Source organism: Kibdelosporangium persicum (genome assembly GCF_013280595.1).
Taxonomy (GTDB): domain Bacteria; phylum Actinomycetota; class Actinomycetes; order Mycobacteriales; family Pseudonocardiaceae; genus Kibdelosporangium; species Kibdelosporangium persicum.
In genome coordinates this window covers 111,328-210,326 of the sequence record NZ_JAAATY010000016.1, presented here as the reverse complement: position 1 = coordinate 210,326, position 98,999 = coordinate 111,328, and the positions used below count along the sequence as shown (strand labels likewise).

The following is a 98,999-nucleotide window of genomic DNA, read 5'->3' as shown; positions in this document are numbered from 1 at the left end:
TGGTCTCCTCCGACGCCTCCCGCGCCGCCTTCTCCGCAGCCTCCGCATCCACGATCAACCGCAACACCGTCGCCCGCCACCGCATGTTCTCGTTCGCCTGCCGCATCCGGAACACCTCCAGATCCAACCGCGAACCCGTCGCCCAGCCATACGCGAAGAACTCGACCAGATCATCATCCGTCGACCCCTCCCGCACCGCATACGACGCCGACAACCGCACCTGCTCACCCGGATCGTTCACCGACAACAACCGGACAAAATCCCGATCCCGCTGCACCAACGCCTGCTTCTGCGCACCCACCTCATCGCGATACACCCGATCACGCGACCGAGCAGCCTCATACCCAGAACGCACAAACGTCTCACGCTCCGAGTCCGTCACACCCGCACCCAGCAACCGCTTCGCCTCGTTGTGCACCTCCGGCGAATACTCCACCGTCGTGGTCTCATACACCCGACGGATGAAGTCCATATTCCGCGCACGACGCTGCTGCGCACGCTCCACCGCGTAGTCGTAACCCCACTCCAGAAACGCCGCGATCGCCGCATCCGGATCACTACTCACCAACGCCGACCACGCCGCAGTCCGGACCGTGCTGTACGGATGCGCACTCGCCAAATAACGCACCCAAACCCAGTCATCAGACGGCTGCTCCGCGTTCACCACCACCGACGGCCCCGCATACGCGGCGACAGGCGCCGCCACGGAGAAGGACGCCACAATGCAGGCAGCACAAACTAGGGCACGTCTCACCCTGAATCCCCCCAGCTGACCGAGCCCCCCGGCTCTGTTCTGAATCGCAACGTAACCAGCGTGGAGTCGTCGCGCAAGCGAAACCGATCACCCTGTCGTGGAAGTTCGGACAGATGGCCTAGGCGAACCCCAGCACGCGAACCCCCAGGAACCCCTCGTGAGTGTTTATCCGTGTTCTAACCCGGATAAACACTCACGAGGGCTGAGCTGGGCGCCCGGCGCCGCCCTGGCTATGGCGGTCGGTGGGCGTCGTGCGGTGTCGGTTGCGTGGGGTGGGGTGGAAACGGCCGGCTTTGGGCGGCCAAGCCCGTCCGAGCGGAGCGAGGACAATCAAACACTGTCGGTGGGCCGACGTAAGCTTGGTGGGTCCGACTCTTCGGCAAGGGGAACTTCCGTGACTCACGCTCCGCTGACTGGTCTGTTGGCCGGCCTGTCCGCTGATCCCGCGGTCACGGCCGTCGCCGAAGCCGCTGGTGCTCCGGTGTACGAACTGGAGGGTCCACCCGCGGTTCGCCCGGTGGTGGCCGCGACGCTCGCTGCCCATTCGACGGTCCTGGCCGTCACCGCGACGGGGCGTGAAGCCGACGACCTGACGGCCGCTTTGGGGGATTTGCTCGGTAAGGACGCCGTTGCGGCGTTCCCCTCGTGGGAGACGTTGCCGCACGAGCGGTTGTCGCCGCGCGCGGACACGGTCGCGCAGCGCCTGTCCGTCCTGCGACGGCTCGCGCACCCGGAAGGGCCGCAGCTCAAGGTCATCGTCTCGACGATCCGCAGCCTGATCCAGCCGATGGCGCCCGGCCTGGGCGAGTTGGCCCCCGTGCACCTCAAGAACGGCGAGGAGCACGACTTCGAGCAGCTGGTCGAGCGGCTCGTCGTGCTCGCGTACAGCCGTGTCGACATGGTCGAGAAGCGCGGCGAGTTCGCTGTGCGCGGCGGCATCCTCGACCTGTTCCCGCCGACCGCGGAACACCCGTTCCGCATCGAGTTCTGGGGCGACGAGGTCAGCGAGATCCGGCCGTTCGCCGTGGCCGACCAGCGTTCCTTGCCGACGAAGGTCACCGAGGTCGTCGCGCCTCCGTGCCGTGAGCTGCTGCTCACCGAGGACGTGAAGCGCCGGGCGGCCGAGCTGGCCACCGACCACGCGGGCGACGCGCACCTGGCCGAGATGCTCACCAAGCTCTCCGGCGGTATCCCGGTCGAGGGGATGGAGGCGCTGATCCCCGTGCTCTGCGTCGGCGAGCTGGAGCTGCTCACCGACGTCCTGCCGGACGGCTCGCACGTGCTGGTGATCGACCCGGAGAAGATCCGCACGCGGGCGCACGACCTGGTCCGCACCGGCCAGGAGTTCCTCGAAGCGTCCTGGATGGCGGCGGCGGGCGGCGGCAAGGCGCCGATCGACCTGGGCGCGTCGGCGTACCGCGAGCTGGCCGAAGTCGTGTCGCACGCGCGTGACACCGGGCGCCGCTGGTGGACGCTGAGCCAGCTCACCGGTGCCCAGGACGTGCTTTCCCTTGGCATCAAGCCGGTTGACTCGTATCGCGGCGACATCGAGCGTGCCTTCACCGACCTGCGTGCGCACACCGCGGCCGGTGGCGCCGCGGTCCTCGTGGTGCCTGGTTCGGGTACCGCGCAGCGTGCGGTCGAGCAGCTGGGCGAGGCCGAGGTCGCGGCCAGGTTCGCGGCCGACGGGCTGACCGAGGCGCCGGAACCGGGTGTCGTCACGGTCGTGCGTGGTGCGCTGGAAGACGGGTTCGTCGCGCCGGAGTCCGCTCTGGTCGTGCTCACCGAGACCGACCTGACCGGCGGACGGCACGGCACGTCCACAAAGGACATGTCGGCGAAGATGCCGTCCCGGCGCCGCAACGCCGTCGACCCGCTGGCGCTCAAGACCGGCGACTTTGTGGTGCACGAGCAGCACGGCATCGGCAAGTACATCGAGATGGTCCAGCGCACCGTCGCAGGCGCCACGCGTGAGTACCTCGTGCTGGAGTACGCCTCGTCCAAGCGCGGCCAGCCGGGCGACCGGCTGTTCGTGCCGACCGACCAGCTCGACGAGGTCTCCCGGTACGTCGGCGGCGAGCTGCCGACGCTGAACAAGCTCGGCGGCTCGGACTGGAAGAACACCAAGGCCAAGGCGCGCAAGGCGGTCAAGCAGATCGCGGCCGAGCTCGTGCAGCTCTACGCGGCTCGCCAGTCCGCGCCCGGCCACGCGTTCGGACCGGACACGCCGTGGCAGCGGGAGCTGGAGGACGCGTTCCCGTTCACCGAGACCGTCGACCAGATGGCGGCGATCGACGAGGTCAAGGCCGACATGGAGCGCGGCGTCCCGATGGACCGGGTGATCTGCGGCGACGTCGGCTACGGCAAGACCGAGATCGCGGTCCGCGCGGCGTTCAAGGCGGTGCAGGACGGCAAGCAGGTCGTCGTGCTCGTCCCGACCACCCTGCTGGCCCAGCAGCACCTGAACACGTTCGCCGAGCGGATGCGGTCGTTCCCGGTGAACGTCAAGGGCCTGTCCCGGTTCACCGATCCGATGGAGTCCGAGAAGGTCATCGCCGGCCTCGCGGACGGCGAGGTCGACATCGTGATCGGCACACACCGGCTGCTGCAGACCGGGATCCGCTACAAGGACCTCGGCCTGGTGATCGTCGACGAGGAGCAGCGCTTCGGCGTCGAGCACAAGGAGCACATCAAGGCGCTGCGGACACACGTCGACGTGCTGACCATGTCGGCGACGCCGATCCCGCGGACGCTGGAGATGTCGCTGGCGGGCATCCGGGAGATGTCCACCATCCTGACCCCGCCGGAGGACCGGCACCCGATCCTGACGTACGTCGGTGCTTACGACGACAAGCAGGTGGCCGCCGCGATCCGGCGTGAGCTGCTGCGCGACGGCCAGGTGTTCTTCGTGCACAACCGCGTCTCGACGATCGAGCGCGCGGCCAAGCGGATTCGTGAGCTCGTCCCCGAGGCGCGTGTGGTCACCGCGCACGGCCAGATGAACGAGGACCGGCTGGAGAAGATCATCCAGGGTTACTGGGAACGCGAGCACGACGTGCTGGTGTCCACCACGATCGTCGAGACCGGCCTGGACATCTCCAACGCCAACACGCTGATCGTCGAACGCGGTGACCTGCTGGGCCTGGCCCAGTTGCACCAGTTGCGCGGCCGGGTCGGCCGTGGACGCGAGCGCGGGTACGCGTACTTCCTGTACCCGCCCGAGGCCCCGCTGACCGAGACCGCGCACGACCGGCTCGCGACCATCGCGCAGAACACCGAGCTCGGCGCGGGCATGGCGGTGGCCATGAAGGACCTGGAGATCCGTGGCGCGGGCAACATCCTCGGCGCCGAGCAGTCCGGGCACATCGCGGGCGTCGGCTTCGACCTGTACGTCCGGCTCGTCGGTGAGGCCGTGGAGGCGTTCCGCCGGCACGCGGGCGCCGAAGGGCCCGAGGGCGAGGAGGAGCTGGCCGAGGTCCGGGTCGACCTGCCGGTGGACGCGCACATCCCGCACGACTACGTGCCTGGCGAACGTTTGCGGCTGGAGGCGTACCGCAAGATCGCGGCGGCCCGTGACGCCGACGAGCTCGCCGGTGTGATGGAGGAGCTCAAGGACCGCTACGGCGCGCCGCCGTTGCCGGTCGAGCGGCTGTTCGCGGTGGCCACGTTCCGCCACACGTGTCGCAGGCACGGCGTCACGGAGGTGACCACGCAGGGCACGTCGATCCGGTTCGCCCCGCTCGACCTGCGCGACTCCCAGCTCATCCGGCTCAAGCGGCTGCACCCGAAGGCGAACTACAAGGCGGTCACGAACACCGTCGTGGTGCCGCGGCCGACCGAGGGGCCCGCCGGTGGCCGGATCGGTGCGCCGCAGCTGCGTGACCAGGAGCTGCTCAAGTGGTGCGCGGACTTCCTGGAGAGCCTGGTGATCGCCCCGGCCCCAGTCGGGTGACCGATCCACCTATGAGAGGCTAATCACCGTGACGACTGCTGCCATGCGCCGCTCCATCGGGATGATCGCCGCGACCGCCCTGCTTGTGGCCGGTTGCAGTGCCGGACAGGGGGACCCGAAGGTCGCCCTGACCGTCGGTGACGTGAAGGTGTCCACGGTCGAACAGGTCCAGCAGAGGCTGAACGAGCTGCTGGCCACCAACCAGGCCGCACAGGACCAGGCCCGCCAGCGCAAGCTGGACGTGGTCTCGCGGGGCATCGTCACGCAGGAGGCGCTCAACCAGCTGACCAAGCAGGCCGCCGAGCGGGCGGGCATCCGGCTCGACGAGCAGCTTGTCGAGCAGAGCATCCCGGTGCTGACCGGTCCGCAGGCCACCCAGGGCGACCCGTTCCAGGCCGTGGTCGACGCGGCGTTCCCGGCCAAGGAGGTCGCCCGCTACCGGCTGATGCTGGTCGAGCTGGGCGGCCGCGCGATCGGCCGGTCCAGCTTCGAGTACGACGTGGCGTTCCTGGAGAACTTCGCGGACGCGCAGAAGCTGGCCAAGCAGGTCGCCGACGACCCGGCGCGGTCCGCCCAGCTGATGCAGGCCGCACCGAACCCGGTGCGCGACCCGATCCTGAACGCCAAGCAGGGCCCCGCGGACGCGGAGAGCCCGGACCAGCTGGTCTCGCTGGCCACCTCGCCGCTGTTCAACCTGCCCGCCGGTTCGGTGGTGTCCACCCGGCTGACCGGTGAACAGGGCGGCTACATCGTCTTCTACCTGAAGTCCCGCCAGGCCGCGCAGCCGCCCGCCGGTTTCGACGCGAGCTCGGTCCAGCCGTTGCAGCTGGCGCAGGCCGGCCAGGCCCAGCTGGTGGGCTTGGCCCAGCAGACCAAGGTCGAGCCCAACCCGCGGTTCGGCACGTGGGACCCGGTGAACCTGAAGGTCGTGTCCGGCGAGGAGGCCTCGGTCGTCAGCACGGTCCAGCCCGCCAAGACCAGCCGGCAACAGTGACGCCAGGGGAGAAGCTGCTCGAAGCGGTGGCGGTGATGGACCGCCTCCGCTCCCCGGGCGGGTGTCCCTGGGACGCCGAGCAGACGCACGAGTCGTTGCGGCAGTACCTGATCGAAGAGTGCTTCGAGCTGATCGAGGCGATCGAGGACGGCGACCGGGCGGCGCTGCGCGAAGAGCTCGGTGACGTGCTGCTCCAGGTGCTTTTCCACGCCCGGGTCGCGCAGGAGGACCCGGACGACCCGTTCACCATCGACGACGTGGCGGCGGCCCTGTCCGCGAAGCTGATCGGCCGCCACCCGCACGTCTTCGCCTCCGATCCCGCGGTCCGCGACTCGGCCACCCAGGAAAAGCGCTGGGAGGAGCTCAAGCAGGACGAGAAGAAGCGCGAGTCCAGCATCGACGGCGTCGCCCTCGGCGCGCCCGCCCTGGCGCTCGCCGCCAAGCTCGCCCAACGCACCGCACGTGCCGGTTTCCCCGTCGACCTCCTGCCGTCCGGCGACAGCCCGGCGGAGCGGCTCTTCGCGACCGCTGCTCGTGCCAAGATCGCGGGCGAGGAACCCGAGGGCGACGTCCGGGCGGTGGCCCGCAAGTTCGCCGAGGACGTCCGCACGGCGGAGCGCGCCGCCAAGGACGCGGGCCTCGACCCCGCCACACTGACCGAAGAGGACTGGCGCCGCTTCTGGCCCCACTGACCGCCGTGTCCACCATTCCGGCACCCCGTGTCCACCTTTGCGGCACCCCGTGTCCACCTTTGCGGCACCCTGTGTCCACCTTTGCGGCACGCCGAAACTGCCGTTCCGGCACCCCGAAATACCCGTTCCGGCACAGTGGGTTCATCCAGTGGAACGACTGGGCGAAGGTGATCAGCCTGAACGTGCCGAGTCCGGCGGGCAGGTCCTCCGCTCGCATGTGCAGCCACCGGGTGTTGGGCTTTCCAGCGGCGAGCCGGGTCGCCTCCGTGATCATGTCGGGGTCGGCGTCGATTCCCAGTGCCTGCTCGAACTTGTCGGCCAGCAGCAGGGTCAGCGAACCTGGCCCGCAGCCGACGTCGAGCAGGCGGCCGGTGCCGTCCAGGCCGAGCTCGGTGGCCATGGCCCCGGCCAACGCCGGGGGATACGGCAAACGGCCGCGCGAGTAGTACACGGCGCTGCGGGAGTACAGCGAGGGATCCCATTGCCACACGCGATCAGCGTAGGCATCCCGGTAAGTTGGATCGAGTGAGTAACGCGTACCTGCGGTATCCCCACCTGCACGGCGACCTGGTCACGTTCGTGGCCGAGGACGACGTATGGCTCGCGCCGCTGGATGGTGGCCGTGCGTGGCGGGTGTCCGCCGACCAGGTCCCGGTCACCCGGCCGCGGATCTCGCCCGACGGCGAGTACGTCGCCTGGACGAGCACCCGGGACGTCGAGCCCGAGGTGCACGTGGCGCCGGTGGACGGTGGTGAAAGCCGCAGGGTGACGTACTGGGGTTCGGTCAAGACCGCGGTGCTCGGCTGGAATCCCGACGGTGAGGTGCTCGCGGTCAGTTCGGTCGCGCAGGCGCAGTTCCGGCGCACGTGGGCCTACGCGGTTCCGCTCGACGGTCAGCCGCGTCAGTTGCCGTGGGGCCCGGTCGGTGACATCACCTACCGCGCGGATGGTGCGGTGTTGCTGCAGACGCGGGATTCGGCCGAGCCCGCTTACTGGAAGCGTTACCGGGGCGGCACGGTCGGCCGGTTGTGGGTGGACACGGCCGCCTCCGGGGAGTTCAGCCGGATACTGTCCGAACTGGACTCCAGTTTGGTGTCGCCGATGTGGGTCGGCGACCGGATCGCGTTCCTGTCCGACCACGAGGGCAACGGCAACTTGTACTCGTGCCTTCCTGACGGCACGGACCTGAGACGGCACACCGACCACGAGTTCTACGCCCGCAATGCGTCCACCGACGGCACACGGATCGTCTACCACTCCGCGGGCGACATCTGGATGCTGGACAACCTGGACGCCGAGCCGCGGCAACTGCCGGTCAGACTGGGCGGTCCACGCGTTTCCCGTCAGCAGTACCCGATCTCCGCGCGGTGGTCGCTCGGTGACGCCGCGCCTGACCACACCGGCCGCGCGAGCGCAGTGGAGGTACGCGGGACCGTGCACTGGTTGACGCACCAGGACGGTCCGGCTCGCGCGCTGGCTGCCGAACCCGGTGTCCGGGCGCGGCTTCCGCAGGTCCTCGGCACGTCGGGACACGTCGTCTGGGTGACGGACGTCGAGGGCGACGAGGCGCTGGAGATCATGCCGGTGGAGGGCGGCGCGCCCCGGCGGATCGGCGGCGGACAGATCGGCCGCGTGCACGAGCTCGTCGCCGCGCCGGACGGCAGACGTGTCGGCGTTGTCACCAACGACGGCCGTGTCCTGCTGGCCGAAGTGCAGACCGGTGAGATCAGGACGGTGACCCGGACCAGGGACGGCGATCCGACCGGCCTGCAGTTCTCGCCGGACTCCGGCTGGCTGGCGTGGTCGCACCCCGGGCCGCCGCCGCTGCGCCAGATCAGGATGGCCGACACCACGAATTTGTCCATTGTGGACGTGACGCCGTTGCGGTTCGACGACCACGAGCCGGTTTTCACCCTGGACGGCAAGTACCTGGCCTTCCTGTCGGCGCGGAGCTTCGATCCGCACTACGACGCGCACGTGTTCGACATGTACTTCGCCGGTGGGTCACGGCCGTACCTGGTCCCGTTGACCGCGACCACGCCTTCGCCGTTCTCGCCGCAGGTCCGGGGCCGTCCGGTGACCGAGTCCGATGACGACAAGGAGTCCGACGACGAGGACGGCACCCCGCGTGTTTCCGTTGACATCGAAGGGATCTCCGATCGGCTCGTCGCGTTCCCGGTCGAGTCGGCCCGGTACTGGTCGCTGTATCCGGCCAAGGACGGTGTGCTGTGGATGACGCGGCCGCTGACCGGTGAACTCGGCCACGATCTGGCGTCCACGGAGGACAGTCCGCCACGGCCTTCGTTGGAACGCTTCGCCTTCGACAAGCGCCGGGCCGAGGTCCTGGTCGACGCGCTCGACCAGTTCTGGGTCAGCGGCGACGGCAAGCGGATCGTCGTGCACGACGGCCGTTCGTTGCGGGTTCTGCCTTCGGAGCACAAAGCCGACGACGACAGTTCGGACAATGTGGACGTCGACCTGTCCCGGATTCGCGTGACGGTCGACCCGCCGGCCGAGTGGCGGCAGGCGTATGACGAGGCCGGCAGGCTGATGCGGGACCACTTCTGGCGCAGCGACATGGGCGGCGTCGACTGGGCCGGGCAGCTTGCCAGGTACCGGGCTCTGTTGCCCCGGCTCGGTTCCTACGACGACCTCGTGGACCTGCTGTGGGAGGTTCAGGGCGAGCTCGGCACGTCGCACGCCTACGTCTTCGAGACCCGTGACTCGGCGGATTCACGGGTCCGGCTTGGCCTGCTGGGCGCCGATCTGTCCCGGGACGACGCCGGTGTGTGGCGGATCGACCGGATTCTTCCCGCGGAGACGTCCGATCCCGAGGCGCGGTCTCCGCTGCGTGCTCCCGGCGTCGGGGTCCGCGTGGGGGACGCTGTGCTCGCTGTCGACGGACGACCCGTCGGCGCCGGGGGCCCGGCTCCGCTGCTGGCCGGGGCGGCGGGGAAACCGGTCGAGCTGACCATCGGGCCCGCCGCCGGTGGGGCGTCCCGTCGGGTGGTCGTCGTGCCTTTGCTGGACGACACCCCGTTGCGCTACCACGCTTGGGTCGCCGATCGGCGGGCGCACGTGCACACCTTGTCCGAAGGGCGGGTCGGGTACTTGCACCTGCCGGACATGCTTTCCGCGGGCTGGGCGCAGTTGCACCGGGACATGCGCCTGGAGATGCGGCGCGACGCGCTGGTTGTCGACGTGCGGGAGAACCGCGGTGGGCATCTTTCGCAGCTGGTGATCGAGAAGCTGGCCCGCAAGGTGATCGGATGGCAGATCAGCCGGGACGGGGCGCGGCCTGAGTCGTACCCGCAGGACGCTCCGCGCGGGCCCATCGTGGCCGTCGCCGACGAGCAGGCCGGGTCCGACGGTGACATCGTCAACGCGGCCATCAAGTCGTTGGGTCTCGGCCCTGTCGTCGGGATGCGGACCTGGGGCGGGACCATTGGCATCGACATGCGGTACCACTTGGTCGACGGCACGGTCGTGACCCAGCCTTGTTACGCCACTTGGCTTCGGGGGCCTGGCTGGGGCGTGGAGAACCACGGCGTCGATCCGGACGTCGAGGTTCCGACGACTCCGATGGACTATGCCGCCGGCCGGGACCCTCAGCTGGATACCGCTGTCCGGCTGGCGCTCGACGCCTTGGCGAGCCAGCCGCCGGTCGGTCCCCCTGCGCTCCCTGAGCTGTAGCGGCCGTCAGGCGGGTGGGGCGACCTGGGCGCCAGGCTGGTTCGAGCGGCGCAACGAGTCGGCGACGAAGCCGTTGGCCTTCAATTCCTCGACCACCGCACGCAGGAACTCGACCGACTCCGGCGCACGGTCCTTCGCCGTCGCGACGGCCTGCTGGATCTGCATGAACGGTTCGTCGATCAGTCGCAGCCCCGGGTTCGCCGCGACGAACTCGGTCATCGGCTGACGAATGCCCGCGGCCACGTCCAAGCCCGACTCCTGGAACACGGTTGTGCCGTCCGAGCCGCGGACCACGGTCGCGTGCTGACTTGTCCTGGTCAGGTACAGGTCGTAAGCGGAACCGTGCTTCACGCCGATGCGTACGCCTTCCGTGTCGACGTCCGCCACGGTGCGCAACGGCGAGTCGGCGGGCACCGCGAACACGCCTTCGATGAGCACGTAGGGCGCGGTGAACGCGACGTCCGCCGCCCTGGCCGGCTCGATGGCCAGAAAGCCGATGTCCGCCTGGCCGGTGGTCAAGGCTTCGAAGGATTTGCGGGCCGCGTCGAAACAGACGAACTCGACCGGCGTGTTGAGGCGTCTGCCCAGCTCGCGGGCGATGTCCACGGTCACGCCCGCCGGTCGCGCCGGCGTCCCCTGCGCCAGGACCGGGTTGCCGAGGTTGATCGACGCACGCAGCGTCCCGGTTGGCACAAGATCGTTCATGGGCCGATTATGCCGGGCGATTGCGAAATGCGTCACGGCAACCAGCGGCGTCCGTCAGGCGTCGCCGACCCCATTTTATGCCTGCTGACCTGCGGTGATCCGTGGTTGATCCGATTTGTCCGATAGGCCCGTTTCGGCGGTGGTCCGCCACCAGTGCGTACCCTGGGATGCGATGACTTCCTCGTTGCCGATCGCGCCGCCGGAGGCCCCGCGACGACGACCCCAGCGCAGGCGGCCGCCCCGGATTCTGATCATTGGGCTGTTGCTGGGCGTGGTCGTGGCCGCGTACCTCGTCCTGCGGGACAGCGGTGACGACCGGCCGGCCCGCCAGCCGGCGTTCTCGGTGCCGGGACTCTCCCCGGCGGCGCGCACCACCCTGCCGTTCCAGGCGCCGCCCATCGACATGGCACGGGTGCCGGAGCTGAGCCGCCGGATGCAGATCCCCGAGCGGATGCTGATCGCGTACGGCAAGGCCGAGGAGCTCCAGCGGCAGGTCAGCCCGGCCTGCGGCATCTCGTGGACCATGCTCGCGGGCATCGGCCGCAAGGAGTCCTTCCACGGCAAGATCAACAGCACGGCCATCAACCCGGACGGCACGCTGTCCAAGCCGATCATCGGGGTGCCGCTGGACGGATCACCCGGCTTCCGGGCGATCAGGGACACCGACGGCGGCGTGATGGACCAGGACACGACCTGGGACCGGGCCGTCGGCCCGATGCAGTTCCTGCCGAGCACGTGGAAGCGCTGGGCCGTCCGGGTGAGCGGTGACGGTCAGCCCGCGGACCCGCAGAACGTCGACGACGCGGCGGCCACGGCAGCGCGTTACCTGTGCGCCGAAGGCAACAACCTCACCGACGCGCAGGGCTGGTGGAAAGCCGTCCTGACGTACAACGAGTCGGTCTCGTACGCCAGGGACGTGTTCAGCGGCCAGGACGCGTACGCGCGAGCGGTCCAGCAACAGTAGATCGCCATTCGGTGACGGCAGTCGCCATCCGTTTGGCGGAACGGATGCCGCTGATCACCTCCCGTTAATCCACTCCGCGTGTGGCGTTCACCTCCCGCACGCCATGGCGGCCACCCATGGGATGAATTGTCGGCCCCGACCGTGACCTGGTGACCGGCTCGCGGTCGGGGAGGGGATATGGCGAGATTCCAATGCTTCAGAACGGATACGAGCGGCGTCAGATGGCGGCTGCTCGGCGGCAACAACCGGGTGCTGGGCGTGTCCGTACGCGGACACCCGGACCAGGGTTCGGCAGTGCGGGAACTGGACTACCTACGGGAACAGGCAGGTGATGCCCGAGTGGAGTTCGAGCGGTCGGCCTCAGGGCAATGGTGGTGGCAACTGTCCTTCGCGGACGTGCCGGTCGCGCGGTCGGCGCAGGGGTTCGCCCGCAAGATCGACGCGGACCTGGCGGCCAAGCGGTTCGTGCGGCGGATCGGCGAGGCGTCACTGGACGCCTCGGTGATGGTCTTCCAGCCCGGCCATCGCGGCCGGACCAGCAACATCGTTAATTGACAACCAGATGAACGCCCAGACTGCCGGCCACGGCTAGCTCGGGAACACGATCGCGGACGGGTTCCCCCGGTCCGCACCGGGTTCGAAGATTCTCCGGCGTACCCCAACGAAGGAGGAATCGTGCGGACTCGAATCGTTTCCGGACTTGTCGGCGCACTGCTGGCCGCCGGTGTCAGTGCGAGTGTGATGGCGGCACCCGCGCTGGCGGAGACCGGTCAGGAGAGCAGACATCACTGGGCGAAGACGACCGTCACCGTGGACTCGGGGGCCGCGGTGGCGTTGGACTTCTTCGGTATCAAGCTGACGGCGTTATGGCCGGCCACGGGCAGCACGCCCACCTTCACGTTCCCGGTGTGCGCCAAGCGCGGCGGCGTCGTCGAACTGCTCGGCGGGCTGCGGTTCACCGCCAACGACAAGGCTTTCACCGTGTACGCGCCGGTCGTCAACACCGACATCGGCGTGGTGAAGGCGGGCAGGCTTGAGTTGTTCTCGATCGACGGCCAGAACCTGGTGCTGACGGCCGCCGGTGCGCAGGCGCTGAACGAGAGCCTGGGCTTCTCCGGTCTGTTCTCGCAGGGCTTCCTCTTCGGCTCGTTCGTGACCAGTCACTAGCCGTGTGGCGGCAGCGGCACGTTGGGTGCTCGTTCACCTGACGTGCCGCAGCCGGACATCACCACCGGCTTCGCTGACACCGCCACGAATACCGGCCACGAATACCCGGCCACGAATTGCCGAAGGAGGACAGTCGGCTGATGACCACGGACGTCGACCGGCCACGCCCGGTGCGGCCATCAGTGCCCCTGTCCGACCGGGTGTTCCGGGGTGTGGTGCGCGCCGCGGGCGGCACCGTGCTGCTGATCATGGGCGCGATCGGGATCTTCCTTGCCTACCAGGCGATCCCGACGCTGCGCGAGTTCGGCTGGGGATTCTTCACCGAGGCGTCGTTCGTCCCGGACCGCGAGGAACTCGGCATCGCCGCGGTCGGCCTGTTCACCTTGCAGGTCGCCGGAGTCGCGATCGTCATCGCGTTCCCGCTGGCACTGGCCACCGCGCTGTACATTTCGGAATACGCGCCCGCGCGGCTGAAACGCACGCTGATCGCGGCGCTCGACCTGATGGCGGCGATCCCGAGTGTGGTCTACGGCCTGTTCGGGTTCGTGTTCCTGACCCCGCACATCATCTACCTGTCCCGGTGGCTGTCGAAGTACCTCGGTTTCCTGCCGTTCTTCGAGGTGAACACCGACGTGAACGCCGCCTCGTGGGAACAGTCGATGTACACGTCGTCGCCGTTCATCGCCGGGTTCGTGGTGGCGATGATGATCCTGCCGTTCGCCGCGTCGATCATGCGCGAGGTGTTCGCGCAGGCACCGCTGGGCGAGCGGGAAGGCGCGCTGGCACTGGGATCCACTCGCTGGGGCGTGATCCGTTCGGTCGTGCTGCCGTTCGGCAAGGGCGGCATCATCGGCGGCACGATGCTCGCGCTCGGCCGCGCGCTCGGCGAGACGATCGCGGTGGTGATGATCCTCGCGCCGGTGTTCGACATCAGGTTCCGGGTGCTGGAGAACGGCGGCGTGACGATCTCGTCGCTGATCGCACTGCGGTTCGGCGAGGCCACCCCGAGCCAGCTCTCCGCGTTGCTGGCCGCGGGCCTGATGTTGTTCCTCTTCACGCTCGTGGTCAACACCGTGGCGTCGATGATCGTGGCCCGTTCCCGCAGCGGTTCGGCCACCGAGATCTAGGAGGAGAGATGGCCGCGCCGACTCTTGAACGGACCGTTGTGGAGGCTCCAGCCGTCGTCGACGACGAACCGCGCAAGCGGGACTTGAGCACCACGACGCTGGACGACGTGCTCGCCGCGCTCGGCTCGATCCTCGGGGCATTGGGCCTGGTGTGGGTGTTGTACGCGAACCTCCTGCCCACTTCGGGAACGCTGGGTTTTGTCGTCGCCTGGTTCGTCGTGTTCCTCATGCTCTACGCGGGTGTCACGGCGATGCGCCACCCGCGCACGGTGATGGCTGACCGGGTGGCGGCGGCGATCATCCACGCGTTCGCGGGCCTGGTGGGTGTGGCCCTGCTCTTCGTGATCGGCTACACGGCCTACCGCGGCGCGGACGCACTGGGATACGGCAACTTCTTCACCTCCGATCTCAGCGCGGCCGGACCGCTCGACCCGCTCACGGTCGGCGGTGTGCTGCACGCGCTGGTCGGCACGCTCGTCGAGATCACCATCGCGGTCGCGATCACGCTTCCGCTCGGCGTGGGCTGCGCGGTGTTCCTCAACGAGGTCGGTGGCCGATTCGCCCGCCCGGTCCGGACGGTCGTCGAGGCGATGACCGCGCTGCCGTCCATTGTGGCCGGTCTGTTCGTGTTCACGACGGTGCTGCTGATGGCTGGGCTGCCACGCAGCGGTCTGGCGGCGTCCCTGGCGATCAGCGTGATGATGCTGCCGATCATCGCGCGCTCCGCCGAGGTCGTGCTGCGAGTCGTGCCGGGCGGCCTGCGGGAGGCCAGCCTCGCGCTGGGTGCCTCGCAGTGGCAGACGGTGTGGCGGGTCGTGCTGCCGACCGCGCGTCCTTCCCTTGCCACGGCGTTGATCCTGGGCATCGCGCGCGGGATCGGGGAGACGTCGCCGGTGCTGCTCACCGCCGGGTACACCACGTACCTCACGTTCGATCCGACCTCGGGGCCGATGGTGTCCCTGCCGTTGATGACGTACCAGCTCTCTCGTTCCTCCGAAGCGGTCGACCAGTCACGGGCGTTCGGCGCCGCGACGGTTCTGCTGCTCGTCGTGTTGCTGTTGTTCGTGATCGCGCGCGTGGTGGCGCAGCGGTCGAAGACCGGAAGGCGTTGATCATGCTCAGGCGGATCGTTGCGATCCTGGCCAGTGCCGTGCTGCTGGCGTTGAGCGCGGGGACCGGCCCGGCGCACGCCCAGGCGTACATCCCGATCGACGGGTCGGGCTCGACGTGGAGCGCCAACGCGATCAACCAGTGGATCGCCGACGTCAAGAGCTTCGGCATGCAGGTGAACTACAGCTCGGTCGGCTCCAGCCGGGGCAGGCAGGACTTCGCCGCCAAGCTGTCGCACTTCGGTGTGTCGGAGATCCAGTACGGCATCCGTGACAGCAACGGCAACACCGACGGCCCCAACGGCAGGCCGTTCGCGTACATGCCGATCGTGGCCGGTGGCACGTCGTTCATGTACCACCTGAAGCGCGGCAACGAACTGGTCCGCAACCTGCGGCTGTCCGGCGAGACGATCACCAAGATCTTCACCGGGCAGATCACCAACTGGGCGGACGACGCGATCACCCGGGACAACAACGGCGTCAAGCTGCCGTCCAAGAAGATCATCCCGTTGATCCGCTCCGACGGCTCGGGTACGTCGGCGCAGTTCACGATGTGGATGTCCAAGCAGCACGGCAACATCTGGACACACGGGATGACGTCGTACTTCCCGCAGTTCAACGGATCGGTCGCGAAGAGCAGCTCCACCGAGATGGCCACGTACATCTCCGCGCAGTACGGCGAAGGCGCGATCGGTTACGTCGAGTACTCCTACGCCCGCGCACAGAACTTCCCGGTGGCGAAGCTGCTCAACAAGGCCGGGTACTACACCGAGCCGACGGACTACAACGTCGCGGTGGCGCTGACCAAGGCGCAGATCAACACGGCCAACAGGGACGATCCGAGCACCTATCTCACCCAGATCCTGGACGGTGTCTACAACAACGACGACCGGCGGACGTATCCGTTGTCGTCGTACTCGTACATGATCCTGCCGACATCGGTGGACGGGAAGCTCAACGAACAGGCAGGCCTGACGCTCGGCGCGTTCGCGTACTACTTCCTCTGCCAGGGCCAGCAGAAAGCCGGTCCACTGGGGTATTCGCCCCTGCCGCTGAATCTCGTGCAGGCGGGGTACGAACAGGTCCACAAGATCCCCGGCTCGGAGAAGAAGTCGTTGGACGCCAGGGGATGCAACAACCCGACGTTCGACCCGAACAATCCGGGCTCCAACCGGCTGGCCGCGACCGCGCCGTTCCCGCAGGACTGTGACCAGGTCGGCAAAGGCCCGTGTGGCGCGAACGGCGGTGGTGGCGCCGGAGGCGGCGGCGGTGGCGGGGCCGGCGGTGCCGGTTCCGGCGGCGGCAACGGTGGTGGCGCCGGTGGCGGCGGGGCCGGTGACGGCACAGGCGCCGGTGGTGGCGCCGGAGGGCCGGGCGACCCCGACAACCCCAACGGTGGCGGGGCGGTCGACCCGCTCACGGGCGAGCCGATCGGGTCGGCGAACGGCGGTGGTGATGGCACAGGGTCGAGCGCGGTCTCGACCGAACTGGCCGCCAGCCGGGCGGGCACCGACACCGCGATGGGCATCCTCGCCGCCGTCGAACTCGTCCTTGTCCTGGTGGTGCCCGCGATCGTGGCACGAGCAGTCAGCAGACGGCGGGCACTGCGCGCCGAGCAAGAGGGGACTTCCTGATGGTTACTCGGATCGGTCCGTGGCTGGCGCTGGTGAGCGTCGTCGCGTTGCTCGCGGCCGGGCTGGTGATGTTCATCCCGGTGACCGCGGTCGGCCAACAGGAAACGTCCGCGGTCACCAGGACACAGGACCTGGACAAGGGCTACAGCAACACCGAGACCAAGCAGTACAAGGGCACCGTCACGGTCTCGCAGACCTCCGGCCTGGTGCGCCAGCGCGTGAAGGTGTCGTGGTCCGGGTTCAAGCCGACCGGGACGGGCGGCAGCAGCGCCGCCCCCTACCCGGTCGTCGTGATGCAGTGCTGGGGCAAGTCGACCGAGGTGACCCAGCAGACCTGCTGGAACGGCGGTACGAACATGGGCACGCAGGTGCTCAACGCCGCCGCGCTGATCGAGCCGTTCCCGTACGCGGGCGACATCTTCGGGCCGACCCCGGCCGCCAACGCGGTGAAGTCGGTTGTCCCGTTCAAGGCCAGGGACGACGGCAAGCTCTACAGTGGAACGCAGGACGACACCGGCTGGCCGGCAGGCGCGGTCGTCAAGGCCAATCCGCCCGCGTTCTCCGAGACCACGAAGAACGCGATCATGCCCAACAACTACATGGGTATCACGAACGCGGACGGCACGGGTGAGGTCGACATCGAGTTGCTCACCGCGTTCGAAAACCCGCACCTGGGCTGCAGCAGCACAGCCGCGTGCTCGCTCGTGGTGATCCCGGTCGGCGATCCGACGTGCAAGAACGACGCCGAACTGCCGGCGAACCGGAGGGGGCAGTGCGCCAAGCCGCAGGCCGTCCTGCGGAACGCGGCCACCTGGGCGACGCAGACGAACTGGGCCCGCAAGTTCGTCTTCGACCTGTCGTTCCGGGAGTCCGCGGCCAGCTGCCAGCTGGACGAACGGCAGGAGACCGGCCTGGCCGGATCGTTCTACGCCTACCAGCTGCTCAACAACAGCTGGCGGCCCAAGTTCTGCCACGACGAAAGCCTGTTCCGGCTCGGGTACACCGCGTTGAGCGACGGCGAGTCCCGTGCGCAGTACATGGCCGCGCTCGGCGGTGAATGGCAGGACGGGACGACCAACGCCTTGCTCACGTCCCGCGCGATAGAAGGAGAACCGGCCAAACCCACGGTGTACGCGCCGGTCACGATCACCAGTGTGGCCGTGTCCTTCGTGCTGGACGACGAGAAGGGCAGGGAGGTCACCGAGCTGAAGCTGAACGCGCGGCTGCTGGCCAAGATGCTCACCCAGTCGTACCGGACGATGGCCGGGTCGGGCGTGAACCACCCCGCGCTGCGGACCAATCCGGAATGGTGGGGTTCGGATCCGGAGTTCCTGGCGCTGAACCCCGGGCTGACGGCCGCCATGCAGAGCCGGATCGGCCGGGAGGCCTCGGCGTATCCGGTGATCTCGCTGGGTGACCTGGACGCCATCCACGCGTTGACGTCGTACATCGCGGCGGACAAGGACGCGGTGGCGTGGCTGGGCGGTGCCAACGACGGGTACGGCATGGTCGTCAACCCGCAGTTCCACAACTACAAGCTGCCGGTCGGTCTGCTCGAACTGCGAGACGACTACGTGGTCACCGACAACAACCTGTTCAAGGGCCAGATCCTGCTTTCCCAGTACGCCAACGTGGCGGACAACCTCTACAGCGCCGCGATCGCGGCGACGCAGGCTTGGCCGTACGCCAACATCTCACAGAGCTGCACCGGCCCGGTGAACGAGCAGATCTGCACGCTGAAGAGAGTCGACCAACGCCAGATCGGCGGCCAACGAGCCGTGCTGGCGATCACCACACTGGCCGACTCACGGGTTTTCGGCCTGCGGCAGGCCGCCTTGCAGACCACACCTGGCAAGTTCGTCAAACCTGACGACGTCGCGGTCGCGTTGGCGTTGCGTGGCACGACGCTCGACGAGAAGACCGGTGTGCTCACGTCGGACATCCCCGCGATGCACCCGAACGCGTACCCCGGTATGTCCATTGTGTACGCGGCGATCCCGACGAGCGGGCTGAGCGCGGGCACCGCGGGCAACTACGCGAAGTTCCTGGACTACGCGGCCGGTCCCGGCCAGGCCGCGGGCCAGGAGGCCGGTCAGTTGCCGACCGGGTACGTGCCGTTGAGCGACCCACTGCGGGAACAGACCCGGAACGCCGCGGTGGCCGTCCGGGAGCAGAAGGGTGTGGTCCCGGCGCCTCCGCCCGGGTTGTCCGAGGACCCCGCGGCCGGTTTGCTGCCGCCGGGTGAAAGCGGTGCCAGCAGTGGCCTGCTCGGCAGTGGCGGGGGCGGCGTCGCCGGCGGGAACGGCGCAGGCGCGGCCGCTGGAGCCGCGTCGAACGCGACCACGCCGCCGTCCAGCCCGACCGCGCCGCCGACCGTGGACAAGCAGGCGACCTCGGTCGCGACGCGGTCCGACTCGTCCGGCTTCGCCAAGTGGGTGCTGCCGGGCCTGCTCGGCATCGGTGCGCTCGCCGGGCTGATCGCGTTCGGCGCCATGGTCTGGACCCAGCCCGACCACCCGGTTCGCCGCTGGTTGCGACGGTTGAGGACCCGATGAGCAAGGCTCGTGTGCTCACGCAGGCGCTGCTCGTCCTGTCAGCGCTTGCGTTCGGGTTCGCCGCGTACCTGCTGATCCTGTCGCCGCTGCAGTACGACCGTGCGCAGACCTTGTTGTACGCACAGGCAAGGGAAACACTCGCGGACACCAGCATGCCGACCGGCGGCAAGATCGACGCGGGCACGCCGATCGCCTTCCTGGAAATCCCCGGCCTTCAGTTGAGTGAGGTCGTGGTCGAAGGCACCGCGGGAAGCCAGCTCGCGCAGGGACCCGGGCACGGGCGGACCACGCCCCTGCCCGGGCAGCCCGGCACATCTGTCCTAATGGGACGCGCGCAGACGTACGGCGCGCCGTTCAAGGACATCGGCAGGCTCCAGTCAGGCGACGAGGTCAAAGTGACCACGGCGCAGGGACGGTTCACCTACCGTGTCGACCGCGTGCGCAGGGACGGTGATCCGCGCCCGCCGGTCGCGGGGGTCAGCAGGATGATGCTGATCAGTGCCGAAGGCGGCGACCTGACCGGTCCTGAACGGACGGTCTATGTGGACACGACGCTCACAGGTGACGCGGTTGCCGCGCCAGGCGGACGTTCGACGACGTTGCTGCCGGAGGAGAGCGCGCTGAAGCGGGACACCGGCGTGCTGGTCGATCTGGTGCTGTGGCTACAGGTGTTGCTGCTGGCTGTCGGGGTGTTCGCGTGGGCGCGTATCCGGTGGGGCCGGTGGGAGACGTGGCTGGTCGGCGTGCCCGTGGTGGTGGCCGCGACCTGGCAGGTCTACCAGTCCGCGGCCGTCGCCGTGCTGCCGAACCTGCTTTAACCGAACCGGCCGTTGACGTAGTCGGCGGTGCGCGGGTCGGCCGGGTCCTCGAAGATCGTCCTGGTCGGCCCGGCCTCGACGATCTGGCCCGGCGTGCCCGCCTCAGCCAGGAAGAACGCGCACTGCTGGGAGACCCGGGCGGCCTGCTGCATGTTGTGCGTGACGATCACGATCGTGACCTCGCGGCGCAACTCGGCGATCGTCTCCTCGATGCGGCGCGTCGATGTCGGGTCCAACGCCGAACACGGTTCGTCCATCAGCAACACGTCCGGCTGCACCGCCAGCGACCGCGCGATGCACAACCGCTGCTGCTGACCACCGGACAGCGCGCCGCCTGGCTGCTTGAGCCGGTCACGGACTTCCTTCCACAGCCCCGCTTTGGTCAGGCACGACTCGACGAGGTACTCCTTCTCGTCGCGAGACGCCTTGGAACCGGTCAGTTTCAGGCCCGCGGTCACGTTGTCCGCGATGGACATCGCGGGGAACGGGTTCGGCTTCTGGAACACCATCCCAATCCGCCTGCGCGTCTCGGTGATCCGCCCGCCCGGCTGGTAGATGTCCACACCGTCCAGCAGGACCTCGCCGGCCAGCGCCGCGCCCGCGACGAGCTCGTGCATCCGGTTGAGGATGCGCAGGAACGTCGACTTGCCGCAGCCGGACGGACCGATCAACGCGGTTACGCTGCCCGGCGGCATGGCCAGCGAAACCCGTTGCAGCACTTTGTGTCCGCCGAACCACGCGGACACGTCGACCGCTTCCAGCTCGCTGCCGCGGAAGAAGTCCTCATCGGACTCGTCGGACTGAAGGGGGAGTTCTGTGGTCGACACGGGCGCGACGGTATGCCGTGTGGTGGGACTGGCGATGAACAACGGGTTCACTGGGCATGGCCCCGTGGGGTGTTTGTTGCCCGTTAAGCGATTAGGCGTTTGGCGAGAAACCAGTCTTCGCTGTTCCCCGGTGGTTGCGCCGACCGGGCTGCGCGACGGTTGATATCAGTCCCGCTTGGGACAAACCGTTGAAGGACAAGGAGATTCTCGATGCGCTCCATCCTAGGGAAGGCAGCGGTCACCCTCGGTGCCGCGGCGGCCGTGCTCAGCCTGGCCGCGGGCAACGCGGTCGCCGACCCCGGCTTCACGCCGCTGACCGGTGACATCGTCGGCGTCGGCTCGGACACGTCGCAGGACCTGCTCGACGGTCTGGCGTCGCAGTACAACAGCGAGACCGCCCGTCCCGGCGACTGGCTGGCTTCATGGAGAGCCACGGGTTCGGCGACGATCACGCCGAAGACCGGTGCCGCGGAGATCACCCGCCCGAACGGTTCCAGCGCGGGCATCAACGCGCTGATCGCCGACGGCGACGCACACACCATCGACTTCGCCCGTTCGTCCCGGTGGGTCGGCTCGAACCCGGCGGAGGCCAACTACAGCTTCCTCCAGTTCGCCCGGGACGGCCTGACCTTCGCCACGGCCACGAACAGCAACGTGCCCGCGACCCGCACCACCGCGCAGCTGCACGACATCTACAGCCGCAGCACGCCGAACTGCGTGCCGCTGGTGAAGCCGTACATCCCGCAGCCGGGTTCCGGCACGCGTCAGTTCTTCCTGGCGAGCATCGGCCTGACCGAGGGCACGCTCGGCAACTGCGCCGCGGTGTCCCAGGAGCACGACGCCTCGGTGGTCGTCAACGACGCCAACGCCATCGCCCCGTTCTCCATCGCCCGCGGCTGGGGCGTGCAGGGCCTGCGCCTCGGTGACGTCGACGACTCGTCCCGCCCGGCGGGCCTGCCCGCCAACCTGATCGCCCAGGACACCCCGCCCAACGGTGCCCTCGCGACGATCAACGTCTACGACCGCGGCATCTACAACGTGGTCCGCAACAGCGACGTGAACCTGCCCAAGTACGACAACGTGTTCGGCCCGAACGGCTGGATCTGCACCGACCCCGACGCCCAGGCGATCATCACCGGCCAGCACTTCCGTCTCGCCGACTCCCTCGAGTGCGGCCAGCACGTGAAGTAGGACAGCTCTGACGTAGGACAGCATCTGACATAAGACAGCATGTGACATAAGGCCGTCCCGGTCGCAAAGGCCGGGGCGGCCTTCTGCCTGGTCACCCCTCGTGAGTGTTTATCCGTGTTCTAACCCTGATAACCACTCACGAGGGGTGACCAGGGGTTATGGGGGGAGGGGCTGCTAGTCCACGTCCTCGTTCAGGGCGATGCGGGCGTTGACCTCGCTCAACGCTTCCTGGTACTCCGGCACCGGGTGCATCGCCGTCGCTAACTTCAACTGGAGCCGTGCCTCGGTGAAGCGGCTCTGCCGCTGTAAGGCCCGGCCGAGGGCGAAGTGGGCGTAGTGGTCGTTCGGGTCGAGTTCGATCACCTTGCGGAAGGCTTCCTCGGCTCGCCTCAGCTGGGCGGAGCCCAGGTATGCGCGTCCGGCCAGCAGTTGCACGCTCGGTTTGTCCGCCTCGGCCTCCAGGACCGGCGCCAGTGCCGCCAGTGCGTCGAGAGGTCTGCGCATGGCTACAAGCTGTTCGGCCTGCCGGAACGCCGCCACCATGTCGCTCATCCACTCAACTTTACGGATCTCTCCCGCGTCGAGGCCAATCCCCGGCACCGTTCATCCACGCACAACCGTGCCTTCAACAGCGGCGTTCCCCAGCACGACTAGTCTGTGCGGGGAACAGAACGTGAGCTGGGAGGAACACCAGTGGCGGTAATCGAGCAGGTCGGCGCACGCGAGATCCTCGACTCGCGGGGCAACCCCACGGTCGAGGTGGAGGTCGCGCTGGACGACGGCACCCTGGCCCGCGCGGCTGTTCCGTCGGGTGCCTCGACCGGTGAGCACGAGGCCGTCGAGCTGAGGGACGGCGACAGCAACCGCTACCTGGGCAAAGGCGTCGAGAAGGCCGTCACGGCCGTGCTCGACGAGATCGGCCCGGAGCTGACCGGGATCGAGGCCGTCGAGCAGCGGGTCGTCGACCAGAAGCTGGTCGACCTGGACGGCACGCCGGACAAGTCCCGGCTGGGCGCCAACGCCATCCTCGGCGTGAGCCTCGCGGTCGCCAAGGCCGCGGCCGAGTCGAGCGGGCTGGAGCTGTTCCGCTACGTGGGCGGCCCGAACGCGCACGTCCTGCCGGTGCCGATGCTGAACATCCTCAACGGCGGCGCGCACGCGGACACCGACGTGGACATCCAGGAGTTCATGATCGCCCCGATCGGCGCCGACTCGTTCCGTGAGGCGCTGCGTTGGGGCGCGGAGGTCTACCACTCGCTCAAGTCGGTGCTCAAGAGCCGTGGCCTGGCCACCGGCCTGGGTGACGAGGGCGGTTTCGCGCCGAGCCTGGCCAACAACCGTGAGGCGCTCGACCTGATCCTGGTCGCGATCGAGAAGGCCGGGTACCGCCCCGGCCGGGAGATCGCGCTCGCGCTGGACGTCGCCGCCACCGAGTTCTTCAACGACGGCGCGTACACCTTCGAGGGCGAGAAGCGCAGCGCGGAGCAGATGACCGGCTACTACAAGGAGCTGGTCGACAACTACCCGCTGGTCTCCATCGAGGACCCGCTGTCGGAGGACGACTGGGACGGCTGGGTCCGGATGACCGCCGAGCTCGGCGAGCGTGTCCAGCTGGTCGGCGACGACCTGTTCGTCACCAACCCGGAGCGGCTGGAGGAGGGCATCTCCCGGCGCGCGGCCAACGCGCTGCTGGTGAAGGTCAACCAGATCGGCACGCTTTCGGAGACCCTGGACGCCGTGTCGCTGGCGACTTCGTACGGCTACAAGAGCATGATGAGCCACCGGTCCGGCGAGACCGAGGACACCACCATCGCCGACCTGGCGGTGGCCACGGGCGTCGGCCAGATCAAGACCGGTGCGCCCGCCCGCAGCGAGCGCGTCGCCAAGTACAACCAGCTGCTGCGCATCGAGGAGACCCTCGGTGACGCCGCCCGCTACGCCGGGGACCTCGCGTTCCCGCGGTTCAACCCGGAGAGCTGATGGCTGACGAACCCGGCGAGGGTCCGCAGCGCCCGGAGCGCTCAGCTTCGCGGCGTGGCCGGTTCACGCGCGGGTTCGCCAGGTCGGCCAAGCCGGACAAGTCCGGTACACCGGACAAACCCGACGGCGCGGAACGTCCTGGCCGGCGCGCCCGGCCGGGACGGCGTTCCGACGCGGCGGACAAGCCGGAGACAACGCCGCGGACCAGGCCGGAGACGCCCCGCAGGCGTCCGGTGGCCAAGCCGCGCTCCCGGTTCGCGAAGAACCTGATGGGCCAGACGACCACGCGCCGTGCGGCCGTGGTGGCGACCGTGGTCTGTGCGTTGGCGTTGTCGATCGCCGTTCCGTTACGGACGTACCTCTCCCAGCGGGACGAGGTGGCCACGCAGGAGCGCCGTCAGGCCGAGCTGCGGGCCCAGGTCGACCAGCTGGAGCAGCGCAAGGCCCAGCTGTCCGACCCGGCGCAGATCCAGGCCGAGGCGCGCAGGCGGCTGCGGTACGTGATGCCGGGGGAGACCCCGTACATGGTGCAGCTGCCGGGTGACGTCGGTACGCAGTCCGGTGAGCCGCCCGCCGCCCCTGCCGGGCCGCAGGAGCCGTGGTTCCAGTCGCTCTGGGATTCGATCAAGGAAAGTAGATAGGTGCAGTTCGAGCCAGTCACCGAGGCCGACCGCGCGGTCGTGGCGAGCCAGCTCGGCCGGCCGCCGCGCGCGTTGCGTGCGGTCGCCGCCCGGTGCCCCAGTGGTCACGTCGCGGTCGTGCAGACCAACCCCAGGTTGGAGGACGGCACGCCGTTCCCCACGCTCTACTACCTGACGTGCCCGCGGCTGACGTCGCTGTGCAGCACGCTCGAGGCCGAGGGCGTGATGAAGGAGATGACCGCGCGGCTGGCCGAGGACGAGCAGCTGGCGCAGGCCTACGAGCAGGCACACTGGTCGTACCTGGCCCAGCGTGACGAGATCGAATCGCTCGGCACGCAGGTCAGCGCGGGCGGCATGCCTGGCCGGGTGAAGTGCCTGCACGTCCACGTGGCCCATGCCCTGGCCTGCGGACCTGGCGTGAATCCGTTCGGCGACGAGACCCTGCGCCTGATCGCGGACCAGTGGCCCGCCGGGGACTGTGCGGCGTCGACCGCCGAATCCTGATGTGGTCGGCGAGGACCGTCGAACACTGCCCGGCCGTTAACGAGGGATGAAAGGCGAGGGCTGTCGATATCGACAGCACCGGCTTTGTCGCGCCGGTCGGTTACGCCACGCAACACGCCCGACGCCGCCCCGACAGCAGCGCTGAGCAGGCACTTCAGCGGTGTCGGCGGCGTGGGACGGGGTGGAAACGGCCGGCTCTGGCGACGAAGCCCGTCCGGAGCGCAGCGAGGACAAAAAACACCGCATTGCTCCGAAAAGACCAAAGGCCGGTGAAAACTCGGCCCGGATGAGGCACGCTAGGACCGGAGCCACAGGAGAGCCGAGAGAGCCGGGAGGCCGGGTCCGTGTCGTTCGTGCCAGCGCCTGCGAATAGGGCTGCCCGACGGAAGATGCTGCGCTACTTACGGCGCAAGCGTGGACTGGCGGCGGTGACCGCGGCATTGTTGCTGGTGCCGGCCGCTTTAGCGGGCGATACCGTCGCCGGGTGGAGCGTGCGGGACGACTCCATCACGCCGTTGGCCAACGGTCTCGGCCGTGGTTTCTTCGGGATCGACCTGGAGGATCTCGGCGCGAGCGGCCAGCTTCCCGAGGTGGACGGCCTGTCGGACGAGTTACTTCGCATCGCGGGTGACCCGGGCGCGCTGGCGTCCAGTGGCGACCCGCTGAGCACGCCGAGTGGCCCGCTCGGCATCCCCGGCAAGGCGCTCGAGGCGTACCAGAAGGCCGCGACGATGCTGGGCACGTCCCAGCCGGCCTGCAAGATGCACTGGTCCCTGCTGGCGAGTATCGGCCGGATCGAGTCGAACCACGGGCGTGGCCAGTACGACGCCAAGGGCAACACCGCCGACCGGATCCTCGGCCCGGTGCTCAACGGAGCCGGGTTCGCCGCGATCCAGGACACCGACGGCGGCCAGCTCGACGGCGACCTCCAGTGGGACCGCGCGGTCGGTCCGTTCCAGTTCATCCCGGGCACGTGGAAGGCCTACGCCTCCGACGCCAACGGCGACGGCGTGAACAACCCGCACAACATGTTCGACGCGGCGCTCTCGGCAGGCAAGTACCTGTGCTCCGGCGGGCTCGACATGAGCAACGACCAGCAGCGCGCGATCGCGGTCTTCCGCTACAACCACTCCGACAGCTACGTGCGGACCGTCCTGCTCTGGGCGAAGGCCTACGAGTCCGGTGTGTCGGTCATCCCGGACGGCCTCGGCGTCACCTCAGGCGTGACCAACCCGGCGGTCCAGGCCGCGGGCACCCCGGCGCAGCAGACGCCGACCGCGACGACCCCGTCGCCGACGCCGACTCCCACGCCGACCCCGTCGCTGCCGACGACGGAAACGACGATCACGCCGAACCCGCCGAGCAACCCGCCGACGAAGCCGACGACGGTCCACCCGACCAACCCGCCGACGACCACGCCGACGACGACCACACCGACAACCACCACGCCGACGACGACCACGCCGACGTGCGAGCCGAGCACGCAGCCCAGCACGCCGACCACCTCGTCCAGTTCGACGACGAGCGCTCCGGCTGGCTCCTCGGACGCGCAGCAGCCGTCGACCGGCACGAGCCCGGCCAGTGCGGGTGAAGCGGAAGATCCCTGCAAGTAGATTGGCGACCATGCCAAGGGTTGCCGCCATCGACTGTGGGACTAACTCGATCCGTCTGCTCGTCGCGGACGTGACCAAACGGGACGATGGCACGTCCTGGTTGCGTGACGTCCACCGCGAGCAGCGAGTGGTCCGGCTCGGCCAGGGCGTCGACGCGACCGGGACGCTGAATCCGGACGCGTTGGAGCGCACCAGGGTCGCGCTCGCCGACTACACCGCCATCCTGCGTCGCAAGGGCGCCGAGAGCGTCCGGATGGTGGCGACGTCGGCGACACGGGACGCGAGCAACCGGGACGACTTCTTCGGCATGACCGAGCAGCTGCTCGGCGCGCCCGCCGAGGTGATCTCCGGGGACGAGGAGGCCGCGCTGGCGTTCACCGGCGCGGTCGGCGACCTCGACCCGGCGGACGGCCCGTTCCTCGTCGTGGACGTCGGCGGCGGGTCGACCGAGCTCGTGCTGGGCACGTGGGACGGCGTGAAGGCGACGCCGAAGGCCGCGCGGTCGACCGACATCGGGTGCGTCCGGATCACCGAACGGTGCCTGCGCAGCGATCCGCCGACCGCCGCGGAGATCACGGAGGCACGCGAACTGGCCAGGCAGGTGCTGCGGGCCGCGTTCGACACCGTGCCGGTGGACGAGGCCAAGACGTGGATCGGCGTGGCGGGCACCGCGACCACGATGGCCGCGATCGCCCTGGGGCTGCCGGAGTACGACTCCGACGCGATCCACCTGTCCCGGATCGCCAAGCCGAAGCTCATCGAGACGAGCGAGCAGTTGCTCGCGCTCAACCACGAGCAGCGGGCCGCGAACCCGGTCATCCACCCGGGCCGGGTGGACGTGATCGGCGGCGGCAGCCTGATCTTCCAGGTGCTGGCCGAGCGGCTGACCGGGGTCGACGAGCTCACCGTGAGTGAACACGACATTCTGGACGGTATCGCCCTTTCACAGTTGTGACGGCGTTCCCGTCCGAAGAACTAAGCCATGTGGGTGACTGTCCAACATCGTCACGCTTTTGTGACTGCGTGTGTCCTGAAAGGCACTCCGCGCCCACGTTAGCGTCCTCTCACACTTCGGGACGGGAGGACTCCATGGGCTCAAAGGCGGTGGCGCTCACGGCCGCGCCGTTGACGATCGCTTTGGTTCTCACCGGTTGTGGCGGAGGCGGAGGCGGCGCCCCGGCGGGCAACGCGACCGCCGACGCCACGATCTCGATCTACGGCACCAATCCGCCGGGCAACATGCTGCCCGCCAACGCCACGGACGCCGGGTCCGCCAAGATGCAGGAGGGCCTGTACTCGCAGCTGGTCGGGTACGGGGCGGACGACGGCAGGCCGTTCGACCAGGTCGCCGAGTCGATCACGTCGGCCGACAAGAAGGTCTACAACGTCAAGCTGCGCAAGGGGTGGAAGTTCCACGACGGCACCGAGGTCAAGGCCAAGAACTTCGTCGACGCGTGGAACTGGGGCGCCTACGGCCCGAACGCCCAGCTGAGCGCGACCTGGTTCAAGCAGATCGACGGTTTCGACGACGTCTACACCAAGGACCCGGACGGCGCGTCCGGGCCGCAGAAACCGCCGACGCCCGCGTCGAAGACGATGAAGGGCCTCAAGGTCATCGGCGACCACGAGTTCGAGATCACCCTGAAGGCGCCGTTCTCGGTGTTCACCACCGTCATCGGGTACACCCCGTTCGCCCCGTTGCCGGACAAGTTCTTCGCCGATCCGGAGGCGTTCGCCAAGAACCCGATCGGCAACGGGCCGCTGAAGTTCGTGTCGTTCACCCCGAACGTCGAGATCAGGATGACCCGCAACGACGAGTTCCCGCTCGACCAGAAGAAGGTCAAGTTCCGCAACCTGGTCATCAAGATCTACTCGCAGCAGGAGGCCGCGTACAAGGACCTGCTCTCGGGCCAGTTGGACTTCATCGAGACGCTGCCGCCGTCGGCCAAGGCGGGCGGCAAGTACAAGACCGAGCTGGGGGACCGGCTGCTGACCGCGAAGCTGCTGTCGATCTCCACCCTGACCGTGCCGAGTTACCTGCCGGAGTACGGCAGTCTCGACCTGCGGAAGGCGATCGCACTGGCGGTCAACCGGGACCAGATCACCAAGACCGTGCTGGCCGACACGTACGTGCCCGCCGACGGCTGGGTCAACGACAACATCGAGGGCTACGAGAAGGGCGTGTGCGGCGAGTTCTGCGAGTACGACCCGGCCAAGGCCAAGGAGTACTACGCCCGTTCCGGGCACAGCGGCAAGATCACCATCCAGTCCAACTCGGACGGTGGCCGCAAGGAGCCGCTGGAGGCCGCGTGCAACAGCATCAAGAACGCGATCGGCGTGGAGTGCACGTTCGTCGGCGCCACCAACTTCGGTGAGTTCCGCAACATCATCGACGGCAGCAAGCTGACCGGCCTCGGCCGGTCCGACTGGGGCGCGGACTACGCGGAGATCGAGAACTTCCTCAACCCGTTGCACCGCACCGGCGGTTCGTCCAACGACTCCAAGACGTCCAACCCGCAGCTGGACGCGCTGCTGGCGCAGGCGGACGCGACAGCCGACCGGGCCGAGGCGATCAGGCTCTACCAGCAGGCGCACCGCCTGTTGCCGACGTACTTCCCGAGCATCCCGCTCTGGATGGAACGCGGAGTCGGCGCCAGGTCGGACAACCTGGCGACCGCGACGATGAGCTTCAAGCGGCGACTGGAGTACGCGTCGGTCACGGTCAAGGGCAACGGCTGACCGATCCGCACACCCGGGCCGGGTCTCGTGGCACACCAGAGATCCGGCCTGGTGGTCTGTTCGGTGTCGATCTTTTCGGGTCGATCTCTCCGGTGTCGATCTCTTCAGGGAGGCGTGATGGGTCGCTACCTGCTGCGGCGGCTGCTCCAGTTCGTCCCGGTCTTCCTTGGCACCACGTTCATCGTCTACACGCTGGTGTGGGCGGTGCCCGGTGACCCGTTCGCGGGCAAGTGCGGTGAACGGCAGTGCCCGGACACGTTCGTGTCGCTGATGACCGAACGCTACGGGTTGAACGATCCGCTGGTCGTGCAGTACTTCACCTACCTGGGCAAGGTCCTCACCGGCAACCTCGGCGAGACGTTCAGCGGAGTGTCCATTTCGGAGCAGCTGCTGAACTCCGCACCGATCACCGTCCGGCTGGCGATCGTGGCCCTGCTGATCCAGATCGTCATCGGCGTGGTCGCCGGTGTCGTGACCGGCATCCGCGGCCGGGGCTACCTGGACAACCTGGTGCTGGTCTCGACGCTGTTCCTGATCTCGCTGCCGACCTTCGTCACCGGCTCGGTGCTGCAGATCCTGCTCGGCGTGGAGTGGGGGATCATCGATCCGACGGTGTCCGCGCAGGCCACGTGGGGTGAGCTGATCGTGCCGGGGTTCGTCCTCGGCAGCATCTCGATGGCTTACGTGACAAGGCTGACGCGTACCAGCATCACCGAGAACAAGCACGCGGACTACGTCCGTACGGCGATCGCCAAGGGCCAGCCGGGCCGTCGCGTGGTGTTCGTGCACCTGTTGCGCAACTCGGCCATCCCGGTGGTCACGTTCCTCGGCACCGACCTCGGTTCGCTGATGGGCGGCGCGATCGTGACCGAGGGCGTGTTCAACATCAACGGTATCGGCGGGCTGATCTTCCGCAACATCGCGGAGAAGGAAGGCGTCATGGTGACCACCATCGTGACCCTGCTGGTGCTGGTGTACCTGCTGATGAGCCTGATCGTGGACCTGTTGTACGCCGTTCTCGACCCGAGGATCCGCTATGACTGACCCAGGTTCCGTCGGAGGGGGCGGGCCGGCGCTGGAGAGTTTCGCCAGTGCCGAGGTCGCCGACCTGGCGACGACGCAAAGCGATGAGCGGCAACGCAAACCCCGCAGCCTGTGGGGCGACGCGTGGCACCAGTTGCGCCGCAAGCCGATGTTCGCCATCTCCGCGGTGATCATCCTGGTCGTCGTGCTGATGGCGGCGTTCCCGAGCCTGTTCACCGCACGGCCGGCGGACTACAACAACCTGGACTTCGCCAGCCAGCCGCCGTCCGCCTCGGCGTGGTTCGGCTATTCGTTCCAGGGCTACGACATCTGGGCACGAGCGGTGCACGGCGCCAGGGCCACGTTGCTCGTCGGCTTCTTCGCGACGCTGCTGACCGTGCTGATCGGCTCGGTGATGGGCATCATCGCCGGGTTCTACGGCCGGCTGACCGACGCGTTCATCTCCCGCTTCGGCGACGTCTTCGCGGGGCTGCCGTTCGTGCTCGGCGCGATCGTCATCCTCACCACGTTCAACCCGCCCGGCTCGGAACCGAGCGGCACGGCCGTCCTGATCCAGGTGATCCTGTCGATCAGCGTGCTGTCCTGGCCGGTGTCCATGCGGATCATGCGGTCGGCGACGATCGTGGCCAAGCAGCTGGACTACGTCAAAGCGGCACGGGCGCTCGGCGCGAGCACCCGGCGGATCATCTTCCGGCACATGTTGCCCAACACCGTCGCGCCCGTGCTGGTGTACGCCACGATCGCGCTCGGCGCGTTCATCGCCGTCGAAGCGACCCTGGCGTACCTGGGGATCGGTGTCCGGCCGCCGGTCGTGTCGTGGGGCGTGATGATCAACGACGGCAAGGACTACGTGCAGACCTCGCCGCACGAGCTGCTGTTCCCGGCCGGCCTGGTGACGATCACCGTGCTGGCCTTCGTCATGCTCGGCGACGCGGTGCGTGACGCCCTGGACCCGAAGTCACGGTAGGAGTCGCGAGTGTCCACAGTGTACGACGGGGAGCGGGGGGAGTTCGTCGCCGAACCGGCGGCGGACACCGTGCCGTTGCTCGCGGTGAAGGACCTGCGGGTGGAGTTCCGGACCAACGACGGCGTCGCCAAGGTGCTCAACGGCGTGTCGTACCACGTCGACGCCGGCGAGACGCTGGCCGTGCTCGGCGAATCCGGGTCGGGCAAGAGCGTCACCGCGCAGACCATCATGGGCATCCTCGACATGCCGCCCGCGGTGGTGCTCGGCGGTGAGGTCCTGTTTCACGGCGAGGACCTGCTCTCGGCCAAACCGGCGCGGCGGATGCAGGTCCGCGGCGAGGGCATCGCGATGATCTTCCAGGACGCGTTGTCCGCGCTGAACCCGGTGTTCACCGTGGGCTTCCAGATCGCCGAGCAGTTGCGGGTCCGGCGCGGGCTGTCCAGGGCCGAAGCCCGCAAGGGCGCCATCGACCTGCTGGACCTGGTGCGGATTCCGCACGCCAAACAGCGCGTACGCAGCTACCCGCACGAGTTCTCCGGTGGTATGCGGCAGCGCGCGATGATCGCGATGTCGCTGGCGCTGGACCCGGAACTGCTGATAGCCGACGAACCGACCACCGCGCTGGACGTCACCGTGCAGGCGCAGATCATGGACCTGCTGCGGGACATCCAGCGGGAACGTGACATGGGCCTGATCCTGATCACCCACGATCTCGGCGTGGTGGCCGAGGTCGCGGACCGGATCGCGGTGATGTACGCGGGCCGGATCGTCGAACAGGCGGACGTGTACGCGTTGTTCCGCGGTCCGGCGCACCCGTACACCGAGGCGCTGCTGCAGTCGCTGCCCCGGCTGGACCTGAAGGGCCAGGACCTGAAGGCGATCAAGGGCCTGCCGCCCAGCCTGACCCGTATCCCGCCGGGCTGTCCGTTCCACCCGCGCTGTCCCCGGGCGGTCGACCGCTGCCACCAGGAGGTCCCGGACTTCCACCCCCTGCCGGGCGACCGGCACTCCGCCTGCCACTTCGCCCACGAAATGCTCGTGAGTGGTTATCCGGGTTCTAACCCTGATAAACACTCACGAGGCTTGAGCAGGGGGGATGCGTGAACGAGCCGATTCTCCAGGTCCGGGACCTGGTCAAGCACTTCCCGGTGCGGGTCGGTGTGCTGTTCAAGCGCACGATCGGGCACGTGAAAGCGGTCGACGGGGTTTCCTTCGACCTGCGAAAGGGAGAGACTCTCGGCATCGTCGGCGAATCCGGCTGCGGGAAGTCGACACTGGCCCAGGTGCTCATCCGCCTGGAACCACCGACAGGCGGGACGGCGTTGTTCGAAGGCAGGGACATGTTCGCACTGCGCGGCAACGACCTGCGGCGGCTGCGGCGGGATGTTCAAATCGTGTTACAGGATCCGTACACGTCGCTCAATCCCCGCATGACAGTCGGCGACATCATCGGGGAGCCGTTCGAAATCCACCCGGAAGTCGCGCCGAAAGGCTCCCGGGAGGGCAAGGTCAGGGACCTGCTCGACGTCGTCGGGCTGAATCCCGAGCACATCAACCGCTATCCGCACCAGTTCTCCGGCGGTCAGCGGCAGCGCATCGGCATCGCCCGCGCGCTCGCGCTGCGGCCGAAGGTCGTCATCTGTGACGAGCCGGTGTCCGCATTGGACGTGTCGATCCAGGCCCAGGTGATGAACCTGCTCGGCGAACTGCAGCGCGACCTCGGCCTGTCCTATGTGTTCATCGCGCACGACCTGTCGGTGGTCAGGCACCTTTCCGACCGGGTCGCGGTGATGTATCTGGGGAAGGTTGTCGAAATCGGGACGGCGGACGAAATTTACGGTCAGCCGTCCCATCCGTACACCCAGGCACTGCTTTCCGCCGTTCCCGTGCCCGATCCGGCGCTGCGCGGACGGCGGGAAGTGATCCGGCTGACCGGAGATGTGCCGAGTCCGGTGGATCCACCCTCCGGATGTCGGTTCCGTACGAGGTGCTGGAAGGCGCAGGATGTCTGCGCAGAGGAGGAGCCGGAACTCATCACCCGGGTGGCGGGGCACCCGAGCGCCTGTCATTTCGCCGAGGCGCATGTTGTTGTAGGGGCAGAAAGGGAGAATTCGTGAGACGCAGAACCGTGTTGGCGATAGCGGCATTGCCGCTGTTCGCCACACTGACCGCCGTCACGGCGCCGACCGCGTCGGCGTTACCGAGGCTGCAAGGCAAGAGCGTCGACTACACCGTGCTCGCCGCACCCGGCGTGAGCGTCGAGACCATCGAGGCGGCCGCGCGGGCCGCTGGGGGCCAGGTCGTCGGGCGCAACGCCGTGGTCGGTCTGATCACGGTCACCGCACCGGAGCAGGGTTTCACCGAGCGTGTCAGCAAGGCACAGGGAGTGACGGCGGCGGCCCGCAGCCGTGCCGTCGGCCAGGCGCCGAAGACCAAGGCCGCGCCGAAGCCGGACGTCGAGACGCAGGACGCGGGCACGGCTCCGTCGCTCAGCCCGGCCCTGCAGAAGGCGGCCGAGGCCAAGCAGAACAAGGCCCAGTCCCGCGCCGCCGCGCAGTCGGTGGGCATGGACCCGCTGGACAGCAACCTCTGGGGCCTGACGTCGATCCGCGCCGACCTGGCGCGTGACCACACCATCGGCGACAAGCGGGTCAAGGTCGGCATCCTGGACACCGGTGTGGACGGCAAGCACCCGGACATCGCGCCGAACTTCGACCGCGCGCTGTCGCGCAACTTCGCCAAGGACATCCCGGTCGACGAACTGGGGCAGGAAGTCGACGGTCCCTGTGAGTTCCGTGGCTGCGTCGACCCGTCCGACTGGGACGACAACGGGCACGGCACGCACGTCGCCGGCACCGTCGCGGCCGCCGCGGACGGCTTCGGCCTGTCCGGTGTGGCCCCTGGCGTGTCCATTGTGAACATCCGGGGCGCGCAGGACTCCGGCTACTTCTTCCTGCAGCCGGTGGTCAACGCGATCACGTACTCCGGTGACGCCGGGCTCGACGTGGTCAACATGTCGTTCTACGTCGACCCGTGGCTGTACAACTGCGGCAGCAACCCGGCCGACACCCCGGAGCAGCAGGCGCAACAGCGGACCATCAAGACCGCGGTCAGCCGTGCGCTGGACTACGCGTACCGCAAGGGCGTGACCCAGGTCGTGTCGCTGGGCAACCAGCACTCCGACCTCGGCGCCCCGCAGCCGGACGCCAGCAGCCCGAACTACCCGGTGGGCACCCAGCACGACCGCACCATCGACAACGCCGACTGCCTGTCGATGCCGATCGAGGGCCCGCACACGGTGGGTGTCGCCTCGTACGGCCCGTCCGGCATGAAGGCCGACTACTCGAACTGGGGCACCGAGCAGATCTCGGTGTCGGCCCCGGGTGGCTACATCCGTGACTACTACGGCACGCCTTGGTACAACACGCGGGAGAACAACATCCTGTCCGCGTACCCGCGCAACGTGGCGTTCGCCAACGGCCACATCGACGCCGCCGGGAACATCACCCCGGCTGGTGCCGCGCTGAAGGTCATGAAGGAGGTCAAGCCGGACGGCACGCCCGCGTACTACCGTTGGCTGCAGGGCACTTCGATGGCGTCGCCGCACGCCGCCGGTGTCGCGGCCCTCATCGTGAGCAAGTTCGGCAGCTACGACGCCCGCGGTGGTGTCCTGCTGAACCCCGACCGGGTCGAGCGGGTGCTGCAGGGCACCGCGACCAAGACCCCGTGCCCGACCCCGCGGGTCTTGGATTACCCGGACCAGAACGAGACGTACACCGCGACGTGCCTCGGCGGTCCGGAGTTCAACGGTTTCTACGGCGCCGGCCAGGTTGACGCCTTGCAGGCAGTGGTGAGTGGAGCAGACTTCCTATGAGAAAAACGACGATCGCCCTCTCGGCGCTGCCGTTGCTGGTGACGCTGGTCGCCGCGCCGACCGTCGCGGCGCAGCCGGAACTGTCCGGCGCGCCGGTCGAGTTCAACGTGCTGGCCAAGGACGGTGCCTCGGCCGCGTCGGTCGAGCAGGCGGTGAAGGCCGCCGGTGGCACGGTTCTCGAGCGCAACGACGCGGTCGGCCTGCTGACCGCCAAGGCGCCCGCGAACGGGTTCACCGAGCGGCTGGCCCGCAGCGGCTCGGTGTTGTCCGCCGCCAAGGTGCAGTCGATCGGCCACTCGCCGGAGGCGGGCAAGAAGAAGCGCAAGGACGCCGACGTCGAGAAGGACCGCGGCAACGGCAACAAGGCGCAGAACCAGGCCGCCACGCCGGTCGGCCTCGACCCGCTGGACGAGCAACTGTGGGGACTGAAGTCGATCCGCGCGGACCTGGCGCGGGACAAGACGACCGGTGACAAGCGTGTCAAGGTCGGCATCATCGACACCGGTGTGGACGCGTCCCACCCGGACATCGCGCCGAACTTCGACCGGAAGCTGTCGCGCAACTTCACCAAGGACATCCCGTTCGACGAGCTCGGCAACGAGATCGACGGTCCTTGTGAGTACCGCGGCTGCGTGGACCCGGCCGATGTGGACCACGGCGGTCACGGCACGCACGTGGCCGGCATCGTGGCCGCGGCGGCCAACGGCTTCGGCCTGTCGGGTGTCGCGCCTGGAGTGTCCATTGTGAACCTCCGGGCCGGGCAGGACTACGGTTTCTTCTTCCTGCAGCCGACCGTCAACGCCCTGACCTACGCCGCCGACAACGGCATCGACGTGGTCAACATGTCGTTCTACGTGGACCCGTGGCTGTACAACTGCGACAACAACCCGGCTGACACGCCGGAGCAGCAGGCGCAGCAGCGGACCATCAAGACGGCTGTGACGCGGGCCCTGCGTTACGCCCACCGCAAGGGCGTCACGCTGATCTCGGCCTACGGCAACGACCACACCGACGCGGGCAAGCCGCTGCCGGACACGACGAGCCCGGACTTCCCGCTGGGCACCGAGCACGAACGCACCATCGACAACGCGACCTGCCAGTCGATGCCGTCCGAGGGCCCGCACGTCCTCAACGTCTCGTCGTACGGCCCGTCCGGTGCCAAGTCCGACTTCTCGACCTACGGTCTTGAGCAGATCTCGGTGTCCGCGCCGGGTGGCTACCGCCGGGACTACTTCGGTACGCCCTGGTACAACAGCCTGGACAACATGATCCTGTCCACGTACCCGCAGAACGTGCTGGTCGCTGAGGGCTTCGTGGACGCGGCGGGCAACGTCACCCCCGATGGCGCGGCCGTCGGCGTGATCAAGCTGGACCGGCCGGGCGCGTACTACCGTCCGCTGCAGGGCACCTCGATGGCCGCCCCGCACGCGACCGGTGTCGCGGCCCTGATCATCAGCACCTACGGCAAGTTCCGCGGTGGCGACGCGAACCTGGACCCGGACAAGGTGGAGCGTGTCCTGGAGGGCACCGCCACGGCGACTCCGTGTCCGACTCCGCGCACGGTCGACTACCTCGACGAGCAGCGTCCGGCCGACTGGACGGCCACGTGTGAGGGCGACCTGGAGTTCAACGGCTTCTACGGCCACGGCCAGATCGACGCCTACCAGGCAGTCGTAGCCGGCCAGAAGTTCCTCAAGTAACCCCACCCCCCTCGTGAGTGGTTATCAGGGTTAGAACACCGATAACCACTCACGAGGGGTTTTTCAGCGGTTGGCGGCGGAGCGGATGAAGGCCGCGAGGTCTTCGGACTGCTGCAGCCGGCTGGGCTCGTGGACGTACATCATGTGCCCGGCGGGGTAGTACTTCGTCTCGATGTTGCCGCGCAGCTCGTCCGGAATGGTCAAGTGCGCCAAGACGTGTTCGGCGGCGTAGTACGGTGTGGCGCCGTCGAGGTAGCCGGAAGCCACGTGCACCTTGAGGTTGTGGTTGGCGCGCATCGCCGCGGAGAGCTTGTCGGCGACGGTGACCGACGCGTTCTCGAACTCCTTGAACGACCACGGGTGCACGTTGCCGGTGAGGATCTCGTACGGCAAGTCGTTGGCGTACTCCAACTCCGCGCGGATGTAGTGGTTCAGCGCGGCGGTGTACGGGCCGAGGATCGCCGTGTACGACGGGTCCTCGCTCATCAGTTCACGGCCGTAGTCGTTGTCCCAGCCCAGGAATCGGGCGTCCAGCCGTCCGGTGACACGGCGACGGTCGCGCAGCACCTCCGTGTAGAACCGGACGTGTTCGACCCGGAGGTTCACCCGGTCGACGAAGTCCGGCTTGAGCCCGGTCAGGCTCGCGACCTTGTCTACAATGGACTGGCGATCGGGTAACCGGGCACCCTGGGACAGGGCCCAAGGGTAGTCACGGCTGGCGAACTCCTCCGCCTCGGCGAGCACCTCGTCGAGCGGGCGGTCGCCGTGCAGGCCGTGGTAGTGCGCGATCGCCGCGTACGTCGGCAGGAACAACACGTAAGGCAGGTCGTTGCCTTCGGTGAAGTGGATCGTGGCGAAGTCGAGCACGGACGAGATCAGCATGATCCCGTTGAGGTACATGCCGTGCCGCGACTGCAGGTGCTCGGCGAGACCGGCCGCGCGCAGCGTCCCGTACGACTCGCCCGCGAGGAACTTCGGCGACAGCCAACGCTCGTTGCGCGACGCCCAGAGCCGGATGATCTCGCCCACGGACTCGATGTCCGCGGTGAAACCGTGGAACTCGTCCGGCTTCTCGCCCTTCGTGGCCCGCGAGTAGCCGGTCGACACCGGGTCGATGAACACGAGATCGCTGTGTTTGAGCAGCGTCTCGGCGTTGTCGACCAGTTCGTACGGCGGCTTGGCGATGTCGCCGGCGTCTCCGGCGAGAACCCGCCGCGGGCCGAACAGACCGAGATGCAGCCACACGCTCGACGACCCGGGGCCGCCGTTGAACGCGAACGTCACCGGCCGCGTGGCCGGGTCGGCGCCGTCCAGGATGTAACTGGTCAGGAAGACCTCGGCCTTGGCCAGGTGTCCGTCGAACTTGCCGTCGGTGAGCACCTCCCGGCGCAGGACCACCCGGCCCGCGGTCGCCGTGTACGCCAGGTCACCGATCGTGTGACTGGTCGTGACGAGATCGTCGGCCGGGTTGGCCGGTTTGGGCTGCTCCTCGTTGTCTGCCATGGCAGCACCCTATGTGGTGAAGAATCTTGAACCGTGCCGGAGACCCTCGACGAACTGGACCACGCGGTGACCACCTGCCGGGCCTGCCCACGCCTGGTGGCCTGGCGTGAACAGGTGGCGGTGGAGAAACGGGCTGCCTTCCGTGATCAGACCTACTGGGGCAGGCCGGTGCCCGGTTTCGGCCCGGCGGACGCCCGGATAGCGATCGTCGGCCTGGCCCCGGCGGCCCACGGAGCCAACCGGACCGGCCGCATGTTCACCGGAGACCGCTCAGGCGACTTCCTCTACGCAGCCCTGCACGCCGCCGGCCTGGCCTCACAACCGACGTCCACGCACATCGGCGACGGCCTCACGCTCTACGGCGTCCGCATCACGGCACCCGTCCGATGTGCCCCGCCGGAGAACAAGCCGACGCCCGCGGAGCGGGACAACTGCCGTCACTGGCTGGTCAGGGAGTTGGCGTTGTTGCGGCCGACTTTGCGGTGTGTGGTGGTCCTCGGGGCCTTCGGTTGGCAGGCTCTACTGCCCGCGCTGGCCAGTTGGCAGGTTCCGGTGCCGCGGCCGAAGTTCGCGCATGGTGCTGTGGTGCGGTTGCCCGCTGTCGACGGTGGCCCGGATCTGACGTTGCTCGGGTGTTACCACGTCAGTCAGCAGAACACGTTCACGGGAAAGCTGACGGTCGGCATGCTCGCGGACATTCTGACCACCGCCAAGGACCACGCCGGGTTGTCAGGTTAGGCGCCAGGGATCGACCAGTTCGACGCCGGTATTCAGGAAGTCCTTGGTGTTCCGGGTGGCCAACGTCGCATGACGCGACCGGCAGATGGCGGCTATCTGGGCATCCGCCATGGTGATGGGACGTCCCGCCATGTCCCGGCGGCTGACGATGGCCGCGTATTCGTTCGCCGCCAGCATGTCGAACGACTCGACGCGGCCGTGAAAGTCGTTGTGTACCACCGCGTTGACTGCTTCTGTCAGCGCGGTCTTGCGATGTCCGTCGGGAAGCCGGGCGACTCCGTGTAGTAGCTCCGCCGCGGTGATCGCTGTGGTGGCCACCTCTTCGGCCGGGAGGGAGTCGAGCCACATCAGCACTGACTCGTCCGGCTCGCGACGGATGACCTCGGACAGCACGTTGGTGTCGAGAATGATCACGTGTCCAAGTCCACCGCGCGCGGTGACTCGTCACGAGTCGGGATCGCGAACTCGTGATCCTCGATGTCCGCGAATCGAGCGCGGATCCGGCTGCCCAGCCCATGAGCCGGAGTCTGCCGGAACAGTGTCTCCCGCAGGATCGCCCGGACTTCCGCCTCCATGGATCGGCCGTGTTCGGCCGCCCGGACTCGCAACCGCTCGCGCACTTCCTCGTCGAGGCCGCGGATGGTCAGGGTCGCCATCGTGCTCACCTCCCGATCAACCGAGTGACAGCAATGCTAGCACAACAGCTCGACTCCTGCGCGGGCCAGTTGTTGACGGGAAAGCTGACGGTCGGCATGCTCGCGGACATCCTGACCACCGCCAAGGACCACGCCGGGTGATAGTCCACCCCATCCCGCGGGGAGTTTGGGATGCTCTGGTGATGAAAGTCCGGTTGCCGGTGCTGCTCGCGGTCGTTGCCTTCCTGGTGCTGGCCGTGGTGGCGGCGCGGGGAAGTTCGAGCATTCCGCGGGGCACCGCCGGCCTCGGCACCGGGTTCGACCCGGGTGACGGCGGCCCGCCGGCCGGGGCGCCGCCGGTCTCGTCCGAGCCGATCGCGTACGGGGCCGGGGTGCTGATCCTGGTCGTCTCGGCCGCCGTGCTGTTCGGGCTGGCGATGCTGCTTGTCGCGTTGAGCGGTATTCGGTTCTATCGGCGGAAACGGATCCGGTTGCGCACCGCCGTCTCCGACGAGACCGTGGACAGTGCCGAGCCGTGGCTGGCGCGGGCGACCGAGCGGGCGTTGTCGGAAATGGACCGCAAGATCGGAGGACCGCCGTCGGACGCGGTCATCGCCGCGTGGGTCCGGCTTGAGGAATCCGCCGCCGAAACCGGTGTCGAGCGTCAGCCGCACCAGACTCCGACCGAGTTCACCGCCGCTGTCCTGGCTGGACAGAACGCTGACGAGGAAGCTTTGCGAACATTGCGGACGCTGTATCACCGCGCCCGGTTCGGGCGGCCGGGAAACGTCACCGAGGATGACGCCCGCGCCGCGCGGCGAGCGCTGGAAAGCATCTCATGAAACCGCTGAACGCCGTTCTGGCCGCGGTCGCCATCGGCGGGATCGCCACCGTCCTGACGACCTGGCTGATGAAAATGCCCCTGATGTGGGCGATTCTGGTCGCGATCCCGGTCGCCGCGGTCACGGCACTGGCGACGATGGTCGTCGGCGCCGCCGCGCCGAGCTGGCAAGCACTGCCCGCGCCGGACGAATCGTTGACGGCGCACCAGGCGAGCACGTTGTCGACGAGGTTCGCCGAAGCCGCGAAGGACCCCGGCAGATTCCGCAGCCGGGTCCAGCCGAGGTTGCGCAAACTCGCGGCCGACACGCTGCGGCACAAGGGAATCAGCCTCGACGACCCGCGAGCCCGGCAGGAGCTGGGCGACGAGCTGTACACGTTGATCACCACCCGGGACGCTGAGCTGCCGTCCCCGCACCGGCTGACCGAACTGCTCGGCCGTCTGGAGGAGAAGTGACCACATCGGACGTCCAATCCGGACTCAGTGTGGCCGTGATCGCGGCCGAGTGCCGCGCCGTGCTCGACGCCGTCGGCACGGTCGTCGTCGGGCGCGAGCGGACGTCACGGCTGGCGTTGGCCGCTGTGCTCGCGGGCGGCCACGTGCTGCTGGAAGACGTGCCGGGACTGGGCAAAACGCTGATGGCACGCAGTCTCGCGCAAGCGCTTGGTCTGGACTTCAAGCGGCTGCAGTGCACCCCGGACCTGCTGCCCGCCGACGTCACCGGCTCGTACCTGTACAACCCGACCGAGCACGAGTTCAGCTTCCGGCCGGGCCCGGTGTTCACCGGCCTGCTGCTGGCCGACGAGATCAACCGCACTCCGCCGAAAACCCAGTCCGCGTTGCTGGAAGCCATGCAGGAACGGCAGGTCACGGTCGAAGGGCACACCCATTCGCTGCGGCGGCCGTTCCACGTCCTGGCGACCGCGAACCCGGTCGAGTACGAAGGCACGTATCCCTTGCCGGAAGCCCAGTTGGACCGGTTCCTGCTGCGGCTGGACGTCGGATACCCGCCGGCCGACGAGGAAGCCGAGGTGCTGCACAGACGGCTCGCCCGGCGCCAGGAGGACACCGAGGTCGCGCCGGTCGTCGACGCGGAACGCCTCAAAGCCCTGCAGGCCGGTGTCGAACGGGTCGGCGTCGACGCCGATGTCGTGCGGTACTGCGTGGACCTCGCGTCGGCGACCCGACGGCACCCGACGGTCGAGATCGGCGCCTCGCCGCGCGGCTCCCAGGCGTTGTTGCTGGTCTCCCGCTGTCTCGCGGTCATGGACGGCCGCGAGTTCGTGCTTCCCGAAGACGTCAAGGAATGCGCGGTCGCCGCGCTGGCGCACCGGTTGACGCTGCGTGCCGAGACGTGGAGCACGGGCGCGACAGCGGTCCAGGTCGTCACCGAACTGCTCGGCTCCGTGCCCGGACCGGCGAGCACGAGATGAACAACCGCGTCCTGCGGTGGATGCGCGGTCAGCGGGACACCGGGCGATGGCGCAACACCGACGCCATGTACCGCGCGGTTGTCGTCGGCGTCGGACTGGTCGTCGCCGGTGTGCTGCTCCACGAGCTCGTGCTCGTCCTGTTCGGCGCCCCGTTGCTGATCAGCGCCATGCTGGCGATGACACGCCCGCAGCCGGCCGAACCAGTCGTGCACCAGCCGACGCTGCCCCGCGCACTGGAACAGTCCCAGCTCGCCGAAGCCGTCTTCGATATCGACGCAGGTCCCGGCGTCGAGCTCGTCGCGTTGCGCGCGCCGCACGGCAAGACGCGTGGGGCGGGGCCCGTGCACCTGTTGCCCGGGAACGTCGAGCAGGTCCGGACGACGCTCGGCCATGGCGGCTGGGGCGAAGGCGTCGACCTCCGGCTGGACCGTCTGTTCGCCGGGCCGGACGCGCTACGGGTCTACGGCCCGATAGTCGGGACGGAGGGCCGACGGACCATCCTGCCGCCGGTCAAGGTGCTCCCCGCCGGTCCGTTGCCGCCACGGCCGTCAGGTCTGGTCGGTGTGCACAGGTCGCCGCGCCCAGGCGACAGCACCGAGCTGAGGGACATCCCTGCGTTCCAACCAGGCGACCGCCTGCGACGTATCGACTGGCGCGTGTCGCTGCGGACATCCGCGGCCACGGGCGGCGTGATGTCGCCGAGCGCGCTGCACGTACGCGAACGGCATGCCGATGCCGACGCCTCCCTTGTGCTCGCGATCGACACGCGCGTGGATGTCGGAGCTCACGTGGGCGAATGGGCGAGCGCCATGATCGGCAACGGTGTCCGGGCGGGCGGCTCGCTCGACACGTCCGTGCTGGCCGCGTGTTCACTGGCCGCGAGCTACCTGCGGCAAGGCGACCGCGTCGGGTTGGTGGACCTCGGCCGCCCGCAGCTGAGCCTGGCGCCCGGAACGGGGTCGCGGCAGCTGCTGAAGATCCGGCACCAGTTGGTGATCTGTGCCCGATCGGCGGGATGGGCGTCGAAACCGGTGTTACGTCCGCAACAGGCGCCCGCCGGGTCGCTGGTGATGGTGCTGTCGCCGTTCCTCGACGACGCCATGGTCGAGCTCACCGCGACCGTGGTCCGGCGCGGAACCCGTGTGCTGGCAATGGATCTGCTGCCGGAACACCTCATCGCGGCCGAGCGGGACCCGTGGGGCGAGGCCGTGCTGCGGGTGTTGCGCGCCGAGCACGCGGTACGGCTGCAGACGTTGCGGGAACATGGGATTCCGGTTCTCCGGTGGGGTGATGAGGCGTCCGCCACACTGCGAGTCCTGGCGAGAGGACGGCGATGAAACACGAGACGAAACCCCCGATGAGACTGACCGCCGGACTGCCCGCCTGGACGCTGCGCGGTGTCGTGCTGTGCGCGGTGGTGCTGATCGTGATCGTGCAGGCCCGGCAGGGCGTCGGCGTCTTGCCGTTGACCATCATCGCTGTGGTGGGAGTGTTGTCCGTCACGGCACCCGGCACGCCGGCGCCCGCTTTCCTGATCGTCGCGACGGCCGTGGCCACGCTCGCGGTCAGCGAAGACCCCTTCGAGTTCGCGGTCCTCGCGCTGATTCCGCTGGTCCACGTCGTCCACATCGGATGCGCGCTGGCCGCTGTGATTCCCGGCACTGCGCGCGTGCACGCCGCCGCACTGCGCCCGGCCGCTGTCCGGTTCGGAATCGTGCAGGCGGTCGTCTTCGGGTTGGCGGGCGTCGCCGCGCTCGTCCCGAAAACCGTTACACCAGCGGCATTGGAGGTCACCGCGTTGCTCGGCGGCGCGGCGCTGGCCGTGCTCGCCACCCGGATGATCTTGAATCGTCCACAGTGAACCCGTCGCCGCGTGGCGACCGGGATCACACCCGACCAGGGGTGACGCGCGGGGCCGGCCGGTTGGTGCGACGATAGGACCATGGCCAAGGGCAAGAAGCAGCCGAAGCGGATCCTCATCGTCGGCGGTGGGTATGTCGGCCTGTACACCGCATTGGGCCTGCAGAGGAAACTGCGGTCGCTCGAAGCGTCGGTGACAGTCGTCGACCCCCAGCCGCACATGACCTATCAGCCGTTCCTGCCGGAGGCGGCGGCCGGATCCATCGAGCCGCGACACGTCGTCGTGCCGCTGCGCAAGGTGCTGCGTCGTTGCCACGTGCTGACCGGACGCGTGACCAAGATCGACCACGCGAACAAGACGGCGACCGTCGAGTCCATCGACGGGCACACCGACCAGGTCGAGTACGACCTGTTGATCAGCGCGCTCGGGTCGGTGTCCCGGCTGCTGCCGATCCCCGGCCTGGAGGAGCGCGGCGTCGGGTTCAAGACCGTGGGTGAGGCGATCTACCTCCGCAACCACGTGCTGTCCCGGCTGGACATCGCCGAGTCGACCAGCGATTCGGAGCTGCGCCGCAAGCTGCTGACGTTCGTGGTCATCGGCGGTGGTTACGCCGGTGTCGAGGCGCTCGCGGAGCTGGAGGACATGGCCCGCTACGCCACCCGGTACTACGACACGATCAGCCCGAAGGACATGCGCTGGGTGCTGGTCGAGGCGTCCAACCGGATCATGCCCGAGGTGAGCGCCAAGATGGGCGTCTACACCGTCAAGGTGCTCGAGAAGCGCGGCATCGAGGTGTTCCTCGACACGCGGGCGAAGTCGCTGGAGAACGGGCACGTGATCCTCGACGACGGCACCGAGTTCGACGCCGAGACGATCATCTGGACCGCGGGCGTCAAGGCGAACCCGGTGCTGGCCAACACCGACCTGCCGCTCGACCAGCGCGGCCGGGTCCGCTGCACCGCCGAGCTGCAGATCGAGGGCCTCTCGGACGCCTGGGCGGCCGGCGACAACGCCGCCGTGCCGGACCTCTCGCGCACCCAGGAGGACCCGACCGCGACGTGCAGCCCGTCGGCGCAGCACGCGGTCCGTCAGGCCAAGCGGCTGGTGCCCAACGTGCTGGCCGCGCTGCGCGGGAAGAAGCAGAAACCCTACGTGCACAAGTACCAGGGCTCTGTGGCCTCGCTGGGCCTCTACAAGGGCGTCACCGACGTGCTCGGTGTGATCCGGTTGAAGGGCTTCCTGGCGTGGGGCCTGCACCGGGCCTACCACCTGTCGCGGATGCCCACGTTCAACCGCAAGGTCCGCATCATGTTCGACTGGCTCGGCGCATTCGTCTTCCGGCGGGAGGTCATCTCGATGGGTCAGATCCAGGATCCGAAGACCGAATTCACCCGCGCGGCGAAGAGCTGACTGGACCAATTCAATAGGCCAGCCGGATGAGTTCAAGCAAAGTGACTCCAAAGGGGGCGCCGGAACGCTTAGGCTTCACGCGCCCCCGTAGCCCAACAGGCAGAGGCAAGCCCCTTAAAAGGGTTGGAGTGCCGGTTCGAATCCGGTCGGGGGCACGCTGAGCGGGTAGTTCATGTCCATGAAACGCGATGGACGTGGACTACCCGTTCTCATGTCCGCCCCATGGGGCAGCGGCGCGCATTCACACCAGGCGATCAGGCGAAAGCGCTCCGTATTGATATCACTTACGGCGCTCAATCGACGACGGCTCGTATTCACCGCGTGCAAAACATTCCCAAAACGTTATCTGCGGATTCAAGGTCCCGCTCATCGCACGGACATGCCCTCGTCAGCGGGGTGTGACACCCTGGTCACCGTGGCGGACGATGAACTCGCCGGCCGGGCCTTCGCGGCGGCCAGGGCGGGCAACGCGGACGAACTGTCGGCACTGGTCAAGGGCGGTGTGCCGGTCGACCTTCGCACCGCGGCGGGCGACAGCCTGATCATGCTCGCGGCCTACCACGGCCACGCGGAAGCGGTGTCGACGCTGGTCAAGCTGGGCGCGGACGCCGACAGCCCGAACGACCACGGCCAGACCCCGCTGGCCGGGGCCGTGTTCAAGGCGTCGGACGACGTGGTGCGGGCCCTGCTCGACGGCGGCGCGGACCCGTTCTCCGGAAGTCCCTCTGCGGTCGACACGGCCAGGATGTTCGGACGGCTCGAGTTGCTGGCGCTGTTCGAGCGCAAGGGCTGACGGGAACTCACCGGCCGTCACGGGCGACTATGTAGGCATGGACTGTGGGACGTGCACAGAGGCCCTGTCCGCCCGGCTGGACGGTGAGGAGTCACCGGTGCCCTCGGCCGAGGTGGACGCGCACCTGGAGTCGTGCGCGTCCTGCCAGGCCTGGTACGAGGCCGCGGCGGCGTTGAACCGCCGAGTACGGGTCCGCTCGTTCGAGCCGACACCGGACCTGGTCGCCTCGGTGCTCGCCGAAGCCCAGCCTCGCCGCCGGCCGGTGGCACGGATCGCCCTGGCAGGCGTCGGGTTGATCCAGCTGTTGCTGGCGGTGGCGCAACTGTTCGGCACGAACGTCCACTCCGGGCATGGCGCTTCGTTGACCGGGCACCTGATCAGCGAGGGCGCCGCGTGGAACCTGGCGCTCGGCCTGGCGATGCTCGCGGCGGCCTGGCAGACCAAGCGGGCCAGTGGGCTGCTGCCCGCGGTCGGGGTGTTCGTCGCGGCGCTGGTCGTGTTCTCGGTGATCGACGTGGCGACCGTGGGGGTTCCGGCCTCTCGGCTGCTGTCACACATCCCGCTGCTGGCCGGGGTGGCGCTGCTGTGGGTGGTGCAGCGGGAGCATCGGCAGGGCGGCGATCCGGCGCCGACCGCCCGTCAGGATGAGGGGTCGGCGTCGGCCGGCAGCCAGACGCCGGACGAGGACCGCCGCTCGGGCCCCAGCAGGCCCTGGCTCCGCCCAGCCAGCCATGACCGCACCGGCCACCACCGCCGAGCGGCCTGACCCCTGCCTGCACACCTCGTGAGTGTTTATCCGTGTTCTAACCCCGATAAGCACTCACGAGGGGGGCATGAGCTTTCGCTGGATCCACCAGACGAGTTCCACGAGGACCACGCCGAGCGCGGCGATGCCGATGGCGAGGGTCGTGTAGCTGGTGTTACTGGGGTCGAGGGCGAAGAAGCGTTGCGTGAAGGGCAGGACGAACAGCAGGAACGACGCCCCTGACATGAGGGTGATCAGGGCGATCTTCCACCACTTGTAGGGACGCGCCACGATCGCGAGCACCCAGAGCGCGACGATCATCAAGGTGATCAGGGCCGTAGTGCCTGCTTGCTCGCTGGTGGCCTTGGTGTGCACGAGCATGTACGACACGAAGGTCGCGGTGGCGATGATGGCCCCTGCCGGGATCGCCATCCGCATCACTCTCGCGACGAAGCCGCTGCGGGCGCGTTCGTTGTTGGGGGCCAAGGAGAGCACGAACGCGGGGATGCCGATGGTGAACCACGCGATCACGGTCACGTGCCGGGGCAGGAACGGGTAGTTGACCTGCGCGATCCCGACCATCAGGGCGAGGATCACCGAGTAGACCGTCTTGGTCAGGAACAGGTTCGAGACACGTTCGATGTTGCCGATCACGCGCCTGCCTTCGCCGACGACGTGCGGCAGGGTGGCGAACTTGTTGTCCAGCAGGACGATCTGGGCGACGGCCCGGGTCGCCGGGCTGCCGGAGCCCATGGCGACGCCGATGTCGGCGTCTTTCAGCGCCAGCACGTCGTTCACGCCGTCGCCGGTCATCGCGACCGTGTGCTTACGGGACTGCAGGGCGCCGACCATCGACCGTTTCTGGGCAGGGCTGACGCGGCCGAAGACGGCACGTTCCTCGAGGACCGTAGCGAGCTCGTCCTTCTCGTCGGGCAGGGTGCGGGCGTCGACGGGGTCGGACGAGTTGGGCAGGTCGAGCGACGCGGCCACAGCGCCGACCGACAGGGCGTTGTCGCCGGAGATGACCTTCACGGTCACGTTCTGGGACGCGAAGTAGTCCAGGGTGTCCTTGGCGTCCGGCCGGACCTTCTGCTCCAGCACGACGAGCGCTGCGGGTGTCACGGTCCCGGGCGCGTCGACGGCGTCGACGGGCACGTCGGTCCGGCCGAGCAGGAGCACGCGCAGGCCCTGTGATCCGACCTGCTCGGCTTCGGCGCGTGCGGCGTCACCGGCAGGGAGCAGCACGTCGGGAGCGCCGAGCACCCAGTGGCCGTGGTCGGTGAACGTGGCGCCGCTCCACTTGCGAGCGGACGAGAACGGCGCGACAGCGGTCGCGTGCCAGCCGGGATCGTCCGGGTACGCCTCGGCGATGGCCAACAGGCTGGCGTTCGGGCGGGCCTCGGTGCGGGCGAGCGCGGCCAGCGCCTGGGACACCGAACTGTCGCCGTTGGCGTTGCGGACTTCGGACAGCCGCATGCCGTTCTCAGTCAGGGTGCCGGTCTTGTCGGCGCACACGACATCGACACGCGCCAGGCCTTCGATCGCGGGCAGTTCCTGCACGAGGCACTGGCGCTGGCCGAGCCGGATCACGCCGACCGCGAACGCGATGCTCGTCATCAGGACGAGCCCTTCGGGCACCATCGGCACGAGCGCGGCGACCATCCCGCGCAGGGCGTCGGCGAGCGACTCGTTGACGTTGAACAGCTGGTTGTAGATGGTCAACGCACCCGCGGGGATCAGCAGGAACGTGATGAACTTGAGGATCTTGTCGATGCCGGACCGCAGTTCGGACTTGACCAGGGTGAACTTGCTGGCCTCCTCGGCCAGCCTGGCCGCGTACGCGTCCCTGCCGACCTTGGTCGCCCGGTAGGCGCCACTGCCCGCGACCACGAAGCTGCCGGACAACACCTGGTCGCCGGGCTGTTTGACGACCGGGTCGGACTCGCCGGTGAGCAGCGACTCGTCGATCTCCAGCGCGTCCGCGGCCAGCACGACGCCGTCGACGACGATCTTGTCGCCGGGGCCGAGCTCGATCACGTCGTCGAGCACGATCTCGTTCGGCGCCACGTCGACGGACACGCCGTCCCGCCGCACGGTCGGCCGGGCCTGCCCGACGATGGCCAGTCTCTCCAGCGTCCGTTTCGCCCGCAGCTCCTGGATCATGCCGATGCCGCTGTTGAAGATGATCAACAGGCCGAACATGCCGTCCAGGAAGTACCCGGTGGACATGATGATCGCGAACAGCACGCCGTAGATCGCGTTGATCCGGGTCAGCACGTTCGCCCGGACGATCTGGCCGACCGTACGGCTGGCCCGCGCGGGCACATCGTTGGTCTTGCCCGCGGCTACCCGCTCGGCGACCTCGGCGGTGGTCAGCCCGCCGTCGATGGTGCCGAGTGCGGTGTTGTCAATCGACATGGGTCCGACAGTAGGCGCACCTCCGGCCGGTCCGCGTCACCCCGAGGTAGGACCAGCCCCTAGGGGGATTGGGCTGGTCCTACCCGGATGGTTCACTTCACCCGATAAGCACGAATCACCGTCTGCGAAACGGTGTTGCCGTCCGGATAGGACGCTTGCGCACGAAGCGAAACGAAACCGGACGACGGATTCCACACGATGGCCCACCACTGGTCGTGCACGCGCACGAGCGGTGCCCGCCGCCAGAGTGTGCCGTCGTCGGTGGACACTTCGACGGTACGCAAGGACGCGCCGCCGCCCGCGGACCCCGGCTGACGGTCGACCCGCACGGGAATCGCGAGCACGGAGTTCGCCCTGGCGTTGTTGCGCAGGTCGAGCTTCGGATCGAAACCGACTGTCAGCAACGGCAACGGTGTTGCCTTGTCGGTGTGGCCCGAGCGGAACGTCCACTCCGCACTGACCTTTGTGGACAACGGCCAGATCGGGCTCGTCCTGGTCACCTCCGAGGTGAGCCGGTAGTTCGCCGCGGCGGCGGGCACGGTGAACGTCCCGTCGCCGGGAACATCGCTGCGGCCGATCTCCTTGCCGTCGGCGTACAACACGGTGTCGCCCTTGTCGGCGAAGCTGTACTCCTCGGGCCGGGGGAACCCGGAATGCCTTGCGGCGTCGGAGAACAATGGCAGCGTCGCGGTGATCGTGTCCGCTTCGCGGAAGGCCAGGTGCGGCTGGCCGGTGTACGGCTCGTTGGACACCGCGAGGCCAGGCCCGATCACGGCCTTGCCCCACTCGGACGTGGTCTGCTCACCCGCGCGGTAGGTCCGTTCATCGTTGATGTACCCCTGTTCCGGCCCGCTGTCGCGGTTCGGCGCGGTGCGGAACGAATTCTGCCACGTCACCGGCGAGTAGTACTCGGTCCGTTCAAGCGGCAACGGGACGACCGTCGACCACAGGCCACTGCCCATCTGAAGGTTGCCCGACCGTGTCCGGTAGTCGATGTAGGCGACGCCGTCGGTCTGTGCGTGGTACTTCGCCTTGACCGTGGCCAGGTCCTTGCTTCGCGGCTGATAGGTGAGATTGCCGGGAATGCCGCCGTGGTGCGGGAATGCGAGTTCGTAGCGGTACGGACTCGCGGGCAGCCCGGTCAGGGTGACGGTGGCGTTGCCGAGCTTGGCCAGCCGCTGACCCGCCGGGTCCATCGTGTACACCACGGGTACTGGAGCCTTCTCCCGCACAGCGATCGACATGGTTTCGGAGAAGTAGAACAGCGCCGCCGCCGCGCCGGCGTCGGCGACTGCCTTGACACGGGCGTCGTACTCCCTGGCGTCGGTCCTGCCGAGCGTGAACACGGCGAGTTTGCCTTTCAGATCACGTGTCGCGATCTCCTCCGGCGTGGCGTGCCCGACGTCGACAGCGGCGAATTCCTTGTGACCGTTGGTCATCGGCGACGACGGTGCCCACTCCACCGGGATGTCGAAGGATTCCGGCTTGCCGGCCGCGAGCCTGACCGACGGCCGTCCCAGCTGCTGGCGGTTGTAGTAGTCGAAGTGCTGGAAACTGCCCTTTGTCGGCACGGCATAGGTTTCGTCGGTCACGTCGCTGGAGAAGCCGACCCCTCGCCCGTCGAAGCCGTGGACCACGATCGCGGTGACACCGGCGGCCCGGCGAGCCTCTGGCTCCTCGACCCGCACGTCGACCCGGACACCTTGCCGGGCGTCGAACGCCACGGTCGTGTCCTGGCGCAGATCGACCTCGGGCTCGCCGACCATCGTCACCGAAGGCTGGACCTGGCCCGCGGTCAGCGTCTGCACCAGCCCGAACACCGCGTACTTCCCCGCGGGCAGGCGCACTGGCCGGTTGCTCGGCGCGATGTCGTAGAAGTCGGCGTCGATCCGCTTCCAGATCACCGCGCCCGCGCCGTCCGGTCCGAGCTCGACGCCGTTCCGGTCGGTCAGTTTCGGGGTGAGCGTGTAGCTTTCCGGCTCCTTGGTCGCGCCGATCGCGGTCTGCACGACTGTGCCGCCGCCCCTGGCGACCAGACGGCCGCTGTACTCGGCGACCGGTCCGGCCGCCGGGTCGAACGTCACGTTCACCGTGGCCTCGCCTTGCGCCGGAACGGTGATCTCCTTGACGTCCGTGCTGAACACACCGGCGTCCTGGAGTTCGAGCGTGAGCGAAACCGGTGTGCCGCCGGAGTTCTTGTACGTCACCGGCTTGGTGATCTTGTCCGTGCGGTGCGGCCACTGGATGAAACCCATGCTCAGGCTGCCCGTGCTCGCGACGACGGTCTGGCTGACCGCGCGACCGACGTCCAGCCTGCCCGCGCCTTGCTGGTAGATCGTCGCCGAGACCGGACTCGCGGCACCCATCAGCGCGGCCTTGATCTGCTGGCCGTTCCAGTCCGGGTGTTGTGCGGCGAGGATGGCGGCCGCGCCCGCGACGTGTGGTGTGGCCATGGATGTGCCGGTCAACCGGGCATAGTGCTCGTCCACGGCCTCGTCGTCCAACGTGCCTTTGGCTCGTGCGGCGACGATGGCTTCGCCGGGTGCGGCGATGTCGGGCTTGACTGCGAAGTCGTTGGCGCGTGGGCCGGGGGAGGAGAATTGGCTTGCCTGGTCTTGCTTGTTGACGCTGGCCACGGCCAGTGCGGCGTCCGCGGCGGCGGGTGAGGAGACTTTCTGGGACGGCCCGTAGTTGCCCGCGGCGATGACGAACAGCGTGCCTTTCTCCGCGGAGATGCGGTTGACGGCGGTTTCGATCGGGTCGGTGCCGTCGCCGGGTCCGCCGCCGAGGCTCATGTTGACGACCTTGGCGCCGTTGTCGGCCGCCCACTGCATGCCTTCGAGGATGGCGTCGAACGGGCATCCGTAGTTGGCGCAGACCTTGCCTACCAGCAGGTTCGCGTCCTTGGCGACACCGGTGTATCTGCCGCCTCGGCCTGCTGCGGTTGAGGCGACGTGCGTGCCGTGTCCGACCTGGTCTTGGATGCCTTCGCCGGTGAAGTCCTTTTCGCCCTTGACGATCCCGGCGAGATCCGGGTGGCCGGGGTCGTATCCGGTGTCCAGCACGGCGATTGTCGCGCCCGCGCCGGTGTGCCCGGCCTGCCACGCGGCTGGTGCGCCGACCTGCGGCACGCTCTGGTCCAGCGACGGGTATGCCTTGCCGTTGAGCCAGATCCTGTGCGCCTTGGCCGTCTCGAACAGGTCGGTAGCCCGCTGCTTCGGCGTCGAGACCGCCGCCATCTTCACCGCGGGCAGATCACGGGTGACCTTGCCCAGTGCGCTCACACTCGGTCCCGACTCCACCAGCAGAGGGATTTCGGACGTGTGAGCGTCGTCGTAACCGAGTTTGATCAGGCCCGTCACGTCGAACAGGGCCTTGTCGAGCCGGCCGGACGCGACCAAGGGCACCGCGTCCGACGGGATGACGGTCACCCCGTCCGCCGTCACGGACTTGACGAAGCCACGCGGCGCACCGATCCGCTTCGCCGGTTCCACATGTGCGTCCCAGGTGTCGCCGCGCTGGGTCACGGTCACCTTGTCGCCGGTGATCAGCGTGACCGTCCTGGCAGGCTCCGGTCTCGCCGATGGGTTTCTCGCAGGGTCAGCGGCCGCCGGTAAGCCGGTGAGTCCGCTGATGAGCACGGCCAGGACAGCCGTATGGACAGTTCCGCGCACTATGGTCGCCCCTCAGACGTCGTGTCGGAAAATCGCCAGCATTCCGTAGACGCCGACGGGGGTCCACAAAGTTGGGCCGATCAGCCGCTCCTGTGCCGCGCGGGCCGGGTGATCGCGCCGACCAGCAGCAGCACGCAACCGCCCGCGGTGTTCCAGAAGCCCTGCCTGAACTGCGACGCGAGCGCTTCGACCTGCATCTGCTGGCCCAGGAACACGGCGAACACCACGACCGCGAGGAACGCGCCGAGCGCCATCGTCCAGCGTCTGCCGATCACCAGGCCGGCCAAGCACAACGCGACGGCCAGCACGATCGGCACGAACAGCGAGTTGATCATGTCGGTCGTGGTCGGCGTGACCCCGTTCCACAGTTCGTTCAGCGGGATCTGCCTGCCCTGCCGGTCGCGGTACCACGGCAGGAACGTGCTGTACACGACCGCGGCAGCGCCCGCCACGGTGGCCACTATCGCGATCACCATCCGCATGACCACCTAGCATGCCAGCGTGGCGGAGTATCGGATCGACGACCTGGCCAGGGTGAGCGGCGCGACGGTGCGCAACATCCGGGTCTACCAGGATCGGGGCCTGCTCCCGCCGCCCATCCGCCGAGGCAGGACGGCGATCTACACCGACGCGCACCTGTCGCGGCTGCGGCTGGTGACCAACATGCTCGGCCGCGGCTACGCGTTCGCGCAGATCGCCGAGATGCTGGCGGCGTGGGAGTCCGGCCGTAGCCTCGCCGACGTGCTCGGCCTGGAAGAGGCCATGGGTGTGCCGTGGTCGTCCGAACTGCCGACCCCGATCACGGTCCGCGAACTGCGCAAGATGTTCGGCAACCAGCTGACCATCGCCAACACCCGCCAGGCGTTGCGGCTCGGGCTGTTGCAACGGCAGGGTGCGGGACTGGTCGCACCCAGTCCGCGGCTCTTGGAAGCCGGATACGAGCTGGTCAAACTCGGTGTCCCGCTGGACGAGGTGATCGAGCTGGCCGGCGTGCTGCAGCGGGAGGTCGATCACGTGGCCGGGCTGATGGTCGGGCTGGTCCGGCGGTACGTGCTCGACCCCAAGGGTGAGGACTGGCTGCCCAGCGGCGACGAGGTTCCGTACTACGCCGACGTTTTGCGTCGCCTGCCGCCGGTCGTGATCTCCGCGCTGACGGCGGCCGTGGCCAGGTCGACCGCGCGCGTCATCCCCGACATGCTCGGTGACCGGCTCGAAGCCCTGCTCAAGTCAGACAAGCTTGCGAGCGACTAGCAACGCGCCCCGCTTCGTCACGGTGAGCGGCACATCGAGCTCCCGCGCGGCGCGTTCCGCGGCTTCTTCGTCGACTCGCCTGGCCAGCAGGTAGTCCCGAACGGACGCCTTGGTGGGCAGCGTGACCAGCGGCGCGTCCCAGGCGTCCACTTCGACCTCGTCGAACACGCCACGGACGATCTCCGGCGCCTCCTCGGCGTCGAACGTGCTCGGTGGGCGTTCCCGGTACGCGGCGAACTCCGGCGAGTCCGAGCGCGCGATCGTCGACGCGATCAGCACCCCGCCGGGTTTGAGGACCCGCTTGGCTTCTCGCAGCGCCTGCGTCGGATCTGCCAGGTGGTACAGCATGTTCAAGGTGGTGACGCCGTCAAAAGTGTTGTCCTGGAACGGGATTGCCGTCGCGCTGGCCCGGACTCGCGGCGCCGGGTGTGTGCGCAGGAACGTCATCGCCATGTCGAGGCCGATCAAGCGCGTGTCCGGCATGGCCTCACGCAGCACGCCTTCGGCGCATCCGACGTCCAGCACGAGGTCCGCGCCGGTCAGCCGCGATGCCACCCGCGCATAGAGGTCGGCCTGCGAGTACGCCTTCGACAACCGTGCTCCGCTGCGGTAGCGGTCCGGGTTGCTGTCGTAATCGACAGGGACTGCGTCAGGAGTTGCCATGGCATCAGCATCCACCAGTTCCGGCTGCGGTGGCGTGTTTCCTACTTGCGGTAACCGCATTTGACCTGCGAAAACGCCGATTGGTCATTGCGATGATGTCAATGGCCGTTGTAACGTTCCTCGTTGTCAGAGACGACGGCGGGAGCGGCCATGCGAACGGTGGAATCGGGTGACGTGTCCCTTGCGGTCTACGAGCAGGGCGACCCGGCCGATCCGACTGTCCTGCTGGTCCACGGCTACCCCGACGACCACACGACATGGGACGGTGTCGCGGCGCGCCTCGCCTCGCAGTTCCACGTCGTCACCTACGACGTTCGTGGTGCCGGAGCCTCCACGCGGCCTCGTGCCGTCTCGGACTACCAGATCCCGCACCTGGTCTCGGACCTGTTCGCGGTCATGGACGAAGTCAGCCCGACGCGGCCCGTGCACGTCGTCGCGCACGACTGGGGCTCGATCCAAGCCTGGTACGCGGTGACGTCCGGCACCGCCCGGATCGCTTCGTACACCACGATTTCCGGGCCTTGCCTCGATCACGTCGCCTACTGGACGCGGCGACGGCTGGCCCGTCCGACGCCCCGGAACCTGGCCCAAGTCGTCTGGCAGCAGCTGCATTCCTGGTACATCCTGGCTTTTCACGTGCCGTTCCTCGCGGCGCTGGCGTGGCGGCTCGGCGTGGGCAAGATGATCGCCCGTGCCGAAGGTCTGACCTCCGTACCGTCCACTTCGGATGGTATTGATGGGATGAAGCTGTACCGAGCCAACATTTTCCCACGGATGAAGGCCGCCTCCGAGCAGCGCACCGACGTCCCGGTCCAGATGATCGTGCCGGTCCACGACCGTTACGTCACTCCGTCGCTGCTTGAGGACGTATCGCGGTGGGCGCCGAACCTCTGGCGCCGCAAGGTGTTCGGTGGCCACTGGATCGCTTCGAAGCGTCCGGCGGTGATCGCGCGGATGGTCGAGGAGTTCGTCTCGCACATCGAGGGCGAGCCGGTGACCCGCGGTCTGCAACGGGCTCTCGCGCCTTCGTCGTTCGCGCACCGCCTCGTTCTGATCACCGGCGCGGGCAGCGGAATCGGGCGCGAGACGGCGCTCGCGTTCGCCCGTGAGGGCGCGGATGTGATCGTCACGGACATCGATCTGTCGTCCGCCAAGCAGACCGCGGACCTGATCGGCCCCGCGGCCGTCGCTTACCAGCTGGACGTGACGGACGAGAGCGCGATGCGGCAGCTCGCCGACGCGATAGTCGTGGAGCACGGCGTGCCCGACATCGTGGTGAACAACGCCGGAATCGCCATCGCCGGGCTGTTTCTGGCGACGACCGCGAAGGACTGGTCACGGATCATCGACGTGAACCTGCTCGGAGTCGTGCACGGCTGCCAGGTGTTCGGGTCGCTGATGGCCGAGGCCGGGGAAGGCGGGCACATCGTCAACGTGGCCTCCGCGGCCGCGTACCTGCCTTCGCGCGCCTTGCCCGCGTACTCCGCGACCAAGGCCGCGGTGCTGGCGTTGTCCGCATCGCTCCGGGCGGACCTGGAGCCGTCCGGCATCGGTGTCTCGGCGATCTGCCCGGGCTTCGTGGACACACCCATCACCCGGGCGGCGACGTTCGTCGGCGTGGCCTCGTCCACCCAGGACTCGTTGCGGGACCGCGTTTCCCGGATGTACCGGCGGCGGAACTTCCCGCCTTCCCGTGTCGCTTCGGCGATCGTCGCCGCCGTGCGGGCCAACCGTGCCGTGGTGCCGGTGACGCCCGAGGCGAAACTCGGACTTCTGCTTGCACGGTTCGCGCCGGGGCTCGTCCGGCGCCTCGCACGAATCGGGGTGGACAGGTGAACATTTCGTACGAACGCCGCGGGTCAGGCAGTCCGCTGGTGCTGCTGCACGGCATCGGGCACCGTTGGCAGGCCTGGGAGCCGGTGCTGGACCGGCTGGCCGAGTCGCACGACGTGATCGCGGTGGACCTGCCTGGATTCGGGCTTTCCCCGGCTTTGCCCGAGCCGTACACGGTGGCCGCGGCTGTGGATGCGGCTGTGGACAGCTTCAAGGCGATGGGGATAACCCGGCCGCACCTGGCCGGGAACTCGCTGGGCGGAATGCTCGCGTTGGAACTCGCCTCCGCCGGGCACGCCTCATCCGTCACGGCGTTGTCGCCGGCCGGATTCTGGGCGACCGCCCGGGGCCGGGCCTGGGCTTTGCGGGTGCTGTCGATGATCCGGGCCACCGGGCGGCTGCCTGAGCGGACCCGGACCGCGATGATGACGCGCAAGTCGTTCCGGCTGGCCAGCGGGAGTCTGCTGTTCGGGCGTCCGTCGCGGGTGCCTCTCGAGGTCATGCTGGCCGATCTCGCTTCGATGGCCGCCGCGCCCGGGTTCGACTCGGTGGCTCGGGCCGGGCGGGACTACTTCTTCCAGAGCGTGGCGCCGAGCGTGCCGGTGACCATCGCGTGGGGCACGCGGGACCGGATTCTGTGGCCGAACCAGGCACGGCGCGCCGCCCAGCTGCTGCCGGAGGCTCGGCACGTCACGCTGCCTCGGTGCGGGCACGTGCCGATGCACGACGAGCCTGAGCTGGTGGCTCGGACGATTCTGGAGACCTGCGCTCGGGCGTCAGCCGTCGCCGCCGACGGCCAGGACGCCGAGGAGAACGCTCGCTGACAGCCATGGCGCCGGGCAGGCGCTCGCCGACGGTCAAGGCGCCGGGGAACGCGCTCGCTGACAGCCAAGCCATCGCTCCGAGGAAACGGCCAGGGCACGGAGGAAAACGCTTGCTGACAGCCGAGACACCGGGGAAGCCGCTGACAGCTCAAGCCGACAGCCGAGACACCGAGGAAGCCGCTGACAGCTCAAGCCGACAGCCGAGACACCGAGGAAGCCGCTGACAGCTCAAGCCGACAGCCGAGACACCGGGGAAGCCGCACGCTGACAGCTCAAGCTGATGGCCATGTCGCCGGGGAAGCCGCACGCTGACCGGGCCCCGGCATGCCGACCCCAACACCCCGCATGGCCCTTGATCAACACCGCCAGCCCAGCCCCCACCCGAACCCGGGGGCGACCCCGGACCCAGTCTACCGGCGATAAGGCCTGGTCAAAGGGGTTACTGGCCGGTTGTGGACAACTTCCGGTGCGAACGGAACGTCCGCACCGGAACCACCCGGATGGCCTACTGCGACTTGCCCGAGATGATGTCCGCCTCCGTGTCCAGCGGTTCCAGGAGGTTCGAGCTCTGGGTGAGCAGCCGGCCCGTCTCCCGCAGGCGCTCGGACACTCGCTGGCGCAGGCCGGTCAACTGGTCGATCTTCTGCTGGGCCTCGGTCGTCCGGCGATTCGCCTCGGCGGTCGCGTCCGCCACGAGTTTGTCCGCTTCGCGTTTGCTGTTGAGCCGGCGTTCGGCGATTTCCTGGTCGAGTGCCGCTCGGCGGGCCGCCATCGCGGATTCGAATTCCTGTTCGACCTGGCGGTGCTGCGCGTCGGCTTGTTCGCCGAATTTGCTGCGGCGTTCCTCCGCCTCCGAGGACATCTTTGTCAGATGTGTTCGTGCTTGGTCCAGTGCCGCTTTATGCTCCGACTGCATCTGCGCCTGCTGGGCTTCGAGTTCGGCGAGCAGGAACTCGTAGCGGCTGCGCAAGGCGGCCGAGGCCTGGTGCGCGCTCGCGAACGTTTGTTCGGCCGCGGCCTGGGCGCGCGCGGTGATTTCCAGCGCCTCGGCGCGGGTCACATCGAGCATTACGCGCAGCTGTTTGTGCACTTCATCGGCTGCCGTGAGCGGCTGCGTCGCGCCGTTGACCTGTTCGCGCAACTGGGTCAGTTCCGCCCGCAACGCGTCCATTTGTCTGCTCAGCTCGGCGTTCTGGGCACGGGTGTTGTCCCGGTCGGCGGTGATCCGCCGCAGGTTCGACTCCAGATTGGTGAAGTGCTGCTGCACTTGCGCCCGGTCGTAACCGTGGCGGACCACGTCGAAACCGAGCGGTATCGGGGCGTCGGCGGGAGCCATGCTCGCGAGGCTACCCGCCGTGTCCAGATCTACCAGTGGAACCCTCGGCTCATTCGCGCCGACGCCGCCGTGGCTGCGGACAGTTTCCGTTCCCCTTGCCGAACTTCACCCGGTCGGCGCCGTCTGCCGCGGCGGAGTCGGGGTAAATAGGCATGCTGGGGGCGGTCACGTAGCGCCTCCAGCACGATGTCCGCCGCCTGATCGGGTGATTTCGAAGCATGTGACCCGGCGCCGTGCGTCTCGGTCGCGGTGATCCTGCTGAAGTAGCCGGGCATTGTGTCCCCGATGCGGCCGCGCCGGCAGCCGCATCGGGGACGCCCGTCAGCAGTCGCGCAGCTCGGGGCTCTGGTTGAGCAGCTGGCCGCGCGGCGAGATGAACGCGCGGTACCGGTCACTGTCCACAGCGGACGGCAGGAACGCCGCGACCCGGTGGCAGTTCTGGAAGCTGAGCTTCACGCCGAAGTGGCGCTCGAGCCCGCCGCGGATGGCGTCGGACGCCAGTGCCCGCAGCAACTGGCCGCGTTCGGCCTCGCTGGGCGGCGGTGTGGTGTTGTCGGCGAACTCCGCGGTGCCTTCCTTGGCCCTGGTGGCCACCTCGCTGATCAGATCCCACGCGTAGGGCAGGGATACCCGGACGCAGTCGACGAACTCGGCGTCGGTGACATCGCCACGCTCCGCCTTCTCCAGCAACGCGGTTGGCACGTCCAAGGACATGGATTCCTCCGTGTTTCTGCGGTTGGTGCTATCCAGCGTTGACGGCCGAGCCCGCCAGCGGGACCGCCCCAAGAGTGAACTCCGGGTCGATCTGCCCGGCGAGGTCGCGGCCGGTGCGCTCGTTCGCCCATGCGTGCGCGTTGCGGAGATGGAACTGCACGGCCTGGTCCTGGAAGCGCCGCCAGTCCTTGCTGGTCGCGTCGACCAGTGCCTGCATGGTGCGCAGTGCTTCGCGGTTCTCCGGCTCGAAGGCGTCGATCGGACGGATCTCACCGCGTTCGGCCGCACGCACGTGCCCGGACCGCGACACCCACGTCAGCAGGTCGTCGCCGACGTGCTCACGCAGGAACGCGAGGTCCTCGTCGTCGGAGATCTTGTTGCCGACCACGGCCACCTTGACGCCGAAGTCCTTGGCGTAGCCCAGGTACTGCCGGTACACGCCGATGCTGCGCACGGTCGGCTCGCACACCAGGAACGTCACGTCGAACCGGGTGAACAGGCCGGACGCGAACGAGTCGGCACCGGCGGTCATGTCGACCACGACGTACTCGCCCGGTCCGTCGGCCATGTGGTTGAGCATCAGTTCGACCGCGCCGACCTTCGAGTGGTAGCACGCGACACCGAGGTCCTCCTCGCCGAACGGACCCGTCACGGCCAGCCGGACACCGTCGATCTCGCGCACACAGGCGGCGTAGATCGGGTTGTCCTCGACCACCCGCAGCACGCGCGATCCGCGACCCGCCGGGGTCGTCTTGACCATCTCGGCCGCCGAGGCGATCCGCGGGTTGTCGCCGCGCAGGTAGTCCTTGATCAGTGGCAGGTTCTCGCCGAGCGTCGGCAGGGCGAGGGTCTCCGGCTCCGAGGCGCCCAGTGCGCCGGCCAGGTGCTGGTTGATGTCGGCGTCCACGGCCAGCACCGGCCGCGACGCGGCGCCGAGGTGGCGCAGGAACAGGGAGGCCAGCGTGGTCTTGCCGCTGCCTCCCTTTCCGACGAAAGCGATCTTCACCCCGACATTGATATCGGTTTTCATTATCCGGGCGCAAGTCGGGTCACTCGGTCGGGACCTGCCTTCAGAACCTCATGCCCGGCAGTTGCACGATTTTCAGCACGTCGGCGGTGCCGAGCGGTGGCTCGGCCCGGAGCGGAACCGCTCCCGGGGAAGCCATGTACATGCCCGGCGCCCGGTTCGTGGCGGACACGTAGATCCGTGTGCCGTCCGGGCGGACGGCTTCGACAGCGAGCTGCCGGTAGCTTTCGTGGCCGCTGAAGCCGGTCGGACTGCGGCCCTCGTACCGGCTCACCGCCGCCCGCGTGCCGTCGGGCAGTGTCGTGTCCGTACATTCGACGAGCACGTCGTTGTTGAGTGGTGGTACGCCGGGTGTGGCGCATCGGCCCTCGGTGCCCGTGCTGTTGACGTGCACCGACAGCGAGCCGTAGCCATCCTTGTCGTTGCCCACATGGACGCTGGCGAAGTACGCCCACTGCGGCCGCAGCAACCCGTTGGTGTTCGCCTTGACGACCTGCAGCGCCGTCTCGACTCCCCAGGTGTCCGGTTCGGCCGCCACGATCAGCCCGGGCGGGATGAACTGGTCCTTGGCGTCCTGCAGAGCCCTGCTTAGCCTGCGGGACCGGTCGTCCTCGGTGAACAGGCGCATCTTGGTGGGCGTCTGGGACGTGGTGGTGACGACCGGCAGAGCCGGGGACATGTCCGGCTCAGGCCGGGCCAGTGTGGCGGCAAGCACGGCCCCCACGACGCCGAGCGTCACGCCGCCGATGGCCGCTGAGCGGACGATCACCGCGCGTCGGCGCCCTTTGCGGACGAGCGTGGCCGAGTCGGTGGTCACCGGAGGTTCGTCGCGCAGCAGCTCGCTGAGCAGTTCTCGGGCCTGCGCGCTCTCGTGATCGCTCATCGGTGTCCCTCCAGCCGGTCGGTGACCATCTCGCGCAACGCGGCCAATCCCTTGGCACACTGGCTTTTCACGGTTCCCTCAGAGCATCCGAGCAGGTCCGCGACCGCCGCGATGGGCAGGTCGTCCCAGTACCGCAGGACCACGGCCGCGCGCTGCCTGGGCGGCAGCGCGGCCATGGCCCGGCGCAGATCCAGTGCGATGTCCTGGTCGGCGTTCGTCCCCGCGGTGTCGGGCAGGGGATACGTCGGCTGCTCCCGCCGCCAGAACCTGCGTGATTCGTCGATCACCGTGTTGGTCAGCGTCTGGCGGGCGTAACCGAGCGGTGACGACGCGACCTTCGGCCACGACTTGTAGACCTTCAGGAACGCGACTTGGACGAGGTCCTCGGCGCGGTGCCAGTCACCGCACAGCAGATATGCCGTGCGTCTGAGCCGAGTGGTGTTCGCGTCGACGAACTGCGCGAACTCCCGGTCGCGGACCCCCATGGGGCGACTCCCTTCTGCCGTACCGGGGGACGATCCGGGAGCCGGGAAAAGTTGCCCGTGCGATCAGGTCTGGGCGGCGGGCAGGCTGCGCAACTGCTCCAGCACGGCCGGGTCCTGCAGTTCCAGCCACCTGATCACGTCGGAGAACGTCGTGCACACGGTCTCCGGTTTGCCGCAGACCTCACCCATGAACTGCTCGGCCGCGACGCCGAAACCGCCGCCGGCCCAGTCGAGGAAGTGGTTGCCGATCAGCAGCGGCGCCCGGTTGCCGCGCAGCGTCGCGTCGTAGGCCGCGCGGTACAGCTCGAGTGTCGCCCTGGCGAACTCGTCACGTTTCGACTTGTCGTCCTTCGAGCGGTTCAACGCCTCCCAGATCTGGTAGTCGACCATCGTGACCTTTTTGTTGTTCACGGCGGGCATGCGCACCATCGGCAGCGCGAACTCCCAGATGTCCTTCTCCTTGGCCGGCCAGAGCACGCCGTCGGACACCTGGCTGGAGTCGTAGGTCAGGCCACGGCTCTTCATCGCGTCGAACACGGCGTCGAACTTGCCTTCGAGGCACGGCAGCCTGCCGCCCTTGACGGCGGTGCTGTCGATCTTCAGGCCCTGCACGCCGGCCTGGTCGACGAACTGGAAGAACTGCCGCAGCTCGGACTGCCACTGCTGGGTGGTCCACCGCGGGCTGCAGTAGTGGCCGTTGTAGTGCGTGCCGATCTCGATGCCACGCTGCACCGCGGTGTTCAGGTCGGCGATCCTGGTCCTGACCTCGTCGGGTGATCCGCCGAACGAGATCGACGACTGCCCGGCCGCGCGCCCCGGCGCCGTGTACTGCTTGCGCTGGTCGTCGGCCAGCAGGTACACGCCGGACAGAAAGGCCGTGAACCTCGCGTTCGACCTGCCCGCCAGGTCGAGCAGGCGCTGCCACTGGTCGTGCGATCCCGCGCCGTCGAACGAGAACAGCACGAACTGCGGCGGACGCTCGCCGGGTGCGAGTTTGCGCATCCAGTCCTGTGGGGTGGCCGTGGCGACCGGCGCGGGCCTGGCCTCCTCGGGCTTCCGCATGCCGATGCCCAGTAGGATCACAAAGGTCGCGATCAACGCGGTAGCCAGCGTGATCGGCCGCCAGTCCCTCGCTCTGCGTGCACCCATCACCCACAAGGTAGACCGCCCGTCCGGGGACGTGACAGGAGGTTGAAAACCGCAGGTGAAGGTCACGAACCGAACACATCGCGCGAGCCGGACGCGTTAGGCTGCCGTTGGCCTGATCGATTTGGTTGGATCGATCAGAGTAAAATCTGCTTTACCGACGGGAACACACGGGCGCTTCCGGCCGTTGGACCCGGTGAAGGCCACAACAGGCCCATGGAGGATCAGGTGCGTTCTTCGAGCAACCCCGCGTTCCGCAACTTGCAGACCCGCGGAAACGTTGGTTACGCGGGCTTCGGCAGTCCGCAGGGCTACCCACAGGGTGGTATGCCCGGATACGGCGTTGACCAGGCGCCGCCGACTCAGGCGGACCGCCCGATCACCGTCGACGACGTCGTGATGAAGACCGCCACGACGCTGGGCGTCGCCCTGCTGACCGGCATCATCACGGCTGTCCTTGTGCTGGGCCAGCAGATCAGCCCGTACCCGCCGCTGATCATCGGTGGTCTGGTCGGCCTGGTCGTGTCGCTGGTCGTCATCTTCAAGCAGACCCCCAACGCGGGTCTGGTCCTGACCTACTCGGCGGCCGAAGGTGTCTTCCTCGGCGCGCTGACCGGCGTGTTCGAGGCGTTCGCCCCCGGAATCGCCTTCCAGGCGCTGCTGGGCACCGGTCTGGTGTTCGCGGTGATGCTGGTGGTCTACCGGACCGGCGCGGTGAAGGTGACGCCGAAGCTGACCAAGTGGGTCATCGGTGCGGCCGGTGGCGCCGTCCTGTTGATGCTGATCAACCTCGTGCTCGGCTTGTTCGGCGTCAACATGGGCATCCGCGGCAACGGCACGCTGGCGATCATCTTCAGCCTCGTGGTGATCGGCATCGCCGCGTTCATGCTCCTGCTCGACTTCGACCTCGCGGACCAGATGATCCGCCAGGGCATGCCGTCGAAGTGGGCGTGGTACGCCGCGTTCGGCCTGATGACCACGCTGGTCTGGCTGTACGTCGAGATCCTGCGCTTGCTCTGGGCACTCAACAGCAGCGAGTGACATCGGTCTCAAGCTGAACCCACACCGGACCCCGGCCCAGCGCCGGGGTCCGGTTTTCTGTCCTCCCGGCCCCGCGTGTCCACCACTCCGGCACCCCGTGTCCACCACTCCGGCACCATGAGTTGACCTTTCCGGCACGGTGAGTTGACCGTTCCGGCACCCCGATGTCGCACTACCACCGGCACCGCGATTTCGGGGTGCCGGTGTGCGCATTTCGGGGTGCCGGAACGGTGGACTCGGGGTGCCGGAAAGGTGGACACGGGGTGTCGGTGCGGGTGTTTCGGGGTGCTGGAGTGGTGGACACGGGGTGTGGGTGAGGTTGGGGGAACCGGGTGTGGGGGTGGTGCCTCTTCTCTGACGGAGGAGGAGGTCTCATGAGCAGCCAGATCAACCCGGCACCGCCGAAGAACCTGGTGGAGGCCGCGAGCGCGGGCGGTTTCCTGCTGACCGAAGAGGGCGGCAAGCCGATCATGGACGCGGTCGCCAAGGTGCGCGCCGAACTCGAGGCGCATCGCAAGACGCTCGACCAGATCGACCGTGAGCCGTATCTGAGCAACACGCCCGGCGGTGTGTTCGTGTCCGAGCACGCCCGGCTGGTGGCGTCCGGCGACGAGCGGTCGTTGCGGGAAGTCCTCGTGCAGGTGGAGAAGGTGCTCGACGACCTCGAGTCCGGGCTGTCCACCGCGATGGACAGCTACGCCACCGTCGAGCTGGCCAACGGCGGCATGATCGAGGGGTCGAGCAGCGTATGACCGAGAAGGAACGCAACCTGGCGGACTCGTTCCGCAAGCTGCACAACGCCCAGGAGGAGCTGGCCGGCAAGAAGCCGGGCACCGACGCGTACCGGGAAGCGCAGCGCAAGCTCGACAAGGCCGAGAAGGACCTGCGGAAGCAGACCAAGACCCAGGGCAACCGGCTGCGCGAGGGAGCCGAGTACCGGGAGCTCGGCGCCCCGCCCAATCCGGACTACATGGGGTACTCGCACGAAGAGCTCAAGAAGATGGTCGACGGCCGCAACGATCCCGGCCAGGTCGGCACGATCGGCTCGTCGTGGACCAAGCTGGGCAACGCCTTTGTCGAACTGTCCGACGCGCTGCACAAGTCGGTGACCAGGAGCGCGTCCGAGTGGCAGGGCGCGAGTGCGGACGCGGCACGGGCCTTCACCGGCTCGCTGAGCACGTGGTTCAACTCGGTGGCGCAGGGTTCGCAGCTGGCGGGCAACCGGTTGACGGCACAGGCGCAGCTGGCCGCCGACATCCGCAACAGTGTGCCGCCGCCCGGGAACTTCTCCATGACGGACGCCTTGCAGCAGGCCAACGCGCAGACCGATCCGGTCGCACAGCAGCAGGCCATGTCCCAGCTGCGGGAGAACGCCGCCGCGCAGGAGGCCGCGCACCGCCAGGCCGCCGAGGCGGTCGAGAAGTACGACAAGGCGCTGATCGACTACGCAGCCACGATGCCCGCGTTCGCCCCACCGCCCACGATGGCCGGTTCGGGGCAGTCCACGCAGAACTTCGTCACCCAGCTCGACGGGCACCAGCCGCAGGGCACCCGCGACGTGTTGCAGGAGCAGACCCAACGGCCGCAGCTCACTCCCCAGCAGCCGCCGGGGATCACGCCGCGCCCGCCCGCGTCGCCGAATCCCGTACGGCCGGTGCCGGATCCGTTGGTGCCTACGCCAACGCCTACGCCTACGCCTACGCCTACGCCAACGCCGACGCCCGCGCCTCCGGTGGCGCCGGATTTCCGTACCACGCAACAAGGTTTCACTCCGATCAACAGCTCCTTCGTGCCGTCGAACGGGTTCAGCGGTAGTACGCCTGGAACCGGCGGCTTCTCAACGGGTTTCGTCGGGGGCAGCCCGGCAACCGCCATGCCACCGGCCGGCTCGGCCCAGCAGCCCGGACCGGGCGCACGGGCAGGTGTCGGACCGGTCGCGCCCGGCGGCCCGAACGCGGCGGCCACCCGGCCGGGTGCGCCTGGCGCGCGTGGCGTGCCGGGGATGGGCATGGGCGGAGTGCCCGCGGGACACGCCAACCGGGAAGAGGACTACGAGCACCAACGGCCCGACTACCTGGTCGAACCGGACCCGAACGCGATCTTCGGGGTCGATCAGCAGACCGCGCAGCCGGTGATCGGAGAGTGATGACGGACTTCGCCTTGTCCCTGGCGGCCATGGACATCCTCCGGGAACAGTTGCGCATCGAAGCCCCCGCCTATCCCTTCGAGATCCCGCACAACGGCGTGACCTGGGAACAACGGGTGGGCATCCGGACCGCGGTGCTCGACGACCTGGAACGCCGCGGCCTGGCCCACCGCGGCAAACCCTCGACCGAGGTGGAGGACGCCCTCACGACCATGGGGAAACCCGATTCGGCCGTGGCCATGGTCGGGATCGAGGGCGGCTCGTGTGCCCGCGCCTTGGTGGTGAGCGCGGGCACACGGGCGTACCGGGTCGTGCAGGACGGCCAGGTGCTGCGGTTCGACCAACCGGGCGGTGTCGTGCGCGGCATGGTCGACCTGTTGCCGGACGAGAAGGCCGGCCAAGGACGTTCGGTCACGTTCACCGCGGACTGCGAGACCTCCGACGCCGCCACCGCGAGCACGTACCTGAAACGCCCACGGCACCGGCTGGGGCAGCTCAGCGTGGTCGGCAAGCTGGAACTCACCTGGTTCGACACCGACGTGGGCCGCTACATCTCGTACGCCCAGAACGGCTGGCTCACCTACGCGCCCGCCGACAAGAACCGGATCTCGGCGATGCTTCAGGCGGCGATCTGAGCCGGCGCCGGATTTTCGGCAGAATCGACGTATGGCGCTCAACATCCCCGGTCCGCGGACCGTATTCGGCTGGGCCGTGCAGACCGTGACCACGGTGGTCTCGATCCCGGGCCGGGTGTTCAACCTGCTCACCGCCGCGGAGCAGGCCGTGCGCCGGGCGAACGAACTGGTCGAACGAACCGACACGGTGATCACGTCGGCCGAGGCCGCGGTCGAACACGCCCGGGTGGTGGCGATCGCGGCCGAGGACGTCGTGCGGGCCACCAAGCCGATGGTCCAGTTCGCCGCCGAGATGTCCGCGCACGAGGTCGAAGCCGCCATCAAGCTGGTGGACGAACTGCCCAGGCTGGCCGAGCACCTGGTCGAGGACATCATGCCGATCCTGGGCACCCTCGACCGGGTCGGCCCGGACATCCACGAGCTGCTCGACGTCGCCAAGGACGTCCGGCAGGCCGTGCTCGGCATCCCCGGCTTCAACTACCTGCGCCGCCGCGGCGAGGAGAAGGACAGGGAGATCGAGGGCTGACGCCGGCGTTCCCGAGTGGACCGGGACCGGGCTCCCTTCCGGACGGGAACGGTCCCGGACGACGCTCTCTCCTGACCGAGAGGGGAGAGCTCATGGGCAAGACGCGAATCCTGCTCGCATTGACGGCGATCGGCATCACCCTGTTCGCCGGGTGGCCGCGCCCGCGTCGGCGGAGATCCGCTACCACAAACTGATCCAGAACCAGCACAGCCGCAAGTGCCTGGAGGTCATCGGCTTCCGGACGGACAACTTCGCGCGGTCGTGCAGTTCGACTGCCACGGCGGCACCAACCAGCAGTGGCACTACAACACCGCGACCGGAAATCGTCCAGAACGTCCACAGTGGAAAGTGCCTGGAGATCGCCGGCTTCCAGACGCACAACGGCGCGCACGCCGTGCAGTTCGACTGCCACGGCGGCGCCAGCCAACGGTGGGGCGTCAACCGGTCCGGCGGGCTCATGCTCAACCAGCACAGCCAGAAGTTCCTGTTCGTGCTCGGCAACGCGACGCACAACTTCGCGCAGGCCGGCCAGCCGGACGACATGGTCGCGGGTCCGTCCGTGCACTGGTGGCTCGGCTGCGCCAACGCCCTGGTGCGGGACGGCCGGTCCCGCACCAGTGACGGAGATCAGCTGAGGCGTTCGATGACCATGGCCATGCCCTGGCCGCCGCCGACGCACATCGTCTCCAGGCCGAACTGCTTGTCGTGGTGCTGCAAGGAGTTGATGAGCGTCGTGGTGATGCGGGCGCCGGTCATGCCGAACGGGTGGCCCACGGCGATCGCGCCGCCGTTGACGTTCAGCTTGTCGATGTCGATGCCGAGGTCACGGTAGGACGGGATCACCTGCGCGGCAAAGGCTTCGTTGATCTCGACGAGGTCGATGTCGTCGATCGACATGCCCGCGCGGGCCAGCGCGCGCTGCGAGGCCTCGACCGGGCCGAGGCCCATGATCTCCGGCGACAGGCCGGAGACACCGGTCGACACGATCCGGGCGAGCGGCGTGACGCCGAGGGCAGCGGCCTTGTCGGAGCTCATGATCACGAGCGCCGCGGCGCCGTCGTTGAGCGGGCAGCAGTTGCCCGCGGTCACCCTGCCGTCGGGACGGAAGACCGGCTTCAGCTGCGAGGTCTTCTCGTACGTCACGCCCGGCCGCGGGCCGTCGTCCGCCGACACGACGGTGCCGTCAGGCAGCGTGACCGGCGTGATGTCCTTGGCCCAGAAGCCGTCGGCGATCGCCTTCTCCGCCAGGTTCTGCGAGCGCACGCCGAAGTGGTCCATGTCCTCGCGGGAGACGTCCTTCAGCAGCGCCAGGTTCTCCGCGGTCTGGCCCATGGCGATGTAGACGTCCGGCACCTGGCCGGACGAACGCGGGTCCTCCCATGAGGAAGCGCCCTGCGAGGCGGCCGACGCGGTACGGGCCTCGGCGTCGGCGAACAGCGGGTTGTGCGTGTCCGGCCACGAGTCGGAGCTGCCCTTGGCGAACCGGGACACCGTTTCCACGCCGGCCGAGATGAACACGTCGCCTTCGCCCGCCTTGATGGCGTGGAAGGCCATCCGGGTCGACTGCAGGCTGGACGCGCAGTACCGGGTCACGGTGCAGCCGGGCAGGTGGTCGTAGCCGAGTTCGACGGCGAGCACGCGGCCCATGTTGAAGCCCTGCTCGCCGCCGGGCAGTCCGCAGCCCAGGATCAGGTCGTCGATCTCGGCCGGGTCGAGCTGGGGCACCTTGTCCAGCGCCGCGCGCACGATCTGGACGGCCAGGTCGTCCGGCCGGATGCTGACCAGCGATCCTTTGCCGGCTCGTCCGATCGGCGATCGGGCGGCCGAGACGATGACGGCCTCGGGCATGGTGCAGCTCCTTTGCTCCGGTGAGAAGTTACTCACCAGTCAGCCTAGGCGCCGCGGCCGGGTTCGCCAGGGGAGCTACGTCACTGCCTGGCACAGGGGTGCCAGCAGCACATTCGAAGCGTGCCGGTATCCGGCGCCGTTCGGGTGGAAGCGGTCCGGGCTGAACAGCTCCGAATACCGCAGGTGGAACTCCGACGAGATCAGGTCACCGATCGGCACGGGCACCCCGCCGGCCCGCAACACCGCTTGCCGTTGCGCCTTGGCGAGCATGCGTCCCCACTGCCGCACCACTGAGCGCAGCGGCTGCGGGATCGGCCTGATCGTGCCGAGATCGGGGCACGTCGCGACGACCACCGCGGCACCCGCGTGCCGCAGCCGGGCCACCTCGATGCCCAGCAACGCCGCGGATGTGCGGACCCGCATCTTCCCGGTCACGTCGTTGCCGCCGATGATCACCAGCGCCAGGTCCGGCGGGTCCGCCACCGCCTGGTCGACCTGGGAGATGAACGTCCGCGTGGTCGCACCGACCCGGGCGTACGTCGTCAGGCGCACCGAACGGCCGGTCTCCTCGACCAGACCGCGGGCGAGCAACACCCCCGGCAACTCCTCGGCGTTCTCCGCACCGAGCCCCGCGGCCAGGGAATCACCCAGTACGGCGAACTTCAGCACGCTGCCGACGCCGCCCTCGTAGAGCCCGTCCGCCCGGTGGGGGTCGCTTGTGGACCGCCCGATCAATGTCCGCGCCCGCCTGCCCTGTCCGGTGAGCAGTCCGTACATCGCGCCGGACAGCCCGCCCACCCCGCCCAGAGCCACAGCGGCGACCCGAATCCCTCGCAATATCCCCATGGTCGCCTCCCCTCGCAGCCTGATCCCAGTTGTACACGGATCATGACATCCAGGGCACCCGGAATGTCCCCTAATGGGGGTTACGAAGAGGTAGACCTTCGGTCCGGGGGAAGGGAACGGTGCAGGTGGGGATGGGGTGGCGGGCGAAGGCGACCTCGAAGCCGTACCGGCGGATCCTCGTTATGTTGTGCAGCAGGGTGACCTTGTTGAGGAACGGCAACGCGCCCGGGGGATCCACCGCGTAGACGAACCGCGGTTCGCCCACCGTCCAGCCCGGCCATTCGGCGGCGTGGACGCCGGACAGTTCCTCCCGGCAGGACGGCCATTCCCGGTACCGCTTGGCGGTCGCGCTCGCCCGGGCGAACGTCGGCGTGGTGAACACCAGGTCCATCTCGCGGGTCATCAGATCCGCGTGCCGGGCAAGGGAAACACACGGCTGTAACGCGATTTCGCCTGTCACGTCCGGGATCGCGGCCAGTGTGCCCTCCAGTGCGGCCAGGTGGCCCCGGTCGACGAGGAACCAGTGGTCTTCGGCGAACACGTAGAACTCGCCGCGGTGCCGCAGTTCGGGTTCCCGCGGCCCGACGTTCAGCCCGGCTCGCACCCGGTGGCGCAACGTCAGATCCAGCTGTGCCACGACGTTCGACCGTGGCGGTACGGCACGGATGATGTCCAGCAACGGCACTTCGGTGCGATAGCGGGTCGAGGTGTACCGGGCGAGCAGTTCGGCGAGTACTTGCGATAGGGGTTGCCGTGCTTCGACATGCACGGTATGGGAGCCCGTCATGCCGCGTACGAGCCCGTTGTGCGCCAGGGCCCGTGACCATTCCGGGTCGAGCCCGATCGCGGGCAGGTACACCGAGTTGGCGGCGACTCTGATGCCGAAGTCCGGGACGAGCACCTCACGCGGCGGTGCGGGCCCCACCGCGAACAGCCGCCCGCCGATCTCGTGGATGTCCGGATGGTCTGTTCTCTCGAGGAGAAGGTGCACGCTCAGTTTCATGGAAAACACTCCCCGTGATGAACGATACGTCGGCCCCGGCCGCCCGTGAAGATCCGGACGAGTGAAAAAGCGCAGGTCGATTACAGTGAGCCGAGTGGACCTGGCCGATTTCTACCGTGATCTGCACGCACACCCGGAGCTCTCCGGACACGAGCACCGGACCGCTGAGCGGATCGCCGCCGTACTCGTTCCGTTGGGCTACGAAGTCACGACCGGAGTCGGCGGGACGGGAATCGTCGCCCTGCTACGCAACGGTGACGGTCCGGTGGTCATGCTCCGCGCCGACATGGATGCCTTGCCGGTAGAGGAAAAGACGGGCCTGCCGTACGCCAGCAAAGTTCCCGGCGTGATGCACGCCTGCGGCCACGACATGCACGTGGCCTGTCTGGTCGGTGCGGCACAGCTTCTCATAGAAGCCAGGGCCGAGTGGTCCGGCACGCTCATGCTGGTGTTCCAGCCCGCCGAGGAGACCGCGCAGGGCGCGCGGGCGATGGTCGCCGACGGCCTGTTCGAGCGGTTCGGCAAGCCGGACATCGTGCTGGGCCAGCACGTCGGCCCGCTGCCCGCCGGAATGGTCGGCTACGGCACCGGACCGGTGATGGCGGGCGCCGACTCGGTCCAGGTCACGCTGCACGGCCGCGGCGGCCACGGATCACGTCCGGAGACGACCGTCGACCCGATCCTGATGGCCGCCAACGTCGTCACGCGGTTGCAGGGCATCGTCGCCAGGGAGGTCCCGCCCGCCGAGACCGCGGTGGTCACGGTGGGCCGGGTGCACGCGGGCACCAAGGACAACGTCATCCCGGACACCGCCGAGCTGGGCATCAACATGCGCACGTACAGCAAGCAGACGCACGACCTGGTGCGAGCCGCGATCGAGCGGATCGTCCGGGCCGAGGCGGCGGCGAGCGGCGCGGTCAAGGACCCCGAGTTCGACTGGAACGACAGCGCGCCCGTGCTCGTGAGCGACCCCGAGGCCACCGCGAGGACGGTCGCGGCGTTCACCGGGAGGTTCGGTGCCGACAAGGTGATGACCATGCCGGTGATCACCGGCAGTGAGGACATCGGCATCTTCGGCGAGGCCGCGGGCGTGCCCACGGTGTTCTGGTTCTGGGGCGGCCTGGAGTTCCAGGTGGTGATGGAGGCGTTCCAGCGCGGCGGGATGGAGGCGCTGCCGAGCAACCACTCGTCGGTGTTCGCGCCGGTGCTGGAACCGACCCTGACGACGGGCGTCGACGCACTCCGTGTCGCCGCCCTGACCTGGCTCGGAACCGCGAGCTAGGCTGGCTCGAGTCGCACTGCCCCACGAGGGCCGCCAGAAGGAGACAGTGGTGGAGTACGTCGAGCACGTCGTCGATCTCATCGGCAATACGCCGCTGGTCCGGTTGAACTCGGTGACCGAGGGCCTGCGGCCGCTGGTGCTGGCCAAGGTCGAGTACGTCAACCCCGGCGGCAGCGTGAAGGACCGGATCGCCGAGCGGATGATCGAGGCGGCCGAGAAGTCCGGCGAGCTCAGGCCGGGCGGCACGATCGTCGAGCCGACCTCCGGCAACACCGGCGTCGGCCTGGCCATGGTGGCCCAGCGCAAGGGATACGAGTGCGTCTTCGTCTGCCCGGACAAGGTCAGCGAGGACAAGCGCAACGTGCTCAAGGCGTACGGCGCCCGTGTGGTGGTCTGCCCGACCGCGGTCCCGCCGGAGCACCCCGACTCGTACTACAACACCTCCGACCGGCTGGTCCGCGAGATCGAAGGCGCCTGGAAGCCCAACCAGTACGCCAACCCGCAGAACCCGGTCAGCCACTACGAGACCACCGGCCCCGAGCTGTGGCGCCAGACCGAGGGCAGGATCACGCACTTCGTCGCGGGCGTCGGCACCGGCGGCACGATCTCCGGCACCGGCCGTTACCTCAAAGAGGTCTCCGACGGCCGCGTGAAGATCATCGGCGCGGACCCGGAGGGCTCGGTGTACTCCGGCGGCACGGGCCGTCCGTACCTGGTCGAGGGCGTCGGCGAGGACTTCTGGCCGGAGACGTACGACCGCGACATCGCCGACGAGATCATCGAGATCTCCGACGCGGACTCGTTCACCATGACCCGCCGCCTCGCCCGTGAGGAGGCGCTGCTGGTCGGCGGCTCGTGCGGGATGGCCGCGGCGGCCGCGGTCCGGCTGGCCGAGCGGTGCGGCCCGGACGACGTGATCGTCGTACTGCTGCCGGACGGCGGCCGTGGTTACCTGTCCAAGGTCTTCAACGACCGCTGGATGGCGTCGTACGGTTTCCTGCCGCCGGAGCACAGCGGTGGCACGGTCGGTGACGTGCTGCGTCGCAAGGACGGCCGTGTCCCCGAGCTCGTGCACGCGCACCCCACTGAGACGGTCGCGGACGCGGTCGCGTACCTGCGTGAGTTCTCCGTCAGCCAGATGCCCGTCGTCAGCGCCGAACCGCCCGTGATGGCCGCCGAGGTCGTGGGCGCGGTCAACGAGCGTGACCTGCTTGACGCACTGTTCACCGGCAAGGCCAACCTGGCGGACCGGCTGGACAAGCACATGACGGCGCCGTTGCCGACGATCGGCGCGAACGAGCAGATCAACGTGGCGATGAAGGCACTGGCCGGTGCCGACGGCGCGTTGGTGCTCGTCGACGGCAAGCCCGCGGGCGTGGTGACCCGGCAGGACCTGCTGGGCTACCTGGCCGGAAGCTGACTGTCGGCGCCGATCGGTTAGCGTGTTGCGCCAGTAGCGTGCCGACGGCAGGGGGATACGCCCGATGACAGCTCCGCAGAACCCGAACCAGCCACCCCAGCAGCCACCTGGTGCGCTGGCGAACCCGGAGCCGACGATCGCGCTCGGCGGTCCCGGCAAACCGGCTGCCCAGAACCCGAACCCGGACGCCACCCAGGTGGTCCGGCCAGGGCAGAACGACCAGCCCGAGGCCACGCAGGTGGTCCGGCCGGGCCAGGGCGGCCAGCCGTCCGGGCCGCAGCCCGTGCAGCAGCCGCCCGCCGCGCAGCAGCCCCAGCCGCCTCAGGGGTACGGCCAGCCGACGCCGCCGCCCGGCCACCTCCAGCCCCAGCAGCCCGGCCAGCCCCAGCAGCAGCCGCCGCAGGGTTACGGGCACCCGCAGCAGCAGGGCTTCGGTCAGCAGCTCGGTCAGCAGGCCCCTCCGGGCTATCCGCAGCAGCAGCCTCCGGGCTACCCGCCTCAGCAGCCTGGCTACCCCGGGGGTGCGCCGTACCAGTATGGCGGCGCGTACCAGTACGCGTCCTGGGGACAGCGGTTCCTCGGTGGCCTGGTCGACTACGGCTCGCTCGGCGTCATCAACGGCATCATCGTCGGTATCGCCTTCGGCGCCGAGGTCTACGCGCTGACCGCCCTGGGCAGCCTGCTCGGCCTCGTGTTCGTCTTCTACAACACGTGTTACCTCGGTGGGACCAAGGGACAGTCGTGGGGCAAGAAGGCCGCGGGCATCAAGGTCGTCCGGGAGGACAGCGGCCAGGTGATCGGCTTCGGCCTGGCGTTCGGCCGGCACATCCTGCACTTCATCGACGCGTTACCGCTGTGGATCGGGTTCCTCGCGCCGTTGTGGGACGCCAAGCGGCAGACCTGGTCGGACAAGATCGTCAACACGATCGTCATCGAGGCGCCGAAGGTGCCGCAGGGCTACCAGCAGTACGGCCAGGCGCCGCAGCAGCCGTACGGTCAGCCGCAGCAGTACGGGCAGCAGCCGCCACAGCAGTGGTGACCGGTTGACCTACCGCACGGGGCTCGGGTGACGGGCCCCTTTTTCCTGTTTCGCGGAAGACCGGGTCGTTTCCGGCGAATCGTCCTGGCCTGGACTAGCGTTACACCCGAACGAGTATGTCCAGGCCTAGGGAGTTGTTAAGGGCGATGAGTGCTCCGCAGCCGCCGAACGAGCCGTACCAGGGCGGCCAGCCACCGCAGGAGCAGGGCGGGCCGCCGGATCAACCGGAGAGCACGCAGGTGATGCAGCCCGGCCAGGGGCGGCAGCCGGACCAGTCGCCGGAGGCGACCCAGATGGTCCAGCCCGGCCAGCAAGGGCAGCATCCACAGCAGGGTGAGTCCACCCAGATGGTGCCGCCTGGCTCGATGCCGCCGCCGGCGCCGCAGTACGAGCCTCCGCCCAGCGCGGCCGACCAGCCGCCGTCGCCTCCGGGCGGGTTCCCGCCGCCGCCCGGCCAGCAGCAGACGCAGGTCATGGGCAACTACGGCCAGCCGTCGCAGTTCGGTCAGCCGTCACCGGGCAACCAGCCGCCACCCCAGCCGGGGTACGGGCCACCTCCTGGCTACCAGCAGCCTGGCGCGTACGCGCCGCCCGGTTACGGTCCGCCGCCCGGGTACGGCCCGCAGGGCGGTGGCGGCAACACCCAGATGATCACCTGGATCGTCGCCGGTCTGGCCGCGATCCTCGGCCTGATCTCCGCCATCCTGGTGTTCGTCGCGATGGGCGACATCAGCGACTACGCCGAGGCGTACTCCAACGCTCCGGCAGGGGCACTGGACAACGTCAGCGCTCCGGCAGGCGCCATGGTGTGGATCCTGTCCATCGCGACGGCGCTCGGTGGCCTGGCCGCGGTCGCCGCGGGCGCGATGATCTTCCTGAAGAACAAGCTGGGCGCGACGCTGCTGCTCGTCGGCGGTGGCCTGATGCTGCTCGGCTCGCTGATCATGCTGATCGTCAAGGGCGATCTCCCGATCGACGCCGACATGTTCGGCTGGGTCATCTACAGCCTGATCGCGGGCATCGTCGTGACCGGTCTCGGTGCGCTGCAGTTCTTCCCGGCCACCAAGGCGTACGTCGGCGTGGGCGGCGCCCCGCAGCACCACACCGGCGGGTTCCAGCAGCCGCCGCCCCCCGGGTTCGGTCCGGCACCGTACGGCCAGCAGCCGCCGCCGCCCGGCTTCGGGCACCAGCCCCCTCCGCCCGGGTACGGCCAGCAGCAGCCTGGGCAGCAGCCGCCGGGCCAGCAGCCGCCGCCGGGTTACGGCCAGCCGCCCCCCGGATACGGTCAGCAGCAGCCGCCACAGCAGTGGTGATCAAGGGGCGCCCCTCGGGGCGCCCCTTCCGCCTGTTCGGGCTGACTGTTTCGGCAAAAGGGGCCTGGTCAGCGGGGAACTGGTTTAGGGTCGTGCGCACGAGACAGCACAGCGCGGCCTAGCGGTTCGGGGAGACAAGTCGTGACGTATCCACAGCAGGGCGGTTATCCACAACAGCCCTACCCGCAACACCAGCAGCCGTACCCGTCCGCTCCGGCCGGCGGCGGCAACCCGGCCACCGCGATCATCGCGGCGGTACTGGCGCTCGCGGTCGCGGCGTTCGAGATCGTCGTGCTGGTCAACTGGTTGGACGTGATCGGCTCCCGGTTCTCGGCCGTGCCGGCGGATCTGATGGTGACCTTGGTGGTCCAGGCGCTCGCCACGCTGCTGCTGATCGTCGGCGCGATCATCGTGCTGCTGCGCAAGACGGCCGGTGCCGTGCTGACCATCATCGGGGCGATCCTGGCGCTCGTCGGGTTCTTCCTCGAGCCGATCCTCGGCTTCGAAGGCCAGGTCGGCCGGTTCCTGGAGAGCGTCTTCGAGTTCGGTGAATCGGGTGCGACGTTCCGGGCGCTGATCCTGATCGGCGCGCCGCTCGTGCTGATCTTCGCGGCGCTGCCGCCGACCTTCAAGTACCTGCGTGGCAACCGGAACGACTACCCCCAGCAGTACCCGCCGTCGGGCGGCTATCCGCAGCAGGGGTACCAGGCCGACCCGAGTTCCGGCGGGTTCCCCCAGCAGGGCTACCCGGCCAACCCGAACTCGGGCGGATTCCCCCAGCAGGGCTACCCGCAGCAAGGCGGTTACCCCCAGCAACAGCAAGGCGGCGGTTACCCACAGCAGCAGGGATGGTGAGGCGTCGTCCGACCGGACGAACTGTCCCACCATCTGGTCACCTGGACGGTCCCACGTAGGATTGCGCTATGTCAGAAGGGGACTCCAGGCTGGGTTTCGACACCCGGGCCATCCACGTGGGACAAACGCCGGATCCTCGGACCGGCGCGGTCATCCCGCCCATCTACGCGACGTCCACCTTCGCCCAGGACGGCGTCGGTGGCCTGCGCGAGGGCGGCTACGAGTACTCACGTACCCGTAACCCCACGAGGACCGCGCTGGAGGAGTGTCTGGCCTCCCTGGAGGGCGGGCGCCACGCGCTGGCCTTCCCGTCCGGCATGGCCGCCAGCGACGTCGCGCTGCGCACCATGCTGCGTCCCGGCGACCACGTCGTGATCCCGGACGACGCGTACGGCGGCACGTTCCGCCTGGTGGACAAGGTCCTGAAGCTCTGGGGCATCGAGCACACGCCGGTGCACCAGACGGACCTGGCGGCGGTGCGGGCCGCGATCCGCCCGAACACCAAGGTGATCTGGTGCGAGACGCCGACGAACCCGCTGCTGGCGATCTCGGACCTGGCCGGTCTGGCCCAGATCGCGGCCGAGGCGGGCGCGCGGCTGGTCGTCGACAACACCTTCGCCACGCCCTACCTGCAGTCCCCGCTGGGGCTGGGCGCGGACGTCGTGCTGCACTCGACGACCAAGTACCTCGGCGGCCACTCGGACGTGGTCGGCGGCGCGCTGATCACGTCGGACGACGATCTGAACGAGCAGTTCGCCTTCCTGCGCAACGCTTCCGGCTCGGTCCCCGGCCCGTTCGACGCATGGCTGACGCTGCGCGGCGTGAAGACGCTCGCGGTGCGGATGGAGCGGCACTCGGACAACGCCGAACGGATCGTCGAGGCGCTGGCTGGGCACCCGCGCGTGGAGCGCGTCTACTACCCGGGCCTGCGTGAACACCCCGGCCACGAAGTCGCGGCCAAGCAGATGCGCCGGTTCGGCGGCATGGTGTCGTTCACCGTCGCGGGCGGCGAGCAGGCCGCGCTGGACGTCACGGCCCGGACGAAGCTGTTCATCCTGGCGGAGTCGCTCGGCGGCGTGGAGTCCCTGATCGAACACCCGCACAAGATGACGCACGCGAGCGTCGCGGGTTCGGAGCTCGAAGTACCGGACAACCTGGTCCGGCTGTCGGTCGGCATCGAGGACGGCACGGACCTCGTCCAGGACCTCCTGCAAGCCCTAGCCTGAAAAACCCCTCGTGAGTGTTTATCGGTGTTCTAACCCTGATAAACACTCACGAGAGGGTTACTGCTGGAAGAACGAGGGTTCGCCCTGGTGGATGGCTGGGGCGGGCGGTGCCGGGGGCAGGTCGCGGGAGTCGATGCAGCCGCCGACCAGTTCGACGTAGCCGTCCCGCTGCACGTACTGGCCTGGGTTCGCGCAACCGGCGCTCGACGCGCTGAACACGGCGACGCCCGCGAGCGCCGCGGCGGTGGCCAACGCACCCACCAGTGGCACCATTCCAGCGGCCCGGGTTGCACCTGCCATTGCTTACTCTGCCCCTTGTCGGCGACTACTCGTTGTCGCTGAGGATACCCGGCTGGTCGGCCGAATGGGCTTCGGCGGCCACACTGACAGCTTTCCTTAAGGGAGGCCGTGCGTTCACGGATGTACCGGCCGAATGTGTCAGCGCTTGGGCCGGTACCCCGCCGGCAGGCCGGACGTGACGATTTCCCGGTAGGTGTCCACCGCGTCCGTCGGCTGCCTGACCAGTGCCGGATCGGTTTCCACGTCTACTGTGTACAGACCGAAACGGGGCCGGTACGTGCCCCACTCGAAGTTGTCGGTCAGGCTCCAGTAGTTGTAGCCGATCACGTTCACGCCTTCGGAGTGCGCCCGTAACATCCAGTACACGTGATCACGCAGGTGGTCCGAGCGGGTGTAGCCGTCGGCACGGGGCCGCCCGTCGTCCGTGGGCATCCCGTTTTCCACGATGTACAACGGAAGCTTGGGAAACCGGCGCGCGTAGTGCTTCAGCGCGCGGTAGATCCCTTGCGGCTCCGGGTCGATCCGGTACAGCTTGCCGGTCGCGCCGTGCAGTGCGGTGAGGTTTCCCGGTGTGACGTCGTAGTAGTAGTCGATCCCGACGAAGTCCGTGCTCCCGCTGATCCAGTCGAGGAAACCGAAGTCCGCCAACCGGTTCACCACCGGGATGTACGCGACGTTGCTGGACACCAGGGCCCGCGGGTCGGTCTCGTGGATCAACCGGTACGCCGCCTTGTGCGCCTGGATCATCCGGCCGGGCATCATCGGGCTGAACCTGCCCTGCCGGATCTCGTGTGCCATGTAGACAGTCGGTTCGTTGAACGTGATCCAGATGGTGCCGTTGCCCGCGTACCGTTTCACCACACGGTCGGCGTTGGCCAGCCAGAGCTCCACCATGCGCGGATTGCGCCAGCCGCCCGTCCACGCCGGATACACCCAATGGTCGAGGGTGATCATCGGACGCATCCCGGCCGCCCGGACCCTGGCCACGACGTCGTCGTAGAAGTCGAAGTCCCACTCGCCGGGAACCTGCTGCACGCGGGCCCACTCCACGCACAGCCGGAACACCCGCACACCCAGATCCGCGGCCAGTTCGATGTCCTGCGGATACCGGTGCAGGAAGTCGACGGAGTCACGGTAGCCCGTCACGAATCGCGACCAGTTGCTGTCCGGGGCCGAGCCCTCGGACTGGTACCCGGCGCCGGCGACGCCCCACAGGAACATGTCTGCCAGGCTATCGAGAGTCGTCATGTCACGGGACGTAGCCGAAACCGCCACTCGGTCGTGGCGGGATGACGCCTTCCGGCGAACCTGGCACCTCCGGTGTTCCGCAGGGGTGCGCCCAGCCGTCTTAGTACATGTGAGCGCTGAGACCCACGACTTCGGGATTCCCCGTCGGCTGAGCCGGGCCGAGCTGACGCTGCTCTGTCAGCAGAACCGGGCGTGGCTGCTCGCGTACTGCCAGAAGCGCGTGGGCAACCTGCACGACGCGGAGGACATGGTGCAGGCGGTTTTCGAGAAACTGCAGCGCCGCCCGCCCCGCCACCCGATCGTCAACCCGCGGGTCTTCCTCGCCACCGTGGCGGTCAACCTGATCAAGGACGCGGCCCGCAGCGAGGCGCGGTCGCCGCGGTCCGCGTCCTACGCGATGGAACTGCTCGACCAGCTGGCGTCCGAGGAGGTGGCCGACCGGACCAGTTCCCTGGACGCCGGGCGGTTCATCGAGATGGCCAAGCCGTTGCTGACGGCACGCCAGCTCGAAGTGCTCGCCTACTACCTGGCGCTCGAAGGCGGCGTGCTGACCGAGGACGAAGTCGCCGACGAACTGGACCTCAAGCCGTCGGCGTTGCGCGTGACGTTCCGGCGGCTCGCCGACCACGTCGGGGAGGCGATCGTCGCCGCGACGCTGGCGGCCGACGATCCGCTGAGATGTCCCGAGGTCACCAAGGCCGTCAGCAAACCGGATCCGCATGGCACGTTGTGCATGCGGATCCACAAGCATGTCCGGACCTGCCCGGCCTGCCTGGAGCGGCAGGCGGCGACGCTGGAAGGCGTCCGCAAGGCGATCTTCGCCGTGCCGATCGGCGTGCTCGGCACCATGCTCACGGTGAAGAAGGTCGCGGCGGCCGCCGTTGTCGCCGTCGCGGCGATCGGCGGTGCGTTGATCGTCAGCCACGGCACCTCGACTGTCGAACAAGGCATGGCGATGCCCGCCACCGAGACGCAGATCGTGTCACCGGCCGGAAGACCCACAACCGAGCCACCGGTCAGCGGGCGCCAACCGCCGCCACCGCCACCGCCACCGCCACCACTGTCATCGCCGACGGTGCCGTCAGCGTCTCCGACGGTCTCTGCCCGTGCGCGGCCGGCCGAACAGGCGCCGCCGAAACCGCCTCCGGCGCCTATGGCTCAGACGAACCCCGCCGCCCCGCCGACGATCATCGCCGGGCCGGACGCGATCGCGCACCGCACGGTCGGCACGAGGGACCGGTGCCGTCCGGTGACTCGGGTGAAGGTCGGCGTCATCGCTCCGGACGGAGTCAGGTCGGTCCGGATGACCGTGCAGATCCGGGACGCCAAGGAGACGGTGTCGATGATCGGCATGGCAGGCAACTGGTACAGCCATGTCGGCCCGTTCCGGCACCGCTACGCCGGACACGTCGCCGAGGTGACCGTTCTCGCCGTCGCCGGGAACGGCCAGACGGCGACCAAGAGCCTCGGTCAGATTCAGGTCGTCAGATGCTGAACGGTGGCGTTCGCCTCGCCACGCCAAGGCGAACGCCACCGTCCACGGATGGCCTCAGAGGTTGCCCCGGCGCTCCTGCTCACGCTCGATGGCCTCGAACAGGGCCTTGAAGTTGCCCTTGCCGAAGCCCAGCGAGCCGTGCCGCTCGATCAGCTCGTAGAACACGGTCGGCCGGTCGCCGATCGGCTTGGTGAAGATCTGCAGCAGGTAGCCGTCCTCGTCCCGGTCGACCAGGATGCGGTGCTTCTTCAGCGTCTCGATCGGCACCCGCACCTCACCGATCCGGGCCCGCAGCTCCGGGTCGTCGTAGTACGAGTCGGGCGTGTCGAGGAACTCGACGCCCGCCGCGACCATCGCCTCGACGGTGCCGATGATGTCGTTGGTGGCCAACGCGATGTGCTGCACGCCGGCGCCTTCGTAGAACTCGAGGTACTCGTCGATCTGCGACTTCTTCTTGGCGATCGCCGGCTCGTTGAGCGGGAACTTCACCCGGTGGTTGCCGTTGGAGACCACCTTCGACATCAGCGCGGAGTAGTCCGTGGCGATGTCGTCGCCGATGAACTCCGCCATGTTCACGAAGCCCATCACGCGGTTGTACCACTCGACCCAGTAGTCCATTTTGCCGAGTTCGACGTTGCCGACGCAGTGGTCGACGGCCTGGAACAAGCGCTTGGGCGCGCCTTCCGGACGGCGGATCGTGCTCTGCTTGGCCACGTAGCCGGGCAGGTAGGGGCCGGTGTAGCGGGAGCGGTCGACGAGGGTGTGACGGGTCTCGCCGTAGGTCGCGATCGCGGCGAGCCGGACGGTGCCGTGCTCGTCGGAGACGTCGTGCGGCTCCTCCAGCACGGTCGCGCCCTGCTTGCGGGCGTGCTCGATGCACTGGTCGACGTCGTCGACCTCCAGAGCGAGGTCCACGACACCGTCGCCGTGCCTGCGGTGGTGGTCGAGCAGCGGGCTGTCCGGCGCCACACCACCGTTGATCACGAACCGGGCCGACCCGGACTTCAGCACGTACGACTTGTAGTCCCGGTTGCCGGTCTCCGGTCCGGAGTACGCGACCAGGGTCATGCCGAACGCGCTCTGGTAGAACCAGGCCGTCTGGGTGGCGTTGCCGACGACGAACACCACGGCGTCCATCGACCTGACCGGGAACGGGTCCTTGGCCGAGTCGTAGTCCACCAGGCCGACCAGCTGCTTGAGCTGGTCGAAGCTCACGTCATCCAGCTGCGTTTCGGGGCGTCCAAGAGTGTCGGTCATGTCCATCAGGATCGGCCTGTGGCCGCAGATTGAGCAAGTGATCCGTTATTTACTGGACAATCTGACCAATCCGTTCCGAGTGCTGACCGGAGTGTTGTGCAATACGACCAGCATCACTCCCCGCGTACTTGCGCGGCGCGGATGAGAAGCGAATGCTTGGGTCAGGCAACTAGTTGTAAAGACCAAGCATTTGTAGCGGAGCGCGGGTCATGGCTGACCAAGCACAGGACGTCGACGTCGCCGAGGAACTGGGACATCAGCTGGTCAGGCTGCTGACCATGGTGGGCCGGGCGAAGGCCCAGTTCCCTCAGGCGACCGGGGACGGCGTCGAACGAGCGGCGTACGCGCTGCTAGCCCACCTCGTGAAGGAGGGGCCGAAGCGGATCACAGCGCTCGCCGAGGCCGTGCACTCCGACACGTCCACGGTCAGCCGCCAGACCAGTTCGCTGGTGGCGCACGGCCTGGTGGAACGCCAGGCCGATCCGGAGGACGGCAGAGCCTGCCTGCTGGTGGCCACCGACGCGGGACGCGCCACGTTCGACCGCGCACGGGCCGAGCGGACCAAGCACATCGCCGCGGTCATCGCCGACTGGCCGGCGAACGAACGCCGGACGCTCGTGGCGCTGCTCAACCGCCTCAACACAGACTTCGAGAACTACCATCCCGTGGGGGAAATCCGATGACCCGAACCGCCGTCGCGCCACCGGGTGGAACGCGGCCGGCCCAGCTGTCGCACCGCCAGATCCTGGTGATCCTCAGCGGGCTGATGCTCGGCATGTTCCTGGCCGCGTTGGACCAGACCATCGTCGGTACGTCGATCCGGACGATCGCCGACGACCTCGACGGGCTGAGCCTGCAGGCGTGGGCGACCACCGCGTACCTGATCACGTCGACGATCACCACGCCGATCTACGGCAAACTGTCCGACATCTACGGTCGCAAGCCGTTGTACCTGGTGGCCATCTCGTTGTTCGTCATCGGCTCGCTGGCGTGCACGTTCTCGCAGTCGATGTACCAGCTCGCGGCTTTCCGCGCGTTGCAGGGACTTGGTGCCGGTGGCCTGATGTCGTTGGCGTTCACCATCATCGCCGACATCGTGTCGCCGCGGGAGCGTGCCAAGTACCAGGGCTACTTCATGGCCGTGTTCGGCACGTCCAGCGTGCTCGGCCCGGTGCTCGGCGGATTCCTGGCCGGGCAGCCGGAGATCCTGACCATCACCGGCTGGCGCTGGGTGTTCCTGGTCAACGTGCCGATCGGCATCGTCGCGCTGTTCGTGGTGGTGCGCGTGCTGAACGTGCCGCACGAGCGGCACGACCACAAGATCGACTGGTTCGGCGCGCTGTTCCTGGCGACCGGCGTGGTGCCGTTGCTGATCATCGCCGAGCAGGGCCGGGAGTGGGGCTGGGCCTCGGAGCGGGCGATCCTCTGCTACATCGTCGGTGTCGTCGGGCTGATCGCGTTCGTCCTCACCGAGTCGAGGATGAAGGACGCCGCGCTGATCCCGTTGCGGCTGTTCCGCAACTCCACGTTCTCGATGGTGATCCTGGCAGGCGTCATCCTCGGTATCGGCATGTTCGGCGGGATCACGATGGTGCCGCAGTACCTGCAGATCGTGAAGGGTGAGACGCCGACGTCGGCCGGTCTGCTGATGCTGCCGCTGATGATCGGCATCATGGTCGCGTCGTTCACGTCCGGCCGGATCACCGCGAAGACCGGGCGCTACAAGATCTTCCCGGTGATCGGCAGCCTGTTCCTGATCGCCGGGATGGGGCTGTTCTACACGATCACAGTGGACAGTCCACTGTGGCAACCGATGGTCTACATGGGAGTGTTCGGCCTCGGTCTCGGCCTGTCCATGCAGACGCTGACGATCGCCGCGCAGAACGCCGCACCACCACGGGACATGGGTGTCTCGACCGCGTCGGCCACGTTCTTCCGGCAGATGGGCGGCACGATCGGTGTCGCGGTCTTCCTCTCGCTGATGTTCAGCACGGTCGGCGACAAGATCCGCGAGGCGTTCGAGCGGATCGCGCCGACGCCCGCGTTCCAGCAGGCGCTGACCGATCCGGCGGTGCTGTCCAACCCGCAGAACGCCCAGGTGATCCAGGGGTTGCAGAGCGGTGGCGTCGGAAACGTGTTGCAGGACTCGTCCTTCCTGCAGCACATCGACCCGCGGCTGGCCCGGCCGTTCCTCGAGGGCTTCACCGAGTCGATCCAGATCGTGTTCCTGGTCGGGATGTTCGTGATGGTGCTGGCGTTCGTCGTCTCGCTGTTCATCAAGGAGATCCCGCTGCGCACCGGCAACGCCATCCAGGCCGCGATGGTCGAGGGCGGCGAGGCGCTGATCGAGGAGCCCGCGCACGGCAGGCACGTCAAGCCCGAGATCGTTCCGGTCTCCGCCAACGGACACCAGCCGGTGCACGGCCTGATCCAGAACGGTGACGGCACGGCGGTCGGCGGCGCGATCCTGACCCTGATCGACCACAGTGGACAACAGGTCGCCCGGAGCAACACGGACGCCTTCGGCAGGTACCAGTTACAGGCGCCAGGACAAGGCGCGTACGTGCTCGTCGCGTCGGCACCGGGGCATCAGCCGCACGCGTCACCGCTGAAACTCGACTCCCAGCCGGTCGTCGTCGACCTGACCCTGATCGGCGCCGGCGAGGTCGCCGGCGTGGTCCGGGCAGCCCGAGCGGGCAGCCCGGTGCAGAGCGCGACCGTGACCCTGACCGACCGCGCCGGTCACGTCATCGGGTCACATCCCAGCGCGTCTGACGGCTCGTACCGGTTCACGAGCGTCGGCGCAGGCGCGTACACGCTGGTGGTCAACGCCGAGGGATACCGTCCGGCCGCAGTGCCGTTGGCCGTGCCCGAGGTCGGCGAGGTCCGTCAGGACGTTCAGCTGACCAGCGGCGCGGAGGTGTGCGGCATCGCTCGTAACCACCGAGGCGTGCCTGTGCCCGAGGCACGGATCACCGTCATCGACCAGGGCGGTTCCGTGGTCAGCGTGACCACGACCGATGACAACGGCAGGTACCGCGTCACGGACCTCGGTCCCGGCGAGTACACGGTCATCGCCAGCGGCTACGCGCCGACCGTCGACCACCTCCGGTTGGGCGACGGGGAGCACGTGAACCACGACGTGACCCTAGGGTTCGAGGAGTGGAAGTAACTCCGATCGACTCCCTGGACGCCCGGTTGCTGCTGTTGCTCACCGACGAGCCGCGGCTGGGCGTCCTGGAGTGCTCCCGTCGGCTGGGCGTCGCCCGCGGCACGGTGCAGGCCCGGTTGGACCGCCTGGTCAGGACCGGTGTGCTGGGTGGATTCCCGCCCGAGCTGAGCCTCGAGGCGATGGGCTACGGCCTGACGGCGTTCGCGGTGGTGGAGATCGCCCAGGGATTCCGTGGGCCGGTGACCGAAGGCCTCGCCTCGATCGACGAGGTGTGCGAGGTGCACGCGACGACAGGCCAGGGAGACCTGCTGGTCAGGATGGTCGCCAGATCGAACGAGGACCTGCAGCGTGTGATCGACGAAGTGGTGAACGTCGCGGGCGTGCAGCGGATGTCCACCTCGATCGCGCTGTCCACCCCGATCCCGCTGCGTTCCCGTCCCCTCCTGGAACGAGTGGCCAAAGCCCAGGACTGACCCGTGTCCCATCCCGGCACGGCCCCCTCGTGAGTGTTTATCAGGGTTAGAACACGGATAAACGCTCACGAGGGTGACCTGTGACGGTCAGCCCGTGTACGGGACCGCTTTGATCAAGGTGACCTTCTGGGTCGCGCCGCTGGGCAGCTCGTACTCCCGGGTCTCGCCTTCCTTGGCGCCGAGCAGGGCGCGGCCGAGCGGGGACTCGGGGGAGAAGACGTCAAGTTCGCCTTCCGCGCCTTCCTCACGCGTGGCCAGCAGGAACCGCTCTTCGTCGTCGTCGCCTTCGTAACGGATCGTGAGCACCTTGCCGGGCTCGGCCAGGCCGTCGTTCGCCGGCGCCTCACCGACCTTGGCGTTGCGCAGCAGCTCCTGCAGGTGCCGGATCCGCGCCTCGGCCTGCCCCTGCTCCTCACGTGCCGCGTGGTAACCGCCGTTCTCCTTGAGGTCGCCCTCTTCCCGGCTGGCGTTGATCTTCGCGGCGATGACCGGGCGGTTCTCGATCGCCTCGTCAAGCTCCTGCTTGAGGCGGTTGTAGGCTTCCTGCGTCAGCCAGGTCACCTTGCTATCGCTCACGGTCACCAACTCCTCGTCTTGCTCCCGGATCCCGCGGATGCGGGTCGGTGTGCTCCGGTACCCGCGGTCCCGGAACGTCAAAACACGGCCCGCCAGGGGCCGTGCCGGTATAAGAGGATAACACGATCAGTAGTGATCACGTTTCCTAAATGTCCGATTTGTCGCCCTTGGGCTTAGGTTTCACTCCGTTGGCCGCGCCTCCGTGGACAGATAGGGCGGCACCTGGTACGAACACCCGAACACGTCCGCGGTGACCGGTTCGCCGGAACTCTTGATCACACTGGAGATCGTACTCTGACCTGCGGGAATCAGCACTTCTTTGCGCCCGCCCTCGGACCCGTCGCGCACCCGGGCCCGCACGACGCACACGGCGTCCCGGCCGGGCTCGTCCCTCGTCACGGTGAACGTGATCTTGACCGAATCAGGGCCTGCCTCGCTGAACGACGTGCTCTCCGCGGTGATCGGCGCACTGCCGAGGTTGCGATACGCGACAAACGCGATCGCGACGGCGAGTAACAGGCCCACGCCGGTCAGCACCCACTTCCACGTCCGGCTCAGCGGCCGGGGACGTGCCGAGCCGTAACGGCCCTCGGGAAGCGTGACGCGGCTCTCCAATTCGGGATCTCCCGCAATCTGGTCCGGTCCCCACGGGAACAATGTGGGGCGCTTACTTGTCGAGTATCCGTGGGGGCCTGGGGCGCCGACACGCGGGGTACACGAGAGAGGGATCATGGCTGAGAAGCTGCGTCTGATGGCGGTACACGCACACCCGGACGACGAATCGAGCAAGGGTGCCGCGACGATGGCCAGGTACGTGGCTGAGAAGCACGAGGTCATGGTCGTCACGCTGACCGGTGGTGAGCGGGGGAGCATCCTGAACCCGGCGATGGACCGGCCGGACGTGCTGGAGAACATGTCGGAGCTCAGACGAGCGGAGATGGCCGAGGCCGCGCGCATCCTGGGCATCCAGCACCGGTGGCTGGGCTACGTCGACTCGGGCCTGCCGGAAGGCGACCCGCTGCCGCCGTTGCCGGAAGGCTGCTTCGCGCTGGTGCCGACCGAGGAGGCGGCGGAGAAACTGGTCGCGGTGGTCCGTGAGTTCCGCCCGCACGTGATCGTCACGTACGACGAGAACGGCGGCTATCCGCACCCCGACCACATCAAGTGCCACGAGGTCTCGGTGGCCGCCTTCGAGGCGGCCGGTGACCCCGAGCGGTTCCCTTCGGCCGGTGAGCCGTGGACGCCGCTGAAGCTGTACTACTCGCACGGCTTCTCGCGTCAACGCCTGCAGGCCATGCACGACGCCATGGAGGCTCGCGGCCTCGAGTCGCCGTACGGCGAGTGGCTGGAGAAGTGGGACAAGGACCGTGGCGACAACGCCGACCGGGTGACCAGCAGGGTCGAGTGCGGTGAGTACTTCCACATCAGGGACGATGCGTTGCGGGCGCACGCGACCCAGATCGACCCCAACAGCCGCTGGTTCGCCGTACCCTTGGACCTGCAGCGTGAGGTGTGGCCGTTCGAGGAGTACGAGCTGGCCCGCTCGTTGGTGGACACGACTCTGCCGGAGGACGACCTGTTCGCCGGCATCAACGAGAAGGTGACCGCATGACCTTCACGGCAATGGTGGCGCAGCCGCCGCCCGTGCCCGACGACCCCGGCGGCCGCGGCGAGGACTTCGGCAAGTCCTCCCCGGTCGGCCTGCTGGTGCTGCTGGTGTTCCTCGTCGCGGTGGTGTTCCTGGCCCGCTCGATGACCAAGCACCTCAAGCGCGTCCCGGCCAGCTTCGACCCGCCCGCGGGCAAGCATGAGGCCGCGGAGGAGGCCACCGAGCACCGCGAGGAGAAGAACGGCGCGTCCTCCTGACGACGCGGTGACGGGCTCAGGACGCCGTTGACCGGTGGCCGAACAGGCCCTTCACCGCGTTCAGCAGTTTTCTGCCCTGCGCTGTCTGCTGCCCGGCGAGGGGCACCTCGAGCCCTCGGGTCAGCTCTTCGACCTTCGCGATGCACTTCTGGCAGAACTCGATCTGTTGCTGTCTTTCGCTCGGGTGTGCCGTGACCGCGGCCATCGCCCGCTGTTGCTCTTCGATGTACGACCTGATCGTGGCCGCGACCCGTGACGGCGTCGCCCACGTGTCGTCCAGCACCACCGGCGTGCTGTGTTCGGCGCAGTCCAGCAGGTACGCGCGCAGGTCGAACGGGATGACGAACTGCCTTCGGCCGGGCAGTGCGGACTTGTGGAACATCTGGGCCCGGACGCGGCCGTGCTCGTCCAGCAGGACCGTCCACAGTGACTGCCCGCCGGCCATGGGAGTCATCCGCCAGCCGGCCGGCAGGTGGATCCGGCGGAAACCGGGTACGTCGTCGCGGGGTGCGCCCAGCCTGCACCCGGCCCGCACCAACTCCATCTCGTCCGCGTAGGTACGGTCGACCGCGATGGGCACGAGTCGCTCGGAGATGTATCTCTCCTGTGCCTGGCGCTCGCACAGTGTGATGGCCTCGTTGCTGCTCACTGCACCGCCCTCCCCCGCGGCCCGCGGACATTCCTGGAGCGTACGCGGCCCGACATGTCAGCGCATGCCGTCGACCGCCGCCGGACCGCGGATCGGCAGGCCTGTGGCGGCCCTCCGTGGACAGTCCACTGTGTTCTTCGTGATGTCCTCTGTGGACCGACACACTTCGGTGTGACATCGGACCGTCCACTTGTGACACCCCGCGACCGGATCGGCCCGGACGATCACACCTGCGGACGGCGGACCCGCCAATCGTGCGGCTCTCTCCCGGGTAACTGAGTGGGGCAACCGGACCTGCCGGGTCCACCTACGAAGAACGGAAGGTCGAGATCATGCGCAAGCTCCTGTCCGCCGGCGTTCTGGCCACCGTGGCAGCCCTGCTGCCCGTGTTCACGGCGCAGGCCACCCCGGTCGAGGATGGCTACAGTTCCGAATCCAAGTGGATCTACGTCGAGGACTACTTCCACCTCATCGACTGCCGGGACGACGGTGAACTCGGGCAGGACGCCGGAATCTGGGGCCGCTACCGGTGCGAGTTCCGGATCGTCCCCGGCGAGTGGCTGCTCTTCGTGACGGATCTCCACGGCCACGGCCACGATGGCGACCATGGCGACCACGGCGACCACCACGGCGACCACGGTGACCACCACGGCGACCACGGTGAAATCGGTGAACCCGCTGACGACGAAGAGGGCTACGAAGACGAATGATCGCCTGGTACGCGCGGATCCCTCGTCCCCGAGCGTGAGAAGCAGTCCTCACGCCGAGTGATCCAACCGAGTACCAGCCGGGGGAGTGATCCCCGCCCGCGTGAGTGGTCCGCGGGCGGGGATCACCGTCCCGGCTCGATCTCAGTACGGCTCGGCCCTGTCCTGGTACGCCGCTTGAACCGACTGCCCGGCCGCACGGGGGTAGGCGATGCGGTCCGGTGCCCCGTCCGACGTGTAGCGCCCGTCCGCGTTCGCTGCCAGCTTGTCCAGCCACACCGTCGATCCGAACTGCGCTTCCTTGCCGCTGCCGGCCTGCGAACGGATTCGCGGAATCCGCAGCGGATCGAAACGGGTGCTGTACGGCGACGGTGCCGGGTTCGCGCCGACCAGCAGAACACCGCGGTAGCGGTACGTCAGCCCGTCACTGCCGCCGGACGCCGCCAGCGCCGGATCACTGGGGTGGATACCGAATGGCAGGGCGATCGTGGCCGGTTCGACGCCGGGAGCGGCCTGCCGGATCGCCTGATCACCCCGGCTGATGTCGCGTTGTGCTCCGTCGGCGCCCGCCTTGCGCAGATTGGCGTGCGTCAGCGTGTGGTTGCCGATCTCCATGCCGTGATCCCGTAGCCACGGCAGGGTCTTCCTGCCGCCGGGGTCGCCGAACGGATCACCGTTGACGTAGAAGCTCGCCACCGGCCGGAATCCCGGGTGCCGGCCGGCGACCTCGAGCATGATCGCGACGGCGGTGCCGGGGGCGGGCTTTCCCTCCGGGGTGAGGCTGAACTGGGTGGGATCGCCGTCGTCGAACGTCAGCACCACCGGATGCGTGCCTGCCGGAATGTCGATCTTCCCGGCGGCGTAGTCGGCCGTGGTCACCGGGACGTAGCGCTCCTTGGCCAGGCGCTCCAGTTCGGCACGGAAGTCCGCGGCCGTGCGGTCGTAGACGCTGACAGGATTCTCGATGATCCGGTGGTACATCAGCACGGGCACGTCACCGAGTTCGTTGGCCGCCACCGGAGGCAGGGCTTCGGTGGTCGTCGTGACCCGGCTCGTGGGTGGCGGGCTTGTCGGTGTGGGGGACGAAGTCGCGGTGTCGGTGCCGCACGCGGTGAACCCGAGCAGCCCGGCCATCAGCAACGCGCGCAACGCGTTCTCGGTCATCGTTCCACCGTCGGTGAAGAATCCGGCGCAGGCCACCGAGACCACACGAACGAATGACTTTGGATAGACGGGCACCCGATCGGGGAAACAGACTTGCGGCAACGCAACGACGCCCATGGAGGATGCCGAGTGGACGTTCCGGTGCGGCGGCGCAAACGTGCCGTCATCGTCGTTCTCGTCGCCACTGCCGTGGCGTTGGTGGCGCTCGTTCCGGTCGTGAACCGGTTGCTCACCGCGGATCTGGCGTTCGTCGGGATCGACGAAGGCGCCACGGTCAACTCGGACGCGTTGCGGGACGCCGGGATGGTCGCGGTCGGTGGCCGCACGGACCTCTCGGGCGTCGAAGTGCTGGTGGACGGCAACAAGGCCACGGCGCGGCAGGACGGTGACCGGCTCGTGCTCGATGCGTCCGGGCTGCCGGAGGGACCACACGTCATCACCGCCAGGATGCCGTCCTCGTTGCCGTTGCTGCCCGGCAGTGAGGTCAGCAGACGGTTCACAGTGGACAACAGCGCGCCGGTGCTGGCCGTGGACGCCGCGCCGGTGCAGGACCTGCGCAAGCCGTTCCGCCTTTCCGGCAGCGCCGAGGGCGCGGTGTCGATGTTGGTCAACGACCAGCCGGTGCCGCTGACCGACGGCAGGTTCTCCCACGAACTCTTCCCTGTGCCGGCGAACGTGCGCCTGACCGCGCGGGACGCCGCGGGCAACACCGCCACCAAGGACGTCCCGCTCCAGGTGAGGCATCCGGGCATGCGGGGTGTGCACATGACCGCGCTGGCGTGGGCGTCGCCGCAGTTGCGCGAACCGGTTCTGCAAATGGCCAGAGAAGGCCGGATCGACACGGTGGAACTCGACATCAAGGACGAGAGCGGCGAGGTCGGGTACGACTCCGCGGTACCGCTGGGCAGGGAGATCGGTGCGACGCGGAAACACTACGACGCGAAGGCCACAGTGGAGCAGTTGCACGCCGCCGGCGTTCGCATCGTCGGCCGGATCGTGGCCTTCCGCGACCCGATACTGGCGCGTGCGTCGTGGGATTCCGGCAAGCGGGACCGGGTCATCCAGACCTCGGACGGCAGGCCGTGGTCCGGGTCGTACGGTCAGTACGCCTTCACCAACTTCGCCGACCCGGAAGTGGTCCGGTACAACATCGACCTGGCGGCCGAGGCGGCCAAGCTGGGCTTCGACGACATCCTGTACGACTACGTCCGGCGTCCCGAAGGCCGCATCGAGCAGATGCGGATACCGGGTTTCACCGGAAAACCGGAAGACGCGATCACCGCGTTCCTCGCCCGCAGCCGGGACGAGGTCCGCAAGCACGGTGCGTTCGTGGGCGCGTCCGTCTTCGGCATAGCGGCGGATCGGCCGGGGCCGGTCGGCCAGAACATCCCGGCGATCTCCCGTGCCGTCGACTACATCTCGCCGATGGTCTACCCGTCGCACTGGGGACCGGGGGAATACGGAGTGCCGCAGCCGGAATCGCAGCCGTACGACATCACGGCCAGGTCGGTCGCCGCGTTCGTGGCCCAGTCCCGGGACGGCGGCGCGCAGGTGATCCCGTGGCTGCAGGCCTTCAGTCTGCGCAAGGCCTACGGACCGGCCGAGGTGAAGGCCCAGATCGAGGCGGCCAGGCAGAGCGGTGCGTCGTCATTCCTGCTGTGGAATGCGAGCTGCCGGTATGACCCGGCCATCCTCGAAAGCAGGCCGTGAGGCCGCGGGTGGGGCGGTTTCAGGTAGCACGCGAGGTATTCTTGGTGTAATGCGGCTCCCTCTGGGAATGGCCGGGTCTCGGTGCTGCGCTGGTTCCGTGTCGAAGGCGGGACGGAAGATTGACGCCGTCGTCGCGCACGGTGAGAACTATTCATGCCACTTCGGGGTTCGGTCCCGTCCGTGTGGCGATAATGGGTGACGGGAGACTGCGGCTCGTCACTGAGGAATGCCCTGGAAGGTTGACAGCTGTCGAGACGCACGTCGACCTGGTGCGCACCCTCGTCAAGCATTCCCGTCAGTCGGCTCGAACCCGCCCCTACCTGCGGCGATCGTTTTTCGTCCGGGGCGAAACATCTCGTACTGGCGATGTAACAGCACGTGCGTGATGACGTTCCCATGCGCTGCTCCGAACGGGCCAACTGCCGTGGAGGCGGGTGACACCGACGTCGGAAAACTACGCGTTTGAGAGCGAAAAAGCCGATGCATATGCGGAGTCGCCGAACCCACTGTTGGGTGTCGCCATGCACACGATAGGGCCTCGAAATGTGGCTACCGTGAGAAGGGCGGCCAGTTCGGCTGCGAACTCGAGACAAGGAGCAAATCGGTGACGTTCAATAGTTGGCCTGCGAGACTCGCGCTGGCAGGCGCGCTCGCATTCGTATGGCCGATCATGGCCGGTACAGCGAATGCTGATCCGTGGGACGATGTGCCGGGGTACAACGAGGTGGAAGTGACCAACCTCGATGCCGACGACAACCTGACGGCCGTCCTGCACGAGATGTCGGCCTTCAACTGGACCAGCGTGACGAATCACGACGCGGACTTCAACGTCACGACCGTGATCTACGAGGAGTCGGCTGACAACGAGGTTGCGGTCAACAACGACTACGCCGACGCCAATCACACGGCGGTAGTCAACGAGGAGTCGGCTGACAACGAGGTCGCGATCAACAACGACTACGCCGACGGGAACCACACGGCGGTAGTCAACGAGGAGTCGGCTGACAACGAAGTGGCTGTCAGCAACGACTCTGCTGATGACAACCACACCGCGGTGACCAACCACGAGTCTGCTGACAACGAAGTGGCTGTCAGCAATGACTACGCGGATGAGAACGTCACCTGGGTGACCAACCACGAGTCGGCCGACAACGAGATTGCGGTCAGCAACGACTCTGCTGATGACAACCACACTGCGGTGAACAACGACGAGTCTGCTGACAACGAAGTGGCTGTCAGCAATGACTACGCGGATGAGAACGTCACCTGGGTGAACAACCACGAGTCGGCCGACAACGAGATTGCGGTCAGCAACGACTCTGCTGATGACAACCACACTGCGGTGAACAACGACGAGTCTGCTGACAACGAAGTGGCTGTCAGCAACGACTATGCCGACGCCAACCACACGTCAGTGATCAACGACGAGTCGACTGACAACGAAGTCGCGGTCAGCAACGACTCAGCTGATGAGAACCTCACGTCAGTGACCAATGAGGACTCGGCTGACAACGAGGTTGCGGTCAGCAACGACTCTGCTGATGACAACCACACCGTGGTGAACAACGACGAGTCTGCTGACAACGAAGTGGCTGTCAGCAATGACTACGCGGATGAGAACGTCACCTGGGTGAACAACGAGGAGTCTGCTGACAACGAGGTCGCGGTCAGCAATGACTCTGCTGATGAGAACGTCACGTCGGTCACCCATGAGGACTCGGCTGACAACGAGGTTGCGGTCAGCAACGACTACGCCGACGCCAACCACACGTCAGTGATCAACGACGAGTCGACTGACAACGAAGTCGCAGTCAGCAACGACTCAGCTGATGAGAACCTCACGTCAGTGATCAACGAAGAGTCGGCTGACAACGAGGTTGCGGTCAGCAACGACTATGCCGACGCCAACCACACCGCGGTGACCAACGAGGAGTCGGTCAACAACGAGGTTGCGGTCAGCAATGACTACGCGGATGAGAACGTCACCTGGGTGACCAACAACGAGTCGGCCGACAACGACGTTGCGGTCAGCAACATGGACTCCCATGGCAACGAGACGTCAGTGACCAACGACGACTCGACCAACAACGCCGTGCTCGTCAGCAACACCGGTTCTGACAACAACGGGACCACCATCAGCAACGACGACGCCGACCACACCACCGCACTCGTCAGCAACCTGGAAAGCCACGACAACGACACTGTGATCTCGAACGACAACACTTCGGAGTCGACGACCGTGGTGAGCAACAACTCCACCCACGGCAACACCACCGAGGTCACCAACGACGACGCGACCAACACGACGACCGTGGTTGCCGACAACGGCACCCACCACAACGTCACCACGATCAGCAACAGCGGCCACGGCAACACCACCGTCATCAGCAACAAGGGATGATGACCGTCGAAGGCTGATCGGCAAGCACAGGCGAGACCGAGTGACACGCCCCGGTCTCGCCTGCTGCGTTTCCCCGCCCGGCATCGCCGTCACCCTCCACCGGGTCTCCGGAACTAGGCTTGGGCCATGGCGAATCGATTGGCCGAGGCCACGAGCCCGTACCTGCTGCAGCACGCCGACAACCCGGTCGACTGGTGGCCGTGGTGTCCCGAGGCGTTCGCGGAGGCCGCCGAACGCGACGTGCCCGTGTTGCTGTCGATCGGATACGCCGCATGCCACTGGTGCCACGTGATGGCGCACGAGTCGTTCGAGGACGCCGACACGGCCGAACTGATGAACCGGCACTTCGTGAACATCAAGGTGGACCGTGAGGAACGGCCGGACGTCGACGCGGTCTACATGACCGCCACGCAGGCGATGACCGGGCAGGGCGGCTGGCCGATGACCTGCTTTTTGACGCCGGCCGGTGAGCCGTTCCACTGCGGTACGTACTATCCGCCGCGGCCACATGGCGGCATGCCGTCGTTCAAGCAGTTGCTCGCCGCGATCGTCGAGGCATGGAACCAGCGCTCCGACGAGGTTCGCGGCGCGGCAGGCAAACTCGTCGCCTCGCTCGCCAAGCACACCGCCGCGCTTCCGGTTTCCGATGTCGACGTCTCGGTGCTCGACGGCGCGGTGGCGTCGCTGCTCGGGGATTTCGACCGGCGCAACGGCGGATTCGGTGGTGCGCCGAAGTTCCCGCCGTCGATGGTGCTGGAGTTCCTGATCCGGCACCACGAACGGACCGGATCGGTGGAGTCCTTGTCCATTGTGGAGGCGACGGCCGACGCGATGGCGGGTGGTGGGTTGTACGACCAGCTCGCCGGCGGGTTCGCCCGGTACAGTGTGGACGAGTCGTGGATCGTGCCGCACTTCGAGAAAATGTTGTACGACAACGCTTTGCTGCTCGGCGTCTACACCCATCTGGCCAGGCTGACCGACAGTCCGACGTATCGGCGCGTCGCCGCGGAGACCGCGGAGTTCCTGCTGCGTGATCTGGCGACGGCGGAAGGCGGTTTCGCCTCGTCGCTCGACGCGGACACCGACGGGGTCGAAGGGCTGACGTATGTCTGGACTCCGCAGCAACTGACCGAGGTGCTTGGGGAAGAGGACGGTGCCTGGGCAGCCGAGTTGTTCGGCGTGACGCCGGAAGGCACGTTCGAGCACGGCACGTCCACGCTGCGGCTGCTCCGGGAACCGGACGACTTCGCGCGGTTCGAGAGCGTGCGCGCACGCCTGTCCGCGGCTCGCGGCACCCGGCCTCAGCCAGGCCGGGACGACAAGGTCGTGGCGGCATGGAACGGGCTCGCGATCACGGCGCTGGCGCAGGCCGCGGTGTTCTTCGAGGAACCGGAGTGGCTGACGGCCGCCGGCCGGGCCGCTGACCTCCTGGTGAACCTGCACGTGGTGGACGGCCGGTTGCGCCGGACTTCACGGGACGGTCAGGTAGGCGACTCTGCCGGTGTGCTGGAGGACTACGCGTGCCTGGCCGACGGTCTGCTCGTACTGCACCAGGCGACGGGGGAGAAGCGTTGGCTGGACACGGCGGTGTCGTTGCTGGACGACGCTCTGCAGCGGTTCGCCGACTCCGACAACGTGGGCGCGTTCTTCGACACGGCCGACGACGCCGAGGCGTTGGTGCACCGGCCCGCCGATCCGTCCGACAACGCCAGTCCATCCGGTGCTTCGGCACTGGCGTCCGCGCTGCTAACGGCATCGGCCCTGGTCGGCCACGATCGGGCGAGCCTGTACCGGGAGGCCGCCGAACAGGCCGTTTCCCGCGCTGGCCTGCTCGCCGCCCGCGCGCCTCGGTTCGCCGGGCACTGGCTGAGCGTCGCCGAGGCGCTGGCGCAAGGTCCGGTGCAGGTCGCGATCGTGGGCGACAGCCCGTCTCTGCTCGCCGCCGCGGTGCGTAAGGCGCACGGCGGAGCCGTGATCCTGGCAGGTGCGCCTGACTCGTCGCCGTTGCTCACGGACCGTCCGTTGGTCGATGGACAGCCTGCCGCGTACGTCTGCCATGGGTATGTCTGCGACCGCCCGGTGACCTCGGTCGAGGAGCTCGTCTCGTCCCTCAGCTGAGAGAGAACGTCCCTGTTGTCCGCTCGCGTACACGCGTAGCTTGAGTAGTGATGTAATCATGTAATCAAGGAGCTGCGCATGTTTGGAGTACGACACATGGCACGTGGTGGCTGGCACGGACGCGGCGGCTTCAAGGGCCGTGGCGGGTGGCAACAGGCGGACCTGCCGTCCGCCGACGACGCGGCGGCCTGGTTCGCCGGGCGGCTGCCCGACGGCTGGTTCACCGAGCCGCCCACGGTCTCGGTGGACCGTGAGGAGATCATCGTCGTCGGCACGCTTCCAGCCGTGGAAGGCGACTTCGAGGACGACGCCGCCCGTGCGTCCGCCGAGGCAGGCCGGATCAGCCGGTTCCGCGAGGAGACCAGGGACGCGCGGATCGACATCGCCAGGCAGGCCGAACACCGCTACGGCCGCAAGATCGCGTGGGGCGCTCGGATCGGCTCGACGGAAGAGCTGTTCACCACGCTGTCCGCGCCGGTGATGACCCGGTTGCGGCAGCCGGAGCGGCTGATCCTGGACACGCTGGTGGACGCGGGCGTGGCCCGTTCCCGCTCGGAAGCACTGGCGTGGGCCGTGCGCCTGGTCGGCGAACACGCCGACTCCTGGCTCGCCGAACTGCGCGAAGCGATGTCGAAAGTGGACGACCTGCGCGCCAAAGGCCCGGAGTTCGACTCCTGAGCTACGAGAAGTACGGCTCGGCGCGCTCGTCGAAGCCGTGCTGGATACGCAGCCGGGTGGCGGGGTGGATCGGCAGTTCGTAGAGGAGTGGTTCCTCGACCCACTCCGCCGCGTCGACCGGCTCACCGCCAACCGGCCGCGCCCGGAAACAGATCGAGAACTCCTGCCGCACATCGTCGGCGCCGTACTCGATGACGTGCTCAGGATCGGAGTAAACACCGATCAGCCCGGCGATCTCGACATCGACCCCCGTCGCCTTGGTATGCCGCACGGCGGCCGCGGCGACCGTCTCACCGACCTGCTGCGGCCCACCCGGCAGATGACAGAGGTTGGTGTCCGCACGCCGGACGACCAACAACCGCCCAGCCTCGTCAAGCACGAACACGCTCACCGTCACGACAATGCTGTTCGCCTGCGGTGCGGGCACCTCAAGATAGTGGTCGATCCGGGCCATAGTCCCTGCTTACCACGCCCCAACCATCAGTACCGCCTGGAACCTGAGTCGACGGACGGCAGGTGGGACGTGTGGCTGCTAAAGGACCATCGGG

At 68.1% G+C, this 98,999-nt stretch carries 86 protein-coding genes, 1 tRNA gene and 4 pseudogenes; 62 read left to right on the top strand and 29 right to left on the bottom strand.

The genetic code is table 11. The features are described from left to right. Positions 1-565, bottom strand: a pseudogene (locus tag GC106_RS27040) (hypothetical protein); the annotation flags it as partial. Positions 566-1,148: 583 nt separating this feature from the next. On the opposite strand from GC106_RS27040, the gene mfd reads away from it, so the two are divergent. The 3 genes and pseudogenes from mfd to GC106_RS27025 form a co-directional block, all read left to right on the top strand. Next, positions 1,149-4,706, top strand: a complete 3,558-nt coding sequence (gene mfd, locus GC106_RS27035) for a transcription-repair coupling factor (RefSeq protein WP_173136303.1) — start codon at positions 1,149-1,151, stop codon at positions 4,704-4,706. 28 nt (positions 4,707-4,734) lie between these two features. Beyond that, a complete protein-coding gene (locus GC106_RS27030) occupies positions 4,735-5,700 on the top strand; it encodes a hypothetical protein (protein WP_173136301.1) in 966 nt (321 codons plus the stop codon). 2 nt (positions 5,701-5,702) lie between these two features. After that, positions 5,703-6,392: pseudogene (locus tag GC106_RS27025) on the top strand (nucleoside triphosphate pyrophosphohydrolase); the annotation flags it as partial. A gap of 148 nt (positions 6,393-6,540) precedes the next feature. Here the strand turns inward: GC106_RS27025 and GC106_RS27020 are convergent. Beyond that, a pseudogene (locus GC106_RS27020) lies at positions 6,541-6,792 on the bottom strand (class I SAM-dependent methyltransferase); the annotation flags it as partial. 125 nt (positions 6,793-6,917) lie between these two features. Between GC106_RS27020 and GC106_RS27015 the strand changes: the two are divergent. Next, the gene (locus GC106_RS27015; protein WP_173136299.1) at positions 6,918-10,085 is read left to right on the top strand and encodes a S41 family peptidase; all 3,168 of its coding nucleotides are present in this window, start codon (positions 6,918-6,920) and stop codon (positions 10,083-10,085) included. Between the two features lie 6 nt (positions 10,086-10,091). On the opposite strand, the gene GC106_RS27010 is transcribed toward GC106_RS27015, so the two are convergent. Further along, positions 10,092-10,790, bottom strand: a complete 699-nt coding sequence (locus GC106_RS27010; protein ID WP_173136297.1) for a transporter substrate-binding domain-containing protein — start codon at positions 10,788-10,790, stop codon at positions 10,092-10,094. A gap of 172 nt (positions 10,791-10,962) precedes the next feature. On the opposite strand from GC106_RS27010, the gene GC106_RS27005 reads away from it, so the two are divergent. The 8 genes from GC106_RS27005 (at position 10,963) to GC106_RS26970 (ending at position 20,164) form a co-directional block, all read left to right on the top strand. Beyond that, positions 10,963-11,754, top strand: a complete 792-nt coding sequence (locus tag GC106_RS27005; RefSeq protein ID WP_173136295.1) for a lytic transglycosylase domain-containing protein — start codon at positions 10,963-10,965, stop codon at positions 11,752-11,754. 177 nt (positions 11,755-11,931) lie between these two features. After that, complete coding sequence (locus tag GC106_RS27000; protein ID WP_173136293.1) at positions 11,932-12,309, top strand: YegP family protein; 378 nt, start codon at positions 11,932-11,934, stop codon at positions 12,307-12,309. 120 nt (positions 12,310-12,429) lie between these two features. Then, the gene (locus tag GC106_RS26995) at positions 12,430-12,921 is read left to right on the top strand and encodes a hypothetical protein (RefSeq protein WP_173136291.1); all 492 of its coding nucleotides are present in this window, start codon (positions 12,430-12,432) and stop codon (positions 12,919-12,921) included. Positions 12,922-13,061: 140 nt separating this feature from the next. After that, the gene (gene pstC, locus GC106_RS26990; RefSeq protein WP_173136289.1) at positions 13,062-14,048 is read left to right on the top strand and encodes a phosphate ABC transporter permease subunit PstC; all 987 of its coding nucleotides are present in this window, start codon (positions 13,062-13,064) and stop codon (positions 14,046-14,048) included. 8 nt (positions 14,049-14,056) lie between these two features. After that, positions 14,057-15,160 (top strand): phosphate ABC transporter permease PstA, encoded by a 1,104-nt coding sequence (gene pstA, locus GC106_RS26985; RefSeq protein ID WP_173136287.1) that lies wholly within the window; start codon positions 14,057-14,059, stop codon positions 15,158-15,160. 2 nt (positions 15,161-15,162) lie between these two features. Further along, positions 15,163-16,791 (top strand): substrate-binding domain-containing protein, encoded by a 1,629-nt coding sequence (locus GC106_RS26980; RefSeq protein WP_173136285.1) that lies wholly within the window; start codon positions 15,163-15,165, stop codon positions 16,789-16,791. Further along, a complete protein-coding gene (locus GC106_RS26975; RefSeq protein WP_173136283.1) occupies positions 16,791-19,346 on the top strand; it encodes a hypothetical protein in 2,556 nt (851 codons plus the stop codon). Before GC106_RS26980 ends, GC106_RS26975 begins: the two co-directional genes overlap by 1 nt. Beyond that, the gene (locus tag GC106_RS26970; RefSeq protein ID WP_173136281.1) at positions 19,343-20,164 is read left to right on the top strand and encodes a sortase; all 822 of its coding nucleotides are present in this window, start codon (positions 19,343-19,345) and stop codon (positions 20,162-20,164) included. Before GC106_RS26975 ends, GC106_RS26970 begins: the two co-directional genes overlap by 4 nt. Here GC106_RS26970 and GC106_RS26965 read toward each other — a convergent pair. Continuing rightward, positions 20,161-20,925, bottom strand: a complete 765-nt coding sequence (locus GC106_RS26965) for a phosphate ABC transporter ATP-binding protein (RefSeq protein WP_246366786.1) — start codon at positions 20,923-20,925, stop codon at positions 20,161-20,163. The genes GC106_RS26970 and GC106_RS26965 overlap by 4 nt on opposite strands. Positions 20,926-21,201: 276 nt before the next feature. On the opposite strand from GC106_RS26965, the gene GC106_RS26960 reads away from it, so the two are divergent. Then, complete coding sequence (locus GC106_RS26960; RefSeq protein WP_173136277.1) at positions 21,202-22,182, top strand: type 2 periplasmic-binding domain-containing protein; 981 nt, start codon at positions 21,202-21,204, stop codon at positions 22,180-22,182. Between the two features lie 174 nt (positions 22,183-22,356). Here the strand turns inward: GC106_RS26960 and GC106_RS26955 are convergent, their stop codons facing one another. Then, on the bottom strand, positions 22,357-22,734 hold the full coding sequence (locus tag GC106_RS26955) for a tetratricopeptide repeat protein (RefSeq protein ID WP_173136275.1): 378 nt from the start codon (positions 22,732-22,734) through the stop codon (positions 22,357-22,359). Between the two features lie 141 nt (positions 22,735-22,875). Here GC106_RS26955 and eno point away from each other — a divergent pair, with 141 nt between their 5' ends. The 12 genes from eno (at position 22,876) to GC106_RS26895 (ending at position 37,244) form a co-directional block, all read left to right on the top strand. Continuing rightward, a complete protein-coding gene (gene eno, locus GC106_RS26950; protein WP_173136274.1) occupies positions 22,876-24,162 on the top strand; it encodes a phosphopyruvate hydratase in 1,287 nt (428 codons plus the stop codon). Then, positions 24,162-24,803 carry an FtsB family cell division protein gene (locus GC106_RS49755; RefSeq protein WP_173136272.1) on the top strand — a complete coding sequence of 214 codons (642 nt, stop codon included), beginning with the start codon at positions 24,162-24,164 and terminating at the stop codon, positions 24,801-24,803. Before eno ends, GC106_RS49755 begins: the two co-directional genes overlap by 1 nt. Next, positions 24,804-25,307: a DUF501 domain-containing protein gene (locus GC106_RS26940; protein WP_173136270.1), complete on the top strand. Its 504-nt coding sequence runs from the start codon at positions 24,804-24,806 to the stop codon at positions 25,305-25,307. A gap of 389 nt (positions 25,308-25,696) precedes the next feature. Beyond that, positions 25,697-26,920, top strand: coding sequence for a lytic transglycosylase domain-containing protein (locus tag GC106_RS26935; protein ID WP_173136268.1), 1,224 nt, complete (start codon positions 25,697-25,699; stop codon positions 26,918-26,920). A gap of 10 nt (positions 26,921-26,930) precedes the next feature. Then, the gene (locus GC106_RS26930) at positions 26,931-27,875 is read left to right on the top strand and encodes a Ppx/GppA phosphatase family protein (RefSeq protein WP_173136266.1); all 945 of its coding nucleotides are present in this window, start codon (positions 26,931-26,933) and stop codon (positions 27,873-27,875) included. Positions 27,876-28,009: 134 nt separating this feature from the next. Beyond that, positions 28,010-29,659 (top strand): peptide ABC transporter substrate-binding protein, encoded by a 1,650-nt coding sequence (locus GC106_RS26925; RefSeq protein ID WP_173136264.1) that lies wholly within the window; start codon positions 28,010-28,012, stop codon positions 29,657-29,659. A 117-nt stretch (positions 29,660-29,776) separates the two neighbouring features. Beyond that, entirely contained in the window at positions 29,777-30,703 is a 927-nt protein-coding gene (locus GC106_RS26920) for an ABC transporter permease (RefSeq protein ID WP_173136262.1), read from the top strand. Then, a complete protein-coding gene (locus tag GC106_RS26915) occupies positions 30,696-31,670 on the top strand; it encodes an ABC transporter permease (protein WP_173136260.1) in 975 nt (324 codons plus the stop codon). Before GC106_RS26920 ends, GC106_RS26915 begins: the two co-directional genes overlap by 8 nt. An 18-nt stretch (positions 31,671-31,688) precedes the next feature. Further along, positions 31,689-32,774 carry an ABC transporter ATP-binding protein gene (locus tag GC106_RS26910; protein WP_312872879.1) on the top strand — a complete coding sequence of 362 codons (1,086 nt, stop codon included), beginning with the start codon at positions 31,689-31,691 and terminating at the stop codon, positions 32,772-32,774. Continuing rightward, positions 32,771-33,787 carry an ABC transporter ATP-binding protein gene (locus GC106_RS26905; protein WP_173136258.1) on the top strand — a complete coding sequence of 339 codons (1,017 nt, stop codon included), beginning with the start codon at positions 32,771-32,773 and terminating at the stop codon, positions 33,785-33,787. Before GC106_RS26910 ends, GC106_RS26905 begins: the two co-directional genes overlap by 4 nt. Further along, positions 33,784-35,544, top strand: coding sequence for a S8 family serine peptidase (locus GC106_RS26900; protein WP_312872871.1), 1,761 nt, complete (start codon positions 33,784-33,786; stop codon positions 35,542-35,544). Before GC106_RS26905 ends, GC106_RS26900 begins: the two co-directional genes overlap by 4 nt. Continuing rightward, the gene (locus tag GC106_RS26895; RefSeq protein WP_173136256.1) at positions 35,541-37,244 is read left to right on the top strand and encodes a S8 family peptidase; all 1,704 of its coding nucleotides are present in this window, start codon (positions 35,541-35,543) and stop codon (positions 37,242-37,244) included. Before GC106_RS26900 ends, GC106_RS26895 begins: the two co-directional genes overlap by 4 nt. 63 nt (positions 37,245-37,307) lie before the next feature. On the opposite strand, the gene GC106_RS26890 is transcribed toward GC106_RS26895, so the two are convergent. Continuing rightward, positions 37,308-38,747 carry a S10 family peptidase gene (locus tag GC106_RS26890; RefSeq protein WP_173136254.1) on the bottom strand — a complete coding sequence of 480 codons (1,440 nt, stop codon included), beginning with the start codon at positions 38,745-38,747 and terminating at the stop codon, positions 37,308-37,310. 33 nt (positions 38,748-38,780) lie between these two features. Here GC106_RS26890 and GC106_RS26885 point away from each other — a divergent pair, with 33 nt between their 5' ends. Continuing rightward, entirely contained in the window at positions 38,781-39,485 is a 705-nt protein-coding gene (locus GC106_RS26885; protein WP_173136252.1) for a uracil-DNA glycosylase, read from the top strand. Here the strand turns inward: GC106_RS26885 and GC106_RS26880 are convergent. After that, the gene (locus tag GC106_RS26880) at positions 39,477-39,899 is read right to left on the bottom strand and encodes a type II toxin-antitoxin system VapC family toxin (RefSeq protein ID WP_173136250.1); all 423 of its coding nucleotides are present in this window, start codon (positions 39,897-39,899) and stop codon (positions 39,477-39,479) included. The two genes, GC106_RS26885 and GC106_RS26880, sit on opposite strands and share 9 nt — an antisense overlap. Next, complete coding sequence (locus GC106_RS26875) at positions 39,896-40,141, bottom strand: FitA-like ribbon-helix-helix domain-containing protein (protein ID WP_173136248.1); 246 nt, start codon at positions 40,139-40,141, stop codon at positions 39,896-39,898. The genes GC106_RS26880 and GC106_RS26875 overlap by 4 nt, the downstream gene beginning before the upstream one ends. A gap of 182 nt (positions 40,142-40,323) precedes the next feature. On the opposite strand from GC106_RS26875, the gene GC106_RS26870 reads away from it, so the two are divergent. From GC106_RS26870 to GC106_RS26830, 9 genes are all read left to right on the top strand, one after another. Then, positions 40,324-40,962 (top strand): DUF4129 domain-containing protein, encoded by a 639-nt coding sequence (locus GC106_RS26870; RefSeq protein ID WP_173136247.1) that lies wholly within the window; start codon positions 40,324-40,326, stop codon positions 40,960-40,962. After that, the gene (locus GC106_RS26865; protein WP_173136245.1) at positions 40,959-41,417 is read left to right on the top strand and encodes a hypothetical protein; all 459 of its coding nucleotides are present in this window, start codon (positions 40,959-40,961) and stop codon (positions 41,415-41,417) included. The genes GC106_RS26870 and GC106_RS26865 overlap by 4 nt, the downstream gene beginning before the upstream one ends. Then, positions 41,414-42,394, top strand: a complete 981-nt coding sequence (locus GC106_RS26860) for an AAA family ATPase (RefSeq protein WP_173136243.1) — start codon at positions 41,414-41,416, stop codon at positions 42,392-42,394. The genes GC106_RS26865 and GC106_RS26860 overlap by 4 nt, the downstream gene beginning before the upstream one ends. Continuing rightward, a complete protein-coding gene (locus tag GC106_RS26855) occupies positions 42,391-43,731 on the top strand; it encodes a DUF58 domain-containing protein (RefSeq protein WP_173136241.1) in 1,341 nt (446 codons plus the stop codon). The genes GC106_RS26860 and GC106_RS26855 overlap by 4 nt, the downstream gene beginning before the upstream one ends. A 20-nt stretch (positions 43,732-43,751) precedes the next feature. After that, positions 43,752-44,255, top strand: coding sequence for a hypothetical protein (locus tag GC106_RS26850; RefSeq protein WP_173136239.1), 504 nt, complete (start codon positions 43,752-43,754; stop codon positions 44,253-44,255). Between the two features lie 81 nt (positions 44,256-44,336). Further along, positions 44,337-45,665, top strand: a complete 1,329-nt coding sequence (locus GC106_RS26845) for an NAD(P)/FAD-dependent oxidoreductase (protein ID WP_173136237.1) — start codon at positions 44,337-44,339, stop codon at positions 45,663-45,665. A gap of 81 nt (positions 45,666-45,746) precedes the next feature. Next, a tRNA-Leu gene (locus tag GC106_RS26840) sits at positions 45,747-45,820 on the top strand. Between the two features lie 224 nt (positions 45,821-46,044). Continuing rightward, complete coding sequence (locus GC106_RS26835) at positions 46,045-46,458, top strand: ankyrin repeat domain-containing protein (protein ID WP_173136235.1); 414 nt, start codon at positions 46,045-46,047, stop codon at positions 46,456-46,458. A 37-nt stretch (positions 46,459-46,495) separates the two neighbouring features. Beyond that, positions 46,496-47,224 (top strand): zf-HC2 domain-containing protein, encoded by a 729-nt coding sequence (locus GC106_RS26830; RefSeq protein ID WP_173136233.1) that lies wholly within the window; start codon positions 46,496-46,498, stop codon positions 47,222-47,224. Between the two features lie 54 nt (positions 47,225-47,278). On the opposite strand, the gene GC106_RS26825 is transcribed toward GC106_RS26830, so the two are convergent. The 3 genes from GC106_RS26825 to GC106_RS26815 all read right to left on the bottom strand — a co-directional run bounded on the left by GC106_RS26825 (position 47,279) and on the right by GC106_RS26815 (position 53,777). Further along, positions 47,279-49,621 carry an HAD-IC family P-type ATPase gene (locus GC106_RS26825; protein WP_173136232.1) on the bottom strand — a complete coding sequence of 781 codons (2,343 nt, stop codon included), beginning with the start codon at positions 49,619-49,621 and terminating at the stop codon, positions 47,279-47,281. A gap of 92 nt (positions 49,622-49,713) precedes the next feature. Beyond that, positions 49,714-53,295 (bottom strand): S8 family serine peptidase, encoded by a 3,582-nt coding sequence (locus tag GC106_RS26820; protein WP_173136230.1) that lies wholly within the window; start codon positions 53,293-53,295, stop codon positions 49,714-49,716. Between the two features lie 80 nt (positions 53,296-53,375). After that, positions 53,376-53,777: a hypothetical protein gene (locus GC106_RS26815; protein ID WP_173136228.1), complete on the bottom strand. Its 402-nt coding sequence runs from the start codon at positions 53,775-53,777 to the stop codon at positions 53,376-53,378. 19 nt (positions 53,778-53,796) lie between these two features. Here GC106_RS26815 and GC106_RS26810 point away from each other — a divergent pair, with 19 nt between their 5' ends. After that, on the top strand, positions 53,797-54,546 hold the full coding sequence (locus GC106_RS26810; RefSeq protein WP_173136226.1) for a MerR family transcriptional regulator: 750 nt from the start codon (positions 53,797-53,799) through the stop codon (positions 54,544-54,546). On the opposite strand, the gene GC106_RS26805 is transcribed toward GC106_RS26810, so the two are convergent. Continuing rightward, positions 54,523-55,209 (bottom strand): class I SAM-dependent methyltransferase, encoded by a 687-nt coding sequence (locus GC106_RS26805; RefSeq protein WP_173136224.1) that lies wholly within the window; start codon positions 55,207-55,209, stop codon positions 54,523-54,525. The two genes, GC106_RS26810 and GC106_RS26805, sit on opposite strands and share 24 nt — an antisense overlap. A gap of 150 nt (positions 55,210-55,359) precedes the next feature. Here GC106_RS26805 and GC106_RS26800 point away from each other — a divergent pair, with 150 nt between their 5' ends. Next, entirely contained in the window at positions 55,360-57,045 is a 1,686-nt protein-coding gene (locus GC106_RS26800; protein WP_173136222.1) for an SDR family oxidoreductase, read from the top strand. Continuing rightward, a complete protein-coding gene (locus tag GC106_RS26795; RefSeq protein ID WP_173136220.1) occupies positions 57,042-57,866 on the top strand; it encodes an alpha/beta fold hydrolase in 825 nt (274 codons plus the stop codon). Before GC106_RS26800 ends, GC106_RS26795 begins: the two co-directional genes overlap by 4 nt. A 505-nt stretch (positions 57,867-58,371) precedes the next feature. Here GC106_RS26795 and GC106_RS26790 read toward each other — a convergent pair. From GC106_RS26790 to GC106_RS26765, 6 genes are all read right to left on the bottom strand, one after another. Beyond that, entirely contained in the window at positions 58,372-59,202 is an 831-nt protein-coding gene (locus tag GC106_RS26790; protein WP_173136218.1) for a coiled-coil domain-containing protein, read from the bottom strand. A gap of 321 nt (positions 59,203-59,523) precedes the next feature. Next, entirely contained in the window at positions 59,524-59,916 is a 393-nt protein-coding gene (locus GC106_RS26785) for an SCO5389 family protein (RefSeq protein WP_173136216.1), read from the bottom strand. A gap of 28 nt (positions 59,917-59,944) precedes the next feature. After that, on the bottom strand, positions 59,945-60,922 hold the full coding sequence (locus GC106_RS26780) for an ATP-binding protein (RefSeq protein ID WP_173136214.1): 978 nt from the start codon (positions 60,920-60,922) through the stop codon (positions 59,945-59,947). A gap of 64 nt (positions 60,923-60,986) precedes the next feature. Then, positions 60,987-61,826 (bottom strand): hypothetical protein, encoded by an 840-nt coding sequence (locus GC106_RS26775; RefSeq protein WP_173136211.1) that lies wholly within the window; start codon positions 61,824-61,826, stop codon positions 60,987-60,989. Next, entirely contained in the window at positions 61,823-62,311 is a 489-nt protein-coding gene (locus GC106_RS26770; protein WP_173136209.1) for a SigE family RNA polymerase sigma factor, read from the bottom strand. Before GC106_RS26770 ends, GC106_RS26775 begins: the two co-directional genes overlap by 4 nt. A 63-nt stretch (positions 62,312-62,374) precedes the next feature. Next, positions 62,375-63,460, bottom strand: coding sequence for a polysaccharide deacetylase family protein (locus GC106_RS26765; RefSeq protein WP_246366758.1), 1,086 nt, complete (start codon positions 63,458-63,460; stop codon positions 62,375-62,377). A 225-nt stretch (positions 63,461-63,685) separates the two neighbouring features. On the opposite strand from GC106_RS26765, the gene GC106_RS26760 reads away from it, so the two are divergent. From GC106_RS26760 to GC106_RS49750, 6 genes and pseudogenes are all read left to right on the top strand, one after another. Further along, positions 63,686-64,498: a Bax inhibitor-1/YccA family protein gene (locus tag GC106_RS26760; protein ID WP_173136207.1), complete on the top strand. Its 813-nt coding sequence runs from the start codon at positions 63,686-63,688 to the stop codon at positions 64,496-64,498. A gap of 374 nt (positions 64,499-64,872) precedes the next feature. After that, positions 64,873-65,250 carry a hypothetical protein gene (locus GC106_RS26755; protein ID WP_173136205.1) on the top strand — a complete coding sequence of 126 codons (378 nt, stop codon included), beginning with the start codon at positions 64,873-64,875 and terminating at the stop codon, positions 65,248-65,250. Continuing rightward, entirely contained in the window at positions 65,247-66,644 is a 1,398-nt protein-coding gene (locus GC106_RS26750) for a hypothetical protein (protein ID WP_173135959.1), read from the top strand. The genes GC106_RS26755 and GC106_RS26750 overlap by 4 nt, the downstream gene beginning before the upstream one ends. Beyond that, the gene (locus GC106_RS26745) at positions 66,644-67,279 is read left to right on the top strand and encodes an ESX secretion-associated protein EspG (RefSeq protein WP_173136203.1); all 636 of its coding nucleotides are present in this window, start codon (positions 66,644-66,646) and stop codon (positions 67,277-67,279) included. The genes GC106_RS26750 and GC106_RS26745 overlap by 1 nt, the downstream gene beginning before the upstream one ends. A gap of 31 nt (positions 67,280-67,310) precedes the next feature. After that, positions 67,311-67,805, top strand: a complete 495-nt coding sequence (locus GC106_RS26740) for a hypothetical protein (RefSeq protein WP_173136201.1) — start codon at positions 67,311-67,313, stop codon at positions 67,803-67,805. Between the two features lie 151 nt (positions 67,806-67,956). Then, positions 67,957-68,322, top strand: a pseudogene (locus GC106_RS49750) (RICIN domain-containing protein); the annotation flags it as partial. 110 nt (positions 68,323-68,432) lie between these two features. Here the strand turns inward: GC106_RS49750 and GC106_RS26735 are convergent. From GC106_RS26735 to GC106_RS26725, 3 genes are all read right to left on the bottom strand, one after another. Next, entirely contained in the window at positions 68,433-69,653 is a 1,221-nt protein-coding gene (locus GC106_RS26735) for an acetyl-CoA C-acetyltransferase (protein ID WP_173136199.1), read from the bottom strand. 75 nt (positions 69,654-69,728) lie between these two features. Beyond that, complete coding sequence (locus GC106_RS26730; protein WP_173136197.1) at positions 69,729-70,499, bottom strand: SGNH/GDSL hydrolase family protein; 771 nt, start codon at positions 70,497-70,499, stop codon at positions 69,729-69,731. A 70-nt stretch (positions 70,500-70,569) separates the two neighbouring features. After that, complete coding sequence (locus GC106_RS26725; RefSeq protein ID WP_173136195.1) at positions 70,570-71,502, bottom strand: hypothetical protein; 933 nt, start codon at positions 71,500-71,502, stop codon at positions 70,570-70,572. Positions 71,503-71,596: 94 nt separating this feature from the next. Here GC106_RS26725 and GC106_RS26720 point away from each other — a divergent pair, with 94 nt between their 5' ends. The 6 genes from GC106_RS26720 to GC106_RS26695 all read left to right on the top strand — a co-directional run bounded on the left by GC106_RS26720 (position 71,597) and on the right by GC106_RS26695 (position 78,637). Continuing rightward, positions 71,597-72,784, top strand: a complete 1,188-nt coding sequence (locus GC106_RS26720; RefSeq protein WP_312872869.1) for an amidohydrolase — start codon at positions 71,597-71,599, stop codon at positions 72,782-72,784. Between the two features lie 49 nt (positions 72,785-72,833). Further along, complete coding sequence (locus tag GC106_RS26715; protein WP_173136191.1) at positions 72,834-74,204, top strand: cystathionine beta-synthase; 1,371 nt, start codon at positions 72,834-72,836, stop codon at positions 74,202-74,204. Positions 74,205-74,268: 64 nt separating this feature from the next. Continuing rightward, positions 74,269-75,243 carry an RDD family protein gene (locus tag GC106_RS26710; RefSeq protein WP_173136189.1) on the top strand — a complete coding sequence of 325 codons (975 nt, stop codon included), beginning with the start codon at positions 74,269-74,271 and terminating at the stop codon, positions 75,241-75,243. Positions 75,244-75,389: 146 nt separating this feature from the next. After that, positions 75,390-76,556 (top strand): hypothetical protein, encoded by a 1,167-nt coding sequence (locus tag GC106_RS26705; RefSeq protein ID WP_173136187.1) that lies wholly within the window; start codon positions 75,390-75,392, stop codon positions 76,554-76,556. A 141-nt stretch (positions 76,557-76,697) separates the two neighbouring features. Beyond that, a complete protein-coding gene (locus GC106_RS26700) occupies positions 76,698-77,411 on the top strand; it encodes a hypothetical protein (protein ID WP_173136185.1) in 714 nt (237 codons plus the stop codon). 68 nt (positions 77,412-77,479) lie between these two features. Then, positions 77,480-78,637: a cystathionine gamma-synthase gene (locus GC106_RS26695; RefSeq protein ID WP_173136182.1), complete on the top strand. Its 1,158-nt coding sequence runs from the start codon at positions 77,480-77,482 to the stop codon at positions 78,635-78,637. A gap of 57 nt (positions 78,638-78,694) precedes the next feature. Here the strand turns inward: GC106_RS26695 and GC106_RS26690 are convergent, their stop codons facing one another. Both GC106_RS26690 and GC106_RS26685 read right to left on the bottom strand, forming a co-directional pair. Beyond that, positions 78,695-78,898, bottom strand: coding sequence for a hypothetical protein (locus tag GC106_RS26690; protein WP_312872868.1), 204 nt, complete (start codon positions 78,896-78,898; stop codon positions 78,695-78,697). A 177-nt stretch (positions 78,899-79,075) separates the two neighbouring features. Next, positions 79,076-80,185, bottom strand: coding sequence for a family 1 glycosylhydrolase (locus GC106_RS26685; protein ID WP_173136178.1), 1,110 nt, complete (start codon positions 80,183-80,185; stop codon positions 79,076-79,078). Between the two features lie 109 nt (positions 80,186-80,294). On the opposite strand from GC106_RS26685, the gene GC106_RS26680 reads away from it, so the two are divergent. Then, complete coding sequence (locus GC106_RS26680; RefSeq protein ID WP_173136176.1) at positions 80,295-81,680, top strand: RNA polymerase sigma factor; 1,386 nt, start codon at positions 80,295-80,297, stop codon at positions 81,678-81,680. A gap of 54 nt (positions 81,681-81,734) precedes the next feature. Here GC106_RS26680 and hppD read toward each other — a convergent pair whose 3' ends face one another. Further along, complete coding sequence (gene hppD / locus GC106_RS26675) at positions 81,735-82,937, bottom strand: 4-hydroxyphenylpyruvate dioxygenase (RefSeq protein ID WP_173136174.1); 1,203 nt, start codon at positions 82,935-82,937, stop codon at positions 81,735-81,737. Between hppD and GC106_RS26670 the strand changes: the two genes are divergently transcribed. The 4 genes from GC106_RS26670 (at position 82,936) to GC106_RS26655 (ending at position 86,582) form a co-directional block, all read left to right on the top strand. Beyond that, a complete protein-coding gene (locus tag GC106_RS26670; RefSeq protein WP_173136172.1) occupies positions 82,936-83,082 on the top strand; it encodes a hypothetical protein in 147 nt (48 codons plus the stop codon). The genes hppD and GC106_RS26670 overlap by 2 nt on opposite strands. Before the next feature lie 64 nt (positions 83,083-83,146). Beyond that, a complete protein-coding gene (locus GC106_RS26665; protein ID WP_173136170.1) occupies positions 83,147-83,620 on the top strand; it encodes a MarR family winged helix-turn-helix transcriptional regulator in 474 nt (157 codons plus the stop codon). Continuing rightward, positions 83,617-86,109 (top strand): MFS transporter, encoded by a 2,493-nt coding sequence (locus GC106_RS26660; RefSeq protein ID WP_173136168.1) that lies wholly within the window; start codon positions 83,617-83,619, stop codon positions 86,107-86,109. The genes GC106_RS26665 and GC106_RS26660 overlap by 4 nt, the downstream gene beginning before the upstream one ends. After that, positions 86,100-86,582, top strand: a complete 483-nt coding sequence (locus GC106_RS26655; protein ID WP_173136166.1) for an Lrp/AsnC family transcriptional regulator — start codon at positions 86,100-86,102, stop codon at positions 86,580-86,582. Before GC106_RS26660 ends, GC106_RS26655 begins: the two co-directional genes overlap by 10 nt. Before the next feature lie 87 nt (positions 86,583-86,669). On the opposite strand, the gene greA is transcribed toward GC106_RS26655, so the two are convergent. Together greA and GC106_RS26645 are read right to left on the bottom strand one after the other, a co-directional pair. Continuing rightward, positions 86,670-87,167, bottom strand: a complete 498-nt coding sequence (greA, locus tag GC106_RS26650) for a transcription elongation factor GreA (protein ID WP_173136333.1) — start codon at positions 87,165-87,167, stop codon at positions 86,670-86,672. Between the two features lie 171 nt (positions 87,168-87,338). Next, entirely contained in the window at positions 87,339-87,773 is a 435-nt protein-coding gene (locus GC106_RS26645) for a DUF4307 domain-containing protein (protein WP_246366756.1), read from the bottom strand. A gap of 115 nt (positions 87,774-87,888) precedes the next feature. Here GC106_RS26645 and mca point away from each other — a divergent pair, with 115 nt between their 5' ends. Beyond that, positions 87,889-88,770: a mycothiol conjugate amidase Mca gene (gene mca, locus GC106_RS26640; RefSeq protein WP_173136162.1), complete on the top strand. Its 882-nt coding sequence runs from the start codon at positions 87,889-87,891 to the stop codon at positions 88,768-88,770. Then, positions 88,767-89,024: a hypothetical protein gene (locus GC106_RS26635; RefSeq protein WP_173136160.1), complete on the top strand. Its 258-nt coding sequence runs from the start codon at positions 88,767-88,769 to the stop codon at positions 89,022-89,024. Before mca ends, GC106_RS26635 begins: the two co-directional genes overlap by 4 nt. A gap of 16 nt (positions 89,025-89,040) precedes the next feature. Here the strand turns inward: GC106_RS26635 and GC106_RS26630 are convergent, their stop codons facing one another. Continuing rightward, a complete protein-coding gene (locus GC106_RS26630; RefSeq protein ID WP_173136158.1) occupies positions 89,041-89,673 on the bottom strand; it encodes a hypothetical protein in 633 nt (210 codons plus the stop codon). A gap of 332 nt (positions 89,674-90,005) precedes the next feature. On the opposite strand from GC106_RS26630, the gene GC106_RS26625 reads away from it, so the two are divergent. Next, positions 90,006-90,383 carry a hypothetical protein gene (locus GC106_RS26625; RefSeq protein ID WP_173135957.1) on the top strand — a complete coding sequence of 126 codons (378 nt, stop codon included), beginning with the start codon at positions 90,006-90,008 and terminating at the stop codon, positions 90,381-90,383. Positions 90,384-90,524: 141 nt separating this feature from the next. Here the strand turns inward: GC106_RS26625 and GC106_RS26620 are convergent, their stop codons facing one another. Next, positions 90,525-91,544, bottom strand: a complete 1,020-nt coding sequence (locus tag GC106_RS26620; RefSeq protein ID WP_173136156.1) for a polysaccharide deacetylase family protein — start codon at positions 91,542-91,544, stop codon at positions 90,525-90,527. Between the two features lie 129 nt (positions 91,545-91,673). Here GC106_RS26620 and GC106_RS26615 point away from each other — a divergent pair, with 129 nt between their 5' ends. The 4 genes from GC106_RS26615 (at position 91,674) to abmR (ending at position 98,451) form a co-directional block, all read left to right on the top strand. Next, positions 91,674-93,254: a putative glycoside hydrolase gene (locus GC106_RS26615; RefSeq protein ID WP_312872867.1), complete on the top strand. Its 1,581-nt coding sequence runs from the start codon at positions 91,674-91,676 to the stop codon at positions 93,252-93,254. Positions 93,255-93,858: 604 nt separating this feature from the next. Beyond that, positions 93,859-95,655, top strand: a complete 1,797-nt coding sequence (locus GC106_RS26610; RefSeq protein ID WP_173136154.1) for a midas domain-containing protein — start codon at positions 93,859-93,861, stop codon at positions 95,653-95,655. A gap of 126 nt (positions 95,656-95,781) precedes the next feature. Next, positions 95,782-97,773, top strand: coding sequence for a thioredoxin domain-containing protein (locus tag GC106_RS26605; protein WP_173136152.1), 1,992 nt, complete (start codon positions 95,782-95,784; stop codon positions 97,771-97,773). A 78-nt stretch (positions 97,774-97,851) separates the two neighbouring features. Further along, the gene (abmR, locus tag GC106_RS26600; RefSeq protein ID WP_281368625.1) at positions 97,852-98,451 is read left to right on the top strand and encodes an ATP-binding transcription factor AbmR; all 600 of its coding nucleotides are present in this window, start codon (positions 97,852-97,854) and stop codon (positions 98,449-98,451) included. A 1-nt stretch (position 98,452) separates the two neighbouring features. Here the strand turns inward: abmR and GC106_RS26595 are convergent, their stop codons facing one another. Continuing rightward, a complete protein-coding gene (locus tag GC106_RS26595) occupies positions 98,453-98,905 on the bottom strand; it encodes an NUDIX hydrolase (protein WP_173136150.1) in 453 nt (150 codons plus the stop codon). Positions 98,906-98,999 lie beyond the last annotated feature (94 nt).

Excerpts from the sequence above, each read along its gene's own strand:
- GC106_RS26695 (WP_173136182.1), top strand. The coding sequence starts at position 77,480 with ATGTCAGAAGGGGACTCCAGGCTGGGTTTCGACACCCGGGCCATCCAC.
- GC106_RS26815 (WP_173136228.1), bottom strand. The coding sequence starts at position 53,777 with ATGCGGATGGTGATCGCGATAGTGGCCACCGTGGCGGGCGCTGCCGCG.
- GC106_RS26775 (WP_173136211.1), bottom strand. The coding sequence starts at position 61,826 with ATGAGCGATCACGAGAGCGCGCAGGCCCGAGAACTGCTCAGCGAGCTG.
- GC106_RS26725 (WP_173136195.1), bottom strand. The coding sequence starts at position 71,502 with ATGAAACTGAGCGTGCACCTTCTCCTCGAGAGAACAGACCATCCGGAC.
- GC106_RS26915 (WP_173136260.1), top strand. The coding sequence starts at position 30,696 with ATGACTGACCCAGGTTCCGTCGGAGGGGGCGGGCCGGCGCTGGAGAGT.
- GC106_RS26745 (WP_173136203.1), top strand. The coding sequence starts at position 66,644 with ATGACGGACTTCGCCTTGTCCCTGGCGGCCATGGACATCCTCCGGGAA.
- GC106_RS26970 (WP_173136281.1), top strand. The coding sequence starts at position 19,343 with ATGAGCAAGGCTCGTGTGCTCACGCAGGCGCTGCTCGTCCTGTCAGCG.
- hppD (WP_173136174.1), bottom strand. The coding sequence starts at position 82,937 with ATGACCGACACTCTTGGACGCCCCGAAACGCAGCTGGATGACGTGAGC.
- GC106_RS26955 (WP_173136275.1), bottom strand. The coding sequence starts at position 22,734 with ATGAGCGACATGGTGGCGGCGTTCCGGCAGGCCGAACAGCTTGTAGCC.
- GC106_RS27005 (WP_173136295.1), top strand. The coding sequence starts at position 10,963 with ATGACTTCCTCGTTGCCGATCGCGCCGCCGGAGGCCCCGCGACGACGA.
- GC106_RS26830 (WP_173136233.1), top strand. The coding sequence starts at position 46,496 with ATGGACTGTGGGACGTGCACAGAGGCCCTGTCCGCCCGGCTGGACGGT.
- GC106_RS26765 (WP_246366758.1), bottom strand. The coding sequence starts at position 63,460 with ATGGGTGCACGCAGAGCGAGGGACTGGCGGCCGATCACGCTGGCTACC.
- GC106_RS26605 (WP_173136152.1), top strand. The coding sequence starts at position 95,782 with ATGGCGAATCGATTGGCCGAGGCCACGAGCCCGTACCTGCTGCAGCAC.
- GC106_RS26670 (WP_173136172.1), top strand. The coding sequence starts at position 82,936 with ATGTCCATCAGGATCGGCCTGTGGCCGCAGATTGAGCAAGTGATCCGT.
- GC106_RS26920 (WP_173136262.1), top strand. The coding sequence starts at position 29,777 with ATGGGTCGCTACCTGCTGCGGCGGCTGCTCCAGTTCGTCCCGGTCTTC.
- GC106_RS26660 (WP_173136168.1), top strand. The coding sequence starts at position 83,617 with ATGACCCGAACCGCCGTCGCGCCACCGGGTGGAACGCGGCCGGCCCAG.
- GC106_RS26665 (WP_173136170.1), top strand. The coding sequence starts at position 83,147 with ATGGCTGACCAAGCACAGGACGTCGACGTCGCCGAGGAACTGGGACAT.
- GC106_RS27010 (WP_173136297.1), bottom strand. The coding sequence starts at position 10,790 with ATGAACGATCTTGTGCCAACCGGGACGCTGCGTGCGTCGATCAACCTC.
- GC106_RS26785 (WP_173136216.1), bottom strand. The coding sequence starts at position 59,916 with ATGTCCTTGGACGTGCCAACCGCGTTGCTGGAGAAGGCGGAGCGTGGC.
- GC106_RS26850 (WP_173136239.1), top strand. The coding sequence starts at position 43,752 with ATGAGACTGACCGCCGGACTGCCCGCCTGGACGCTGCGCGGTGTCGTG.
- GC106_RS26685 (WP_173136178.1), bottom strand. The coding sequence starts at position 80,185 with ATGACGACTCTCGATAGCCTGGCAGACATGTTCCTGTGGGGCGTCGCC.
- GC106_RS26635 (WP_173136160.1), top strand. The coding sequence starts at position 88,767 with ATGACCTTCACGGCAATGGTGGCGCAGCCGCCGCCCGTGCCCGACGAC.
- abmR (WP_281368625.1), top strand. The coding sequence starts at position 97,852 with ATGTTTGGAGTACGACACATGGCACGTGGTGGCTGGCACGGACGCGGC.
- GC106_RS26890 (WP_173136254.1), bottom strand. The coding sequence starts at position 38,747 with ATGGCAGACAACGAGGAGCAGCCCAAACCGGCCAACCCGGCCGACGAT.
- GC106_RS26620 (WP_173136156.1), bottom strand. The coding sequence starts at position 91,544 with ATGACCGAGAACGCGTTGCGCGCGTTGCTGATGGCCGGGCTGCTCGGG.
- GC106_RS26870 (WP_173136247.1), top strand. The coding sequence starts at position 40,324 with ATGAAAGTCCGGTTGCCGGTGCTGCTCGCGGTCGTTGCCTTCCTGGTG.
- GC106_RS26935 (WP_173136268.1), top strand. The coding sequence starts at position 25,697 with ATGCTGCGCTACTTACGGCGCAAGCGTGGACTGGCGGCGGTGACCGCG.
- GC106_RS26805 (WP_173136224.1), bottom strand. The coding sequence starts at position 55,209 with ATGGCAACTCCTGACGCAGTCCCTGTCGATTACGACAGCAACCCGGAC.
- GC106_RS26980 (WP_173136285.1), top strand. The coding sequence starts at position 15,163 with ATGCTCAGGCGGATCGTTGCGATCCTGGCCAGTGCCGTGCTGCTGGCG.
- GC106_RS26735 (WP_173136199.1), bottom strand. The coding sequence starts at position 69,653 with ATGCCCGAGGCCGTCATCGTCTCGGCCGCCCGATCGCCGATCGGACGA.
- GC106_RS26975 (WP_173136283.1), top strand. The coding sequence starts at position 16,791 with ATGGTTACTCGGATCGGTCCGTGGCTGGCGCTGGTGAGCGTCGTCGCG.
- pstC (WP_173136289.1), top strand. The coding sequence starts at position 13,062 with ATGACCACGGACGTCGACCGGCCACGCCCGGTGCGGCCATCAGTGCCC.
- GC106_RS49755 (WP_173136272.1), top strand. The coding sequence starts at position 24,162 with ATGGCTGACGAACCCGGCGAGGGTCCGCAGCGCCCGGAGCGCTCAGCT.
- GC106_RS27000 (WP_173136293.1), top strand. The coding sequence starts at position 11,932 with ATGGCGAGATTCCAATGCTTCAGAACGGATACGAGCGGCGTCAGATGG.
- GC106_RS26755 (WP_173136205.1), top strand. The coding sequence starts at position 64,873 with ATGAGCAGCCAGATCAACCCGGCACCGCCGAAGAACCTGGTGGAGGCC.
- GC106_RS26845 (WP_173136237.1), top strand. The coding sequence starts at position 44,337 with ATGGCCAAGGGCAAGAAGCAGCCGAAGCGGATCCTCATCGTCGGCGGT.
- GC106_RS26710 (WP_173136189.1), top strand. The coding sequence starts at position 74,269 with ATGACAGCTCCGCAGAACCCGAACCAGCCACCCCAGCAGCCACCTGGT.
- pstA (WP_173136287.1), top strand. The coding sequence starts at position 14,057 with ATGGCCGCGCCGACTCTTGAACGGACCGTTGTGGAGGCTCCAGCCGTC.
- GC106_RS26770 (WP_173136209.1), bottom strand. The coding sequence starts at position 62,311 with ATGGGGGTCCGCGACCGGGAGTTCGCGCAGTTCGTCGACGCGAACACC.
- mca (WP_173136162.1), top strand. The coding sequence starts at position 87,889 with ATGGCTGAGAAGCTGCGTCTGATGGCGGTACACGCACACCCGGACGAC.
- GC106_RS26895 (WP_173136256.1), top strand. The coding sequence starts at position 35,541 with ATGAGAAAAACGACGATCGCCCTCTCGGCGCTGCCGTTGCTGGTGACG.
- GC106_RS26595 (WP_173136150.1), bottom strand. The coding sequence starts at position 98,905 with ATGGCCCGGATCGACCACTATCTTGAGGTGCCCGCACCGCAGGCGAAC.
- GC106_RS26750 (WP_173135959.1), top strand. The coding sequence starts at position 65,247 with ATGACCGAGAAGGAACGCAACCTGGCGGACTCGTTCCGCAAGCTGCAC.
- GC106_RS26865 (WP_173136245.1), top strand. The coding sequence starts at position 40,959 with ATGAAACCGCTGAACGCCGTTCTGGCCGCGGTCGCCATCGGCGGGATC.
- GC106_RS26705 (WP_173136187.1), top strand. The coding sequence starts at position 75,390 with ATGAGTGCTCCGCAGCCGCCGAACGAGCCGTACCAGGGCGGCCAGCCA.
- GC106_RS26855 (WP_173136241.1), top strand. The coding sequence starts at position 42,391 with ATGAACAACCGCGTCCTGCGGTGGATGCGCGGTCAGCGGGACACCGGG.
- GC106_RS26925 (WP_173136264.1), top strand. The coding sequence starts at position 28,010 with ATGGGCTCAAAGGCGGTGGCGCTCACGGCCGCGCCGTTGACGATCGCT.
- GC106_RS26875 (WP_173136248.1), bottom strand. The coding sequence starts at position 40,141 with ATGGCGACCCTGACCATCCGCGGCCTCGACGAGGAAGTGCGCGAGCGG.
- GC106_RS26625 (WP_173135957.1), top strand. The coding sequence starts at position 90,006 with ATGCGCAAGCTCCTGTCCGCCGGCGTTCTGGCCACCGTGGCAGCCCTG.
- GC106_RS26960 (WP_173136277.1), top strand. The coding sequence starts at position 21,202 with ATGCGCTCCATCCTAGGGAAGGCAGCGGTCACCCTCGGTGCCGCGGCG.
- GC106_RS26835 (WP_173136235.1), top strand. The coding sequence starts at position 46,045 with ATGCCCTCGTCAGCGGGGTGTGACACCCTGGTCACCGTGGCGGACGAT.
- GC106_RS26825 (WP_173136232.1), bottom strand. The coding sequence starts at position 49,621 with ATGTCGATTGACAACACCGCACTCGGCACCATCGACGGCGGGCTGACC.
- GC106_RS26740 (WP_173136201.1), top strand. The coding sequence starts at position 67,311 with ATGGCGCTCAACATCCCCGGTCCGCGGACCGTATTCGGCTGGGCCGTG.
- GC106_RS26800 (WP_173136222.1), top strand. The coding sequence starts at position 55,360 with ATGCGAACGGTGGAATCGGGTGACGTGTCCCTTGCGGTCTACGAGCAG.
- GC106_RS26730 (WP_173136197.1), bottom strand. The coding sequence starts at position 70,499 with ATGGGGATATTGCGAGGGATTCGGGTCGCCGCTGTGGCTCTGGGCGGG.
- GC106_RS26930 (WP_173136266.1), top strand. The coding sequence starts at position 26,931 with ATGCCAAGGGTTGCCGCCATCGACTGTGGGACTAACTCGATCCGTCTG.
- GC106_RS26790 (WP_173136218.1), bottom strand. The coding sequence starts at position 59,202 with ATGGCTCCCGCCGACGCCCCGATACCGCTCGGTTTCGACGTGGTCCGC.